The sequence below is a fragment of the Maridesulfovibrio sp. genome (assembly GCF_963677005.1).
Taxonomy (GTDB): Bacteria; Desulfobacterota; Desulfovibrionia; order Desulfovibrionales; family Desulfovibrionaceae; genus Maridesulfovibrio.
This window is the reverse complement of sequence record NZ_OY781616.1, coordinates 3,697,843-3,813,185: the sequence shown is the minus strand read 5'-3', so window position 1 is coordinate 3,813,185 and position 115,343 is coordinate 3,697,843. Positions and strand designations below refer to the sequence as shown.

Genomic DNA, 115,343 nt, shown 5'->3' with positions numbered 1-115,343 from the left:
ATGACCGAGATTGCAAAAGAAAATCCGGGCCTTCCCGCCGCCCTTCTGCGCGGTAAAAGCTTTCGCCGCAGTTGCGAAACCGCACCTCTGGTTATTCAGGATCATGAACTTATCGTAGGAGCCCCCACCGGCGCCCCCCGTACCGGTTCCTTCTCCCCTGAAATAGCCTGGCGCTGGATGCGTGACGAACTGGAAACCATCGGCACCCGCCCGCAGGACCCCTTCCATATTTCCGAAGAAGACAAAAAATACATGAAGGAAGAGCTTTTCCCCTTCTGGGAAAACAAATCCCTTGATGAATACTGCGAAGGCCAGTACCGCGAAGCAGGACTCTGGGAACTCTCCGGAGAATCCTATGTTTCCGACTGCTCCTACCATGCAGTGAACGGCGGCGGCGACTCCAACCCCGGCTATGACGTCATCCTGATGAAAAAAGGCATGCTCGACATCGTTGCCGAAGCCAAGGATCACCTCGCCCATCTTGATTACGCCAATCCCGATGATTTCGATAAAATATACTTCTACAAATCCGTAATCGATACTGCCGAAGGTGTAATGATCTACGCCAAACGCATCTCCGATTACGCAGCCGAACTGGCCGCCAGGGAAACCGATCCCAAACGCAAGGCCGAACTGCTCAGGATTTCCGAAGTCAACGCCCGTGTTCCCGCACACAAGCCCGAAACTTTCTGGGAAGCAATCCAGGCAGTCTGGACCGTTGAGTCCCTGCTGGTTGTTGAAGAAAACCAGACCGGCATGTCCATCGGCCGTGTTGACCAGTACATGTATCCTCTCTTCAAGGCGGATCTCGAAGCCGGCCGTATGACCGAGTACGAAGCATTCGACCTTGCCGGCTGCATGCTCATCAAGATGTCCGAAATGATGTGGCTTACCAGTGCGGAAGCTTCCAAATTCTTCGCCGGTTACCAGCCTTTTGTTAACATGTGCGTGGGCGGTGTTACCCGTGAAGGTTACGACGCCACCAACGATCTGACCTACCTGCTCATGGATGCGGTCCGTCACGTTCGTATCTACCAGCCTTCTCTGGCAACCCGCGTTCATACCAAGTCTCCCCAGAAATATCTGAAAAAGATCGTTGACGTCATCCGCTCCGGCATGGGTTTTCCGGCCGTACACTTTGACGATGCACACATCAAAATGATGCTCGCAAAGGGCGTATCCATTGAAGATTCCCGTGACTACTGCCTCATGGGTTGTGTTGAACCCCAGAAGTCCGGCCGTCTCTACCAGTGGACTTCCACCGGCTACACCCAGTGGCCCATCTGCATCGAACTGGTGCTCAACCACGGTGTACCGCTCTGGTACGGCAAGCAGGTCTGCCCGGATATGGGACCGCTTGAAGCATACGACACCTACGAAAAATTCGAAGCTGCCGTTAAGGAACAGATCAAGTACATCACCAAGTGGACCAGCGTTGCCACCGTAATTTCCCAGCGCGTTCATAGGGAGCATGCTCCTAAACCCCTCATGTCCCTTATGTACGAAGGCACCATGGAGTCCGGCCGTGACGTTTCCGCAGGCGGCGCCATGTACAACTTCGGACCCGGTGTTGTCTGGTCCGGCCTCGCCACATACGCCGACTCCATGGCCGCCATTAAAAAGCTGGTTTACGATGACAAAAAATATACCCTTGCCCAGCTCAACGAAGCCCTCGTTGCCGAGTTCAAGGGTTACGACCAGATCAAGGCCGACTGCCTCGCAGCACCCAAGTACGGCAACGATGACGACTATGCCGACATGATCGCGGCCGATCTCATCCACTTCACCGAAACCGAGCACCGCAAGTACAGAACCCTGTACTCCGTTCTCAGCCACGGAACCCTGTCCATTTCGAACAACACCCCGTTCGGACAGCTTCTCGGAGCTTCCGCCAACGGCCGTGATGCCTGGATGCCCCTTTCCGACGGCATCAGCCCGACTCAGGGTGCGGACTACAAAGGCCCCACCGCCATTATCAAGTCCGTTTCCAAAATGGCCAACGACAACATGAACATCGGCATGGTCCACAACTTCAAGATCATGGCCGGACTGCTTGATACCCCCGAAGGGGAAAACGGCATCATCACCCTGCTGCGCACCGCAAACGCTCTGGGTAACGGTGAAATGCAGTTCAACTACCTTGATAACGAAACCCTGCTTGATGCCCAGAAGAACCCCGACAAGTACCGCGACCTCGTTGTGCGCGTGGCCGGTTACTCCGCGTTCTTCGTGGAACTCTGCAAGGACGTTCAGGACGAAATCATCAGCCGTACCATGCTGAATGAAATCTAGAGCGCGGCACGAAGGGGAGAATCCCCTTTGGAACCTTTGATCAAGCTCAACGAGAATAAAATAATCCCTCGGGATTCGAGTGTACCAAACAGCAAGAGAATTAAACCGTGATTGAAAGAAAAGCTCAGATATTCAATGTACAGAAGTACAATATGCATGACGGTCCGGGAGTCAGAACTCTCGTATTCTTTCAGGGTTGCCCCCTGCGCTGTGAATGGTGCTCGAATCCCGAGGGGCAGTATAAACGCTACCAGATTCTTTACAAAAAAGATCAGTGCGTGAACTGCGGAGCCTGCGTCTCCGTATGTCCTGCGGACGTGCACAAAATCGATGCCGCAGGAAAACATTTCATTGACCGCAAAGCCGAGTGCGTGGGCTGTCGCAAATGTGAAGCAGCCTGCCGCAAAAATGCGCTGGCCGTTGTGGGCGAATCAAAAACCATCTCCGAACTCGTGGACATTATAGAAGAAGACCGGCCTTTCTACGAAACATCCGGCGGCGGGGTTACGCTTGGCGGCGGCGAAGTGCTGGCTCAGCCGGAAGCGGCGGCAAGTCTGCTGCAGGCCTGCAGACAGAACGGAATAAACACCGCCATAGAAACCTGCGGTTATGCCCGGCCGGAAGTATTCGAAAAAGTGGCCGACTACGTGGACCTCTTTCTCTTCGATGTCAAACACATGAATCCCGAACGCCACCGAGAACTGACCGGCGTGCGTAATGAAATGATTCTCTCCAATCTGATCTGGCTGCTGGAGAACAGGCACAACGTCAGGATCAGAATGCCGCTCCTCAAGGGAGTCAACGACGGGGAAGAGGAAATTCTGCAACTGGTGGAGCTGCTCAAGCCCTATCAGGACCTTAAAAATTTCAAAGGTGTGGACCTGCTGCCCTACCACAAGATGGGTGTGAACAAGTACAACCAGCTAGGCTGGAAGTATCCCGTGGACGGTGACCCCAAGCTCAGCGATGCCGATCTCGAACGTATTGAGCAGGGCATAAGCAAATATAATTTTCCGGTCTCAGTGGTCAGACACTGATCCTATTCAGCGACAAGGGAGAACTGAGCTATGAACGCACTTGGATTCATTGAAACAAAAGGTCTGCTGGCCGTAATTGAAGGCGCAGACGCCATGCTCAAGGCGGCGGATGTGGCCCTGCTGGAAAAGAATCTTGCAGGCGGCGGGCTGGTGTCCGTCACGGTCACCGGAGAGGTTTCCGCTGTGCAGGCCGCAGTTGAAGCAGGAACAGCAGCCATCAGCCGCATAGCCGGTGCGGAGCTGGTTTCCCGTCATGTGATCGCCCGCCCGTATGAAGAACTGTCCCGGATAATATCCACAACTGTTCCGATGATGGAAGATGAAGAAATTTCAGAGGAAACCGCAACGGAATTCCTCCCTGAAGAAGCACATGAAGAGCCTGTCCCCGTAGAAGATGGAAAGGCCGAAACTGAAGCCGGTCCGGTTCAGCAAAGCACACCGGAAAAAAAACCGGCTGATGAAACACCGAAGTTCCGGATTGCGGAACTCAGGAAAATGAAAATCAACAGGATTCGGCAGATAGCCAGAAGCTTGCGCGGCATTTCCCTGACCCCCGATGAGGTCAAAAATGCCACCAAGAAAGCCCTGATTGACGCGATTATAAATGTTACCAGGCAGATAGAGGAGTAATCCAATGGTAGACAAAGATTTATTATCTATGCAGGAAGCCCGTTCACTGGTCCGTGCCGCTAAAGAAGCACAGGCCAAGCTGGCGGAAATGACTCAGGAACAGGTAGACGGCATTGTAAAGGCCATTTCCGAAGCAGCTTATGCCCAGGCGGAAACACTCGCGGCACTCGCTGTTGAAGAAACCGGTTTCGGTAAGGTTCAGGACAAGACCACCAAGAACATCCTTGCCAGTCAGGGCCTGTTTAAAGCCATCAAGGATATGAAAACCATCGGTGTGCTTAAGGACGACAAGGAAAAGAAAGTTGTCGAGATAGCAGTACCCATGGGGGTTATCGCAGGGATCGTTCCCTCCACCAACCCCACATCCACGACCATTTACAAATCCATGATCGCCCTGAAGTCCGGGAACGCCATTGTGTTCACCCCGCACCCCAGCGCCAAGAAATGCATCGGCAAAACCGTTGAAATGATCCGTTCCGTACTCCACGACTGCGGCGTATGTGAAGATCTGGTCAGCGTCATGAGCGTACCCACCATTCAGGGCAGCGGCGAACTCATGAAAGTTGCCGACCTCATCCTCGCCACCGGCGGTCCCGGCATGGTCAAGGCAGCGTACAGCTCCGGTACTCCCGCTCTGGGAGTAGGTGCAGGCAACGTCCCGGCCTATATCGAAAGATCTGCGGACATCAAGGACGCAGTCAGCAAGATTTTTGCAAGTAAGACCTTTGATAACGGCACAGTATGCGCATCCGAGCAGTCCGTGGTCACCGAGTCCTGCATTGCCGAACAGGTCAAGGCTGAACTCATCGCGCAGGGCGGTTACTTCCTCTACGGCGACAACCTCACCAAGGTCAAAGCCGTCATGGAACGCGGCAACGGTTCCATGAACCCCGCTATCGTAGGTCGCGACGCAGCAACCATCGCCAAGCTGGCCGGAATTTCCATTCCTGCAGGAACCCGTCTGCTCATCTCCGATGAAAAGGGTGTCGGCGCAAAATATCCTTTCTCCAAGGAAAAACTCACCGCGCTCCTCGGCTTCTACGTTGTCGAAGACTGGAAGGAATCCTGCGAACTCTGCCACGCCCTGCTGGTAAACGGCGGCGTTGGCCATTCCCTGGCCATTCATTCCAAGAACGAGGAAGTCATCCGCGAATTCGGCATGAAGAAGCCCGTTTCCAGAATGCTGGTCAACACCCCTTCCACTCACGGCGCAGTGGGCCTCTCCACTTCGCTTTTCCCGTCCTTCACCCTTGGTTGCGGTGCTGTAGGCGGAAGCGCAACTTCCGACAACGTTACTCCGTACAACCTCATGAACGTCAGAAGGATGGCCTACGACCTCGGAAACACTTCCTGCAGCCACGCTCCGGAAGCTCACGGCAGCGAATCCGATTCCATCGACGTGCAGGCGATTACCGCTCTGATCGTCGAGCAGCTCAAACAGATGGTCTAGCCGGAAGCCGAAACTTCCAGCTCAAAATATAAAAAGCCATTCCCGTACAAGGGAACAAAGGATGGCCGCAAGGCCGATAAATCAATTTAAAGGAGAACTAAAATGTCCTCATTGAACGCACTGGGTATGATTGAAACCAAAGGCCTCGTCGGCGCGATTGAAGCAGCTGATGCTATGGTAAAAGCTGCAAACGTAACCCTGATCGGCAAGACTCAGGTCGGCGGCGGTCTCGTAACCGTTATGGTTCGCGGCGATGTAGGCGCTGTAAAGGCAGCCACCGATGCAGGCGCAGCCGCTGCACAGAACGTTGGTGAACTCATCAGCGTACATGTAATCCCCCGCCCCCACGGCGAAGTAGAAATCATCCTTCCCAAAGCTGAAGGTTAATCAAGCTTGAATGCCGCAGGTTCGCCTGCAGCATCAGGACCGGGGAAAGGCGGTACGCCGCATGTACCCTTTTCCCCGGTCGTAATCGCGAGGCCGTACCGCGTACAACGCGATACCTGATTATAACGGACAATATTTTCACACAGAAATGAGCATGAACGAACAAGCCATTACCGAAATCATGGAAGGGGTCATCAAAGGCGTAATCGCCCAGTTGAAGACCGAGGCTCCGCACATCTCCGTTTCCCAGGGAACAGGCGAACCCATCCCCGTTGAACTCTCCGCACGCCACGTTCACCTCAGCGAACACGACGCCCTTGAGCTTTTCGGAAAGCCCCTGACCCCGGTACGCGAACTTTCCCAGCCGGGACAATTCCTCGCCGAGGAACGTGTGCGGCTTATCGGGCCCAAAGGAGTCATGGACAACGTAGCCGTGCTCGGACCGGCCAGATCCGCTTCACAGGTAGAAATTTCCAATACTGAAGCCCGCACTCTCGGCATCAAGGCCCCGGTTCGCCAGTCCGGTGACATTGCCGGAACTCCCGGCATCATCCTCGCTTCCCAGACCGGAATCGTCGGCCTTGAGGAAGGGGTGATCGTCGCCGCCCGCCACATCCACATGTCGCCCGAAGACGGAGACAAGTACGGCGTTAAAGACAAGGACCGCGTCTGCGTGCGTCTCGAAAGCGAACGTCCGGTTATCCTCGAGGACGTTGTCGTAAGGGTCAATCCCGAATTCAAACTCGCCATGCATATCGATCCGGATGAAGGCAACAGCGCAGGCTGGAACAAGTCCGTTATCGGCAAGATCGTAAGATAGAAATAAGGGAAAGACGAGAATGGATTTTTCAACAATAGACCGGATGATCAGCGAGCTTGAAAGCTGTATCGAGAACACTGTGCCCGTAAAACCTGACGAGGAACTGCTTGTGGGTGTGGACCTCGGCACCGCTTACATTGTGGTGGTGGTCCTGAACAGCAGAAAGCAGCCGGTGGCCTGTGCCATGGAATTCGCGCGGGTTATCAGGGACGGTCTGGTTGTTGACTACATGGGTGCTGCCCGCATCACCCGCAAACTGATCGGCGAGCTTGAAGAAAGACTCGGCCGCAAGCTGGAACGGGCCGCCATCGCGGTTCCCCCGGGAACCGGCCAAAAGGACATAACCACCCATCAGTACGTGGTGGAAGCCGCCGGTCTGGAAGTGACTTCTGTGCTGGATGAGCCTACTGCGGCAAACGCCGTTCTCGGCATTGAAAACGGAGTCATCGTTGATATCGGCGGCGGCACCACCGGGCTTTCCGTGCTGGAAAACGGCGAAGTTGTTTACGTGGCGGACGAACCAACCGGTGGAACCCACGTCACTCTCGTACTTTCCGGCAGTTACAAAATCAGCTTTGAAGAAGCCGAAGATCTGAAAAAGGTTGACGGACGTCAGGCCGAGATCCTGCCTGTCGTCCGTCCGGTGGTTCAAAAAATGGGGTCCATTGTCAGGAACCATATAAAGGGTCGCGATATTTCGGCCATCTATCTTGTAGGCGGCACCTGCTGCCTCAGGGACATGGAAAAAGTGGTGGAAAAGGAAGTGGGCATCCCGGTTTACAAACCGGCCAACCCGTTTCTGGTAACCCCGCTGGGCATAGCCTTGAACTGCTGAAAGCAGGCCGTAGCGGAATAAAAATTTTATGAGGAACCGGAGACCCTTTTCAATAAGGTTCCGGTTAACGAAGGGCTGCCGGAGACAACTCAAATGAGCGTAGACGTAAACGAACTGGTAAAATCCATCGCAGCAGAAGTGCTGAAGCAACTCAAGCCCGAAGCAGCAAGGGACTGCGTGCTGGTTATGGCCGAGCACGACTGCCTTGTGGCCGAAAAGGTTCGCAACAGCCTGGGCGATGGGTACGATTACTGTTTCTTTGGTGAGAAAACACCCTGCACTGAATTCAGCCGTTACATTGTTCCCTCTCTCTGCGTCTGCGAAATGTCCGACCTTGCAGTCGGCAAAGCCCACGGCAGGATCATGACCGAGGTTCTGAGACAGCTGTTGCTTGGTCGCGCGGTGGAAGTTCTGGAATTCGGCTACGAAGCATACAGCCAGACAGCTCCCGGTCCGTTGTATGCCCTGTATGAAGCCCATGAGAAAACCCTTGCAGGCTTCGGCCTGAAAAGGTTTCAGCGCCCCATGCCCGAGTCCCTGAAATTCAGGGAAAATCTGATCACCGAAAAGGTAATCGGCAGGGCTGCGGAACAGGGTGTGAAAGAGCTTGTTGTCTTGCCGGAAGCCAGAATCACTCCTCTGGCAGCGGAAGCGGCAAAAGAATTGAACATCAACATCAGCAAGACCCTTTAAGGACTGTTTTATGATTATCTGCAAAGTTGTCGGAAATGTCTGGGCCACCCGCAAGAAGGATGAACTGAGCGGGGAGAAGCTGATGGTTGTTCAGCGGCTCGATATCGAGGAAAAAGGCAGCGATGAAATTTTCGTGGCTGTGGACTGCGTTGGTGCGGGCATCGGAGAACAGGTTCTGGTTACCACCGGAAGCTCCGCCCGCATGGCTCTGCGCAACCATGAAGCCCCGGTGGATGCCGCTATCGTGGGCATTATTGACGAAGTTCAGGCACAGGTAAGGTAAACCCCGTGGATACGCTGGGCATAGTCGAAAGCAAAAGCATTGCCGCCGGTATTCAACTGGCCGATGCCATGATGAAGGCTGCGGATGTGGAACTGGTGCGGGCCGCCCCCATCTGTTCCGGCAGGTACCTGATCTTTGTTTCCGGCAACCGAGCCGCAGTCGGCGCCAGTGTTGATGCTGCGGTCAACTACGGTCACAGGCTGATGGGAAGTTTCGTTATTTCCAATCTGTCACCGGAAGTTGCGGCTGTGCTGAAAAAAAACGTCCCTCTTGAACACGTGCAGGCTGTGGGCGTGGTTGAGTGCCGGTCCGTATCCTCCGGAGTTGCCGCGGCTGACGCAGCGGTGAAGCGTTCCGGCATCGAACTGGCCCGTTTTGCCGCCGGGCAGGGAATAAACGGCAAATCATATTTCGTTATGAGCGGTGATGTTGCGGCTGTTCAGGAAGCTGCGGACGCGGCATCCGCCGTTCTGGGCAAGAATCTTGTTGAGGCGGTCGTCATCCCCGGACCCGACGCCTCGGTCGTAAAGGCCTTAGTACGGGGAACGAGGTAAAGATGAAAAAGAAACTTATCGAAGCAGGAAATATCGACTGCTTCATCAGCCCTGAAAGCCACACCCTTTATGTGGACAGTTCCATGATCCTTACTCCCGGAGCCAAAGACGAACTCCGTAAGAGAAAGATCAGCATCACCCGCGTGGAAGACTCCGCTGCTGTTGCCGCAGAAGGCAAAGGCGGATGCGGCAACCCGGCCTGTACCAAGGAAGTGTGTGACGAGTGCGAAGGACTGGTCATGGGAATCGCGGTCCTGCTCAAAGAAGAATACGGCATAACCGATCTGTCCAAACTCAAGGATCTGAGTTTCTCGATAGCAGAAGCGGTTAAAGCGAATATTTAAAAATCAGTACATTAACAGGAGAAAAAGATGACATCTCTCAACGCTCTCGGAATGGTTGAAACCAGAGGTCTTGTAGGCGCGGTGGAAGCTGCCGATGCCATGGTCAAAGCCGCCAATGTTGTGCTTATCGGCCGCGAACAGGTCGGCGGAGGACTGGTTACCGTAATGGTGCGCGGCGACGTCGGCGCGGTCAAGGCAGCCGTTGATGCCGGTGCAGCCGCAGCCGAAAGGGTCGGAGAACTGCGCAGCGTACACGTAATCCCCCGTCCGCACAGCGAAGTGGAAATCATCCTTCCCAAAAATACAGCCAGATAAGGCTCTCCCGGGCGCAGGCTTCCACCCCCTTACGCCTGCGCCCTGTAATGATTTTTAACCTGATAGTTTCGGATTTTATCGGAGAAAAAGGTGACACAGTTTTACGGAAAAACAAAGATCTGCTACGGAGAGGACGCTCTGGACAATCTGGAGACCATACCGTCGAAGCGGGCTTTTATTGTTACCGATCCCTTCATGGTCAAGACCGGATTTGCGGACCGGGTCCGCACCCATCTGGACCGTAACGGGATTCCCTACATTATATTTGATGAGGTTGAACCTGATCCCTCCCTGGAGACAGTTACCAGGGGAGCACAGATTTTTCTTAAAAATCAGGCGGACCTGATCATCGCGCTGGGCGGGGGGTCCCCCATTGACGCTGCGAAGTCCATATCATTTTTCGCGGGCAAAGCCCTCGAAGGAAAGACCAGGCCGATGCTGGTGGCCATCCCCACTACGAGCGGCACCGGGGCTGAAGTGACCAGCATTGCCGTGGTCACCGACAAGGTCAATGAGGTCAAGATTCCCCTTAACGATGAAATGCTCATCCCGGATATGGCTATCCTCGATTCCCGTTTCACCCGCACCCTGCCGCCGCATGTAACCGCTGCCACGGGCATGGATGTTCTGACCCACGCCATCGAAGCCTACACCTCCCGTCAGGCCAACGCTTTTACTTCCATCTATGCAAGATACGCTATCCGCTACGTATTCAAGTATCTCAAGCGCGCCTATATGAACGGTGACGATATGGAAGCCCGCGATCACATGCTGCTTGGTTCCTGCATGGCAGGTATGGCTTTCAATAACAGCGGGCTGGGTATCACACACTCAATCGCCCACTCACTCGGTGGAATTTTCCACGTGCCGCACGGACTCGCCAATGCGGTGGTCCTGCCTCACGCGATCAAGTTCAACAGCTTTGATGTGGGTATCCGCTACCACGAAATAGCCACCATGCTGGGCCTGCCTGCGAAAACAGTGGAAGAAGGCACCAGAAGCCTGATCGAAGCTGTGAGCGGCTTGAACGAGTTCATGGGTATTCCCAACAATATCGGTGAATTGAAAATTGACGAAAATATTTTCCGGTCCAGCCTGGACACCATTGCCCGCAATGTGCTCGACGATATCTGCACTGCAGGCAACCCCAGAATTCCTTCCCGCTATGACGTAAAGGAACTTCTGCTCAAGGCCTGGTAACAGGCCGTTCAGGAAGGCCGGTACAGCAGGTCCCCTTGGAATTCCGATTGGTTTTCCCCGTTTATTATCGAAAACGAATGAAAGGGTATAATTAAATGGCAGTAAATATAGTTGACGTAATTAGAGAGAATGGCGTTGTCGGAGCCGGTGGAGCCGGTCTTCCGACCCATGTCAAGGCCGAGGCCACGGTGGATACCGTTCTGGTGAACGGCGCCTCCTGTGAACCTCTGCTGATGAGCGACCCCTATCTCATGGAAGAGGAAGTGGACACCATGATTCGCGGTCTGGAAGCGATCATGGACTGTACCGGAGCAGGCAAAGGCATCATCTGCCTCAAGGGCAAGCATGAAAAGGCTGTAAAAGCCGTGAAGGATGCTGTTGCCCGTGACGCATCCGGTCGTCTGGAATGCTTTGTTCTTAAAGATTTCTACCCTGCCGGAGATGAGCAGGTGCTGGTCTACGAAGTGCTCGGCCGTACCGTTCCCGAACGCGGCATTCCCCTTCAGGTCGGTGCAGTGGTCAGCAACACCGAATCCCTTTTCAATGTGGCCAGAGCCATGGAAGGAAAGCCGGTTACCCACCGCTACCTGACCGTGGGCGGAGAAATACGTAATCCCATGGTTGTAAAGGTCCCTGTCGGCACCCTTGTTTCCGAAGTACTGGAATTCGCCGGCGGACCGACCATTTCCGATTACAAGGTCGTGGACGGCGGCCCCATGATGGGCCGGGTTCTTCCCGATACCGCCCAGCCGGTGACCAAAACCACCAGCGGACTTCTGGTGCTGCCGCCCGATCATAACGTCATTGCCGCCAAGGTCATGGACCCGGACAAGCTCCGCCGCATAACCAATACCGTATGCTGCCAGTGTTCGCGCTGTACCGACCTCTGCCCGCGCAACCTGCTGGGCCATTCCCTGCACCCGCACAAACTCATGCGGGTACTGGTAAACAACGAACTGGACAGCGATATCGCCAAAGAAGCCCTGCTCTGCTCCGAGTGCGGCGTCTGTGAAAAATTCGCCTGCCCGATGATGGTTTCCCCGCGTGAGGTCAACGCCCGGATCAAACGCATTCTCATGAAGGAACGCATTACCTGGGAATCCAAGGGAAATACGCTGGCTGCCAACCCGTACCGTGAAAGCAGAGCCATCCCCACGAAACGCCTTATCCAGCGCCTGAACCTTGCAAAATATGACGTCCATCCCGGATATGCAGGAGAATTCACTCCCGAGTCGGTCAGCATTCGTCTGGGTCAGCACATCGGTGCTCCGGCAAAATGTGTTGTTTCCGCCGGGGACAGCGTATCTTGCGGCGACCTGATCGGAGAAATCCCCGAAGGCGCCATGGGTGCAAGGGTTCACGCCAGCATCGACGGAACAGTAGCAAGTGTTGATAACGGCGTAGTAGTCATCAGGAAATAATCAGCAGGTACTGCAAAGGGGCCAGGCTCCTTTGAACGCCCGAAGCGAACCTGTCAAAAGCGCAAAGCGCGTCCCCTTCCAAAGGAGATATAAAATGAATTTACGTACTATCGGTTGTGTTGAGCTGAACAGCGTTGCCCACGGCATGCACACCGCAGATGAAATGCTCAAGGCCGCACAGGTGGAACTGGTCATGGCCCGCCCCACCTGCCCGGGCAGATATATTGTAGTAGTCACCGGTGATACCGGAGCGGTCAAGAGTTCCGTAGAAGTCGGCTGTGAAATCGGTGCGGACATGGTTGTAGACCACTTCACCATCCCCAGTGTGCACATGGATGTCATTCCCGCCCTCAGCGGAACATCACTGGTGCCCGGTATCGATGCTCTCGGAGTTATTGAAACCTGCACCACCGCATCATGCATTCTCGCTGCCGATGCAGCAGCCAAGGCAGCCAATGTAAGCCTCATCGAAATCCGCATGGCCGCAGGTCTTGCCGGCAAGGCATTCGTAACCATGACCGGCGATGTGGGCTCCGTAAAAGCTTCCGTTGAAGCAGGAGTGGAAGGCGTCGGCGATTCCGGTCCGGTCCACAGCCATGTGGTCATTCCTTCCCCCAGTGAAGAGATCAAAGCCCAGCTCATTTAGGCCGGGGCTCAGTCTGTACATATTAACACGGGTTCCGAGATGACACCCTCGGAACAGACCTCCTCCCGGCACATGTAACCCCTTCAGCATGTGCCGGACTTTTTTCAACGTGGCGACATCCTTAACTTAGCCAAAAGACATCTGAAAGACTGGATTCGATGCGCTTCGCGCTTTTGGTGATTTGATTTCGCTGCCTGCGGCCAAAGGGGATAATCCCCTTTGGAATCCCTAGTTGGATCAACAATTTTGTGAAGCTAGGTAACAACCTTTTTTCTCAGGAGTCGGCCATGATGGATAACGGCAGTAATACCAAGCAGCGTATCATTCAGGAATATGTTCCCGGCAAGCAGGTTACCCTTGCCCATCTCATAGCCAGCCCTCACCGGGACATCTATCTCAAGCTGGGGCTGGACGACAGCGCCTCCGGGGCCATCGGCATCATGACCATCACTCCAAGCGAGGGAGTAATCATCGCCTCGGATGTCGCTACCAAAGCCGCTTCAGTGGAAATCGGTTTTCTGGACCGTTTCGGAGGGTCCCTGCTCATTCAGGGCGATGTTGCCAGCGTGGAAGCATCTCTTCGCGCGGTGCTCGATTATTTTGAGCAAACCCTGCACTATTCGTCCGTTGAACTGACCCGGTCTTAACAGACTGTTGAAAAACGGCAATCTGCGTTTTTTATTCTTTCAACGGGCTGTAAAACAAACCGGAAAACCATGAAAAAAATGATGTTCGCGGGCGAAACCCGTTGCGGCAAAAGCTCGCTTATCAGGGCTCTTTCCGGAGAATCCTACACTCCGCGCCGGGCCATGGCCGTTGAATACTTCGGTCCGTTCATCAACACTCCGGGTGAATTTCTGGAGAACAGCTGGTTCTACCACGCCCTTATCACTTCCTCTGCTGACTGCCACGTGCTGGCCCTGGTACAGGACTCCACCCGCCGGACCAGCCTCTTTCCGCCTCTTTTCGCTTCCATGTTCAATCGTACGGTCCTCGGCATTGTCACCAAAACAGACTCCCCTGATGCAGACCCTGTTCTGGCCGAACGCTTTCTCCGGCAGGCCGGAGCCAAAAAGATAATACGCACCAGCAGTGTGTCCGGCGAGGGAATTGAGGAGATACTGTCCGTTCTGAATTCTTCTGATGCTGGCCCCGCCATGGAAGACTCCCGCAAGCTTGAAGAGAATCGGTAACCCCGCCCAAGCATCATAACTGCAGAAGAGCTGCTTATATTGGTTTGCAAACATTATTTTTGACTGTTACAAAACAATTGTTTCAGCAAAAATAATGAGAAGAACAATGCTTTCATGAAGGATACGGTTGAAATGCAATTGCTTTCAACCGCCTCAACCATGACTTCTGAACAAGCCTGCAGTGCAAAGTGGCCATGCGTTTATACAACATCCTTACTGCCGTTAAGCCCAAAACCATTCAGCATTATCTTGCCTACATGGTTGCCGGACTTGTTCTTATTCAACTTGGCATCACCTGGTTCCTCATCTCTGACCTCACTTCCAATATACTGAAGGAACAGATCGGGCTGCGAGCTCTCCAGACAGCGCAATCCATAGCCCATACACCGATGATCCGTGATGAACTGCTGCTGAATGATCCCGAAGGAAAAATTCAGATTCTCGCAGAAAACATCCGCAAAAAAACAGGCGCCACCTTTATTGTTGTGGGGGATGCTGAAAACAGACGTTTTTCACACCCGGTTCCGGAAAGGATCGGACAGACGTTTGTCGGCGGCGATACCGGGCCGGTTATCAAAGAGGGAAAATCCTACGTATCTGAAGCTGTAGGAACGCTCGGCCGATCCATCCGTTCATTCGTACCCATCCTATCCACGGACCAGAAAATTATCGGCTTTGTGTCCGTTGGTTACCTTTCAGCCAGCGTAAAGAAAAGCATTGCCGAACACATGCACCGGCCGCTGATCTTCATCCTCTGCCTGACTCTGCTTGGTTTTGTAATCACGGCCTGCATTGCCCGCCATCTCAAAAAGATCACCCTCAATCTGGAACCGGCAGAAATAACCAATCTCTACCTTGAACGGGGAGCCGTGCTGGAGACCATCAGGGAAGGAGTCATAGCCACAGACCACAAGGGAGAAATCCGTCTGGCCAACAAGGCCGCGCTCAAATACACCTGCTTCTATTCCGCGGAGCTGGTCGGAAAACACATTGACGACGTGATTCCCTGCGCCGGTCTCAAACATGCCCTGACCACCGGAGAAAGCGAGTTCGATCAGGAACGGATAGTGAACGGACAGGAACTGATCTTCAATATAGTCCCGGTCCTTAAAGACGGCGCCATCAAGGGACTAGTGGCCAGCTTCCGGCGAAAGGACGAGCTGGACCGCATTTCCCATGAGCTCTCCAGCATTCAGGAATATTCCGAACTGATGCGCGGGCAGACCCATGAATACTCGAACAAACTCCACACCATAGCCGGGCTTATCCAGATAGAAGCCTATCAGGAAGCTCTGGATCTGGTCAGCCATGAATCATCCGGATACGAGGATTTGATCAGGTTCCTGAACAAGGCCGTCCCCCACCCGGTGATCGCGGCGATTGTGCTTGGTAAATACAACCGGGCAAGGGAGTTGAAAATAAACTTCCAGGTCGACCGGGAAGGGACCATGGTGGATGTGCCGGACTGGATCAAGCAGGAAAAGATTGTCACAATTGTCGGCAACCTGCTGGACAACGCCTTTGAAGCGGTGCTGGAGCAGGACAAGGACAACCGCAATGTCTTCCTTTCCTTCACAGACCTTGGAAACGACTTTGTCTTTGAAGTGGAAGATTCCGGCCCCGGAATTCCACCGGATAAAGTGGAGCATATCTTCGAGAAAGGGATTTCGTCCAAGGGAAGCACGCGGCGCGGGCTTGGCCTCTATCTGGTCCGTCAGAGACTTGATGAGCTTGGCGGATTCATATCCGTTTCAACGGCGAAATCCGGCGGAACACTCTTTTCCGTAGTAATTCCAAAAGCCAGGTGTACTGTCGCATGATCGATGTCAAAGTAGTTATCGTAGAGGATGACGCCAGAATTGCAGATCTCCACCGCCGCTTTACCGAAAGAGTGCCGGGGTTCAGCGTGGTGGCCATAGCCCAGGGGCTTGAGGACGCAAAAACCATGATCCGCCTTTACAATCCCGACCTCATCCTGCTGGACCTGTACTTCCCTGAAGGAACAAGTCTGGATATGCTGCGTGAAATCAGGGCCAAGGGGATTGAAACCGACGTGATTCTTATAACCGCCGCCAGAGAAATGGGACCGCTCAAGGAAGCACTGCGCGGGGGTGTGTTCGACTATATTATCAAACCGGTGATCCTCGACCGCTTTGTGACCTGCCTTGAAAAATTCGGTGAATATTTCCGCCGCCTGCATTCGGAGGAAGCCATAGAACAGAAGGATGTGGACAGCATCCGCAACCTCAATCCGGCCTCATCCATGTCCGAATCCTGTCCCGAAACCCTGCCTAAAGGGATTGACCCCCTGACCCTTAAAAAGGTCAAGGCCGCCTTCGGAAAGGATATATCGGGTAGGCAGGAAGGTCTGAGCGCCGAAGAAATGGGCGAGATAATAGGAGCGAGCAGGTCCACGGCCAGACGCTATCTGGAATATCTGGTTTCCATCGGCAGCATTTACCCCGATGTTGTGTACGGCACAGTAGGACGACCGGAGCGCAAATATTTCAAAAACTGATTTTCCGTTTCAGAACTCAAGCATCAGTAGCAACTTTCCTGCCCCAACATGTTTCCGTCACTGCGATGCCCGACCAATCCGTTGTTTCATAGACACAGCACACTCTTTTCATATCTTAAAATCGTCCCACTCATCAAGCTGCACGATGCTGAGTACTGATACTCCTCGACTCAGCCGATAATAATTTCGTTTCGTACTGCCGTTTTGTCCACATTTTCACATTCGTGAACAAAATAAACAATATTACCATAAAACAAAAAAAGCACATTAAGCGGTTAATAACCTTTCCTGGGATTTTTAATATAGCGTCGGACCCGGATGTAACAATTGGGAAGTAGCTGTATGAAAATTTTTTGAAATTCTGCTTAAGCAGAGGAGGGTTTATGAGACGTTTATTTGCAGTATTCTGTGCGCTGGCTCTGATTGCAACCATGTCGATTCCCGCATTTGCAGGCAAAGTGGTGCTCAAACTCGGCCATATTGCCGAACCCGTACATCCCTACGGGCAGGGTGCCGAAAAATTCGCCGAGCTTGTAAAGGAAAAATCCGGTGGAGAAATCATCGTCAAGGTATTCCCCTCCTCGCAGCTGGGCGGACAGAAGGACCTTATCGAAGGCCTCATCTTCGGAACCGTTGATATGGCGCTGGTGGGAACAGCCGTACTCGGACAGTTTCAGCCCCAGATTTCAATTTTCGACATGCCCTTCCTCTTTCAGGACCGTGAGCATGCCTACAAATCTCTTGATACCGTAGGCATGGACCTGGGCAAAGCCCTTGAACCCAAAGGCATCAAACTTCTCGGATACATGGAAAACGGTATCCGCCACCTGACCAACAACGTTCGCGAAGTAAAGACCCCTGCCGACATGGATGGCCTCAAGATCAGGGTCATGACCAACAAGATCTACATTGAAATGATGAAATCCCTCGGCGCCTCCCCCACTCCCATGGCTTTCGGCGAACTCTATTCCGCAATGCAGCAGGGCACCGTTGACGGACAGGAAAACCCCAGCGCCCACATCTGGACCAAACGCTTCTTCGAAGTCCAGAAATACGCATCCAAAACAGCTCACTCCTATGCCCCGGAACCGCTGGTAATGTCCATGATCAGCTGGTCCAGACTCAATCCTGCCCAGCAGAAAATCATCATGGAAGCAGCCAGGGAAGCAATTGACTGGCAGCGCAAGTTCTCCACTGAAAAAGATGAAGAATACTGGACGCTCATTGAAGGCACCGGAAAAATCAAAATTACCGAAGTTGACCGTGATCAGTTCGCGCAGGCAACAAAACCTGTTTACGACAAATTCGCCGATGTCGTCGGCCAGGAAAACATCGACAGAATTAACGCTCTTAAAAAATAGTCGTTTCAATCGGAGCCGGGCAGCTTCCCGGCTCCGGATTCTCAGGGAGGATTCCTGATGGACAAGCTATTCGAAAAACTGCGTGCAGTCCTTTACTGGATTTCAGTAACCTCAATGACCGTCATGCTGGCTCTGATCTTTTTTCAGGTCGTGACCAGATACTTTTTCGGACACACCTTTGAGTGGTCTGAAGAACTGGCAAGATTTCTTTTTGTCTGGGTTGTATTTCTTGGTTCAGCTCTGATCATGGGAGAAAGCGGACACCTTGCCGTACAGATTCTGCCGACCAGACTGAAGGGTTCCGCATCAGGCCTGCTGCTGGAAATATTCATCAATCTCTGCAGCTATGCCTTTACCATGCTTCTGCTGGTGCAGGGAGCCAAGATGACCTCGGTCATGACCTTCCAGGTCGCTCCCGGACTCGGTATTTCCATGAGTGTGGTCTATTCCATAATCCCGATCAGTGCGTTCCTGATGATACTCTATCTTATCAAGGACACGGTAAAAATAATCAGCAGAATCAGGGAACACTGCGGATCGGCCGCAATTTCAGACCGGAAAGCAGAAGTCGGGAGATAGTCATGGAAGCAGTATTACTCGGTTCATTTCTCGGCCTGACATTTCTGGGAGTTCCCGTCGCCTATGCGCTGGGACTTTCCGTATCGATAATTCTCTACCATTACATGCACATACCCCAGGTCATGATCACTCAGGTCATGTACTCCGGTATTGATTCCTTTTCCTTCATGGCCGTGCCCTTTTTCATGCTGGCCGGTTCCTTCATGTCTGCCGGCGGGGTAACCTCCAGACTGGTCAATTTCGCTCAGGCCCTTGTGGGCTCGTTCACCGGCGGTCTGGCTCAGGTGGTCGCTGTTTCGGGCATGTTCTTTGCCGCCATTTCCGGATCATCGGCAGCAACGACTGCCGCCATCGGCTCGACCATGGTAGATGAAATGGAAAAGAAAGGTTACCGCCGCGAACTGGCTACGGGTATCGTGGCAGCCGGCGGGACAGTGGGAATCGTCATACCGCCGTCCATCACCCTTGTCGTTTATGGAGTAATTGCCGGGGCATCCATCGGCGACCTGTTCATGGGCGGCATGATTCCCGGACTGCTCATGGGACTGACGATGTGCCTGGTCAGCTACGCCATTGCCAAAAAGGAAGGTATTCCGGCAGAGGGATCATTTTCATTCATCAACCTGCTGAAGTCATTCAAGGATTCATTCTGGGCGCTGATGACCCCGGTGATTATCATCGGCGGAATTTACGGTGGAATCTTCACCCCCACCGAAGCCGCGGCCGTAGCTGCCGTTTACGGCATCTTTGTGGGGTTCTTTATATACAAGGAGCTTACCCTCAAGGATTTTCCGCGCATCATCTTCCAGGCTGTTATGGGGACCACAATGATCATGTTCATTGTAGGCGCCGCCAAGGTTTTCGGCTGGATGCTCACCAACCTTGAAATACCGCATCATATCGGGGAATATATTGTATCCCTTACCGATTCTCCGGCCATGTTCCTGATCATGATGAACGTGCTGCTGCTCTTCATCGGCACCCTGATCAACGCCTCGGCCGCAGTAGTCATCCTGACCCCCATATTCCTGCCGGTAGCGGTCAAACTGGGTATCGACCCGCTGTTCTTCGGAGTGCTGATGGTCATCAACCTCGCAATCGGTTGTATAACCCCGCCCGTAGGACTGGACCTGTTTGTAGCCAGCGCCATCACAAAAGTTCCGTTGGAAAAGGTTATGAAGGCATCGGTTCCTTATCTGGTAGCCCTGCTGGTTTCCCTGCTGGTGATGACCTTCTGTCCTCCGATCATCACCTTTTTGCCGAACCTTCTGCACTAACCAAACGTAAATAATTAATGGTGTTTGCGGGATAAAAGCAGTTATCCTGCAAACACCGCATAGGCTGTAAGTCCCTTACCTGCCGCCATGAATCCCCTGCAGTCTACCGGTTGCAGGGGTTTCCCAGTTATCGGCAACCGGCCGATGAGACAGGTAATCCGGCCAAAAGGTTGCTGCCTCTTCGCATAATCCCGTTTTTCCTACCCACGCGGCTCTGGTGTTTTCCTGATAAATCTGAGAGAAAAACAGAAACCATCAGTACAATTACTGCTGTAAGGAAATATAAGATGACTTTGACTTCCACCATAGCCCTTGTTTTTGCGGTTTTCGTTTTCTCCGCCATCCCCGGCCCCGGAATAATGTCGATTATCGCCCAGTCGGTTTCAAAAGGATTCAGGTTCGCGGCCTTCTGGACGGTCGGCATCATAGTCGGCGACCTGATATACCTGCTCATGGCTATTTTCGGGATGAGTCTGGTTGCCCATAAACTTGGTATGGGTTTTATGGTTCTCAAATGGATAGGCGCCGCGTATCTGATTTATCTGGGCGTAAAGTGCTGGTTTGCCTCGCCGCCGCCGGAAGAAAAGGCGGAACTCCCCAAAACGAAAGGGCTGGTCAAAACATTTTTCGCAGCCCTTTGTCTGTCCCTAGGCAACCCCAAGCTGATAGCGTTCTACTGCGGATTCCTGCCCGGATTTGTGAACCTGAAAAGCATGAGCGCCACAGACCTTGTAATGCTGGTATGCACCATCATTACCACAGCGCTGACAACCCTGCTTACGTATGCCTGGATAGGCAGTCGCGGTCGCAAAGTCATCCGCAGTCCGAAAGTCTGGAAAATTGCAAACCGTTGCGCCGGTTCAGTCCTCCTCGGTTCCGGTGTCGCCGTGGCAACAGAATAATCAGATACAAGCTGGATGGGACTCTCGCCGGGAGCCTGATTGCATGTCTACAAAAACGGGACATCCGAACGCCGGATGCGCCTTAATCGATTTTGCCGAAGACGTAATCCAGCGCAAGGTCAACATGGGCCTGAACGGAATCAATCAGCGGAACGGAAACATCATCCTTCCCGACCAGCAGACCGATTTCCGTGCATCCCAGAACAACCGCATCCACCCCTTGTGCGGCAAGCTGTTCGATAATCCCGATATACTCCGCTTTGGTACGGTCTACGATCTTTCCGCAGCAGAGTTCGTCAAAAATGGTCCGGTGCACGAATGAACGCTCTTCCGCAGGCGGGACAATCACTTCCAGCCCGTGTTTTTCACGCAACGGCCGGGAAAGGAAATCCTGTTCCATTGTGAACGCGGTCCCAAGGAGTCCTAGTTTTTTTGCACCGATTTTCCCTGCGGCCATGGCAATGGCATCGGCCATGTGCAGCAGCGGAATATCAACCGCGCTCCGAACCCTGTCCGCTTCCTTATGCATGGTATTTGTGGCGATGATCAGTGCATCCGCACCGCCGCCGGCAACGCTTTTTGCAGCCTTCTCCAGCCCTTCGGCAATACCTTCCCAGTCGTTTACTTCCATCTTTTCCGCAAACGGCCCGAAATCAACACTGTGCATGACCATGGGGCAGGAGTGCAGCCCTCCTGCGATATTTCTTACACCTTCGTTCAGCAGCCTGTAATACGTTACCGTAGATTCCCAACTCATCCCGCCGATTATTCCGAGAGTTCTCATTTCATTACCTCCGATCATTATTAAAAGTCATATTCGCCCTCTGATACCAGAACAAACTGTACTGTTAAATAAACAATATTTCATTTTAAATAGAGTACAGATTTGAATATCGAAAAAAAAGTACTTCAAAAAAATAAAACCGCACAGTTTTTCGGCAAAATTACCATTCCGCAAAAAGCAATGATCTCATCCGGCTACGCGAAAATCCACACTATTTAAGAAGAGATTAAAAACATTACTCAATTTTAATTATAAAAACCAGCAGAATCAAGTCTGCATAAAAAATAAATAATTATTTTCGAATTTTATCGCTCACAGTTTTACATAACAAACTATCTGCAAACCAGACGAAACCGGTATGAAAACCATCTTTTTGAGTCATTACATTTTTTGCAAAACACCTCTTGACGTGACCTTGATTAATAACATACCTATCGAGCAGGTATAAAAACCCATCCAAAGGGGAGGTATTAATACCTCCTTGACAAATGGGGAATGAGGCGCGTCGGATCGGTGTGCCCCGTTTATCTGTTTCAGGCGGTTTTCCATGGAGGATTAAGCCGCAAAGATCAACCGGGCTGACACTGAACGGGGCAACAAAGGTCCTAAGCATAAGGCTTAGAGTCCAATTGCATTGAGAGGGGATCGATATCATGGCAAACGGAAAAAAATTATTACGATTGTCCGGTATCCTGATTGTCCTGGCAGGGGTGCTCTGCTTCCACATGGAGGCGCTGAGCATGGTCGGAACCCCCCAGGAGAACGGCAACAAGCGTCCAGATCTGATCATGATCGACACCATCGCCGCTCAGGAAAAACCGGAAATGCCCGCTGTTGTGTTTCTCCACGAGGCACACTCCAAGGCGGTGGCCGAGCAGGGCAAAGACTGTACTGCCTGCCACCAGAAGAAAGACGGTGCTATGTCCTACAAGTATAACAGACTCCAGGACGGCACACCCGAACAGCTTAAAGAAATTTACCACAACGGATGCATCAGCTGCCACACGGCCCAGGCCGCGGAAGGCAAGAAGACCGGCCCCAAGGTCGGAGAATGCCGCAGCTGCCACGTTGCAGACCCCGAAGTCAGCGCTGACAGGGTCCCAGCCGGTATGGACAACACGCTCCATTACCGTCACTGGAGCTCCAAGCTCATCGCAAAAGACAAGGGCGAAGACACAAACTGCGGTAAATGCCACCACGTTTACAACAAGCTCACCAGGAAGCTTGAATACGTGAAAGGGCAGGAAGACAACTGCAGTGTCTGCCATACGGCCAAGCCTGAAGGCGACGTGAAGCTGAACACATCCGAAGCCTATCACGGCGAGTGCGTATCCTGTCACCTTGAAATGAAGGCAGCCAAAGCCGAAAAGACCGGTCCTGTTGACTGTGCAGGATGTCACGGCAAGGAAAAGGCCGCGGATCTCAAGGAAGACGATGCCGCACTTATGAAAAAGCTGGGCGGCACACTGCCCCGCCTGCCCAGAAAACAACCCGACGCAGTTCTGCTGACCGCTCCGATTCAGGAAAACGTATCAGTCAAAGCCTCCATGGCTTCCGTCTCGTTCGACCACAAGGCTCACGAGAATTACACTGACTCCTGCACTTCCTGTCACCACGAAACAATGAACAAATCCTGTTCCACCTGCCACACCGTCCGCGGTTCCAAGGAAGGCGGTTTCGTTACTCTCGAGCAGGCAATGCACAAGGCTGGCAGCACCAGATCCTGTGTGGGCTGCCATGCCGTAAAGCAGAAAGACCCCAAATGCGCAGGCTGTCACGAACTCATGCCCGGCAATGCCGTCAAATCCGAGGATACCTGCAAGGTCTGCCATAACGGTCCGGCACCGGCATCCAAGGAAACAGCTGCAATGGACGCCTCCGCCAAGGCCGCCATCGCGCAGTCCCTGATTCTGGAACGCCCCGCTGCACCGCAGCTGGTGGACGAAAAGGATATCCCCGAATTCGTGACCATCAACGTCCTTGAAAACGAGTACAAGGCCAGCAAGCTTCCCCACCGCAAGATCATCATGAGCATGGTCGGCAAGATAAAGGATGACAAAATGGCCACCACCTTCCACAGCACACCTCTTTCCGTGTGCGGAAGCTGCCACCACAACAGCCCCGCAAGCGCGACTCCTCCGAGCTGCGCGAGCTGTCACGGCGGAGACTACAAGACTCGTGACGGACGTCCGGGACTCAAGGCTGCCTACCACGTACAGTGCATGAGCTGCCACGAGAACATGGGCCTGAAGAAGCCTGCTTCGACCGACTGCACCGCATGTCACGCGAAGAAACAGTAACGGCTAGCCTGAAGGAGAACAGATAAATGTTACGCAGAACATTCCTCGGAATGCTGGGCGCAGCCTGCGTGGGAGCATCCCTCCCCGCAGGCGCCGAGGCAGCAGGCCACGAGTTCAAAGGTTACCCCGGCATGAAGGGTGTACTCTTTGACGCCACCCGCTGCATCGGATGCCGCAAGTGTGAAGCAGCCTGCAACACGGTCAACAAGCTTCCGGAACCCGAGAAAAAATTCGATGACCTGTCCGTACTGGACACCAAGCGCAGAACGGATGCTAAAACGCTTACCGTGGTCAACAAATACAGCGGCCCGGAACATCCGGTCTTCCGCAAAACCCAGTGCAACCACTGTCTTGAACCGGCATGCGCATCCGCCTGCTTCGTCAAGGCATTCAAAAAACTGCCCAACGGGGCGGTTGTATACGACGAGTCGGTCTGTGTAGGCTGCCGTTACTGCATGGTAGCCTGCCCCTTTGAAATTCCGGCATACGAATACGATGAACCTCTGACTCCCAGAGTCATGAAATGCACCATGTGTGCTCCGCGTCTGGCCGAAGGCAAACTGCCCGGCTGTGTCGAAGCATGCCCCAAGGAAGCACTCGTATTCGGCGAAAGGGACAAACTCATCAAAATCGCCCGCGAGCGCATCCGCCGCAACCCCGACCGTTACGTGGACCACCTCTACGGTGAACACGAAATGGGCGGAACCAGCTGGATGTACCTTTCCGGCGTTCCCTTCAACGAAATCGGCCTGCGTGAAGATCTCGGCACCAAGTCCGCTCCCGAACTCACTGCCGGAGCCCTTGCAGCCGTTCCCATGGTCGCCGGTCTCTGGCCCGTGCTTCTGGGCGGAATCTACGCCGTAAGCAAACGCAACAGCAAAATCGCCGACGAAGAACGCAAGGAAGCAGTAGCTTCCGCGCTCGCCAAAGCGGGTGAAGAGGCAGAAAAGACCCTCGATGAAGCCCTGCGCAAAGCGGATGTAGCCAACAAGCGTCAGATCGAAGTCGAGGTCAAGAAAGCTGTGGAAGAAGCTCTGTCCGCCAAAGACGACCAGGGCGAAAACAGCGAGAAGGAGGAATCCTAATGTCCGCTCCCGCAAACAACGGGCCTAAATCGGCCTTTACTACTTTCAATCTGGTAGCCGGCGCTATCATCCTGGTGGGACTGGTCATCACCGTGATCAGATTCACCAAGGGTATCGGCTCGGTAACCAATCTCGACGACAACAACCCCTGGGGCATCTGGATCGGGTTCGACCTGCTCTGCGGCGTTGCTCTTGCAGCCGGCGGATACACCACCTCGGCAGCATGCTACATCTTCGGCCTCAAACGCTTTCACTCCGCAGTCCGCCCGGCGATCCTGACCGCCTTCCTCGGCTACGCTCTGGTTGTATTCGCACTGCTTTACGACCTCGGTCGTCCCTGGAGACTGCCCTTCCCCATTTTCTACCAGCAGGGAACAACCTCCCTGCTCTTCGAAGTGGGTCTGTGCGTCATGATCTACCTCAGTGTACTCTTTGTTGAATTCACTCCCGCCGTATTCGAATGGCTGGGCTGGAAGAAAATCAGGAACGTGGTCATGAAACTGACCCTGGCCCTGACCATCTTCGGCGTGGTTCTTTCCACACTGCACCAGTCCTCCCTCGGCGCGCTCTACACCATTGCACCTTCGAAAGTGCATCCGCTGTGGTACTCGCCATACCTGCCGCTCTACTTCTTTGTTTCAAGTATCGCAGCAGGGTTATCCATGGTCATCTTTGAAGGAACTCTCTCCCACAAGTCCCTTCACCGCATGATGGACAAGGAATACCTGAAGCATCACGACAGTGTTGTGCTGGGATTCGGCAAGGCCTGCTCCCTGGTGCTCTTCGGCTACTTCTTCATCAAGATGATCGGCGTGGCTTACGGCAACAACTGGCACTACCTGACCACCGGGTACGGCCTGCTGTTCCTCACCGAGATACTCGGTTTCGTAGCCCTGCCCTGCTTCCTCTATGCTGTGGGTGTACGTGACAAGAACCTTGGCCTGATCAAGAAAGCCGCCATCATCACCGTGCTCGGCATCGTCTTCAACAGGTTCAACGTCTCCATGATCGCGTTCAACTACAATCTTCCCTCTGCGGAAAGGTACTTCCCCAGCATGTCGGAAATCGGAATCTCCGTTTTCATCGTGACTCTCGGCGTAGTTATTTTCCGTTTCATCACCACCAGGATGCCCATCTTCTTCGAGCATCCCGACTACAAGGGCGACCACTAGTCCGCCCATATAGGAGATAAAAGATGGAAGCACATAACCTTCAGGAATACTACACTTTCACCAAAGGGATAGTATACCTTTTCATGGGCGGGGCCCTGGTCGGGGTCACTTTGTTCTGGCAGTTCCTCATGGGCGGAAAGGCCTACCGTGACGAAAACAAAAAAGATTACGGCGACCACCACTAAGCCGACACTCGAGGAGAAACTACAATGTACGAACTTCTGACCGGGCCCGTGCTCTGGCTGGTTTTCGCCATCAGCTTCGGCGGTCTGCTGGTACGCATAGTGCTCTATTTCAAGGGCCTCAACCAGCAGCTCGACCGCGTGGCATACCGTGCCCACATGTCCTACGGACTCAAAGGTGCGTTCAATTCGATAATTAGCTGGCTCAACCCTGTTGGTGCCCGCGGCTGGAGAGTTAAACCCGGCCTTACCTTCATAATCTTCGCATTCCATATCGGACTGCTCGCAACTCCGATTTTCCTCGCGGCACACAACACCATGCTGCAGGAAAATCTGGGCTTCAGCCTGCCGCAGATGCCTGCGTTCCTGGCCGATGTCCTCTCGTGGACCGTGATTGTGGCCTGCATTTCCATCATCCTGCGCCGTATAGCGCTTCCGGAAGTCAGGATTCTCACCACAGCCTACGACTACCTTCTGCTGATAATAACCGTTGCGCCTTTCGTAACCGGCCTCATCGCCCGTTACCAGGCAGGAGATTATCAGTTCTGGCTGCTGGCCCACATAATCACAGGCGAAATCTGGTTGCTGTGCCTGCCTTTCACCAAGCTCAGCCACTGCGTGCTCTTCTTCTGTTCCCGCGCACAGCTCGGAATGGACTACGGTATCAAACGCGGCGGCATGAAAGGCTCGACCTTCTCCTGGTAACAGGGAACCGATTCGCAACATAGAGGAGAAGCATAATGCCTCAAGGTAAGCTTTGTAACAGACAGCCGATCAACACCGAAGAACAGCTCAAGCTGACTCTCTCGGACAAGAGCGGCAAGCAATATTACGCTGAAATGGAAGAACTGGATGTGGATACCGAACTTCTCTGGTCCACACTCCAGAAGACACTTAAATCAAGGACCAAAACCTGGCTCGAAATATGCGCCCATTGCGGAATGTGCGCCGACAGCTGTTTCCTTTATCAGGTAAACGACTGCGTTCCCGAGCAGGTTCCCTCTTACAAGATCCAGTCCACCCTCGGTGAGATGGTCAAGAAAAAGGGCAAGGTCACCAACGAGTTCATGCGCCACTGCATGAAGGTAGCCTGGTCTCAGTGCACCTGCTGCAACCGCTGCGGAATGTACTGCCCCCACGGCATCGACATGGGCGTCATGTTCTCCTACCTGCGCGGAATCCTTTATTCACAGGGATTTGTTCCCTGGGAACTCAAGATCGGTTCCGGCATGCACCGCGTATACCGTGCCCAGATGGACGTTACCACCGAAGACTGGGTTGAAACATGTGAATGGATGGCCGAGGAAACCGAAGAGGAATGGCCCGGCCTGACCATCCCCGTGGACAAGCAGGATGCAGACATCATGTACACCTGCAACGCCCGCGAGCCCAAGCACTATCCCGAAGACGTGGCCGAAGCCGCCATCCTCTTCCATGTTGCCGGTGAAAACTGGACCGTACCTTCGGAAGGATGGGAACAGACTTCCCTTTCCATGTTCGCCGGAGACTGGGAATGCTGCAAGGACAACGTCGCCAACGTTTACTCCGCAATCGATAAGCTCAATCCCAAACGGGTAATCGGCACCGAATGCGGACACGCGCACCGTGCCACCGTTATCGAAGGCCCGTACTGGGTCGGCCGTGAAGACGGGCTTCCCCCCAGACCGTACATCCACTACGTGGAATGGCTAGCCGAAGCTCTGCGCGAAGGCAAGCTCAAGATCGACCCCGCCAAGAGAATCAAGGAACCCGTAACCCTGCAGGACTCCTGCAACTACGTGCGTAACCACGGTCTCAAGGCCATAACACGGGAAATTCTCAGCTATATTGTCGAGCCCGGCTACTTCGTTGAAATGGCACCCAACAAAGAGCACAACTACTGTTGCGGCGGCGGCGGCGGATTCAACGGAATCGGCCTTTACCGTCCTCAGCGCAACGTAGCTCTGCGCAAGAAGATGGATCAGATCCTCGCCACTGGCTGTAAACTGGTCATCGCGCCCTGCCACAACTGCTGGGACGCAATCCGTGACCTGGAGGAAGAATACGAGATCGGCATCCGCTGGTCCTTCCTGAAGCCTCTGATTATCGGCATGCTCGACGTTCCCGAAGGCATGCGAGTCGAATGGTAGTGGCACCGGTCGCTTGCGACCGGTGATTATCTGATATTGTCCGCAACGAACGAGGTGTCACATGTTCAAGAAAATCCTTTTGGCGACTACCGGCTCTCCTGCGAGCTTCGGAGCCGCCCGAGTAGCCTTCGACATGGCGAAGCGCTACGGATCCGAAGTAACGATCTTCCATGTCGCGGGAGTGCCCACCAAGGCTTTCTCCCATGTCGTCAACGATGTCCGCACCGGTGAGGAAATAGAAGTCGACGCAGACTATCTGGCCTGGGTTGAAGAAGAACTCAAGACCACTTTCGCCAAGCAGTTCGAAGGCGCAGACAACGCAAAGATCGTTCTGGCAACCGGTGTACCCGCCCGTGAAATACTTCGCGAAGCCCGTAAGGCGGATACCGATCTGATCGTCATGGCCGCAAGCTCCGGCGAAAACAGATCCTTCCACAAGGGCTATCCGGGAAGCACCCTGCAGAAGGTGGCCAAGGCCGCCCGCTGCCCGGTCCTTTCCGTACACCGCGAATCCGCTTCCTACTGGGGCGGGTTCTCCAACATCCTTTTTGGTACCGACTTCTCCAAGCAGGCTGAGAGCGCATTCAAATTCGCTCTGTCCACAGCCCGCGAACTCGACTGCGACCTGACTATCTTCCATGCCCTGGACATCAGCGGCAAGGTTCTGGACCAGAATGAAATCGAGGAAAACCTCATCAGTGCCCGCAAGCGGATCAGGGAAACATACGTTCCGCTGATGGGCGATTTCAAGAATTACGACATCGAAGTATGGGAAGGAACTCCCTACGTCGAAATTGTCAAGCTCGCCCGCGAGAAGGGAGTGGACCTCATATGCCTCGCCCATCACACAAACGAGCTTGATCCGGAAAGAGCACGTATCGGCTCGACTGTCGAACAGGTCATTTTACGGGCAAACTGTCCGGTGGTCAGCGTCAGCAAGCCTGATAAGGTATAGGTTGATAACTGAATCTGAACAAATCCGCACCGACGGCAGCGGTGATGACCCGCTGCCCGGAATGTAAAGGATGAAGATTCACAGGAGGAGTTATTATGTCCAAGAAGATTATGATTGTAGACGACGATCAGGATATCCGTTCCTACCTCGGCGAACTGTTTGCCGACAACGGATACGAAACCGTCATGGCTGAAGACGGAGCGGTTGCAGTGGAGATCGCAGAAAAGGAAACCCCCGATCTCATCACACTCGACCTTGAAATGCCCGGTGAATGGGGACCGCGCTTTTATCGCAAACTGACCCAGAACGATGATCTGAAAAGAATACCGGTCATTGTGATCAGCGGACTCAATGCCAACAAGTATGCAATTCCAAAGGCAATAGCCACCCTTACCAAGCCCTTCGATGCCGAAGAGCTGATAAGGATAGTCAAGGAAACCATAGGCTAAAGCAATTCCATATCGGGGCCGGGCGGAGGGCAACCTTCGTTCGGCCCGGCTTTTTTAGCTTGAATATATGTTGAGGTACGGTGTAGGCTTCTATCCACAGAGGGCGTATAAACCCTTAAAATCATTACAAAGGTGACTAAATGCCAAAAAAAATAATGGTTGTGGATGACGATCCGTACATCGTTGATTACCTCGTAAGTGTGTTTGAGGACCACGGTTACCTGACATGCCGTGCGTCCGACGGGGTCTCGGCCTTCGATGTGGCCATGGCGGAAAAACCGGACCTGATAACCCTTGACCTGGAAATGCCTCATGAGTGGGGCCCCAGATTTTACCGCCGACTGACTCTTGAAGATGAATTTTCGAATATTCCGGTTATCGTTATCAGCGGACTGCCGGGTATTCACATGGCGATCAAGAGGGCTGTGGCAACAATCAAAAAGCCTTTTGATCCCACGGAAGTAATCGAAATTGTGCGAAAGGCCCTGGGCGAGACCGACGACTGATTAAATTCGGTCGTCGGTGGCCTTTCCCTTTTTCCGGCACTTAAGGCCGGAAATCGTATCATATTTCCCGGGGGTGCAGGATGAGTGACAGGAAATTGATGCTGGTTGACGATGAGGAAGGACTCAGGCGATTCCTCGGACTGACGCTTATGGATTTCGGCTACACTGTCAAAACCGCCGAGAACGGAGAAGCGGCCCTCAAACTGCTTAAAACCTTCCAGCCCGACATAATCCTCACCGACATCAAAATGCCGCGCATGGACGGCATCGACCTGCTCAAGGCTGTTAAATCAGACTACCCGCATGTGGAAGTGATCATGCTCACCGGGCACGGTGACATGGACCTTGCCATTGAATCCCTGAAATTCGAAGCAGCCGATTTCATAACCAAACCGGTCAACGATGAAGTTCTCGAAATTTCCCTTGAGCGGGTAATGGAAAAGATCCAGCTCAAACAGCAGGTGCGCGAATACACCGAAAATCTGGAACGGCTGGTGGAAGAAAAGACCAGACGCATAGTAGAGCTGGAACGCCAGAACGCAGCCTGTCAGGTTGTTGAAGGGTTGAGTGAAGCCCTTTCCAACGCAGCCGATGAAATAGAAACCGGAAGCAGCCTGTTCAACGAACTGCCCTGTCTTGTCTCGATCCACAACCGCTACCTTGAGATCGTCGCCACCAACAAACTGCTCAAGGAACGCCTCGGCGACGTTGTCGGCAAAAACAGTTTCGATATATACTCCGACCGCAATTCCCCCGGAAACGCCTGCCCCGTACAGCTCACCTTTCAGACCGGCAAGGGGCAGCGCAGCAAGGAAACCTTCATTACGGAAAACGGTGAGGAAATACCGGTCACGGTCTACACGGCTCCCATTCCGAACAAGAACGGCGAAATAGAACTGGTTCTCGATATCTCCGTGGACATGACCGAACTGCAAAGGCTGCGCGATGAACTCCTTGAAACACAATACAAATTTCAACGCCTTTTCGATGAAGCCCCCTGCTACATTTCGGTCCAGAACAGAGATTATACCATTTCCGAAGTGAACCGCCGCTTCAAGGAAGATTTCGGCGAACCTCTGGGCCTTGCCTGCCACAGCGCCTACAAACACCGCGAGGCTCCATGCGAAGAATGCCCGGTGCAGCGCACTTTCAAGGACGGCGAATCGCACCAGATGGAAACCGTGGTCAGCACCGGCAGCGGAGAACGCAAAAACATGCTGGTCTGGTCCGCGCCTTTGCGAAATGCCTACGGCGAAATTACGCAGGTAATGGAAATGTCGACTGATATCACCGAAATACGCCGACTTCAGGACCACCTGACCTCGCTTGGTTTCATGCTCGGTTCCATGTCGCACGGGGTCAAAGGCATGCTCACCGCACTGGACGGAGGTATGTACCGCCTGGAATCAGGGCTGCGCAAAAACGATACGCAACGGGTGGAAGAAGCCTCCAAAGCACTCAAGAACATTGTGGGCAGGATCAAAAAGATGGTCCTCGACATACTCTATTACGCTAAATCACGTGAGATTGAGGTCGAGGAAATACCGGCGGCGCAATTTCTCTCCGACACGGCCGCTCTTGTCAACGCCAAGGCTGCTGCCGCCGGAATAGAATACACTGTTTCCGTCCCGGACAATCTGGGCACAATCATGATCGACAGCAGCTCCATGTCCGCGGCACTCGTAAATTTTCTGGAAAATGCCGTGGATGCCTGCGATATCCCGATTCCGGGTAAACAATATTCTATCAGTATGTCGGCAGTAGAAGTTGCAGGGAACATTGAAATAACTATAAGAGACAACGGTTCGGGCATGGACCGGGAAACCAGAGACAAAATCTTTACCCTGTTCTTTTCGTCAAAGGGGAAAAGGGGGACCGGCATAGGTCTTTTCATCTCCAACCAGACCATTGAGCAGCACGGCGGAAAAATTCGGGTTGAATCGGAACCGGGCGAGGGTACATCATTCGTCATCACCCTGCCCAGAAGAACTGGAACCGCAAAACCGATTGTAGAGCAGGGCTGTACTGCAAATTAACAGACCTTTTCAGTGGAGAACTTTGCTTCTTCCCATATTTTAAGTCTCCTGATACATTGTCACATAATTATTTTCAGATAACTCAACAATCCTGAGACGCATTCATGAAACTGACTACCCGCTCCAGATACGGAACCCGGCTGCTGCTGGACATAGCCCTGCACTCCAAACACGGACCTGTCCCAAGCAAGGACTCTGCCCGTCGCGAAGATATTTCTTTGAAATATCTGGAAAAGATACTTAAAATATTAAAAGAGGCCGGATACATTAAAGGCAAACGCGGACCCAATGGGGGTAACGTTCTGACAATGGAACCGGAGGACATATCTCTTGGAAAACTCACCCGCATTCTGGAGGGCGACGAATCGGTCCTGGACTGCGACGGCGATGTCACCACCTGTCCGCGGGCGGCGGTGTGTCTGCGGCGCTCCATCTGGGACGATGCCAATCAGGCCATGTATAAGATGCTTGATTCCTATACCCTCGCAGACCTTGTAAAAGACGCACGACTCTGTCCCATGGACCGCCCGGATTAATTCGTGAACACCTGTTGATCCAGCGCTGTATTCCTGCCCGGATATAGAAACGCATCAATTCCAACCCCGCAAAAACATTGAAGAGATTACGCCACAGCCTTATCATGAAAATGATCCTCACAGGTGGGGTCACCCTGCTGCTGAGCGTTATTCTCTGGACCAGCTTCAATGTGCTGTTCTTCAAAAAAAACGTAACCGGCAATGTCATTTCCGACATTGCCATGCTTTCCGATACAGTACTGCTCAGTCTGCACCACGCCATGATGCTTGATGCCAAGGAATTCATCCAGAACGACATCAACAACATGAGCAGGCAGGGGGAAATAAAATCCATACGGGTCATCAACAAGAAAGGCCGCATAATCTATTCCAACGACCCGGAAGAAATAAACGATGTTATCGATATAAAAAGCGGCCCCTGCCAGAAGTGCCACAGCTTCAACCCGCCTCCGGCCACCATGAGCCTCAAGGAGCGCAGCCGGACAAAAACGGTAAACGGGAAAAATTATATGGGAATCATGACTCCGATTCCCAACTCCGAAGGGTGTGCCCCCGGGCCATGCCATGTGCACGCCAAAGGCGAAAGACTGCTGGGACTGCTGGACCTTGTGGTCTCCACCGAAAAGAAAAGCGCCATGCTCGGAACCTTTGAACGCGCCAATTTCGGGATTGCGCTGGTGGTTTTCATCGCCACGTTCGCAGCCCTTATTATTTATGCCTACAACTTCATCTTCAAACCTATCCGAAAGCTCATCAAGGCCACCAGAGACATCGGCTCTGCAAATGATTTTGTCGAAGTCCAACTGGACCAGACAGACGAAATAGGCACACTTTCGGATGCGTTCAACATGATGGGCCGTCAGGTGCAGGAAAAGCACAAGGCCCTGCTGGAACAGAAAGAGGAATACCGGGACCTGTTTGAGAACGTGCCCTGTCTGGTCAGCGTGGTCGACCTGAATTTCAGGGTGATCCGGCACAACAAGGCATACGAAGCCCACTTCGGCAAACCGAGGGGACGGCAGTGCTACCTCATAAACAAAAACCGTGACCGCAAATGCGAACAATGTCCTGTGGAAAAAACATTTTTCGATCTTGCCCCGCACATGAGTGAGGAATCAGGACTATCCAAGGACGGCAGACCTATCCACTGGATTGTTTACACCTCTCCTATCAAGGACCGGGAAGGAAAGATTGTCGCCGCCATGGAGATGATGGTCGACATGACCCGACGCAAGGAACTGGAGCAGAGACTCGCAGCTTCGGAACAGCGCTATCACGCAATTTTCGACTCCATACCCGGCGCGGTATTCGTTCTTGATGCCGAAACTCTGGACGTGGTCAACTGCAACGATCCGGTAGAGGGGATGTACGGATACGGCATCGAGGAAATTCAGGGAAGTTCATTTCTGCAGCTCTTCCGGGAAGAGGAACGCGCCGATTACGAACACCTGGTCAAAGTAAAAAGGGAAATCGGCCCCTGCTCGCAGATAACCAAATCCGGAACGCCCATTTATGCGGTACTGCGCATATCCCCGGCGGACTTCAACGGCAGCCGGACACTCATCGTCACCTGCAGCGATGTGACCAAAAAACTGGAAGCGGAACAGCAGCTCATTCAGGCCAGCAAGATGACCACTCTAGGCGAGATGGCTTCCGGTGTGGCTCACGAACTGAACCAGCCGCTGGCGATCCTCAAGACAATCAGCAATCTCATGCTGCGCAAGGTCAGCCGGGGTCAGCCCATAGACCCGGATATTCTCAAGGAAATGGCCGAAGGCGTCGACTCGCACGTGAACAGGGCCAGCAAGATAATCGAACACATGCGCGAATTCGGCCGGAAGTCCGATCTCAAGACCATGCCAGTGCAGCTTAACGAAGTGCTCAGACGCGGCTTCGAATTCTTCAGCAGGCAGCTTACAGTACGCAACATCAGTGTAGAGTGGAATCTGAACAGTCACCTGCCGATAATCATGGCCGATGCCAACAGGCTGGAACAGGTGGTCATCAACCTGCTCATCAACGCACGTGACGCAATAGAGGAAAACTGGGCCGGAAAGGTACCCCTTGCCGATGACAAGAAGATCTACATTTCCACCACGTTCACCCCGGAAAAGGTTATTGCCGAGGTGTGCGATACCGGTCCGGGCATTCCGGAAGCCATCCGGGGACGTCTTTTCGAGCCTTTTTTCACCACCAAGGATGTGGGAAAAGGCACCGGACTGGGACTCTCAATATCCTACGGCATAGTCAAGGATTACAGCGGCACCATCAGGGCTTCCACAAAAGACGGGGGCGGCGGCTGCTTCACGCTTATCTTCCCACGGGCGGATATAGCGGAAGACAACCGCTAGTCATCAGACCGAAGCAACTCCGTGCGCCCGGCGTGATCCGTTTCCGAGGGGCAGCCTGACCACAAACTTTGTACAATGTCCGGGATCGGAGAAGACTTCCATTGTTCCGTCATGCTGGTCGGTTATTATGAAGTATGAAACGGAAAGCCCCAGCCCGGTTCCCTTGCCCGGCGACTTGGTGGTATAGAAAGGCTCAAACACCCTGCGACAGGCATCCGCATCCATTCCGGGACCGTTGTCTTCAACCTCAACCACAGCCATGCCGGATTCAATCCCGGTGCTGACGATTATTTGCGGCAGAGGACTGTTTTCCCGCTTTTCAGAAACCGCCTCGGCCGCATTTTTGAGCAGATTCAGAAAAACCTGCTGAATCTGGTTTCCTTCACAAAAAACAGGAGGAATGTCCGGTGCGTATTTTTTTAGCAGGGAAATATTTTTGAAATCGTAATCCTTATTAAGATCGTAATCACTGGCGATGAGCTCCAGAGCATTATCAAGAAGTGCGGCGAGATCGTTCTGCTCAAAGCCCTCACCGCTCTTGCGGCTGAAGCGGAGTATGTTGCTGACTATACGGGCAGCTCTGGTACCGGCGTCATGAATGCTGTCTATCATTTTCGGAATATCGCGTTCGACCATGTAATGACGCATACTATCCAGATCTATCCCGCATAGCCGGGCCGTCTCCCTGTTCTTCTTCATATCATCCAGCAGACGTTTGCGCATGTTCTGCACGCTTCCCATTATCGCAGCCAGCGGGTTGTTGATTTCATGAGCCATGCCCGCCGCTAATCCTCCTACGGAAAGCATCTTTTCGGACTGAACCATCACCTGCTCCAGCCGAACCCGCTCGGTGACATCGTCAATACGGATTACCGCACCGGGCATACCGTCAGCATACAGGGGAAAAACAGCTATATCCTCATACCGGGCAACCCCTCCCACCATATGAACACGCCGCATATCGGACACCGGAGTACGATTCCTGATGGCATCATTTATCTTCTCCATCTCATCGGAAAGATAAGGTATAAGTTCAGCAAACCGTTTTCCCCTGGCTTCGCTTTTGGCAATTCCGATGGCCTGTTCGGCCTGAATATTCCATTGAGTGACCAGACCGTTTACATCCACGCTGATCAGAATTGACGGCATGGAATCAATGATCCCCGCAATATAATTTCGCGCATGCATCAGGTCCTGCTCGAACTGCTTGCGTTCGGTAATGTCTGAAGCAAGGGCCATCACGTGCATTCCTTCCGGAAGTCTGAAACGGCGCAGCTGAACATGCACCGGAAACTCATAACCATCCTTTCGCCGGGAGACCCAGTCGAAGGACATAAATCCTTCGCTGACACAGCCGTAGACCTGATCCACAGCATCCTTCTGACTGTAACCGACACCGCTCAAATCCTCTATGAACAGGTTGACTGCTTCCTGAGCGGAATAGCCGAACATCCTTTCGAAGGACTTGTTCACATCAAGAATATGTCCATCTGCATCGTGTATGAAAACGCAATCCGGTAAAGCATCAAGAAGAGTCTGCAGCCGCTCCGATGAGGCCTCCACTTTCTGTCTGGAGACATGCAGTGCTTTACTCATCTTATTGAATTTGGCCGCAAGTTCTCCTATCTCGTCACCGCTCTGAACGGAAACCGAGACCTCCTCTTCCCCATGCGAAAGCCTGCGCACGGCTTCGGTAAGGGAAAGCAGCGGTTTTGTTATACTGCGGCTGACCAGTACTGCTGTGGCCGTTACGCCGATAATGATACAGACCACGGCAAGCAGGGCATAGCGGGACTGTGTGGCGATCTTGACCTGATTTGCGGCTTCGGAATACCCCAGAACAAGAGTCCACGGCGCATAGCGCAGCCGGACTTTTACATTGAGCGTCGGATCCTGCTCTGGTCCATAGAGCGAGGAATAAAAAAAGGATAGTTCCGGATTGAAGAAATCATCTCTCTCAATTCCGGGCCCGACAGCAGTGGACTTACCAGCGACAGCATCAGCACCGGCAGCCAGAGCGTCATACGCAGGAGTAAGCACCAGTTCGGGATGTTTGGTGTCGGCCATACGCATCCCCCCGCCTCCAAAGAGAATCGCGCCGTATACGGAGTCCTCTTCACCTCCACGCGGGACAAGAATCTTCTGAAGAACCGCAGCGTTGTACCGAAACCGCAATACTCCTAAAATTTCTCCGGAAGTGTCCCGGACAGGACAGCTGAAATATAATGAAGGCTGACTTGAAATCCCCGAAAGACCGACTGTGGAAACATATGGAAGCCCGGTCATTATCGGCTGCACGAAATAACTGCGGTCCGACTTGTCTGTCCCGAAATCAGGTCCGTAGGTGTCGGCCACCGCATTCCCGCTCATGTCCAGAAGGGCTATGGATGTTATATTGGTCTGATCACGCCTCTTCAAAGCGGTCAACAATCCGGCTACAGCCATTTCCTCCGGAGAATCATCACGCTTTTCCGGCGGGATACGTAAAAATTCCGCAAACTGAGGAATGGTTGATTCAGTCCTGACGGTTGAAAGGTTACTCAGCAGGAAAGAGTCCAGTTCATCAGCCGTGTGCAGCGCGGCTGCCATCATCACCTGACGACTGTTTGCGGAAAGGGCATCGGATGTAACCTTCTGATCCAGAATGGCCAGAACGCATATGGGCAGCAGGGAAACAAACAGAAAAGTGCTCAAAAGCCGCTGCCGCAGACCTGCCGGTCTGCGAAAGGAGTACAACGCCATGAAAGCCAGCAATAAAGCCAGCCCCAGTAAAACATAAATGGTTGTATCGGAAACAGAATCCGGCCACTCCATACCGGCAAAGCCGTCTGCAGCCGCAGTTACAGGGCGTGTAATCTGAAAAACTGAGGATAAAAATGCTCCTGCTGAACCCACGCGGAGAAAGCGGTCAAACCGGATTTTCATTTAGGGTCCCCCGCAGCCTCGCCCACAAAAACAGGATCAAGTATATTATCAAGATTCGGAGCGGTAGAGGCATCGCCTACACTTATAAAAAACTCAATCTGCTTTGCACCGGTTTTATACAGAGACAGAGAACTGTTCCGACTGAAAACATCGGCGTTCCCCTCCCTGGACAACAGACGGCACCCTTCAACGGAAATAGTTGAATTTCCCAGTCCCGCCGCTTCTGCGATTATGGGATCGCACTCCTCCCTGTGCGTCAGCCAGTATTCCTGAGCTTCGAACCATGCGTCCACAAACGCCTGTACGGATTCCGGTCTTGATCTGACCACTTTACCCTGAAAGGCGATTACATCCGGAACCATTCCCGGAGTATCTGCCGTGGTGAATAAAATCTTGTAGCCCTTCTCCTTTGCCTTCGAGAGAAACGGTTCCCATGTATACCCGCCCTGAATCCGTTCCGGCATGGTTTCCAGAACAATTTCCGGCCCTACATCCACGAGGGTCAGGTCTATCCGGGAAAGTCCGTACCAGCGCAGCAGTGTGGTAATTATGAACTCGCTGCCTGATAGCGCCCCCTGAATTCCTATACGCTTGCCAGCCAGATCGGCCGGAGAATTTATTTCAGGGGTCACAACCAACCCTTCCGCTCCTTCCGAATAGTCGGTTGCCAGCACAATCTTCATATCAGGGATATCGCTCTTGAGCAGCTCGTAAAGCCCCCCATGGGCCACATCAATTCTGGAAGCGGCAAAATCGGAAAAGATATCAACGTAGGTGTTGTAACGGATAAGTTCTACAGAGACTCCGTGTTTTTTGAAAAAGCCCTTTCTGTCCGCGATGACAACCGGATACCACCCTGTCCATGGAAACCATCCTACACGTAGCACTCGTTCCTGCCGGACAGGCTTCTCCCGGTTGCATGCGCAGGTCGCTGCCATGGCAAAGACACACGCAACCAGAATAAAAAACACAATCATCCTACGCATTGACGAACCTGCTCCGTTTCACCAAAAAGATTATCACAATAAAGATTCAGTCCATACAATTAAATGACACAGCCACATACAAATGTACAGCCAAAAGCAGTGAACACGGTCTCCTTCAAAAGAAGCTTCCTGTTCAAAACAACAGCATTTTATACACGCAGTACGATTTTACACTGTTTTCAGTCACTGAACAGCTGCCCATAAAGGGAAAACAAAAAACCTTCCGAAACAATTGCTTCAGAAGGTTTCAATTTTATATCAGCAAGACGCTTGATACAGCTTTTAACCGACTCTGCGGCAAACGGCTTAAATGAACATCTCCGGCTCACGGCGTTCGCTGCAGTTTTCAACCAGCCATTTCGAAGCAGCCAGAATTCTGGGAACTTCCATTATGCGGGCATTCAACTCGCAGGCCCTGATACATGCGCAGCAGAGAATACACTTCTCCGGATCAGTCTCCACTGTTTCGCCTACAGTAATCGCGCCTGTGGGACAGACTTCCGCACAGGAACCGCAAAGCCTGCATTCATCACTGCTGAACGGCGCAGCCGGGGCATTTTCCTTCCGCTCCTTGTAGGGTCTGTCGCCGGGGACATCTATGGAAGGACCGCTCACAGCATCCCCTTCCGCCAGTTTACGGGCAACGGAACGTCCGAATTCTTCGGCTTTTTCCCTGTCCTGCATATCCGGACGTGCGGCGGCCACAGGGGCGGATTCCGTAGAAAAGGAATGCTCGCCGATGAAGGCTGCCGCAGCCACAGGCTTCAAGCCGGCCTTCTCTGTGATATCCTTAAGTTCAACAAGGGCATCTTCATAGGCCCTGTTTCCATAGACAACAACCAGAGCGGCAGGAACACCGTTTGCTTTGAGTGCGGAAAACCTTTCCACGGCAACCAGCGGCAGACGTCCTCCGTAGACGGGCGCACCGATTATCACCAGATCGTTACCATTACAGTCGCAGCTTGCGGGAACATTTTCCGGCAGGGTCACATCGGCAACGTCTACTTCGTCCGCCCCTATACCCTCAGCAATGCAATCAAGAACCGCACGTGTCGTACGTGTCGGTGAAAAACAAATCAGCTTCAGTTTTGAACAGGACACAGTATACTCCTTACTTGTTCAATTTCTTCCAGTCCGAATCAAATGTTGCCAGCCCCTTTTCTGTCATGGGGTGGTAGGCAAGCTCACTAAGGACATTGAACGGAACTGTGGCCGTATCGGCACCGATGAGAGCCGCTTCCAGCACATGCATGGGATTGCGTACAGACGCCACAAGCACCTTGGTCGGAAAATCGTAATTGTCGAAAATTGTGCGAATCTGCCGGATAAGCTCCATGCCGTCCTGGGCCAGGCCGTCCAGTCTTCCCACAAACGGGCTGACGTAGGTTGCCCCGGCCTTGGCGGCCAGCAGAGCCTGCAAAGGAGAAAAAACGAGCGTCACGTTGGTCTTAACCCCTTTGCGGTACAGAGCCTTGGTCGCTACAAGCCCCTGCGTTGTCATCGGGACCTTGATGACTACGTTGCTTCCGAATTTGATAAGTTCATCGGCCTCGCCAAGCATCTCGTCCGCACTCTCGCCCACAACCTCAAGGCTGACCGGTCCGTCCACCTCATTGCAGATGGCTTCCATACGGCTCCGCCAGTCTCCGCCCTCGCGGGAAAGCAGCGTCGGGTTGGTGGTTACTCCGTCCATAAGCCCCTGAGCGCGGGCAAGTCTTATTTCATCGAGATTCGCGGTATCCAGAAAAAATTCCATCCGTTTTCTCCTTTTATATACATACGTTGTCTTTCCCATATAACAATTCAGGGCCAAGCAAAAGAACTATGTTGCGAAAAAACGGTCACTCCCATTCTATACTACCGCTGCTGCGATACCGCGCCGGGCCGGTTTCGCAAGGCAGTATCATCCGATATTGACAATACTCAGGGACAGGGATAATGAATCTGCATCATGAACATGAATCCTACCTCCCTTAACCTTTTTTTCTGGTGGTGGCGCAGCTGATGCGTCGCGGTAGGTTACGTTCGAAAAACGAATAGAAAGCAAACCAGAATCTTACGGAAACCGCGACAGTGAAAACTGATCGCGGTTTTTTATTTGCCCGCGTTCCACTGTCGTAAAAAAATACCCAGGAGTAGAAAAAATGACTGTTGATGCTAAAGGTTTTTTCGGTGAATACGGCGGACAATATGTCCCTGAGCAGTTGCTTCCCATTCTGAATGAACTGGCCGAGACCTATGAAAAATACCGGAATGATCCCGAATTCATCGAGGAACTCCAGTATTATATGGCCAAATATTCCGGCCGCCCCACCCCCCTGTACCTCTGCTCCAATCTTACGGAGGAACTGGGTGGCGCAAAAATCTACCTCAAACGCGAAGACCTCAACCACCTTGGCGCGCACAAGGTCAACAACACCATCGGCCAGATTCTGCTTGCAAAACGCATGGGCAAGAAAAAAATCATCGCCGAAACCGGAGCAGGCCAGCACGGCGTGGCAACGGCAGCCACAGCAGCCCTCATGGGCATGGAATGTACCGTATACATGGGTGCGGTTGATGTTGAAAGACAGAAGCTCAACGTCTTTCGCATGCGCATGATGGGTGCAAAAGTCGTCCCGGCCATGTCCGGCCAGCGCACCCTGAAAGAAGCCGTGGACGAAGCCCTCGGAGCATGGATCGGTGATGCTGAAAATTCATTTTACCTGCTTGGCTCCGCAGTCGGACCGCATCCCTATCCGGCCATGGTCAGGGATTTCCAGTCCGTAATCGGCAGGGAAGCCAGACAGCAGTGCCTTGAAGACGAGGGCCGCCTGCCCGACTACTGCATAGCCTGCGTGGGCGGCGGTTCCAACGCCATCGGTCTGTTCGCGGACTTCATCGCAGACGAATCCGTTAAGCTTGTCGGAGTGGAACCCTCCGGTCGCGGACTTGAGCCCGGAGAACACGCCGCCAGCCTCTGTCTCGGCGAACCCGGAGTCATGCACGGGTTCAACTCCTACATGCTCAAGGACGAAAAAGGCGATCCCGCACCCGTATACTCCATTTCCGCAGGTCTGGACTACCCCAGCGTAGGCCCGGAACACGCCCACCTCAAAGATCTGGGACGCGCCGAATACGTTCACGCCTCCGACAAGGAAGCCGTGGACGCCTTCTTCAAACTCTCCCAGGCGGAAGGCATAATCCCCGCGCTGGAATCCTCCCACGCGCTAGCACACGCCATCCGTCTCGCCCCGCAACTCGACAAGGATAAAATAATAGTAGTCAACCTCTCCGGACGCGGCGACAAAGACGTTGCCCAGATCGAAGACATGATCAGCCGGGGAGAAATAGCCCTGCCCTAACCCGGATAATTCAGCCCTTAAAAGCCCCCGGCAGACTCATAAAAAGTACTGCCGGGGCTTAACTCCTTTTACAGGAAGTGTTTTCACCTATCCTGAAGGTCTGAAGGACTACCAAAAGACATTGCCGTACTGGAAAGCGGAGAGCCTTTTTCTTCTCTTGAGGATGTGGAGAAGCGTCTTGACTTGGAAAATTGAAATTTACCAAGCCCACCAAAAAACACCGGTATCCCTAAAATGACTTCGGAACCAAGGTAGGATTGACAAAGCAAAGCACCGTGCTCATACTTTCAGAGTAACTATATATAGGGGATATTTCATGATCGAAATTCGCGTAGATCCGGAGCTGGAGCAGCGTCTGGACCATGAAGCAAGGATTTCCGGAAAAACCCGCGAGGAATGTCTGAAAGAAGCGTTATCCCGCTATCTTGAAGATCGCGAGGATTACCGGGAAGGCATTGCAGTGCTGGAAAGCGGAGAGCCTTTTTCTTCTCTTGAGGATGTGGAGAAGCGCTTTGACCTGGAAAATTGAAATTTCATGCAAGGCGGAAAAGCAACTCAAGGAACTGAACAAAAGTCTCCGAACCCGTATAATTCAATTTTTAAAGGAGAGAGTGCAGCCCGCCGCTGATCCTCGCCGGTTGGCAAAATCCCTTAAAGGTGACAAAGGCGGGTTGTGGCGTTTTCGGGTAGGTGATTACCGCATCATCTGCGATATTCGCGGCGAGGAAATAAAAATTCTTGTTTTGACCATCGGCCATAGAAAAGAAATTTACAAAAAAACACGGTAATCCACATTCAGCACTTCAGCGAAACGCTTGGCCATAGCCTTTCCAATGGGACGGCGGTTGTTTTCCATGGCGGAAATGTGTTCCTGACGAATGCCGATCATCTTTGCCAGTTCCTTCTGGGTTACGCCTTCCTTGGTGCGTGCACCGCGCAGGCAGCGTCCGGGGAATTCTTCTTCCTTTATGTTCAGGGCGTCACGCCAGGGAATAGAATCTTCATCATCGTGTATTTCGGTATTCTCCGCGAGAAAAGGCTTGATAGCCTGTTCCGCTTCATGGGCTACTTCTTTGCGAACCTTAAAACAAAGTTCAACATAATTATCAGCATGGGGCTTTTTCGTGGGTTCCAACATAAGTTACCTCGATTAATTTTATCTTTCCTTCGACCTCTTCCCAGACTGCAACATAGGTCGGATGTCCTTTCTTGAGATGACAATGATGTCTTCCCGGTCCTAATTTGGAATAGTTAGGCCAGTTTCCTCGTACTGGACCGCTGAATTCCAGTTCCCGGTAAAGCATGATCAACGTGTCAAGGACTGAACGAGGCAGCTTTCGCAGGGCTTTGTTGACACGTTTGCTGTTTGTAATTGTCCACGTCATAATAATTTAATGCCATTTTCTGGCATGTCAATCAATTTGAGAAAGCCCCGCCGGTATCCCAAAATTTCCCGGTTGCCCCGCAAGCCTTCCACCGGAAATCCAGTCCCCGTATGCGCCATCAAAATCAGTCATCACCTGTGCCATTAATGGAATAAAGGACCCTATCCCACCGTTTATGCCCGAGACAGCCAGACAGGCGGCGGCTCCGGCAAAGATGAGGTCTTTCTGCACCATTATCAGCGAATTCTGCGGAACCGATTTCCTGTTTCCGGCGTCAAAACTCGCCCTGCATGCCCCGAGGTCGCAGGAAATCCAGTTTCTACAGACTATCGGTCTGACATCGTAAATGGAACATTTGTCATCCCGCAAAAAAGGACAGGGCCGGAAATATCCGGCAGCAAAATCTTCAACCGAGGTATCCGCAAGCCCGGAAGCAATCTCCGAACATTGGTTGGCAAGCTCCTCGAAATCATCTGCGCTTACGGTTCGCGCAAGGTAAAGTCCGATATTGAACGCTTCCTGAGGCATTACACTGATATGCGAGGAACAGCAGTACGAACACCCGGCAGAACAGGCTATGCTGAATTCCGGATCAAGCGCCATGACCTGATCCAGAATGGCCTTATAGTTGGCCTCAAAAAGTCTTATCCCCTCCTCGGCAAGTGTCTGCGGAAAAAGAGGATGCCTGGTGTCAAGCCGTCCCAGATCGGCACAGACTGCAAAACTCATATCCAGCAGAAACTTTACCATTTCAGGATGTTCGGCAAACAACTCCACAGCATGCTCAAGCGTCCTGTCCACAGTCTCTTTGATAATTTCTTGCACCTGTTCCTCCATCCGGCTCTGGCACCCTTGGATTTTTCGACAATTAAAACATCATATAAAGACTCAACCCACTTATTAACCCTTCAGCCTAACTAATTTAAACAAACTGCGCAGCGGCGTAGCCGGACGACCAGGCCCATTGCAGATTGTACCCGCCAAGCCAGCCGGTAACATCAAGGACTTCTCCTGTAAAATAAAGCCCCGGAACGGCAGTTGCTTCCATGGTCTTGGATGACACTGCGTTGGTATCCACCCCTCCGGCTGCAACTTCGGCCTTGCTGAATCCTTCGGTTCCCTGCGGCTTGACGACCCAGGAATGGATTCTTTCCGCCAGCGCCAGCCGCCGAACCTTGGTAAGCTGGCTGACCGGGGTTTCAGCGTCCTGATCTTCCAGCAGCAGTCCGGCCATCTTGCGGGTAAAGAAACGGCTCAGAAAATTCTGCAGACCGGTGTTTTCGGTCCGGCGCTCTTCAAGCAGATCGGATATATTTTGGCCGGGCAGGAGGTCTATTTCAAGCACGGAACCGCGCCGCCAGTAATTTGATATCTGCAGGGCTGCCGGTCCGGACAGTCCCTTGTGGGTAAAGAGAAGATCACCGCTAAAACTGCGCCCGTCGCAACTGATGCACACGGGCAGGGAATTGCCGCTCAAATCCTGACAGAACCTTCCGTCCCTGCCGCTGATGGAAAAAGGCACCAGAGCCGGACGCGGAGTGATGATTTTCATGCCGTACTGCTCCGCAATGCGGTAGCCCAGTGGCGAGGCTCCCACCTGCGGCCATGCAGGCGAACCGAGGGCCACAACCAGGGACTCCGCCTCAAAAACCTGCGTTCCGCTGGTTACGGAAAACGGTCCGGCTCCTTCCACAGACGAAATTTCCCGCCCCATGAGAGTCTCCACACCGGCACGATGGCATGAGGAAACCAGAAGCCCGGCGATCATCCCGGCCCCTTGCACGGTAAAAAGCTGCCCGTCTTCACGCTCCTCGTACTCTATCCCGGCTTCGGAGATGAATGAAATAAAATCCCACTGATTATGGCGCGCAAGAGCGGACTTAACAAAATGCGGATTTGATGAAACATAGTTTCCGGCAGAAACGTCCAGATTGGTAAAGTTGCACTTGCCGCCGCCGCTGACCCGGATCTTGCGCCCGGCCTTTTCCGAGTGGTCGAGCACCAGAACTTTCCTGCCGCGCCGAGCCGCATGCATTGCGCAATAAAGCCCGGAAGCCCCGGCTCCAAGAATGATTACATCATATTTAAATACGGATTGATTCATGCGGAGGTTGTAGGACGGTTCCGGGACGGGGTAAAGCAGATTCAGCCCCGGTCGGGCCGCTAACCAACTCGACACTTGCCCAGACGGGCAAAGACGGGTATGGAGGGTCCGCGAAGCGTGATATTATCTTTAGTGATAAAAAACATAAAAACAGACTTTCCTGTTGCTGCGGGATGCGTTGCCCCTTACATGAGGCTACCCTGCCCGAACAGTCCGGAAGCAGGCAATCATAGCGGATCACTTAGCCTTTTTTGCGGCATGGAAAGAAATACATATTTTTCAGGAGAATGAATCATGGCTCTAAGTATCGGAATCGTTGGACTGCCCAACGTGGGCAAATCCACCCTTTTCAATGCCCTGACCCAGGCCCAGAACGCGGAAAGCGCCAACTACGCTTTCTGTACAATCGAACCGAACAAGGCGGTCGTCCCCGTACCGGACAAACGCATAGACAAGCTGGCCGAACTGGTCAAACCCCAGCGTGTGCAGCATTCCACGGTCGATTTCATTGATATCGCCGGGCTGGTAGCCGGAGCGAGCAAGGGTGAAGGGCTGGGCAACAAGTTCCTCGGCAACATCCGCGAAACTCAGGCCATTCTCCACGTGGTCCGCTGCTTTGATAACGATGACGTAATCCACGTAGCCAACTCAGTAGATCCCCTGCGCGACATTGAAATCATCGAGACAGAACTCATCCTCGCAGACGTGCAGGTTCTTGATAACCGCATCGAACGCATGAAAAAGCAGCTCAAAGGCGACAAGTCCATGGGCGCAAAGATTGCGGAAGGCGAAAAACTGCTTGCCCACCTCAACGAAGGCAACCCGGTAAACACCTATGCGGACCTGGATACCGACATCATGGCCGACCTGCTCAGAGAACTGCGTCTGATCACTTCCAAAAACGTAATCTACTGTGCCAACGTGGACGAGGAAGGTCTTACCGAAGACAACGACTACGTCAACAGCGTAAAAAAACTTGCCGAAGAGCGCGGCGCTGAATTCGTCAAGATTTCGGCCAAAATGGAAGAAGAACTGGTCGGGCTGGACGAGGAGGAATACAACGAATTTCTGGAATCCTACGGCGTCACCGAATCCGGACTGGCCAAGATCATCCGCACCGGATTCCACTCTCTGGGCATGATCAGTTACTTCACCGCCGGGGTAAAGGAAGTACGCGCCTGGACCATCCACGACGGCGACAAGGCTCCCAGAGCCGCAGCAGCAATCCATACCGACTTTGAACGCGGCTTCATCCGCGCCGAAGTTATCGGATACGACGACTACGTGAAGAACGGTTCCGAATCGGCCTGCCGTTCCGCCGGAGTCCTGCGCTCCGAAGGAAAGGAATACGTGGTCAAGGACGGGGATGTAATCCACTTCCTGTTCAATGTATAATCCGGATATTTCACCCATGAGGTCTCCGACAGCCCTGCCGGGGACCTTAAACCCTTTTGCGAAAAGGGTTTAAGAATCCCAAAACCTTCTAGTAAGGCTTCGCCCCGGAACACGACAAAACGTAATTGCCATAATAGCAATTGTTGAATGGACTGGCTGCATAAGCATAAAAACAGCAGGCCGCAGTACCAATGGTGCTGCGGCCTTTCTTTATGAAAAATGCAATTCGCCGTAACCGGAAAAATCATCTTTTCTTCAAGACAATTACGCCGCCGACAATCAGAAGGCATCCTGCCCACTGCTCTGCGGTCATATATTCGTTCAGCACCGGTATGGCCACCAGTGCGGTCATCATCGGCTCGGTTGTGAGCAGAATATTCACCACCGATGGTGACAGACGGCTGAGACTGGAATTTATGAGGCTCCAGCCACCCATGGACGGCCCTGCCGCCAGAACCGCAACCAGCACCCAGGCCCGAAAATCCGTTCCAGGCATGAGTATGGCCGCGGGTGACGGAGCTGTTCCAGGTATTACCCCGGCGGAACAGAGATTGATAACCAGCATGAACAGAGCGGAAAATCCGAACACATGCATGAGAACGCAAAACGGATCTATCTCCCTGGCGGCACATTCCCTGCCGAACAGACTGTAAGCGGAATAAAAAAGACCGGACAGCAAGCCCAGAAAAATACCCGCCGGCGTCAGAGAAAAATCGGACAGACTGGTTATGCCGCAGACCATCGCGCATCCAATCAGGCATAACAGAACGGAAGGAAGTATACGCAGGGTCGGCTTCTCCCCACCAAGCATCCACTGACCCAAAACAGTGATCGGAACTGAGATGTAAACCAGCACGGTTGCCACCCCGGCCCCGTTGAAATAGACCGATCCGCCCCAGATTCCGTTCATACCGGTCAGTACCAGACCGTAGAAGGCTAGCAGCGGCAGGTTCCTTCGCCCCGCTTTCAGCTTCTGCGGCTTGAATACGGCAAGCCCGGCCGCAAGAAGCAAACAGACAATAAGATTGCGCCAGAAAGTAACAACAAGAACCGGCTGCGCGTAATCCACAACCAGTATTTTGATGAATATGCCCACCTGGGAAATGAGAGCCGCCCCGAGAAGCACCTGAGCCACTCCCAGACCGGGAGTAAGCCGTATCTTGATCATGCTTTTTTTCCTTGAACAGAATATGAGGTAGGGGAAGATATTTCAACTCGCTTTGATTTCAAAGCGAATTGTTACCGGTTTCGCAATTTCAGGATTTATTTTTCGCAATTGCTGAAATCTGACAATTAAACAGACAGCTCGAAAAAAGACGGATGTGCAGGGCAGCACAGTTCGGCTCGGCAATATGTTCCGTAAGATTTGACGCCATTCAGCAGAGTTGATTAGATACAGCCATGGACAACCATAAAGCGCCAGCGAGGTCGCCAGTATGCCAAGACTTTTGCCGAAACTTATCACCGCCGCCCTGTTTTTCCTGATCGGCGGATTCATACTCTTCATGCTCAACCAGATCGCCGGATTGGCCGCGCTGTGTGCTGCCTATTTTCCGCAATCGTACGACTATGTTCTCTTCGGGCTGAGCGGAATTTTCATACTGGTATGCGCAAGCCCTCTGGCAATTTACCTGCTGCGCCCCGGTCCGCTGGTAATGCCCGAAGACCCGACACCGGCCGAGGAACGGGAGTTCATTGACCGACTGCGCAAAAGACTGCGCCGGAACAAATACATAAAAGAAGCCGGATTGAAACTCTCCACGGGCGAGGATCTGGAACTGGCTCTGGACATGCTGGACGAGATTTCCACCCGCAAAATGAAAAGTTCGGCTTCGCGCATTTTTCTCTCCACCGCCATTTCCCAGAACGGACAACTGGACTCATTCATTGTTCTGGGCTCACTGGCCCGGCTGGTCTGGGATATTTCAAAGGTCTACAACCAACGTCCGTCCTTCCGGGACATGACTGCTGTGTACGCCAACGTTGCGGGCACGGCCTTTTTTGCCGGTGCGGTGGAAGAGTTGGACATACAGGCCCAGATTGAGGCGATCATGTCCCCGGTGCTGGCGGGTTCGGCCCTGAGCATGATCCCGGTCGCCAGCGGGCTGACCTCCATTGTCACCGCATCCATCATGGACGGCTCCACTAATGCTTTTCTGGCCTTGCGAGTAGGCATCATCACCCGCAGCCATTTTAATTTCCGGGCGGACAGAAAGCTTCCGGGATACCGGCGGGCAGTGCTGAAGGAGGCGGCCTCCATGCTCCTTTCCATTGCCGTGAGCTCCACACGGATGATTACCTCCGCCTACGTGAAAACCATCACTCGCTCCGCAGGAGAAAAGGCGGCCAACGCCGCCAGAAAAGTGGTGGACACCAAGGACCGCGCTTTTGAGGCTACCGGCAAGGCAGCCAGATTCTCGGCTGAACAGGTCGGCAAAGTGGCCCGGTTTGCCCGTTTTAAAAACGAAAAAAAGGAAGAAAGCCATCCACAGGAAGAGCCTGTCAAAGAAAAGACACCAAACAGGCTTAACCGACTGAAAAAACTGTTTCGCAAAAAATGATTTCGACCGACTACACTTCCATAAACTTATATTTATCAAGTGTAACACCGGACAGCCGACCGCCAGCCCCTGTTTTGCAGACAAAATCCTGCATCAGGCATTGTTTTTGGCATTTAAATTGAATAGGATAAGCAGGAACGTCGGAAAAATTATTATTCACGCACAGTTCAACAAGGAACACAGGGATCGGCCTTAGATTATGGAACAGCACGAATTACAGAAACTGCGCGAGGCTGCTGCAGCTATTCCCAAGCAGAAAAACCTGGCCGTATTTTTCGGAAGGGCCGGAAGCTACTTTATCGACAATGTAAAATATTTTTTCCTGCACTGCGTTCAGCACCAGCCGGAACTCAAGTGCTGCTTCATGACCTTCACCCGCAAGGACGCAGCCGTCCTCAAGGAACAGGGACTCCCGGCCATGTGGGTAAGCGACCCGGAAGCTGCCGGGATAATGGCCAGAGCAGGTCTGGTCGTTTCAGACGATTTCATCTGGAAGGAACAGCCTTCCCTTTGGGCTTTGCTCTGCGACGCGGTTTCCATCCAGCTCTGGCACGGCATTCCGCTCAAGGCCATAGGTTTCCCGGAAATCAATTCCAGTGTGAACATGAATCCGGAAAAGGCCGAAAAACTGACTTTCGCATACTCCGGCTATGATGTTGTCATATCCACCTCTCCATATTTCACCGAGCATGCCTTTGCACAGGCCTTCAGGGCGAAACATTTCCTTGAGAGCGGTTATCCGCGCAATGACGTGATCATGCGCCGGCCAAGCAAGTTCGACATGATAAACGCCGACCGGGACATGTTCGCCGAGATGGTCAGGTTCCGTAAGACGGGCGGCAAGGTGGTCTTTTTCATGCCCACTTTCCGCGACAACGGAGGGGGGCCATTTGAAGACGGAGCAATCAACATCATGCGGCTGTCGGAATTCTGCGTCCGAAACAACATCCTTTTCGTCTGCAAGTTCCACCCCTGCCTGACAGTCAACAGGGTGGCCCTGCCTCCGAACATACGCATGCTGGATTCCAAGAGCGACGCCTACCCGCTGCTGAACCTGTGCGATGCGCTGCTTACGGACTATTCATCCATATATTTCGACTACCTGTTGCTGGACAGACCCATAATTTTCTATGCCTACGATCTTGAGGATTACGTAACCCGCAACAGGGAGCTTCTGTTCGATTTCGAATCCATGACTCCCGGAAAAAAAGTAACCGTTGAAGACGATCTTTATACCGCTCTGGATGAGATTGTGATAAATAATAGGGATGAATACGCAGATGAACGCCGGAAACTGAGAGAACTGTCATTCGGCAACGCGGACGGACGGTCCGCCCGGAGGCTGGGTGAATATATTGTTTCCAATTACCTTTAACCGCCAAAAAGGGGACAGATCATGAAAGCAATCATCCTTGCAGCAGGAATCGGCAGCAGGCTCAGCCGTCCTTTTCCCAAGTCACTGTCCGTACTGCCCTACGGTGAAACCATCCTCGGACGCCAGATCAGAATCATGCGCGAACTGGGGGTCAGGGAAATTATTGTCGTGGTCGGCTTCAAAATGACCCTGATCATGGAACAGTTTCCCGAAGTCTATTACAAGTACAACCCCGACTACTACATCACCAACACCTCCAAGAGCCTGCTCAAGGCGGTTGAAAGCCTTGATGACGACATTCTCTGGCTCAACGGGGACGTGGTTTTCGAAAAGAACGTGCTGAAGAACTTCCTGGCACAGAAGGAAGACAGCCTGGTCTGCGTGGACCGCAAGTCCTGCGGAGAGGAAGAGGTCAAGTACAGGCTTGATGCCGACGGCTACATAACCGAAATTTCCAAGGAAGTGGTCGAGGCAGAGGGCGAGGCCGTGGGAATCAACATGATCCGCCGCAAGGACCTGCCCGCGTTCACCGAAGCACTGCGCCGCTGCGAAGATCAGGACTACTTTGAAAAGGGTCTGGAATTCATCATTCAGGAAGGGGCGAAAATCAGACCGGTCGATATCATCGACCACGCCTGTATCGAAGTTGATTTCGAAGAGGACTGGGTTTCCGCACAGAAAACCTTCCTGCGAGCGGATCAGTAACAAAACTTACAACCCGGACTCTTAATCAATGCAGATTGCAATCATACCGGCACGGGGAGGCAGTAAACGCATCCCCGGAAAAAACATAAAACCGTTTCTGGGAAAGCCGCTTATCGCATACGCCATCGAGGCCGCCCGCGAAAGCGGCTTCTTTGATCACATCATCGTCAGCACGGACAGCGAGGAATACGCCGAAGTCTCGCGCAGCTACGGTGCGGAAACCCCGTTCATGCGCCCGGCGGAACTGGCGGATGATTTTGTGGCCACCCAGCCGGTGGTGGACCATGCCCTGAACTGGATAAGGTCCAACTGGGGCGAGGTCGAACGGTATTGTCAGTTCTACGCCAACCCCTTTGTCACCCCGGGAAATATCCGGGGCGGATACGAACTCATGCGCGAAAAAAGGGCGAACTGCGTGCTCGGCGTCACGGAATTTCCCTACCCGGTACTGCGCGCCTTCAAGCACAATGAGCAAGGCGGCGTGGAATACGCCTTTCCCGAATACAGCCAGAGCAGATCACAGGACCTGCCGGTATTTTTTCATGATGCCGCACAGTTTTACTGGCATGAGCTTACCGACCTGCCGCCGGACCGGGAATACTCTCTGGCCCTGCCCTATTTTCTGCCCCGGCACATGGTCGTGGACATCGATACCCCTGAAGACTGGCGCATAGCCGAAAAAATATACGCGGCATTCGAATTATGACCGGGCTCCTTTTCTTCTGTGAAGGATCGCCGGAACGTGGATTCGGCCACGTGGGCCGCTGCCTTGCCCTGGCACACAGCCTGCGTGACGAATACGGGCAGGAGTGCGCGTTTGTTTTTCGCGGAAGCAGGGCGGCAAGGGATAAAATAGAACACTCCGGCTTTGTTGTTCATGTGGTCGCCGACTTCAACGGGTGGGAGTTCACCGGCGAGCCAGCCGCAATTCTGGACCTGCTGATTCCTCTGGATAATGTTTTTTTTGATCGGGCAAAAAAGTCAGGCGCAATGCTTGCTACACTTGACGACCCCACAGACAACCGCATCAGGTGCGAACTGGCCTTCTACCCTCCTGTTCCGCAGGTGGATGAACTGGACTGGAGCGGCTTCAGGGGAAAAATTTTCAAGGGCTGGCAATACATCCCGCTGCGCAATGAATTTTCAGGTTGCTGCAAAACCGACAAAACACAGACCACACCGCAACTGCTCATCACCATGGGCGGCAGCGATCCTCACGGGCTGACCGTAAAGACACTGGAAGCCCTCAGGGAGCTTGAAACTCCATGGTCCGCCAAGGTTATTGCCGGGCCTATGTGCAAGAATCTGGACAAGATAGACGAGATGAGGCAAGAGCTTGGAAGCAGGGTCGAATTACTCAGCAATGTCAAAATGATGGCTGAACTAATGCAGGGATGCGATCTGGCCGTGGCTTCTTTCGGCATGACCGCTTATGAACTGGCCGCATGCGCTGTCCCCCAGCTGCTGCTAAGCATAACAGAGGACCACGCCCGTTCGGCATCAGCCTTGCATCAGTCCGGGGCAGCGATATCATTGGGCAAATTCGACAGGGTCAGCATCGGAAAGCTGACTGAAATGATGCGGAAATTAATTTCCGACATTCCCCTGCGCCGGGAAATGTCGGCAAAGGCGAAAGCCCTTGGCATAGGCAACGGAGCCTCGAATATCGCCTCTGTAATTCTGGAGAAACTCAAACAGTGAAAGACAGAAAATGCTGGACCGAGCACAGCGGACAGGTGCTTCACTCACAGAACGGATTCGATGTGATCGACTGCGAATGCTGCGGGTTCAAACATATAATCCCGCTGCCCGATGAAGAAGAACTGCGCGAAATCTACAAGCACGAATACCATGTAAAAGACAAGCCCCTGATGCTTCAGCACCAGCTTGAAGACCGGGAATGGCTGGAAGCGACCAACGATGCCCGGCTCGAAAAGCTGGAAAGGCTGCTCGGCAGGACAGGCCGGATTCTGGACATCGGTTCGGGCAACGGCTTTTTCATGCAGCAGGCGGAAAAGCGCGGCTGGCAGGCCAAAGGCGTGGAGCCGTCCGACAAAGCGGCCGAATACGCCAGTTCACAGGGTCTTGACGTGGAATGTGCGGTTTTCGACCGCGAGTGTGCCCGAAAAATTGGAACTTTTGACGTGGTCCATCTCGGAGACGTAATGGAACACCTCCCGGACCCCGCAGGTATGCTGGACCTCTGCTACTCAGTACTGTCATCCGGAGGATTCATTGCCGCCGGAGTACCCAACGAGTACACCCCGGTGCAGAAGATTCTGCACGAAGATATGAAGGTGCGCCCGTGGTGGGTTGCTCCTCCGCACCATCTCAATTACTTCGACCGCAAATCGCTCGAAGGGCTGTTCTCAAGAAAAGGGTTTGTGCCTGTATATTCGGAGGTGTCCTTTCCCATGGAACTGTTTCTGCTCATGGGCCGCAACTATCTGGACGACCCGGAACTGGGCCGTGAATGCCACGCCATGCGCAAGGAACTGGAACTTAACCTGACCAAGTCAGGAAACAGGGAATTACTCGATAAACTTTACGGCTGCTTCGCAGAAGCAGGGCTCGGAAGGACCGTGCTGGTGGTTGCCCGCAAGGCGCGCAGGCCAAGGATGATCCGTTAGTGATTTGGATGCGCTACGCGCTTTTGATAATTTGGTTTCGCCTCCGGCGGCCAAAGGAGATAATCCCCTTTGGAATCCCTAACAATTTTTAAAATTTTTACACCATTCACCAAGCTTAACGAACTGAAGGCCAATAACATTCTTTAAGTCATAAAAACAAACTATTACAGTGTAGATTACGCTTTTTATGTCAATAACGTTTAGGCTTACGAAGCGGCGAAGCCCCGTTAAAAAAGTTTAGGATTCTTAAACCCTTTCCAAAGGGTTTGAGGCCCCCGGCAGGGTCGCCGAAAGCAAAAAAGTGAAACAAATGAAAATATATCTTCCAGTAGACGTTATTTTCTGCGCAAGCCTTGAAGAGGAACTGAACCGGGCTCTGGAGGCCGGGGGCTACGCATCCCTGTGTGTCCTGACCGGAATAGGAAGCGCCCGCAAAAGCGGCCTGCTGGACCGGGTTGAACAGGTGCTGAAAGACCGGGGTACAGCATATTTCGATGCCGCCGTGAATGCGGAGCCGGACAGCGATGCGGTAGATATGCTCGCAGGCAAAATCGCGCGAAAAAAAGTTGATGCGGTCATAGCTCTCGGAGGCGGAAGCGTCATGGACGCGGCCAAGAGTGCCGCACTGCTGGCCGCGAACAGCAGGAAATTCGAAGACGTTGAATTCGGCACCACCGGACTCAAGGACGCTCTTCCCGTGCTGGCAGTCCCCACCGTGAGCGGAAGCGGCAGCGAATGCACGCCTTATGCGGTTATCAACAACAGCCGCACAGGCCGCAAATCCACCATCGGCCACCGGTCACTTTTCCCGACCTCTACTCTGATCTGCCCGGAACTGAGCACAGGCGTTTCAGCCTTTCAGACCGCGTCCGGAGCCTTCGATACCCTGATACACTGCTTTGAATCCCATACCGGAGCCAAAAACAATTTTTTCGCCGACTCGTTTGCGATACGCGGTGCCGGGCTGGTGTTCGCACACCTGTGCGCTTCACTCAAAGACCCCGGAAATATCCTGCACAGACAGAAACTGGCCGAGGCATCGATGTGCGGGGGGGCGGCAATTGCCCACGCCCGAACCGGCGCCATACATACCCTTTCGGTAGCCCTTCAGAAATACAGTCCCCTGCCCCACGGTATGCTCAACGCGGCTCTTTTCCGGCCTGTGGCGAAATTGAACCGGGAGCATTACGCCGGACGGGCAATGGAATTCATGACCCTGTGCGGATTCAGAGCAGAAAGTGACGCACAGGCCGTGCATGTTCTGGATGAATGGATCAGGAAGACTTATGCCCTGCCGGAAACGGTATTCAGTGTTCCGGAAGAAGAGATCGGAGCAGTGATCGACAGGTTCAAACAGGACAAGGGCCTTGCTGAGGTCAACCCGGCTCCCATGTCGGACCCGGTCATTGAAGAATTCATAAGCGGAGTTATCCATGCGCAAGGACAGTAAAGGCAGGCCGCTTTTCGACGAAATTCTCCCGGTGGACGAATTCGTAAGCCTGCTTGAGGAACATTTCGATATTTTCAGCGGGGTTCCGGACTCCATGTTCACTGCGGTAATCCCGCGCCTTGGGAAATACATCCCGGCGCCGAGGGAAAACCATGCCGTGGCCATAGCCTTCGGCGCGGCGCTGGGGGGAAAACGCCCCTGCGTGCTGATGCAGAACAGCGGACTCGGACTTTGCGGGGACGCCCTGCTCGGCCTGCAACGGCTGCACGAAACAGGCGTAGTACTGCTTGTGACCATGCGCGGGGAACTGGAATGGGAAGAAATACAGCATCAGGACTGGGGCGATTGCACGGAAAACGTGCTCCGGGCTTACGGGATAGACTTTTTCGATTACAACACGGAAGGGGCCGAGGCCGTGCGCAAGGCGGCGGCAATAGCCGAAAGCGGCAGTATAGCTGCCGTGCTGCTGCACAGGGGGAACATAAATGAATCGGCTTGAAGCGCTTGAAAAAATTATGGACTCCCACCCGGACGACCCGATTGTTTTCGCCAACGGCCTGACCTCCCGCGAAGCGGCATGGCTGAAAGACCGGCCGAACCATATGTATCTGGTCCACGGCATGGGCGAGGCCCTGTCCGTCGGCATCGGGCTGGCCGAGGCATCCGGGCTGCATGTTGTGGTCGTGGACGGCGACGGCAATTGTCTAATGGGCTATGCGGGGTTGAATATGCTTAAAAACCACGACATAACGTACTATGTTCTGGATAACGGCTGTTATGAGACAACCGGTGGTCAGAACCTTGAGGTCAATCTGGATCTGCCGGGAATACACCGCATTGAGGTGGACAGGGGCAAAAAAGGAACTCCCAATCCGCCGCTGCCCATAGAAACAGCAAAGAAATTTACATCGTGGATTAGAAAAAAACTAATTAAACAGGTGTCTTGATATAGTTATCACCTTAGATATGCAAGAATTTATGTTAATGTAAGAATTTCCAAGTCAACAACCTAAAACTACTAAGGATTCCAAAGGGGATTATCCCCTTTGGCCGCCAGCGGCGAAATCAAATAAATAAAAGCGCAAAGCGCATCGAATGAAATAATCAGTGGGATAAAAAGGTAAAAAAGCATGAGCGCAAGAGTTGATATCGGAAAAATAGACATAGGCGAGGGACTGCCGACCCTGATGATTGCCGAGATCGGCCTCAACCACAACGGCAGCGCCGAACTGGCCCACAGGCTGATTGATGAAGCCGCCCTGAGCGGAGCCAACGTGGTCAAATTTCAGAAGCGCTCCCCGGCTGATCTGGCCACGGCCGAATTCATAGACCAGCCGTTCCTCAAGTGCCCGCTTTTCGGGCGCACCCAACGCGAGGTGCGCGAACGCCTTGAACTGAGCGAAGCGGAACTTGCGGAGCTGAAAAAACACGCCGACAGCCTCGGACTTTCCTTTTGCGTCTCGGCATTTGACCTGCCCAGCCTCGAACTGGTCATCCGGCTGGGGGCAATCCTCAAGATCGCCAGCCACAGCATTACCAACGGACCGCTGCTTGAACGAGTAGCCGAATCCGGTGTACCGGTAATCATGAGCACCGGCGGGGCAACGGAAGAAGAGATAGAACGGGCGGTCAGGATTCTGGAAAACAACCCGCTGATCCTGCTCCACTGCGTCAGTGCCTACCCTACCCCGGATCAGTTGGTCTGTCTGGACACGGTTCCCTACCTCAAGGAAAAATACGGGTTGCCGGTCGGTTTCAGCGGACACGAAAAGGGGATCGAACTCAGTGTTGCCGCAGCCACACTCGGAGCCTGCGTAATTGAAAGGCACTTCACGCTGAACCGCAGCATGATGGGCTTGGACCACGGCATCAGCCTTGAACCGCAGGAATTCGCACAGATGGTGCAGAACATCCGCCGGGTAGAATCCGCGCGCGGAATTTCAAAGGCCATTTCCCCGGCAGAACACGCCGCAAGGCTCAATTATCACGTTGCTGTCTGCACAAACGGGGAAATAAAAAAGGCGAAGTCATCAGGCGTGAGCAACTGGTCTGCAAGCAACCGCTGAGGGATGCGGATAAATTCTTCACCGGCCTTGAGGTCGATGCGGTTGTCGGGAAGACTGCAGCAGCCGACATCGGCAGCGATACACCCATTGAAAGAAAGCTGATCCTGTAAAGGGACCCGGATGCCCCGTAGAAAACGCATACTTGTTATAGGCACTGCTCCGAAATATCTGATCGACTCCACCCTTGCCGGGCTGGATTCTTCCGCAACGGACCTGTTCCTCCTGCTGCCGGAAAGAGACCGGGGCTGCTTCGAGGACCGAAAAAAATGTTTTTTCAAGGGTGGATTCCATCCCCTGTTTCTGCCGCTCATGAAAACCATGGCAGCATTCAGGCCGGACGAGGTAATCATCGTCTGCGGCATGACCTACGACCATGACAATGTGGTCAAGGCGGTTTCCTACTATCGGCACTTCAAGAATTTCGATCTTAAGATTACCGTCCGGGACAGAAAAGAGAACCCTCCGCAAATGGATCGGCCCGGCCTGCTTCGGGAGCCACTCAGGTTTGTTGCGCTTGGAGCAATTGCCCTGACGATAAAAGCCCTTTCCGGGTTCGTTCGGATCAGGGTCGGAGAGATGTTTGCCTCGCGGCTCGGACATCTGGCCATGGAAAGCGAGATTTATCTCTGCGAAAAGGAACTGGGCAGACACGAAAACTGTTTTGACCTCTTTTACTTCAAGGACAACGAAATATCCAATCAGGTTCTTGCCGAAATGGTATCGGCAAGATTGAGGGTGAATTACGGATACCGGCACATACTGGATGCCATCAGAAGATTCCATCTGACCAGCGAACACGAAATACTGCTGAACACCAGAAAGCTGGCCTTTGTCCGGGATTCTGAATGCTTGATGCAGCAGACCGAGAGCCACCTGGAATTTCCCTCAAAAGACACCAATAAGGGGCGAAAAGGTCTTACAGAATTGGGGCTTGATCCCGACCGGCCCCACGTATGCATATTCGGCCGGGACAGCGCATACCTTCAGGAAGCCATACCGGAAAACAACGATGCGGATATGCAGGAAATCCGGGATATGCGTATCGAAACATTCAAACCGGGCGCAGAATACCTTCTTGACGAAGGATATAACGTGTTGCGCATGGGCAGCATCGTAAAGGCTCCCCTGCAGATTACCCACCCTGGATTTATCGATTACGCCACCAGCGGGAAACGGACGGAGTTCATGGATGTATTTATATCGTCCTCCTGCAAATTCTTTATCGGTGTGCAAAGCGGGCTCATGCACATTCCCATGATATTCAGAATTCCATGCCTGTGCGTAAACGTGGTTCGCCTTGAAATAATCCATTCATGTTCTCCGGAGGATCTGGCCCTGTTCAAACTTCTTTGGTCGGTCAAGGAAAAACGTTTCCTTACAGTTGAAGAACAGCTTAAATCCGGTATGAGCAGATGGAGGCTGGAAATGTTCGCCAATTCAGGAATAGAGGCTGTAGACAATACCGAAGATGAAATTTTAGAGGCCACAAAGGAAATCAATGCAAGAGTGAACGGGACATGGACCGAAACAGAAGAAGACCGAGATCTGCAGAAAAAATTCAGGTCCTATTTCACTCCTTCATATTTAAACAGCAGTTACCGGACTCCCGTTAGTTCATATTTTCTGCGCAAACATAAAAAAATTCTTTTTTAAAAAGGAAATCCACCCAGACATGAAGAATCAGACAATCCTTGTACAGGCATCATCCAGAGCATGGTGCGGAACTCCTGACTGGTGCATGAATGAAATCGATGGACAGCCGGTTGTCGCCCACACGGTGCGCAAGGCACTGGATAACTTCCAGAATGCCGACGTGAGGATCGTCGCCCCGGAATTCGACCGGGGAGGAGAACTTGATCAGATACCGGCCATGTTTCCGGACCACAGCGTCAGTGTGTTTTACGGGTTTGACAGCAACCCGCTGGAGCGCATGATCGCAGCTCTCGCTGATGAGCATGACGACACCCTGATTATCCGGGTTGACGGCCTGCATTTCGGCTGGATTCCTGAAGATGCAAAAAAAATGATTGCCGAAGCCCAGAAAAATCAGCTTGATTGCATCAAATTCCCAGACGACTATCCGATACAGCTTACAAGCGATATTTACAGATTGTCGGCACTGAAAAAAGCGGCTGCACTTCTGGGAGAGAAAAAGGATTCCGGTCCTTACCTCGTCCACCCGAAATTCTTTATGGTAAAGGAAAACAGCCTGTTCAAAACAGCGTACCACAACGACCATCTCCCGGTAGATGACGAATATCTGGCCGGATGCCGTAAAAAAGCCGAACAGGTTTACCGTAGCGGCAATACGGAGGTGGCAGGGGATAAAATAAGCCACGGGGACCAGTTTTCATTTCACTATGCGCTGGGTCTTGATTTCATCGAAAGAGGTGCGGATGTTCTGGATATCGCCTGCGGATGGGGATACGGAGCACGCATGATCGCAGAAAAAGCAGCCCACGTCACTGCCGCCGACATAGACATAGAAACCGTGCGCAAAGCCTCTGCCGGAAAATATTACAGCAACATCACTTTTCAGACGGCAGACGTAACGGCCATGGATTTCGCGGAAAACTCCTTTGACGCAGTGACCAGCTTTGAAACAGTGGAACACGTGGACCCGCAAAAATACTTCATGGAAATGCAGAGGGTCATCAGGCCCGGAGGAATGCTTATCCTGAGCACTCCCCAGAACCGTTTGGGCCACATTCCGGTAAACTCTCAGCACCTGCGCGAATTCTCTCTGGAAGAGATAACCGGGCTCTGTTCGGAATACTTCACGGTGGAAGAGATTATCGGCATCAAACAGGGCCGGGTGGTAATACCTGACGACCCCAAGGGGCAGAACGCCTTCATTGTCTGCCGCAAGCCGGAGTAGGACATGAAAAAGACGCTGATCATGATCGGAGCCGGGCTGGAGACAGTTCCGGCCATCCGCAGGGCGGTTGAAATGGGCATACACGTTGTCGCCACGGACCTTAATCCGCAGGCGCCCGGATTCGACCATACCGGCGAAGCGGTCATCGGCTGCGTCTATACACCGGAAAAAGCTGTTGCCGCTCTCAGCGAGTGGGCGGCAAAAGGCGGCAGGCCGGACGGGGTAATGTGCGCGGCGGTTGATGCCCCGCACACAGTAGCCGCCGTGGCTGAGCATTTCGGACTGAAAGCCGTCAGCCGGGAAACCGCCGCCCTTGCCACCGACAAACTGGCCATGAAGGACCGCTTCAAAGAAGCCGGGATACCCATCCCGTGGTACAGGGAAATCTTCAACTGGCAGGAACTGCGCGACATTCAGGCCGAGCGGCTGGAAACACTGGTCATCAAGCCGGTGGACAGCCGGGGTGCGCGAGGGGTTCTGAGACTGGTCCACGGAACAACGGAAGCGCCCTCCCCTGAATGGGCCTTTAATCATGCCGCCAAGGAATCCCCCACCGGGCGGGTCATGGTCGAAAGCTATCTTGAAGGTCCGCAGATAAGCACAGAAGGATTCGTTGTCGGTTCAAAACCATACACCCCCGGTTTTTCGGACCGTAATTACGAATTTCTGGAACGTTTCGCTCCGCACATAATCGAAAACGGAGGTCAGCTCCCGTCCTTCCTGCCCGAAGAAACCTGTAATGCGGTTAAGAAACTGTCCGGGCAGGCGGCCATAGCTCTAGGCATAGAAAACGGCGTGGCCAAGGGTGATATGGTAGTGCACAACGGCACGCCCTATGTCATTGAAATGGCGGCAAGACTCTCCGGCGGATATTTCTGCTCCCACGAGATTCCGTGGAATACCGGAGTTGATTTTCTGGGAATCGCCATCAAGCTGGCCCTTGGAGAAACTCCCACAGCTGAAGAAATGACCCCTAAATTCAATCGAGGGGTCGCCCAGCGCTACCTTTTCCCTGAGCCGGGCAGGGTTGTCTCGATTGATGGAGTGGAGGAAGCCCTTGGGACAGATGGAATACGCATGGTCGAAATCCGCACCGGAGTCGGGGAAACAATTCCCTCTTTCACCTGCCATCCGGCCAGGGCCGGTGTGGTCATGGGTGTTGCCGAGACAATGGAACAGGCCGTGGAAAACGTGGAAAAAGCGGTCGGGCGCATAAAGATAGTCACCGAGAGATAACATGAATCTTTTCGCCATATTTCATCTCAACCTCATGTTTTCTTCCATCCCGGAAGAAAACCGCACCATGGTGATCGACCTGTGTTACAGGCCGCTTCTGCGTGTATGCGAGGAATATGGCTTTCCGCTCGGCATTGAAGCTTCCGGTATAACACTGGAAATAATCCGCGACCTCGCCCCGGACTGGATTGAGAAACTGCGCACTCTGCTTGCTCAGGGCAGGGCCGAATTCATCGGCAGCGGTTACGGACAGGTTATCGGCCCGCTGGTCCCGGCTTCCGTTGTCCGGGCCAATCAGGAAATCGGCATGCGGACCTACGAGGAAATCCTCGGAACCCGTCCGGCCATCGCACTGGTCAATGAGCAGGCATGGTCCGCAGGGCTTGTCGAGCACTACATTGCAGCAGGATTCCGGGGTGTATTCATGGACTACGACAACCCCGCACGGTTCAACCACTGGGACCGGCAGGTGCAGCATCTCCCGCAGCGGGCGAAAGGGACTTCCGGAGAGTCCATTCCCATCATCTGGAGCAGGTCCATGGTTTTCCAGAAGCTCCAGCGCTTCGTACACGGCGAAACTGAACTGGACGGCTATCTCGCCTACATGGAAAGCCTTGGCACCGGTGACGGCTGGCTGCCGGTCTATGGAAACGATGCCGAAATATTCGATTACCGCCCGGAACGCTACCGCAGCGAAGCTGAATTCGGGAAGACCAGCGAGTGGGAACTGCTGCGCACGGCATTCGAAGCCCTGCGCGAGCGAGGGCATATTTTTCACCTGCCGTCCGCAGTTCTTAATGACCTGGACAAAGACGGAGCCGGACAGGTTCTTTCACTGTGCACGGCCGAACAGCCGGTTCCGGTAAAAAAGCAGAACAAGTACAATCTGACCCGCTGGGCCGTAAGCGGACGAAACGATTTCTTCATGAACTCGCTCTGCCGGGCCGTGGCCGCCGGATTGGAGGAAACGGACCCGTCTCCGGAAACAGATGCCTATCGCAAGGAACTTTGCTTCTGCTGGTCCAGCGACTTCCGGACCCATATTACGGAAAAGAGGTTTGCGGAGGCGGAAAAAAGACTGCACGCCCTTGCCGAATCGGTTGGAGCCACGGTGCGGGAACCGTCATTCGAAGTCTGCGGAGATCGACTTGAAACGGGCAAAAGGCTGCTTCCTGTCTGCACAGGAAATACTTCCGTGGTGCTCAATACCGTAAGAGGACTGGCCATCCACGAAGCTTCTTTCAAGGGCCACTCGGACAAGCCCGTCTTCGGGACTCTTGAACACGGCTATTTTGACGATATCGGCCTTGGTGCGGATTTCTATTCCGGGCATATGGTCATGGAAGGACCGGGGAGTCCCAAGGATACGGACCTGGTCAGGATCATCCCCAGACTGATGGATACGCCCGAGTTCATCCAGATTTCATGCGAAATTCCAATCCATCAGGGGATTCTGGATAAGGCAGTCCGGATACACAAGAAAACTCAGCGTATTGACGTACTCCACCGCTTCCGTCTTGACTGTCGTCCCAACGGATACATCCGTCTTGGTCACATAACTCTCCTGACCTCCGAAATGGACCGGGACTCCCTTTTCTATGCCACTGAAAACGGGGGCAAAGAGGAAATTTTTCCACTTTCCGGCAAATCCTTCGACCATAGCAATAATGTATCTTTTCTGGTATCTTCCTCACAGGCGGCGGGAATGACCGGTTCCAGACTGGTCATAGGAGAAAAAAAAGCGGCGATCGAGATCAGCCCGCTGATCAGCGAGCATGCATTCATAGCAATGGTGACATGTCGTCCGGCCGAACCTTCACCTTTCGTGCGGGTGGCCTTTTCCATGCAGGAAATGGATGAAACATGCAAAAACATGTGCAGGGATGAGCAGTTTATTTTTTCTACCGGCTTCAGCATAAAGCCGATCCATAAGGCAACCACAAATGTTTAATGACAAATCCATTCTCATCACAGGCGGAACCGGTTCTTTCGGACAGAAACTTGTCGAGACCATCATCACCAAATATCGCCCCAAAAGGCTTGTCATTTTCAGCAGGGATGAACTCAAGCAGCACGAAATGCAGCTTAAATTCTCCACGGCAGACTACCCCTGCCTGCGCTATTTCATTGGAGACGTGCGCGATCCGGATCGTCTTCTCCGGGCCTTCAGCAAGGTTGATATCGTTTTTCACGCCGCAGCGCTGAAACAGGTTCCAGCCTGTGAATACAACCCCTTTGAAGCGGTAAAGACAAACATACTCGGTGCCCAGAACATTGTGGAGGCAGCCATCGACAGAGGCGTGTCCAAGGTCATAGCTCTAAGCACCGACAAGGCCGCCAACCCGGTAAATCTCTACGGAGCAACCAAACTCTGCTCTGACAAACTCTTCATCAACGGCAACAGCTATGCGGGAACGGACGGAACCAGATTCGCGGTTGTCCGCTACGGAAACGTTCTCGGGAGCAGAGGCAGCGTGGTTCCGCGCTTTCTCAAGGCCAAAGAGAGCGGAGTGGTCCGCATCACCAACCCGGACATGACCCGTTTCTGGATAACTCTGGACGCCGCCATAGATTTCGTCATCAACAGCCTTGAACTCATGCAGGGAGGGGAAATATTCATCCCCAAACTCCCGAGCATGCGCATCGGGGACATGGCAGATGCTCTCTGCCCGGACTGCCGCCACGACATAACCGGCATACGTCCCGGAGAAAAAATGCACGAAGTCATGGTTCCCATGAACGAAGCTCACAACACATACGAGTACGATAACTACTTCGTGATCCATCCCCCCTACCGTTTTTTCGAAAGAGCCAGACCGACCTGTTCCGGCCTCGAGGTCCCACTTGATTTTGAATACAGTTCCGATACCAACACCCAGTGGCTCAGCAAGGAGGATCTCCTGAAGCTGGTGACGGAAAAATGATCCCCTACGGCAGACACATCATTGACGACGAAGATATTGCCGAAGTGGTCCGCGTCCTCAGATCGGACTGGCTGACCACCGGACCGGCGGTACAGGAATTCGAAAAGAGGATTTCCGAATACACCGGGGCAGCTCACGCAGTTGCAGTTTCCAGCGGAACGGCAGCCCTGCATGCGGCAATGCACGCTCTGGAAATCGGTCCCGGAGATGAAGTCATTGTCCCGCCCATCACTTTCGCGGCTTCGGCCAATTGCGTGGTCTACATGGGCGGCACACCGGTGTTCGCGGATGTGGACCCGAACACCCTGCTCATCGACCCGGCAGAGGTGGAAAAAAAAATCACCCCGGCCACCAAAGCGGTGGTAGCGGTGGATTACGCAGGACAGACCTGCGACTATGACAAGCTCAAAGATATCTGCGAAAAACACGGAGCAACGCTGGTGGGAGACTGCTGCCATGCCCTCGGAGCAAGGGACGAGCACGGACGCATGGCCGGAACAATGGCCGACATATCAATTCTTAGCTTTCACCCGGTCAAGCACATAACTACCGGAGAAGGCGGCATGACGCTCACCGAAAATCCGGTACTTGCCGAAAGGATGCGTATTTTCCGCAACCACGGGATCAACCTTGATGCCTCTGCCCGTTCAAAAAAATGCACCTGGGTCTACGAGATGCAGGACCTCGGCTACAACTACCGCATCACGGACATACAGTGCGCATTGGGAACAAGTCAGCTCAGGAAGCTGGACGGGTTTCTGAAAAAGAGAAGAGAACTTGCGGCACTGTATGACAATATTTTTGCCGGGGAACAGGAAATAGAACCGCTGAGGGTCAGAGACGGCGTGGAGCATGCCTACCACCTGTACGTGGTGAGAGTTCCGGCCCGGAAAAGAGAAAAGGTGTTCGAGAAAATGCGTGCAGATGGTGTCGGCGTCAACGTCCACTATATTCCGGTCCACTACCACCCGTATTACCGGAAAACCTTCAACACAGGGGAAGAGCTCTGCCCCGCCGCCGAATCAGCATATGAAAAACTGCTAACATTGCCGCTCCATCCGGCCATGAAACCGGAAGATATAGACTATATCTGTGACCGGTTGAAGCAGTCCCTAAAGGATTCATAAACAATGCCCGGTTCTCGCCCACGGTTTTCCGTTTCCATTCTTGATACCCTGAGGATCACTCCCGGATACTGGGACGGCTATCAGTCTTTTCCCACAATAACAAAAGTGGACGGCGAACTGCTGGTCGGTTTTCGCAGGGCTGTGAACATCAGCCCGGACCTGAGACGGGTCATGGACCATGGCATGGCCGGAGACATATACACCACCCGTTCAGTAGACGGAGGCTGGACCTTCTCCGAACCGGAACTTGTTGTCAGCCACGCCGCAGCCGGAACAAATGAACACGATGCACTGGTTACCGGGTTGGACGACAAACGGGTGGCGCTGATCACCCGCACCCACAGTTCCACCCGGCGTGAAAATTATCTTTCCATTTCGACAGATGCAGGCCGGACCTTCCCCAAGCGCCGGGTTCTGTCCGTCCCTCCGGGAGAGTGGGCTTCTTTCGGGCACCTTATCCCTTCGAAGGACGGGAAAACATTTATCGGGACATTCTACAACGGACCGGGCTGCGGTTCGTTTCGCCTTGATCCGGAGACATTGGAAATTTCCCGGCAAGCATACATGTTTCGCTACTCGGAAGGATATCGGCTGAACGAGACTTCACTGCTGCGGCTTGAGTCGGGCAGGATTCTGGCCCTTATCCGCCAGCAGCCGGTCTACGAAGGGCTGTTCCGATCATACTCCGACGACGACGGGCTGACCTGGAGCACACCGAATCCGGTCGGCCTGTACGGAGAGGCACCGGCCCTGCTTCTGCTGCCGGACGGGTCCATCCTGATGATCTACCGGGGTATGATCCGCAAAAACCGCAAATGTCGCATTGCCCTCGCCCTTTCCCGCGACGAAGGACAGACCTGGAGTCGCCCGGCCACAATGGCCTGGTACAAGGGCGGAAGATTCCACGGAGGGTACGGTGACCTCGCCCTCAATGAGCAGGGGCAGATCGTGGCCGTGTATTACATTTCACGGAAGCATGAGGCTCCGGTGGTGGAACGGATGGTGCTGGAGATATAATTTTGTGCCCAGCTCATACGTATGCAAAGTTATAAGCAGGCAGCCGGTTTTCCACTTTTCAACTGATCCAGATAAAAACGGGCCTTCCCGTGATTTGGCTCTTGTTCCAGGCAATTTTTAAAATTATCCTCAGCTTTCTGATAGTCACCGGAATTTAAATCCATAACCCCCATATGGAAAAAAGCCCCGGACCGCAGGACAAACTCAGCTCCTTCATCTGCAGCCAGAACTTCAAACATTGAGTAGGCCTGACTTGTCCGTTGCATCCGTTCCAGTGCGACGGCATTTGTATATTTTGCTCTGGGAGCCTCTCTTTTTTCATTAAAAATAAAATTCAACCTTTCTTCAAAGTCCTTTGCATCCTTTGTTCGTCCGGACCTGACAAGGGCATCTACCAGATAATATGCAGGCATGATGAATGGGGTATCGTAAAACATGGGACGATCAAAAAAATAATCAATCTGATCAGGGTTGTATATTTCATCCATAACAAAATCAGCAAATTTCATGCGGTAATCATCCAAAGCAGCCCTGCACTCCGAAGTTTCCAAAGGCAGCTGGTCACGATTGAAGTAGTTCATCACATGCTCCGCAATATCCGCGTTGGGCATATCAGGGGCAACAAAATTCAGCATTAAAGCTGCTTGTGACATACTTTGACCATATTCATATCTTGCAAGATTTTTTTTCCGCTCAATTTCAGGAGATTCAGATCTCTCGGCAAGCAAATCAAGCTGATTGCGGACAGGAGTATCCACAGCCAAGTCATATTTCAAGGCATTTCGCAAGTTGGGATCAGGGAAACGATCAAAGATTTCTTCAAGGGCCGCGACAAGCCAGTCTCCCTTAAAAGGGGCTGGAGCAAAGCCTCTTAAACTTTCGGCAGTCATACGACTCATCCCAAATATATCCCTTGCGGCATCTTCTGCCTTCACTCTCAATCCGTTGCGGGTAAACCAGTCTCTAGTGTAGGGTATTCCGGTATAGCGCTCAGGTAGCCCGGCATCTACCAGACAGACCTTTTTCCCTATCATAGCTGCTTCAACAAGTATGCTTGAAGCAACACCCACAACACACGAAGATTCGGCAATCATTTTTTTTGTGTGCTCGCGGTATGAAACAACCTTCAGATTGGAAGGAGTGTCCGAGGTAAAAAAACTGCGATACGAATCGAAGGAGACATGGGCATAATAATCTTCCGGAAATCTTTCCTTAATGATCACATCGTATTCAGGATTATTAAGTGCAACCTTTTCAAGAAACGGAAACCACGCCCTGCGGGCAGTGAAATTCATCGGGCACCCATCGGGAAAAAGAATTGTCTTTTTTTCAACAGGACGAGGATAATTGCTAGCATTCACACTGCCTAACTCCGGAATATCCCCACCATACATTTTTTTTATATATGGATCCAAATAGTTGGCAGCAAAAGATATATTGCCCAACGAAAACGTCCCCATTATGAAAAGAGAATAACGCTGATTCCAGATGACACCGGGATTAAAATTAATCCTGAAAAAATCACCAAACGCATGTGGAGCAATAGCACTCGACTCAAAAAAAACTACGTCAGGAGGATCCTGGTACAAAGATTCAATGGGCGTAATTTCTTCCCCTTCCAGTTCGGCCAGATAGGTCATCAAGGGATATCCTGCGGCAGAAGGATCAATAGCAAGACGGAAATCATGACCATGGGAACGCATCAGGCGTCCCAGAGAAATTGCGTAAAGCAAGACACTGTCAGAATGAGGTATAGATGCAAATTTGATCATTACTAAGTAACCCTAAAACTATTAACAGAAACGTTTTAACGGCAGTCGCCTGAAGTTATGTTCCGGCTACAACTAGATTGGCTCCCTTCCATACAACAAATCGACAAACTGTTTTTGCTGCGGGGTTTCCCACACCTCATCATCCTCAATTATCTTTATAAACTTGGCAGTACTGGTCCCATCGCCAAATTCAAAACTACATGGTACTGAAATATTTTGAAGCATTACCAAATTTTTACATATTTCAGTCTCATCTTCATTCACATGCAATATTGATTCGCATTTTGATCTGTTATCCTGCCTTGAACCTATATTTAATGCGGGAACCCCGAAAACACAGGCCTCCCGAATTCCGGCACTGGAATTACCTACAATACCTTTGCTGTGCTTGAGGAGAGATAGAAATGACTCAAATCGCATGGACGGCAGCACCCTGAAATTTGAATTGCCACGAAATGCCTCATACTCATCCAGAATTATCTCGCTGCCCTTATCATTATTGGGGTAGATGACTACAAAATTGAACCCTGAAGACAAACACCCGGCAACAACTTTCTTAACATTTTCCCTGGTCTGGTTATATTCCGAAGTCACTGGATGGTAGAGAAGAACATAGTAAGAATCGAACCCGATATCGTAATGTTTTTTTACCTCGCTTATTTCCGGAAGCGAGCCATTAAGCATGACATCAATATCCGGGGACCCTATGGTAAAAACACTTTCCTCCCTCTCTCCCATCTGCAGCAATCGTTTTTTAGCTAATTCATTTGAAACAAAATGAATATGTGCAAGCTTAGATATGGCGTGTCTCGTCAGTTCATCAAGAGTTCCGGAAACCTCCCCCCCCTCAATGTGTCCGACTAAAATAGAATTAAAACTTCCCACAATAGCACAAGCCAAGGCTTCAACCCTGTCGCCATGTACTATTATAAGATCAGGTTTAATTTCCTGAATATAGTTGCTAAACCCTAGAATAGTATTGGACAGTATAATATCAGCCTCTGTCCCGCGCTGCTGATTTATAAATTTATACAGATTTTTAATCCCAGCTCGCTCAACCTCCGTGTAAGTATGTCCGTACGTCCCAAGAAGATGCATTCCGGTAACAAATGTATGACACTGAAACGAAGGATTATCCTGCACTTTTAAGATAAGATTCTTCAACTTACCGAAATCAGCCCTAGTGCCGGTCATAAATACTATTTTTTTCATTTTGCACCACAATATGCCAGGGTTGAAATGAGTTTATCGCGCCTTCACAACATACACATCATAATAGCATTGATAGGAATGGACCAGATCTTCAACAAACTGATCTGTATAGTGAATATATGGATACATGAGATCAATCACAGGAAGTTCCTGAAAACGATCAACTATCCCCAACCCCAATTTATCGCAAAGAACTCTAAAACTTTTTTCACTATACATATTAACATGGCTGCGAGGATTCAGCGTGGGTGTATTTATACCAAGAATTTTAATGGCCCTGCTGTTTGGATTTGGAAAAAGAAATAAAATCATCCCACCCTCGGCGAGCACAGAAGAACACTTTGTAACTACGGATACCGGATCAACGACATGTTCAAGTACACCCCAAAGAGTTATTAATCCAAATTTCTTTGAACCGAAATCAATATCTTCAATTCTCTGCCTGTAGTAATAATTTTTCTCACCAATAATATTTACGATATAATCATAGGAATCTTCTCGAAAATCCAAGCCATAAAGGTCCATATCGGTATATTTAGATGCTGTATTCAGGAAAAAACCTGCCCCACACCCGACATCAAGTAAATTTTTATTTTCAAGATCAAGTGTAGCCACGTAATCAATATATTTTTTATACACAGCACCCCAATACTGCGTATAGGCAGAGCTCATACTTACCTGGTTGGCTATTGAATCAGCCTTAGAAGAAGAATACAAACCGAGCAAAACCTGTTCTTTTATTCTATTTTGCACAAACATGTGAGAGCACTTGCGGCATGTTGCATAAATAAATCCGCACTTAACAAACTCCTGACCAACATCCTCACTACCACAAACAGGACACGGCACAAAATCAACTATATCCTTATCTACAACAATATTATCCTGCTTTGGTAATTTATCCAGTTCATTATACAACTCGAAAAAATACTTATCGATCTCCTTGACGTCCCTACGCATATTCCTATTGTCTGTTATGATCGGCTTTGAAAAATTCATCTGGCTTACTCCCCAGTATTAAGTGTAGTCTTCTGGACTCCCGGCGTCTGTGTTTCCTGAGAATCATAGCAGGACCTGCATAATTCAAATTTACCAAAATTGCCTTTTGCGAGTTCCTTACGATACAAATCAAGTTTCGGAGAATTCCAGATATCTTTCAAAGACTGCCGGTTCAAATCGCCGACGACCATCACTTCATCGTAGTCCAGACAGCATGCCGAAACTTTCCCATCATAATGGATAGAAAGTTTATCATAGACTTCAGGGCAACAGTTCAGACGTTTCTTGACCAAATTTTCCGCACTCTTGAGCCTTTCAAACCTTTCTCTTTCCTCTTCTGAAATATCCGCACTGGAGATGTCAAAACGATAAAAATTGGTTCGTCCCACAGAGACCTTGTCAGTGATGGGTTCAAGCATCTTCTTGAAACTCTCTACCTGCTCAGGTGTTTCATAAGTTATGGTTGTAGAGGCATGGATATACGGTTTCTCGCGGTCTCCTCGAAGAGAATACAGCAACTTGATTTTCTTAAGCATTTCGTCAAAATAATCCTTATTTCTCATTTCCATGTATGACTTGGCGTCTACGCCCTGAAATGAAAATTTGACCGAATCAATTTCATAATCAATAACGCTTTGCATATTCTCATGGTTCAACATGCTCCCATTGGTGTTGAAATGTACGATAACACCTTTATCTTTTGCCTGTTTCATGTGTTTAAGCCAATCTTTATGCAGCGTAGGCTCTCCCCACTGAATAAATCGCAACGCCATATTATGCTCTGCAGCATCATCTAATATTCTTTCATACAGATCTGCCGTCATGTATCCCGGCTTACGTTTGATTACACCTGTACCGACAGGGCACATCAAGCACCTGAAATTGCAAACCCTTGCAAGTTCTATTTCAAGTAATCTAGGGTATTCAATAGGATTTTTAATTTTCTCCTCGGCACTTACAAAATTCATCTGTCTATATATTTCATCAAATGGGTTAACTCTTTTCATCACTTTTCCTAAAAGTTAAACAGTCATGTAGACCTTGAAAAACAATAAATCCGCGCCAAGATACTCAGAAAACTTCCGTAACGCCATATTCAGACTAATGAGCCCGACCTGCTCAAGGCGTTTCTGTAAAATGTCGGTCTGATTCTCTGCAAGATAAAACTCATAATCGATACCTCCGCCATCTGCTTCTGTAGGGATTTGGTCAGCACATCCTCCCAACTGCCAACAAAACAGGCAGGAGGAATAAATTTCCACCAAACAGAGGTGATTATTCCACCATATCCATATCCAACTGACGGTCGGCGGGTATATCGCATCTGGCTTTCCGCCCAAGCAGTCCTTTGTAATCTTTAGCAAGAAACCTGCCAGTGCCGGGACGCTTTACCCAGATATTCTCGGAACTGAATTCATCACCTTTACAGATATCTTTAATGGATACAACTGAAGCGTATGCAAAATCTATTGTCGGCTGTTCTTCCGGCAGGATGTCCTTTCCGCCTCCCAGAGCCTCGTGAATGGCTTTTGACCCGGCAACCATATCCGCAAGTTCTTCGGGAAGAATGGAAATGGGAACATCCGGACCGGGCCATGATCTGTCGGAAGTGAAGTGTTTTTCAAGTATTGAAGCGCCGAGCGAAACAGCACCCAAACAGGTCCATATGCCCATGGAGTGGTCGCTCAACCCAAGAACTGCGCGGGGAAAAGCTGCTTTCAACTGCGTGAGAGCGTTCAAGCGCACCTTGGAATAAGGAGTTGGATACATTGAGGTGCAATGCAGCAGAGCATATGGAACACCGGCGGATTCAAGAATCTCCACACTGGGAGCGACAGTTTCAATTGAGTTCATGCCTGTACTAAGAATAACAGGCTTGCCGAACGAAGCGATATGGGCAACCAGAGGATAATTGTTGCACTCTCCGGAACCTATTTTATAGGCCTCAACACCAAGTTTTTCCAGCCGGTCTGCTGCGGCGCGAGAAAACGGAGTCGAGAGGAAGAGCACCCCCAGTTCGTCAGCCAGTTCCTTGAGCCTGCTTTCCTCATCTTCACTTAGAACGCATCTGGACATTATATCCCAGATGCTTTCACTGGCATTTCCGGGGATAACATCATTTGGGATCATCTCATCTTCAATAACGTGCGTCTGAAATTTGACACAATGCGCACCGCTCGCCGCCGCATCACGAAGCATGCGTTCAGCCTTGGCAAAATCGCCTTCATGGTTGATGCCTATTTCCGCGATGCAGAATGGAGCAAACTCATTACCAACATTATAATTACCTATTTTAAACGCAGGCATGGCAATAACTCTCCGTACTTGATTTTTTTAAAAATATAGAGTGATATGTCTCATACGGCAAGAAATTAAGAGACTTGAATCAATCGGTGTCAGGGGAATGAAACTGCGCAGACTTACCACAGACAGCTGCATCAGCTATGTAGTGCTTGATTAACTACTCCGCAGGCAGGGCGTTGTAATAGAATGGAAATTCTGGCTATCATCCCGGCAAGAGGGGGCTCAAAAGGGGTTCCGAACAAGAATCTAAGGAAACTTTGCGGCCTTTCCCTGCTGGCACGGTCAATTGGAAACGCCCGGAAAAGCAAATTCATATCACGTCTGATTGTCTCCACGGACAGTGAAGCTATTTCCAAAGAGGCCCTTAGCCACGGAGCGGAAGTACCGTTCATGCGCCCGGAAGAACTTAGCGGAGACAGGGCCGAAACCATAGACGCTTTTTTTCACGCCCTTGCCGCCCTTGAAAAGGAAAACTATATCCCGGACGCAGTGGTCTGTCTGCAGTGCACCTCACCCCTTGTCGGACTGAATGACATAGACGGAGCAATTGAATATTTCATTAACAGTGGGGCCGATGCAGTATTCTCTGTCTGCGAGACGGAACATCATCCCCTGAAAATGGGAAAGATGAACCCAGACGGCAGGTGGGAGCAACTGCTGTGCGAACCGGGGCAGACCTGCAGGCAGAAGCTGGACAAAGTGTATCGCCACAACGGGGCCATATACATAATCAGAACCGAAATCCTTTTACAGCAAAGGACATGGTTTCCGGCTCACACGCTCCCTTATATCATGGACCCTGCTGGCAGCCTGGACATAGATACCGAGGAAGACCTCGACTATCTGAATTTCCTCCTTAAAGACGAGAGCAAGCGAAGCACCTATCTGCCCTGAGAGGGTGGCTCCCGCAAGAATGGTCGGAATACCGTCTAAATATCAGACAAAGGCCAGATGTTCCGGGTCGGCTCCGAGATACTCGTGGATAAGCATGTTCTTGCTGTTGGCAACACAGTGATGGTTGCAGTCACGGGCAGGATTTATCTTGAAAAATTTTTCATGCCCGTTAAACCAGAAATCCTTGAACCTCTGCTCCCTGATATCCCCCAGCACACCGCATTGCAGATTGTAGGCCTTGTCCTGACAGGAATAAATTCTCTGGTCGGCTCCTATGATCGGCAGAATCTGCTGATATGGACACCATGAATAATTCTTTGCGAATTTTTCATCCAGATGATGATAGGAGTCAAATACTTCATAAGAGTCATCCGCAAGTTCCGCCACCGCCCTCTCGGTCTGATCTTTGACTTCTTGAAAAAAGGGAGCGTGATACTCATTGTTTTCCCGCCCGTCATTACTGACCACACAGGCTGAAAATTTTACGCTGTTAACACCGATATCTTTAAGACGCCGTCCCATCTCATAAACATGCCCGGCATTATCCTGATTAACTATGTAGCTTACCCCCAGAAAACATTTTCCGGATAATTTCTGAAAATTCTCAATGTTTTTCATGACCCGACCGAACTCTTCCTCCGAAACGCCCCTGAACCGTGCGTAACTGGGACCGTCCCATCCATCCATGGAAACTCTTATCCATGTTCCGCGTTCAGCGAAAACCTCTGCGGCCTCGCCTTTCATAAGCCCGCCATTTGTCAGCGAAGCAATACGGATTCCTCCTTCGGAAAGAGCACGGGCTGTTTCAGCAAGATGCGGATAGCAGAAAGGCTCACCGCCTCCGCTGAAAGTAACTGCCTTTACACCCATCTCAACGCAGTCCTCAACAATCTCGGCCATCTTTTCTTTTGGGATGCGATCCTTCACATCCATGTCCTGACCGAGTTGAAGATTATCTGCCCTATACGCGCAATATGAACAACTGTGGTTGCATACGTTGGTCGGCTTTATGCGAATGTGAATCGGTGCTTTCACTTCACCGGAATCCTGCTGAAGGGAATCCAGTTTATCCTGATAATGAAAAATCTTGAGACTGGTATAAAGCTGCATATCGACCCTCCCGGCTTATTCGAAATAGATGAATTCGTAGTCGCCGGTATAACCGAACTCATCGAAAACCCATTCCCACTCGCCCTTGTCGAAAAAGGATTCGCAGGTCAAGGCCCAGCATTGCAGGTTGAACAGTTCCTGCTCATTCCGATAGCTCTCGACACACATATATTTGTTTGCGGCAACCCGCTCCATTTCCCTCAGAGCTTTCTTGAGATCAAAAACACGCAGGTTATGCAGGGAATTAACTGAAATCACCAGATCGAACTCATGATCTTCGAAAGGAAAAGGATTTTCGGCCCTATGATAAAAAAGCCTGTCACGAATTTCTTCTTTGGCGTCCCCCAGCCCATGTTTTGAAATATCAAACCCGCATACATCCATGCCCAGCAGGAACAATTCATAAAGCAGGTAGGCCTTGCCGCACCCGACATCAAGAATGCGATCCCCTTTCTGTAGTCCATACTGACGTATCAACCCCTCGGCCATGGGTTTCCAGTACCCCGGGCGGTAGGAATATCCCCCGTATCCGAAACGGCGATCCCCATCCCAATAGTCAAACTCGTATTCCTTGGCCTTGAGCATGCACTCGACTTTACTGTCCACCATACGCGGAAGATATTCCCTGCTGGTGCTCTTATGCAGTGGAGTGATCAGGTTTAGAAGTTTTCCCATGAATATTACCTTAACAGATTTTATTTGTGCAGCGGACAACAGGCAAGCACAATGACCGCCTCTGCGGGGCTTACACAGGGGTGGACCTGTCCGCGACCGAACATAAACACATGTCTGAAATTTTTACCGGCAGTGTTCTTCAAAACATCTTCAAGACCGACCCGAATTCCACCAGCAACTACTACTCCGTCAGAATCCAAAAGGTCTGCCGCAGATCTGAAAAAGTCTCCCCAGTTGACACGATTTTCCTCATCGCCAGGATCAAAGCGGATCGCTCCACCATAATTTCCCTTTGGAACATCCTGCTCGGATTTCAAAAATTTTATTTTTTCGGAATTCCAACCAGCAGAAATCCTCTCCAGGAAATCGTCTTTCCCCAGCATGGTCAAAACACTTTGAGTCTCGCAGGCCACAGTCCAGCCTCCCAACCCTTCCAGATGGTCATAAACCAGAACATGACCGCGTCCACCAATCATTTTTCCGGCAAACTTGAACCAAGAAACATGCCACATCAAAGAAAAAGGATCGTACTTGAAAGCTTTGGACAGCCCAGGGGTGAGAGGAGGGTGATCATTGCCGAATTCCTTGACCAATTCTGCCCAGCTTTCCTCTGGATTCTTAACATCTTTACCGGTCATATTATTTAGTCCACCTTTTTTGAGCAGCCTACTGCGAACAGATAATGTGACATGGGGTAATAGCCGGTGTGAACGACCTCGTCATTCATGGAAAAAATGAACACGTTGCGGAAATGTTGTTCCAATGTTGCCTTTAGGCGTTTGGCATCAAACATATTCACGTGGCCTTTTTGGCTTTCAGGCGAGGCATATGGAGTGCTGGTGATATTGGGTGTGCCTATAACACATACTCCACCATCGGTAATATTATCGAAAACAGTTTCGAAATAGCGTTCCTCATCCTCACCGGCCAAAATGTGCTCGATAACATCCAGGCTGACCACTCCGTCAAACGGTTCTTCCTTTAATCCCAAAAAATTACGATTTTCAAAACGTACTCCAGTTCCTGAAAAATTCCGCACAGCTGCTTCCACAGCCGGAGTATCAAGATCAATTCCAAGATATCTCTTTTCATTCCTGTGAAGCATGGAAGCTCCAATCCCCTCGCTACAGCCCAACTCCAAAATACTACCGCAGTCGCGAGTCATCTGACCTGCAAAGGCATAGCGGGCATATATAAAGGACAGACGTTTGGGATCCTTCCTAAGATTATGAGCCATATGCGGGGAAAGGCGTATTTCTTTGCCACACTCCATCTGTTCTCTCCCTTGTATGCGATTCCTTCTAACGGCCAAGCAATTCTTTGACTGTTGCTGCAATATTTTCAGGAGTAATTCCTGCAGCAGCCATATGCTCCAGTTGGGTTCCGTAATTACAGGAAAAGCTGTCCGGAAGCCCTATTCTCTTAAATCGCAACGGCCTGTCCAGACAGGCTTCGGCCAGAATTTCGGCAACAGCGCCACCAAGTCCGCCAAGCACTGTATTTTCTTCCACACAGACTACACATGAAGCCTTGCGGGCTCTTTCGAGAATTGCATCTGCATCCAACGGTTTGACAGTGGGGACGTGAAGGACCGAAGCTTCGACACCTTCTGCAGCCAAAATCTCCCCGGCTTTTTTCATGGAGACGAGAGTTATGCCGCAACCCAAAATCAAGGCATCATCCCCTTCACGATAACTATAGGCCCTGCCGATCTCGAATGATTTCTCCCCTGTGACAACAGGATCATACCCTTTGGCCAAACGGATAAAAATCGGTCCCTGATGGTTCAGTGTCTCCGGCATAAATCTGACCATTTCCTCTGCATCGGCAGGCGAAACTACAGTAAGATTGGGAATGACCCTGAGAATGGAAATATCTTCGGTAGCCCAGTGAGTAGGACCGAGCGGGGCATAGACCATCCCTCCTCCGTTGCCTATGAACCTGACATTCAGGTTATGCAGACAGGCATCTAGCACAATCTGCTCATAACAACGCCTGGTAAGAAAGCTCTGGATGGTATTAACATAAACAATCTTCCCTTCGTGGGCCATACCGCTGGCCATCCCCACCGCGTGGGCCTCGGCAATACCTTCCATGAAAAAACGATCCGGCATTTCCTCCTGAAAATGACATAAAGTGCCGGCCCCAAGATCCGAACCGATAAAAACCACCCGCTCATCTTTTTTTGCAAGTTCGTAGACCTGCTCCAGACATGCCTTACGCATCGTATCCCTCAATGGCTTTGATCATATTTTCATATTCCTCGACAGACATCTTGGTTTTATGATGCCATGAAGGATTGCCCTCCGCAAAAGGAATGCCCTTGCCTTTGACCGTGTGGCTGATCACCACCGAAGGTTTATCTGCTTCAAACGGAAGGACGGAAAAGACTTTTTCCAGTTCAGCTACGTCGTGTCCATCAACCTCCCTGACCGCGAAGCCGAAGCTCTTCCACTTGTCGGCAAAAGGTTCAAGTCCGGAAACCTTTTCGGTACAGCCGTAGGACTGAAGCTTGTTGTAATCCACAATCGCAGTCAGATTGGAAAGCTTCTGTTTACCGGCACTCATGGCAGCTTCCCAGACGGCACCTTCTCCGCACTCCCCGTCTCCCAGCACGGTCAGCACCCTGCTTGCGGAACCGTCAATACGTAACGCGGCCGCAACCCCTACCGCAAAAGAAAGACCGTGCCCCAGACTTCCGGTGGCAAACTCCACTCCGGGAATCTTCGCCGTAGGATGACCGCCGACCAGCCCGTCGTAGCAGCAAAAACTGAAAAGTTCCTTTTCCGAGATAAAGCCCTTCTCCTCAAGCATTACGTAAAGGGCCAGGCAGCCGTGTCCCTTGCTCAGAATAAATCTGTCCCGATCACTTCCGGACGGATTGTTGGGATCATACCTGAGTACGGAATCATAAAGAACTCGCAAAGTCTCCACCAGAGACATGGATGGACCGATGTGTCCGCGCCCTGCATGATGCAGGACATCAACTATTCTTTTTCTAAGCAATTTAGATCGCTGATCCAAAATTCCGCCTCCTGCAATAAATACAAAATTATTTTACAACGTATCAGTGACAAGGCTCAGTATCTGCCTGTCCCTACCCAAAAAAGTCCGGGCTTTATCAAGCTGTGCCTTACGCATATCATCGGCGCTATCCACAACCTCAGAAGCGAAGCAACGCCGGTCTATTCCGTCTTTTAAAAACTCATTTAAAAGGATGAGACACCATTTCAACCTGAACAGCGGCAGGTAGGCCCTGAACCTGTTCTCGAATCCCCGCTCCTTACCGAAGATATCCTTCATACCGGAATAGAACACCTTAATTTCAGAGACACTGAGTTCCATTGCCGGGTGCAGCAGAAAATCCGAAGCCGCCTTAACCGGATCATCCCAACCGAAATATTCAAAGTCCAAAAAAGCCAACTTTCCCCCGGATCTTCGCAGACAGTTATGGAAACCGAAGTCTGAGGGGCTGAGAGTCCTGTATTCAGGAGCAAGAGATTCTTCCGAATCGGGCTGACTCAGCAATCTGCGAGCTGCATCAACACTTTTCTCAAACTCCATGAGAAAATCCGTACCCAAAAAATTGTGCATCTGCTCAAAAAGCAGGTTGTCGCAAGGTAAAGCCATTAAAACAGCAGTTCTTTGCTCTATATTCGAAACGAGCTCACCAAGGGAAAAACATGCTTCCGCAGCAGGAGAAACTGTTTTTGCGCCATGCAGACCGCGGACGGACCAGAGCCGCCTTAAAAAATCCAGTACCGCCCCTATATCTTTTATGCCGTGTTCGCTGACAGTCCTGCCTTCAATGAAAGAAAACAAGGCCCCCTGCAATTCTTCACTGACCCCAATCGGACTTGGAACATCCGTGAATCCGGCCCCGGACATAAATTTTAGGGCAGTCCATTCCTGTTCCAGCCTGCTGCGTCCTTCAGCCGTTGGCTGCAGGTAAAATTTTGCGACATAAACCTCACCGCACAGACTGCACACCTTGTAAACTCTGCTGTTTTTCCCTGCACAGATTCTGGTTGCCGATTTCAGTTCCTTCCCGAGGAGCATTTTCAGCAATTCCCTGGCATGATTCATGAAAGCTCACCGCATTGAAAAAGAAATGAACCGATCTGGTCAAAGGAAGAAAAGACTTTTCCCTTTGTGAAATCCTTTCTACCGCTTTCCGCAGAAAACAAAATAGCGATTATTTCTTCCGGGAAATGATCATCGTCAAAGACCTCCACAAGGTCATCAATAAAGACATCACAACGGAGTTCTTTGATTTTGTTTATTTTATCAACTCTTGTAGGTAAAAACCAGACATCATCCGGGACCATGCCCAGACCGCTTTCCGCAAAAAAATCATTCCCGGCCAAAAACTCCATTGCTGCCTCGCGAAGATCAATCTTGGGACTGCCGTAATTTGGAAATCTGGTTTTGTGGCTTATGATCTTAAAAGGCCAGGAACGGACCTTCAGTTCCGATAAAAAATTCCACACTCCGGGCATAAGTTCAGCCCGAAAAATTTGTTCTCCATAAATGGCTATCTGCAATTTCTGCCACTCTTCGTCATTGAATTTCGAGCGGACTTCATCACGAACAGCTCTTTTGTTCTCCGGAATCTCAGAACCTATAAGCCCCCGTTCCAAGGCAATCTTATGCAGTAACCCGTCATAACGGATAATTGTGTTGTCCAGATCAATTCCGATCAACATGATACTACTTATATGAAATTTACATGGGGATTAGGGTGGGCTAGCTCCCACAGATAAGTATTAACCTTGTCCATGCGGCAGTTTGTCCGACATCCGGACACATCAAAATCCTTGAACCATTCAAGGGAATCCTTGCGCTTTTTCCCATTCCAGATCTCTTCGAAGCTCTCATCAACAAGATTACCGTATAAAAATCTATCGTCTCCAATAAACATAGGACATCCCCAGACATTCATGTCCACGTCGACATAAGACCAGAACGGCAGGGCCATGCATTTTTTATAGCCACGGTCCCCCTGCAGAAGCCTTTCCATCGTTCTAGCGCGATATATAACCCTGAACGAATCTGTTTCATAACGCTTCAATTCTTTCTCAAGTCCGGCAAACTGCTCGTAAGTAAGCCCCTTGTAATCGTCAGCCAGCCCCAGAGGATGCTGCGAATATGGTTTGACCACCATGTAATCAAGGCCAATTTCCCCGCAGATCCGGACCAGGTCCGGCATATCGGCACGGTTTTCCGGCAACAGAAGACTCTGTAGACCGAGAGTGCACTTTGAATTCAGCTCCTTCCTTATCCGGACAGCTTCCTTGAGGTTGTCAATAACCTTGTAAAAATCATCTGCCGATGTTCCCTGTATATCCTTGTAACTTCCCGGAGTTGTCCCGTTGCAGCTTACTTTAATCCAGGAAACGTTGTTTATAATCTCCTCAACTTTGTCCGGTGTCATTAAAACACCGTTCGTAGCTATCGCCGTGTCTATTCCGGCATTCTTGGTAGCATTGCAAATACGAGTAAAATCCTTATGCATAAAGGACTCACCTTCACCTGAAAACAGGATGCTTTTCAAACCGGATGCAGCCATGCCCTTGAGTCTGGAAAGATATACATCTGTCTGAATATACTTCGGCTTGTGTCCTGTGAAATCGTATCCGCAAAACACACACCTGTGGTTGCATGCGCTTGTGGGGCTGACTTCCATAAAAAGGGGGCCGATGTTCTTGCCGGAAAGCCAGTCGGAAACCCTCTTCGGATGAAACATAAGTTTGTGAGAATCAATGCGAAATTCATCATTGGACATATCAGGCTATCCTTCTTGGTTTATTGAAACGGAATCCATCCAGTAGTGGAGAATGCAGGCGTGCCCGGTTTCGGCCATGCCGTAGGTATATGCCGGAATCCAGAAATTAAGATCACCTATCTGACGCATTTTGTTGTCCGGCTTCATTGCCGTTACAGTGACAACACTTGCCCCGATCTCGGCGGCAAAACGGCAGGCGTTGACGACATTGGGAGAATTGCCGGAACTGCTGATCCCCACCAGCATGTCGTTGGGGGTCATACGCCTGCGCAGGGGCTCCACAAAGACCTGATCATAGGAAATATCGTTGGCCAGAGCGGTAATCAGAGCCAGATCGGTAAAAACCTGAGTGTGAACGTGGGCATTTTTTGCCAGATCGGCCGAAAAGTGACTGGCCATGGATGCGCTGGCCCCGTTGCCGATCAGGTAAATAACCCGTCCTTCTTCTCGCAATTTAACCGTCCTTTCCTTCCAAAGGCAGAATCCTTTGTCTATGGAACACATGGGATCGGCGCTGCAATCGACCTTAAGAGCATTCAGGCACTCTTGCATGTCAGAAGTATGACGGGACCACATCAGACTGTTTTCCTTTGCTGTTTCACTTGTACTGCTTGAATGCCGTCCAGAGTTGGGGGACTGTATCTGCATGGAATCCGCGGACATAGTAACTCCTTCCGCCATCGGCGACGGTTCGTACCAACATTGTTTTCCATGGCCTGAAGTAATACTGGGCGCTTGATCTGGGAGCTTCGAGGCCGACATCATGCGGCAGATCATGCAAATCACACACCAATGTCGTAAAACGACACACCTCGCTCCCTTTGGCAGCAGCAGCGTTACGAACCATGGACAAAGCCTTGAGGTACACCTCCGGGGCCATGATCGCGCTTCCGAAGTTCATGACCACTCCGCCCTCAAGCTTTTCCAGTTCAGCGGCAAAAATCAGAAAATCAGTATAGCTGGCCTTTCCTGCTGCGGCTGCATCAAAATTCGGATGTTCATGGACAATATCGTACCCGATGCCGATGTGCACCGTAACGGGGATATCCAATTCATACGCCCTGCCCAGCAGACTTTTACATGCATGCGGATAATCACTGGCAGCAATGTGGCGCCCCACACTTTCGCCAAACCCCAGACCGTCACGTGCTCCTTCCATTACTATGTCATTCAGAAGGCCGGTTTCCGTCCATAGCCCGAACTGGCCGGTGGAAATATATTTGGCCACGCTTTCGGTGGTGCGTCCATGCATTGCGAATTCAAAATCGTGAATTGCACAGGCCCCGTTTACCGCGATGCAGCTGATCAGCCCCTGCTCCATCAGATCGAAAAGATATTCCTGAACACCTGAACGCAGAACGTGAGCTCCGATCATCAGCACCCGGGCCCGCTCCTGCTCTCTGGCCTTTACTAGATCAGACACAACCTTATGAAACGAAGGATGCACCTCATCCCTTAGCTCGGTGATTCCTATAATTGAAACATCAAGCATGCTTTCCCTTTCCGCAAGAGGCAGAACTGTAAGGGAAGAACGGTCAAATTGTCTGTATTTGCTTGCCATAATTATAAAATATTATTTGAGAGTTGCGGTTATATACTTGCGCATGGCTTTTTTCCCGACGGATTTGTCGTTGCCCATGACCTGAACGGCCAGCGAACCGGCCACGTTTCCTACAAACCCGACCAGTTCATCCTTGAGATTCATGAAACTGGCCATGGCCGCAAGGGAAAAAAGCGCATCCCCTGCTCCCACACGGTCAACGATATCGGAATTGAGCGCCGGGATTCTAACAAAGTTATCCCCGTCGCTCCAGACGCAGCACCCGCGCCCACCCTGAGTGACCATACCCTTTGATGCGCCAAGCGAGTCGCCGACCCCGGAAAGCAGGCTGCGGAAGCTGCCCACCTGATCTCTTGTTTCAAGACGGAGTTCATGTTCCGCCAGAGAAAAGAAATCAACACGAGGATACTTGCCTATGGTGTTGAATCCACGGTTACCGGCATTGGCCTGAGTATTGACCGCCAGATAGGGTGCGCGTTCTGAGAGCAGCTTAACCAGAGCGGGGGTAATCAGACCATGCCCGAAATCGGCCACCAGCACGAGGTCATAGCCGTTGAACAGGTTTTGCAGCTTTTCGACAAGTTCTTCCTCAACCCGCCGGGGTAGTGGGTCATCATTCATCATGTAGATTTCCATGACCTTGCTTAAGGAATAGGCATCTACAAAGCGGCGTTTCAGCGTGGTCGGAGAATCCGGACGGGTAGCAAAATGCGGTTCGATCAGCGGATTCAATTTTCCGCGAATGAAATCTTCATAGCGGTCAGTATCGCCAAGCATGGAGAGCAGCCCTACTTTTCCGGCAAAATTGGCTACATGATTTGCAACAGCCAGAGCACCTCCGGCATACAACTCGTGCGACTGATATTTCAGAGCCAGAATAGGGTCTTTTGAAGATTTACCGAGCGTGGAGGTAATCTGGTATTCATCAAGGATGGTATCACCGACAACCAGCACGCTTAAATCCTGCATGTCGTCTATGACTTCAAGGACATGATCCAGATCGAACCTGGCCCTGAACATCTTGAGATATTCGTCCAGCTCCTTACTGTTCTTGGCAAGATAGCGATTTATCAGATTCGAGGAGCTGAATACGATGTCGGAGGTAAAAACAAGCTCAGCGCCGATTTCCTTAACAACATCAGCCTCGGGACCGATCTTACCGGTAGGATCGTCATCAACATTCTTGAATTCATCACCCTTGGCATAAACATGCGGACGGATCAGACGCAGGGTCTCTTCAGCTGTCGGCCACTCATTAATGGTCACGTAATCCGTTTCACCGAGGGATGCCAGGGCCTCGGCCCGAAGTCTTTCTGTAAAAGCGGGTCGATCAGGTCCCTTGTCAACGTAGCAATCCGGGGTAAGACTTACGATGAGCACATCTCCATGTTCTTTGGCCTGAGAAAGATAGCGGATGTGCCCGATATGCAGCAGGTCGAAGACTCCGTGGCAGAGAACAATTCTTTTGCCCTTTCCCCGCAGCCCGGCTGCGATCTCGGCCAATTCGGCTATAGTCTTTATCTTACGCTCAGCTTTGCTGGTCATTTTTTTGCTAACCCCTTATTTAGGCACTGCATCAATAATCAAAATCAACTTCATGCACACTATGCCATGCCACTTTCAATAGCTCAGACAAAAATACGGTTCAACGCACTATGCCTTCTGCATATTTTAACGCTGAGGACACCCCAAAGACCGCACCCGTATATCATTATAAATTTCAACCATTTTTACGGCAAGTTCCATAAGTGAGAAAGACATAAAGCTATCACACTACGGAAGAATAAAACGGATGTCCTGCCGTCTGGCCTTTAATCTTTTCACTATCGATTCAGCCGTCAAAGATGAAAAGGGAACGACTACAGTGCTGCCTGTAGGGATATTGTCTACAGAAAAGATAGGTATCCCCATAAGCTCATCTCCCTGTCTTGCAAGATCCTCGTCACCAAAAAAATCAACATCTCTATCCAGCGAATGAGCCAACCAAAGGCCTGAAATAGAGGCCCCCAGAACCCCAAAAGGACGTCCATTACTCACGGACTTCACCTTGTCCAACAAATTACTTAGGAATTCCAAAGAACTTCTAATAGAACCGGAACCAGTATTGTTTACCACTTGATTTAACACTGAATTATCTTTCCGAGCAATAAATCCAATCTCACGGGGAACCCAATCGTCCATTATTTCGATAAGCGAAAACCCACCAAGATTGGCGACCGTTTTCAAGGATTGTGTAGTAAAATGAGAGCAGTGATCTCTAATAACCAAATCAAAAGGATTACTGACAAAACATGGCGCCTGAACAAACAGCCATCCGGTCTCATTGATCAAGTGGTAAACAGACTTCAGTATTTCAACGGGCTCAAGTAAATGTTCTATTACATGGGTCATCACAACAAGATCAAACTTTTTATCAATCTTGCTCAACTCTCCGGAATAAACTTTTTCTACCCCATGCAATGCGAAGACATCGTCAGATCTTAATTCATACTCATACCCATAACATTCCCAGTCTGGTCTCCTTTCAGAAAAACGATGCAAAAACCTACCACAGGAACACCCTATATCAAGAATTTTTCCTTCTGCAGGGATATCAACAACCTCAAACAATTTATCAAGCAGTACTGAAAACCTGGCTCCTTTAAGCCCACTATCCCTAAAGACAAGCTGCTCTCTCCCCTCTCCTAGAGGGCATGACTCATAATTTGTATATATTTTTTCGGCGTCAGCAATCCACTCCTCACAAATTTCCTTTTGACTATGCCCGCATTTATTGCAAAAAATGAAATTACCAATTGTATGCCAAGGCTTTAAATCTGACGTTACTCCTTTATGGCCGATTGAACTAATCACCTCGAGATCCGATGATCCACAAACCAAACATCGCTGCATAATTGTCAAGCCTACTTTTACATCATTGTGAGCAAATGAAACAAACTCATGTAATACACAACCCCAAAGCAAAGATAACTAACTATAATTAAAGGCTGATTAAAAAAACAAACTCAAAAATTTCATTCTCAAAATCTGCCTCTCCGGCCGATCCCTTCTATGCAAACACGTGAGAACCTATAAACATGTTTACCGGATGTGTTTTTTTGAATTGAACCATCCGGATAAAACCCTTTTTCGGCCCAACGACAATAGCAAAATCTGAATCCGGCTGCGTTGGACAGAATTACCGCCCCTGTTCAGAACAATATTTTTCTATAGCCTGCAGGCAATCTCCGCAATCAGAAATCATCAATGATTTCAGAGCCTGAGCACTGGGAGGAATAGGTAAAGAAGAAGAGAACTCTCTGGAAGATGCTCGTTCAACTCTTCCCGGCAAACTCAGACGTTCAAAAACGGTATTTATAAGGTCAAAAATGGAAATACAATCAGCTCCGGAAATGTGATATATCCCGTTGGGCAAGCAGGAGTCGATACACATCAAAATTCTTTCTGCCACACAACCGGCATGAACAACGGAAGTCCAAGAGTCTGCAGCGGCACGGACATTTTGCCCACGGCGTCCCTTATCCACCAATCTTGTCACTATCTGCTTGTCCGCATTCCGGCCGGAAACGTTTCCCAACACCATGCCGACTCTGAAAATGTAATACCTGCCCGCTGACAACTCTCTTGTAACAAGCTGCTCACCCACATATTTGCTAAGACCGTATGAATCGTATGGGCATGGGACAACGTCTTCCGCAAATGGACCTTCGCCAACTCCAAATACACGCGCTGTACTCAAAAAAGCAAAACCGACATTTAATTTTGAACAAATTTTAGCCATGTCCATTGGACAAAAAGCATTAATGGCAAACAATTCCCTGTCATTTCCATGTGCTGAGCCTGCACAATTAACGACCCATGATATATCATTTCCGGAAAGAATGGATTCAAATTCTGATAGATCAGAAATATCCAACTCAGCCCGGTCAATACAGACTATACGGCTTCCTCCCAAAGATCGGAGATAGGCGCCAATAAGCCCTCCTCCTCCGGTAACAAGAATTTTCCCATTCAAATTAAATTCCACCTGTAAGAAAACAAAATAACACCATAATGGCACTCACTCTTTCAACTTGGGGAAAATTACGGATAGCTCTGACATTGTAAGATAATTCTCCCTCGGAGCCATTTTCAAAAGATAGTTGAACTCTTCTACAACCTGATCCGAAATGATGTAGAATGCATTGCAAATATTTACAAGAAAACTAGTGTATGGAAACTCATTCCTTTCCGCTGCCACTGTTTTTTGGAGAATGCCTGGAATAACAACAACACGCTTCATAAACTCAGATTCCGGAAACTGCTTTTGCAATAAGTAAAATTCAGCATTTGGGAACGCCTCAACAGAGCAAAAGCGTATCTCACCGGTATCTAATAGATTTAAAAAACGGACATAAGCCAATCCTTTGCCTAATTCTTCAGCCCAGTGCCTGCTGCATTCAACCGTAAGACGAACAGCACCATGCTCGCTGTCAACATATTGAAATTTAGAAGTATTAGAGGCACGCATAATGGACTGAAAATACGGATGAGCTCGAAATTCATCAAGGATAGCATCAAGCGCAGCCTGATCGGTTCCCTGGATAGCAGTTCTTATCGATTCATATTGATAAAATTTAAATTTTAGAAGAGATGCGTTTTGCTCTACCTGCAGCAACATTCTATGCGAAATATCTTCCAAGAGTTGCCCATCAATAGGATTGTTCTGAACGTCAACACGCCGGAGACTCTCAAAAATACCTGCTCGATCAAGATCGTCACACGTTGCAAGCTGCTCCATGTCAACAACCGGGAAAAGATCTTTATCCAATATCCCCGAGGGAGTCAGGCGCTGACAACGGACACCCCGTTTCAAAAATTCTTCAGCCACCATATTAAGTTCCTGAGCTATCGCGAAATAATGAAAATAGGTAAAAACACTATTCCCATTGACATCAGGAACTTGAAACACCCCATAAGGAGGCTCTTTGCTATCTATCTCATTAAAATTCTTGTTATAGGCCCGGACTGGGCCATGGTGTTTAACCTCTGCAACAATACCATCATCAGTATAATTAAAGCCGGAATTACTCTCGTGAGCCCATGAGTGATCCCCTCCGGCGATATAAACAGTGCTGCTCCCAAGAGCCTCCGCCAAACCGAAACAGGAAATGGCACAGCTGAGCCACGACTCCCTTAGCCGATATTCATTCTTTGTAATATGCGGGTTAAAACTTTCCTTAAAAAAAACTCCCGCAAACTTGTCTGCAACATCGATGATATTTGTCCCGGAAAGGGCAACCAAGAAAGTTTCAGAACATGTTTGATTCGAAGGAAAAAGATGCTTCATTCTGAGGTCAGTATCCAGATGAACCACAAAATCGGGAGGACAATCATGTTCAAGACAAAAAGGCAATGAGCGGGCAATGCAGATTATCAGACATTTTTTCCTCAACTCTTTCAAATACGGCCCAATTTTATGCAGACTCGGGCCTGCTAGCAGAATAAGCACAGGAGCCGTTACTTCAGCACTTTTGAGGACATCACAAAGAGGATATCGCAGGTGAAGAGGCAAATTCTTTGCATTGACTATTTCCCTAGCAAGATAAAACGAAGACTGTTCTGACCGCACTCCCAACTTGTCGGGGATAGTAAAACTTCTCTGCGGAAAAAGTACGAACTTGGCATAAATATACGCCAGATGTCTCTGTATTGCGTCTATATATTTTTTTTCATGCTCATACGTATCTGGATTAATAATGATGGAAATGCCATTCACAAACAATTTTACAGGAAGATCTTTAACAACCTGCATCACTTTTTCAGAAGCTTCCGAGAAATACAGTCTGCGTGGACGCGGCAACTCCTGTGGAGGTTTTATGCCCAGAAAAAAACACAGAGAATCCCCATCATCTACAAACTCTTCTATCCCTACAAACGTATTGAACATCTGTCCTCACTTACACGCTGCTTATCTAAAAAATACAGAAAAATCTAAATCCAAGCATCCATCCCGCCAAGACATATCGATAATTGCAGAAATGCACATAGTACATATTCATTTCTTGCACATACCAGATAGCTTCAGGTTACCTACCTCTGCACAAATACAGCTATGACTCTCCACGGCTACTATTTATTCCGCTCATAAACAGTAATTTCAAGAGCCCGAATGGTTGCATGCATCGTTAGTGTCGGTCCCTCTTTCCCACAATTTTCTTACCGACTTCAATGGCCTTAGCCCGTCTCCAGGATCAGCCCGCCAGTCCCGGTCAGGCAGTTCGGCCGCAACCGGAATTTTCCGGCCATCGCCGTCAGCCCCGAATCCGATCCTGACATTACGGATCATCCTTTCCACCTGTTCAGGCAACCAGCAATGTCCGGATGAGAATTCAGCGCCATGCTTATCCAAATCAAGATGAAATTCAATCATGCCGGCTTCATACTTGTGTACCGCCCGGTAAATAACCCCTTCCTCCACAGTATGGTCAGACCAGCCCGTTTTGCAACTGAATTTCTTTTTCATCAAATCCATTGCGGCCAGATTGGCCTGATCGTGCGGTGCAGGATAACCCGAAACACAGTGCAGCAGGGTCAGGTCGCGGCATCCGCCTATACGCAAAACGTCCACCGCTGCGGAAATCTCGTCCATATCGGCCATCCCGGTAGATAAAACAACCGGTTTTCCGGTTTGTGCACAGGCTATAAGCAGGTCATCCCAAAGCAGTTCATAGGAAGCTATCTTGAAAAAATCCACATACGGAACCAAAACGTCCACCGCTTCCAGATAAAACGGGGTACAGGAAAAACCGATTCCGCATTCCCTGCATTTCCCTGCAATTTTCGGGATAAACTCTTCCGGTAGTTCCCACTGCCTGCGCCGGCGATGTTCTTCACTCTGTATTAGAATCTCCGGGGCAAAAAGCTTATCGACTTTGAATAATTGAAACTTTACCCCGTCACAACCTGTTTTGGCCGATGCTTCAATAAATTTGAAACATCTGTTCAGATCGCAGGCATGATTGCTGGAAACTTCGGCTATAAACAAAGGACGCATGTTCACAAGTCAACCTTCCCTGACGACTTCAAATTATCTGAACCCGGACTAAGCATAACCGTCTGCAGATACTGCCCGGAAAGCCGGCCCAGCATATTCCCGTTTGGGCGGACTATGGTATTTGCTTCACGCTGAACATCCGTCAACGGAACCTTGAAATCCATTTCAACAAGATCATTCATTTCAAGACCGGCCATTTTAAGCTCATAGGGTGAGTTGTCTTTCAAAGCCACACCTAAAACATCAAGTTCCTCTTTGTGTCCAACTCTGGAAACCCCGCAGCTAAACAGTTCCTTCAAACTTAGCTCCCTACCGGAATCCTTCCAAAAAAATCTTTTGAACATTGTAACCGAACGAGGCTCCCAATCCACCACAGCTCCTGCCTGAGCATAGTTGACATATAGTACGGGTCTCCTAAAAATGAATGCTATTCCGTCAATTCCGGTTCCGGTAGAAATCATGAACTTGCAAGTCGCGCACAAGAACACATCCATAAACTCAGAACGGTATAAATTTGAATAATCAATTATTCTAGGGTGATCCACCTCAAAACGAGAAGACGTCTTAGCCCCCATGCGCAAAACAAACATCCCTTTTTCCGCAAGAGCCAAAGCAACATCTTCATATGTCTCTATGTCCGAATCGCGAAAATCATGATAGCTCCAATCCCGGTGTTTCAAATGCGACTTCAGGTAGGCTCCATCCCGAACATTAAGGCAGATATACTGAGCGTCCTGCCCTATGCCCATACGCTCAAGTTCATTTAAGGCCATTTCCTTTTCACGCTCCGTGAACGAAAGTTCAGGAGCAGCCCTATGAAAAAGCATATGTTCATCACGGCCGTTATTACCGCGCAGATCTTTCTCGGTATTATACGGACTGTCCGGAGCAAGCATCGGAGCAATGACGCTTGCCACAGGCGAATAACGAACCACTCTCTGCCACATCCTGCTCATGAAACGGTTCGAGACAGGGTGGTTGTCGCCCAGAAAATCAAATGTATCCGGATTGGTAATACCCGCAGCCCGTTCACTGAGATATTTTTCCGTATTCAGAGCAAAGTGGCCTATCCGCTCGCTTCTCATAACCCCGAAGCGCACCAGAAGCCATGGAGAAACAGCGTCAGCAAGTTGAACAAGGTGAACGCAGTCACGGGAAGAAAGCTGTCTGCGCCGCAGCCTATTTTCAAGTTCCTTCATATGACTGCTGAAGGCTTCCTCAAGATATGGACGTATCTCATCCACATCAATTTCAAGAGCCGCCAGACAGTGCGGACAGAGAAAACCGCTCCGTCCTATACGGGGGCTGAGAATATCCAGCTTGACCGGCGCCGAACAGCAGGAGCAGATTCCGTCAACCATAATCCGTGCCGGATCAGGGTCCATTTCCGAGGAACAATCCGAAATTTTCAGCACGCCATTTTCGCCGGAATCAGGGAGTGCAACGCTGTCTTCCAGAAAAGCTGTCACTAATTCCGGGACATTTTCAATTCCCTGTACTGCTTCGGCAGCCATCCCTACTGCACCGCAGGCAATTGCCGCCCTGGCAAAAGCAAATTTTTCCTCATCCGAAGCCCTCAGAGCCTTCGCACCAAGCCTTCGAAGCAGGACGGCCTTCTCCTCCGGCTTTAAAGACAGGATTCCGGCATAAAAAGGAATCATACTGTTCTTTGCACTGGCATCCAAGTTTTATCCCTCCGATTTACTGAGCAAATTTGCAAAAACATACACTGCAGCCGGAAACGACACAATCCGAAGCAGGCAGACGGTTCGGGGCGGTTCTTTCTTTAACCCCAGTCCCGCAATTGTCAGAATAATGAATTAAACAAAAACAAATGCATGCAATATACCAAAGCAGTATATCCTGACTACCAGCAATCAGAAACGAACGCTACGAATCTTAACGTAAATCACGATAAACCAGAGACCTGCCGCACTATTCCGGAAAAATTGGCCAGTGCTGCGAGGTCATCATTTTTCCGATACACCACATAAAATTCCAATTCAGGATACTCTCCTTCAAGCTGACAAAAAACAACACCGTCCGTATTTCGCCGAGCCATGCTTTCGGGAACGATGGATAAGCCCACGCGCGCGGCAACAAGTGCCAGAGCAGCTGTTTTTGTCCCGGCATTCTGGACTATATCAGGCGTAAAACCGTTTTCGTGAAAGATGCGCATCCATTCATCATAAAGGCGTGGCTGGCTTTCGCGCGGAAAAAAAACGAGCGGTTCACCGGCAAGTTCCGCCATGGCAACGGATCTCTGCGCTGCGAACCTGTGCTCTGCAGGCACGATAAGGGAATAACGTTCGCGGTGGTAAGCTATTATCTCCAGATCACTGACATCGTGATGGTAGAGTCTGACAATACCGGCATCTATCTCATGGTTGCGCAGGGCAGTGAGCTGATCGTTGGTGAACATCTCTTTTAAGGAGAGGTCCACTCCGGGATAGGCAGCTTTGAACTCGCGTATGATTCCGGTGAACGGAGTTTCGAGTGCCGGACTGATGTATCCCAGCCGCAACCGGCCACCCCGGCCGGAAACAATCTCGTGCAGATTGGACTCGGCCCGCTCAAGTGAAGCAAGTATCCCGCGGGCGTCCTCAAGCAGAGCCCGGCCTGCGGCAGTAAGCGAAACCGACCTTTTGTTACGCTCAAACAACCGCACACCGAGCTCATCCTCGAACTTCATGATCTGCTGGCTCAGCGGTGGCTGAGAGATATGCAGCCTCTTCGCGGCATTTCCGAAATGCAGCTCCTCTGCCACGGTAACGAAATATTTCAGTTGGCGTGTTTCCATAACAAATACATACAAGATATTACTCTCAGTTAAAAGATATATTCGACATATTTATCTCCGGGCCATATCAGATAGAACACAAACCGTAACCGATTAACCAACGGAGAAAATAATGACCTTCGTACCTGACAGAAAAAAACTCGGAAACAGCGACCTCGAAATATCATCTATCGGCCTGGGCTGCATGGGGTTGAGCGAATTCTATGGTCAGCCCATATCATATGAAGAAGGAAGTGCCCTGATTCATCATGCCCTTGACCGGGGCCTCAACTTCTTCGACACCGCGGACATGTATGGAGCCGGGCACAATGAGGAACTGCTGGCCGCCGCATTGAAAGGCAGGCGGGATCAGGCCGTAATCGCTACCAAATTCGGCATTGTCCGCAAAAACGGGGAATATGCCCGAACCATCTGCGGAACCCCGGAATACGTCCGCAGCGCCTGCCTTGAGAGTCTCAAGCGACTGAAAACAGATTACATTGATCTCTACTACATCCACCGCGTGGACCAGACCACTCCCATCGAGGAAACAATCGGTGAAATGTCCAGACTTGTGGAAGAAGGAAAGGTCCGGGCCATAGGCATTTCCGAAGCATCAACGGATACACTGCGCAGGGCGCACAAGGTACATCCGCTTTCCGCTCTCCAGACCGAATACTCCATGCTGACCCGCGGACCGGAAGAGGAACTGCTGGGACTGACGGCAGAACTTGGGATCACCTTTGTCCCGTACAGCCCCATTTGCCGGGGGCTGCTGAGTTCCGGCAAAGTGGACCAGACCGAATCATCAGATTTCCGCAGAATGCTTCCCAGATTTCAGGGAAAGGCATACGAAAACAACAAGAACATTGCGGACTCCCTCACGGTGATAGCCGCCCAAAAAGGCTGCTCCCTAGCCCAGTTATCACTCGCCTGGGTCATGGCGCAGAGAGACAATATCATCCCCATTCCGGGAACGACAAAAATCAGGAACCTCGACAGCAACATTGATGCGGCTTCTATACGCCTGACTGATTCCGAACTCTCGGAAATAAACACCATACTTGCCGGCAGCACAGTACAGGGTGAACGCTATACACCGGAAGGGATGAAAGGTGTGAATGCTTAACGCAAGCGTACAAACAAATTAAGTGAATAAAACCAGGCAACAGGCTTTAACAGCGCATCCGCTGTAGACATCCTGAAACGACAATGAAGATATCTATCCGTCGTTTCAGGATGTTTTTTATATAAAACCACCCCCGGATTAGTTTACCATTGCACTGTCTATCAATATCCATATGAAAAATCCTGCCTGCCATATGTATGAAAATGTTTACACTGAAACCAGCACAAACATATTCATTTAATAACATTAGGATAATTGTTTTATTTCCTCAGTTAAACTTGAACCGCATCTGCTTTTTGTGATATCTTCGTGGCAGCCATATCCACATGCCCGATTAACGGGCAGCTATAACTGGGAGCCTTTGCGTGCGAAAAAAAAACCGAATATCATCAATTGCGCTGAAAATAGCGGCGGTATATGCCGTGTTCGGTTTTTTATGGATACTGTTATCCGATAAGCTTCTGCTTTTTCTCGTCCGCAACCAGGAGACGGTCAACAGGCTCCAGACATACAAAGGCTGGTTCTATGTGCTGATTACCGCAGCACTTGTAGCCATGCTTATCGACAAATATATCCGCACCCTGCGCCAAAGCGAACGCCGCTACAGAAGACTGCTTTCCAACATTGCAGACTCGATATATCTCGTAAACGCCCATGGTCGGATTGTTGACAGCAACAATGCGGCAAGAACTGCACTTGGATACTCTGAGGAAGAATTCCGGCACATGCCTCTTGATAAAATCGAAAAGGGCCTTGATATGCAGCGCTGGGTCGAAGATATAGCAAACGCTGAACCGGACAGAAAAAGAATCAGGGAAACATCACACAGCCGCAAGGACGGCACAATACTTCCGGTAGAAATATCAACGTGTGTTTTCAATGAAAAAGGAGAAAGATACGTCCTTGGGGTTGCCCGTGACATCTCGGAACGCCGGAATACTCAGGAACTGCTTGTGCAGCACGAAAAAATGAACTCTCTCGGGTCCATGGCTGCCGGAATTGCCCATGAAATCAACAACCCTCTCTCCGCCATCCTCGGAGCCTGCCAGAACATACGGAACAGACTTTTCAAGGACAGCCCGCAGAACTCGCAGGTCGCCATGGATTGCGGACTGGATATTGAAGCCATGCGAGAATACATGGCCAAAAGGGATATCGCCCGCATGGTCGGAGCGATATCTGCTGCCGGAGAAAGAGCATCCAAGATCGTGACGAGCATGATAAATTTCAGCAACTGCGGACCTGCCAAACTGCACGGCTGCAATATTGCCGAAATTATGGACGAGACACTGCAATTGATTTCAGCGGATTTAAATCTCATACGCGAGTACGACTTCAAAAATATCCGGATAGTTCGTGACTTCCCCCCTGGGGGGTATTCGGTCTGCTGTATTAAAAGCGCAATACAGCAGGTGCTGCTAAGCCTGTTCAAAAACGCGACTGAAGCAATGGCGGAAAAGGAATACGCTCCCGATGACAACCCTGAAATGATCATCCGCGTACATGAAAAGGAAGGCAATACGGTAATTGAAGTGGAAGACAACGGCCCCGGAATGGACGAGGACGTCAGAAAAAAAATTTTCGAGCCTTTCTATACCTCCAAGGATGTGGGCAGGGGAACCGGGCTGGGATTGTCCGTCTCATATTTTATAGTTACTTCACAGCACAATGGGACTATGGAAGTCACCAGTTCACCGGGAAGAGGAACAACCTTCACCGTTACTCTCCCCGGAAAAACCGGACCATGTGCAGGCACAGTAAAATGCGCCGTGAAGTAAACCGCACCTACCGTGAACATGTCATTTTCTATGGTTGTTTCAGCAGCACCAGCGAGTATCTGAATGGCATCGCCCGGAACGCTGTAGAGACTTAGCCCTTTCCTGATGTCAAAGCGGCCTGATTTTATTTCTCTCTTTCAAAAGCGTAGAACCCGACAGGAATTACTACCAGAGTGAACAGAGTGGAAGCCGTCAGCCCGAAAATCAGCGCCCAGGCCAGACCGGAAAAAATAGGGTCCAGAGTAATCGGCCATGCTCCAAGGGCGGTGGTGGCGGCGGTAAGCAGTATGGGACGCAGACGCACCGCACCGGACCGGATGATGGCCTCCTTCATTTCCATGCCCTCGGCAACGGACTGACGCACAAAATCAATCAGCACCAGCGAATTGCGGATGACAATCCCGCCGAGAGCGATCATCCCTATCATGGCCGTGGCGGTAAAGAATACCGGATCGGGCAGCGGTCCTCCGACCAATCCCTGCACTTCTCCGGCCCCCACAAGATTGAGCAGCCAGAAACCCGGCATAATGCCCAGCAGGGTCAGAGGAATGGCTGACATTATCAGCAGGGGCATGCCGAAAGAACCGGTCTCCACAACCAGCAGGATGTAAATTCCAAGCAGTGCCGCACCGAATGCAAGCCCGAGGTCGCGAAACACATCAAGGGTGATCTTCCACTCCCCTTCCCCGGCCCAATCGGCCCAGACGAAAGGCGGCAGCGGGTCCTTCTTTAATCCCGACTGCAGATCAAGGACAGCCTCTCCCGGAGCCCTTCCGGCCATTTCCGCAAAGACGTAAACCACCCGTTTAAGATTTTTATGATAGATGGGCTGATCCTGTTTTATCTCCACTATTCTGCCCAGTTCGGCCAGCGGAACATTTCGTCCGTCGGAAGTCCGAACCTTAAGCTGGGAAAGAGCCGAAACATCCGCCCGGCGCACCAGCGGCAGGATAAGCTTTACCGGAAGCGGATTGCGTTCGCCCGGTACATGCACTGTGGCCGGGACAGCGCCGGAAAGGGCCATCTGCAGGGTGCTGACAACCTCACGGGCACTTACGCCGTGCAGCCCCGCCTTTTCCTTGTCCAGCACGAAATCAACCATGACCCGGTCCGCTTCGGTGGAAGTATCGATATCGACAACGCCCGGTTCGTCACGCATCATCCCGACGATCTGCCCGGCCCCTTCGATCAGGGCGGAATACGGACGGTCCTCGGCCCCGTAGACCTCGGTGGTCACGGTGGAGATAACCGGCGGCCCCGGAGGGGATTCGACAATCTTTATCTCCGCCCCGTTCCGGGCGGCGACATCTTCCAGTTCACGCCGCAGCCGCAGCACAATGGCATGGCTCTGCTCCCGGCGCAGGGACTTGTCGGCCAGATTCACCCGGATATCGGCCATGTTTCCGCCCTTGCGCCAGTAATAGTGACGCACCAGCCCGTTGAAATCCATGGGTGACGGCTCTCCGGCATAAGTGACGAAATCGGTGACCTCCGGAACGGATCGCAGGACTTCCTCAAACTCGCGTACAACGCGGTCGGTCTTTTCCAGCGGGGTCCCCTCGTCCATGTCGATGACAATCTGAAACTCGTTCTTGTTGTCAAAGGGCAGCATCTTGAGCGGCACGAGCCTGAAACCAGCAAGAGCCACGGAAAAAAGCAGTCCGGCCATGATCACACCGACCAGCATCCAGCGCCGAAGGCCGGATTCCAGAAATGGACTTATCACTGCCGAATAAAAACGCTCCACCCGTCCGGGCCCGCTTCCGGCGGAAGACTTCTGCGCGGGCTTCAGATCCTTCAGCAGCCGGAAAGCCAGCCACGGAACAATGGTCAGGGCGCAGACCGTGGAAAAAGTCACGGTCAAAGGCACGTTGGCCGCCATCGGGGCCATGTACGGGCCCATCATACCGGTTATGAAAAACAATGGCACGAAACAGACGATAATCGCCAGAGTGGACATGATAACCGGCGGAAGCACTTCGGAAACGGCGTCCAGAGTTGCAAGGTCCGGTTTCTTCTTTCTCATCAGGATGTGCCGCTGGATGTTGTCCACGTTGGTGATCGGGTCATCGACCACCAGCCCCAGCGAGAGAATCAGAGCGAAAAGGGTCACCCGGTTGATGGTGTACCCGAACATGTAATTCACAAAAAGAGCCAGGGAAAAACTGACCGGCACCGCCAGAGCGACCACGAAAGCTTCGCGCCAGCCCAGAGTCAAAGCCAGCAGAATGACCACGGTAAGCACTGCAAAGCCCAGAGAACCGAGCAGATCGCTGACCTTGGAATCGGCGGTTTCCCCGTAGTTTCTGGTCACCGCCACCTCTATGCCGTCCGGCAGCACGGTCCTGCGCAACTGATCCATACGTTCCAGCACGGCTCCGGCCACCTTGACCGCGTTGGTTCCCTTTTTCTTGGAGAGGGCTATGGTCACGGCAGGGCGGGAAGGCTGTTCGGCATCCATCCCCATTCCGGTCAGATACAACCGGGAAAAACCGATACGCGAATATGAATCAGGTTCCTCGGGACCGTCACTCACCTCGGCGACATCGCGCAGGTAGACCGGACGCGAATTGAACACTCCGACAATCAGATCGCGCACATCGTCCGCGCTTTCCAGGAACGAATTGGCCGCAACCGTTATCTCGCGATTACCGGAAAGAACCGACCCGGCCACTGCGGACTGGTCCGCACCCTCAAGGGCCGAAGCTATTTCCAGCGGCGAGATGTTGAATCCGGCCATGCGTTCGGGCATGAGCTCCACCCGGACCTCGCGGGATCGGCCGGAAACAAGGGATACGCGGGACAAGTCCTCAACCTCGGCCAGCCGCCGCGAGAGTTCCTCCGCCACCCGGCGAAGTTCGAAATCGGAAATATCGTCGCGTCCGGGTGCAGGATAAAGGGTCAGGTTCACGATCGGGACATCGTCTATCTCCACAGGCCGGACCACCCACCCGGAAGCAATGCGCGGAGCCAGATCGGTATTCTTGGTAATGGCGTTATGCAGTTTGACCAGCGAATTCTCACGGTCCTCACCCACATAGAACCGCACCGTCACCTGAGCGGAGTCCCTCCGGGAAATGGAATAAACATATTCCACCCCGTCTATCTGCCAGAGGATGCGTTCAAGCGGTGTGGTGATGAGTTTTTCCACTTCCTCCGCTCCGGCACCGGGCGCCTGCACCACTATATCGGCCATGGGAACCACTATCTGCGGTTCTTCCTCGCGCGGGGTGAGCTGCACTGCGGCAAGGCCAAGCAGCAGGGCCGCGGCAACCAGAATCGGCGTCAGCTTGGAATGGAGAAAAAAATCCACAGCTGAGGCAATAAATCCTCCGGGGCGTCCGGTTTCATCCATGCTCATCGCTCTCCCCCGGCCCCCGGAACACCTACACCGACTGTTTCATTTCCTCCGAGACCGGAAATGATTTCAATGCTGTCTCCGTACTCTTTTCCGGTACGCACATAGACCGGTGCCCAGAGATCACCATTTTTGACCAGCACGGTATCAAGCTGCCCGATGCGGGAAACAGCCTCTGCGGGAACCAGAACAATCTTTTTTTCGCGCAGAGGAATCAGCAACCGTCCGAACATGCCCGGATACAGCCCCGGCAGCGGGTCCACCCCGACCTTGACCAGAAAAGTGCGGGTCAGCGGATCGGCCGAGGGCACAACTTCCTCGACTGTTCCGGAAGTGCGCTCCCCCAGAGCCTGAATCACCAGATCAAGTTTCTGCCCGGTCCGCACTCGCCCGATGACTCCCTCGCGCACCAGAGCTTCAAGCCGCAAGGAGCCCCCGGTCTGGATCAGCATCAGGCTCTTGCCGGGAAAAGCCAGATCGCCGGGCTCGACCATACGCTTGGCCACCTCCCCGTCAGCAGGGGCGGTTATGGTGGTGTAGCCGAGATTTATTTCCGCCTCCTCCACAGATTTCCGGGCCTGACGAACTCCGGCATCGGCAGCCTCAAGCCCGTCCCGCGCCTGAGCCAGACCGGCCCTGCCCTTGAGGTACGCAGCCTCCACCCGGTCCATTTCATCGCGGGTGGCGACCTTGTCTTCGTAAAGCTTTTTCATGCGCTTCCAGGTGGCCGTTGCGGTATCGGCATCCGCACGGGCGGCATTCACGGCCTCCCCGGCCTGCCTTCTGACGGCTTCCGCAGACTTAAGACCCTGCCGGGCCCGCTCCAGACGGGCACTGAATTCCCGGCCATCCAGAACTATAAGCCTGTCGCCCTTATGCACACGCTGTCCGGCACGGACCAGAACCTCTCGGACCTTGCCGGTGACCTGCGCCTCGATGGAAGCCTCGGTTTCCGGTCTTACCGTGCCCACCGCCTCGTAAACAACAGGGACAACCTCCGTTCTGGAGGTCACAACCTTCTCCGGAGAATTCCGGCTGCGGGTGGGTACAATCCGGCCCTTGTCAATCAGTCCGGGACTGAACGCGCCTGAAAACCAGAGCACGAGCAGGGTTACCGCCGCACCGAGCATTGCCACTAAAATACATTTTCTGGTCATGAAAAACTCCGTTGATTACACCGTAATTATACCCTTCTTAGCCCCTCATTTCAATTACATTCGAATTACCCGGGTTTCTCTCCGCATATTTTATATTGACCCTCACAGGCAAAAAAGTATCTTCTGAAACGAGGAGAAAATCGTGCGTAAAATCTTCGTCATAACCGGCACCCGCGACAAACTTTCCAGTGTCGCCGACAAGCTGCAGTCTGGACGCGCGCGGGTGGAAAAATCCGAGAGAATACCGGAAATTCCCAGTGAAGAACGTTCCGCGGTAGATACCGTTGTCGTGGACCTGAATTCCCTGCTCGGCAATTCGCAATCCGTGGACCGGGCCCTGAACGACCTGTACAGCAAATTTCCATCGGCTTCAGTAGTTGTCCTCGCGGGCAGCGACCAGTCGCAAAAAGCAGTTGAAGCGGTCAAGGCCGGAGCCTTCGATTACCTGACCCTGCCCGTGGGCCGGGAAGAACTGGAACTGGTCATAGAAAAGGCCAGGCAGGCCGACATCCGCCATTCCGAACTGGATTACCTGCGCGACCAGTTCTGGGGAGATGAATACAAGGATGTGGTCAACACCAAAAGCAGGACCATGCAGGAAGTCCTGCGCAAGGTCCGTCAGGTGGCGGACACGGGAACCACGGTACTCCTTTCCGGGGAAACAGGCACCGGAAAAAGCCTCATCGCCAGACTCATCCACGCGCACAGCGGACGCAGGAAAAAGACTTTCATCAACGTCCACTGCGGGGCAATCCCGGATTCACTGGTGGAAAGCGAACTTTTCGGCCACGAGAAAGGATCTTTCACCGGAGCCATCAAACGCAAGATAGGCAAGTTCGAACTGGCCGACTCAGGCACAATTTTTCTTGATGAAATCGGCACCATAAGCTCCGCAGTCCAGATAAAACTGCTCAACGTGCTGCAGGAAAGGCAGGTCCAGCGCATAGGAGGGGAATCGGCCATCCCACTTAATGTGCGGGTCATAGCCGCCACCAATGAAGACCTCGGCAGAATGTGCGCCGACGGCAAATTCCGTCAGGACCTCTTCTACCGCCTGAATGTTTTTCCCATTGTCCTGCCGCCCCTGCGGGATCGCAAGGAAGATATCCTGCACCTTTCCAGAGTGTTCATCTCCAGCTTCAACACCGATCTCAATAAAAATGTCGACTCCATTTCCCCGGAAGTTCTGGATGCCTTCATGGAATACGACTGGCCGGGCAATGTGCGCGAACTGGAAAACGTCATTGAAAGGGCCTGCATCCTTGAGACAGGCAGCCAGCTCACCAGAGCCAGTTTCCCCGTTGAATTTTTCACGGATGCCGCACCGCGTCATCATACAGATACGGAAATGCCCCTCGGCCCGGCCAGACAGGCGGCCATAGAATCCTTCGAGCTTGATTATCTTACCCGCCTCCTGACCTCGACCGGCGGACGCATAAGTCCTGCCGCTTCAAAGGCGGGAATAACCACTAGGCAGTTGAACAAACTTATGCATAAACATGGACTCGATAAAAAATTGTTCAAATAAAAAACAGAACTTAAAGTTCCGACATTCAAAAAAAACAGGAACATAGAATTCCCAAACGAGCCGGTTCCCCTTTTTCCTCTGTAAGCCCTGTTTTCAGCTTCATATGGCCGTTTTTTACCCATTTATCTTCCATAAACAGCTCTGAAGAACCATCTTTTTATTCAAAACCGGAACCAGCAGTTCTCAAACCCATTCAAAACCACAAATAAACACTTTATTTACAACATGTTATCTATGGCACGCCGTATGCTTTTATTCTCTATTGCGATTGCACCTATCTGATACAATCAAGAGAGGATTTACAAAATGTATTCAGAAAGTACGGAAGAAATGGACAACGAAGGCTCCTTTGAGCCGGAAATACAGCTTAAACTAAGCCTGGGACTCAAACCCGAGGATGCCGATGAAATTCTCGAACTGGCGACAAACTGCCAGTGTCTGACCCAGGACAAGATGTCCATGCTGGAACAGTCCGTGTGGGAAGAAGCCTATAACGACGACGAACCGTACAGCGTGTTCATAAAGGCCCGGGCCGTAAACGGCGATGAGGAACCGCTGGCCGGATTTGCCTGCTACGGCGGCATCCCCGGCGAGGAAGGATGTTTCGAACTCTATCTGCTGGCAGTGGACGAGGAGTTCAGGGAAATCGGCATCGGATCAGCCGTTATTGACGAAGTTTCAAGACAGGTTGCGGCAGCCGGGGGAGATACCATATTCTGCGAGGTTTCCGAAAACAGAAACCACGATGCGGCCAGAAACTTTTTCGAATCTCTGGGGTATGTGCGGCAGACCCGCCACTACCGCTTCTTCATCCCTGAAAAAGGCAATGCGGTATACGCGAGAAAAATATCCTGACGGCCAGGCAATTTTTATAATGGAGAAGAAGAGTGTCAAACGAGGAATTTGAAGAAACCATATACGGCCAGGTAATTCCCTATACCGATGAAGATGATGAAAACTACCGGTACGCGATAATGGTCGATAACGAAGAAGAATACATCGTGGAACCCGGAACAAACTCTTCCCAACTGGAGGAATATATGGACCGCTGGGTTCGGGCCGATGTACTTATCACCGAAACCGACGACGGGTATTTCATCAAGATTCGGGACATTGAACCGGAGGAGTCCGGCTGGCAGTACGAAAACGAAGACCGCTGGTAACCGGCACACGCAATTTCGCAGGCCGCATCCGAAAAATTTCGGATGCGGCTTTTTGATGTCTGCAGTTGAAACATGCAAACCGGGAAAAAGCTCTCTGCCGCAGACATAAGAATAGGCTTTGACAATCAAAAGGTGATTATCTTATACCCCCTGCCGATATAATCAGACATTGCCGGGTGGCCGGACATCTCGCCTATCAACGCAATACCGGCCTTCTCAATCTCTTCCTTCACCTTGAGCTTCACCGAACAGGCCTTGCAGGCGCCATCGATAAGTCCCTGCTCCCGCGCTTTTCTGTATAGTTTGTTAAACGGACACGTTTCCTTTTCAAGTTCCGGAACAAGGGTCACAGCAGCCCCTTCAAGAACAATGGAGACTTTCATCCCCTTCTCCGCCATATCCAGTCCGTTGAGCAGGACATGAACAAAACACATAAGCTCACCGTTGAATGCGTATAAACAGTACATAATGAACTCCGGGTTGAAATTCTAAATGCAGAACAATAACTTTATTTTCCTACCTGCGATTGACTTTGCAGTAAACATAAATACCGTTTAGCCATGGCAATTAATACGGGAAATTTTCATAATCTGGGAAATTCATACGAAAACGGTTCGAATGCGGCCCTGCTTTCGGCCATAGCCCGCAGCGCGGAAGAACTTACTTCCGGCAAAGGCTGGCCGGAAGGGGTCAACGACCTGCTGGCCGCGCTGGGTAAGGCTACCGGGGTAAGCAGGGTATGGATATTCCAGACCATAAAGGTGACCGCCACCCACATCACCCAGAACTATACCTTTGAATGGGCCGCCAAACCGAAATACAAACAGCTGGGCATGCCGATGTTCAGCATGTCCACAAATCCCATAGACCGCCCGGAATACAGGGATCTGATACACAGCAGAATGAGGGGGGAATGGCAGAAGACGATTACGGAAACCCTTCCGGAAGGCTGGTTGCGAGACTCTCAGGAAGTACAGAAAATCAAATCAATGCTGACCATTCCGGTAATGGTCGAGGACCAGTGGTGGGGAACCCTGGGGTTTGACGACTGTGAGAGAACATACGACTGGTCCGATGTGGAAATAGCACTGTTGCGAACGGCAGGATACCTTATTTCAAACGCGGTTCTCCGGGACCGTCTGAGCGCCAAGCGCAAACAGTTTGAAATCCTGAAACAACTCACAGACAGCAGCATATGGGAATTGGACTTCAAGACCGGGCAGATATGGTGTTCTCCTGAAGCCCTTTATTCCGTGCCCATGCCCACGGACAACATCCGCCTTTCGCTGCACAACGGACTGAAGCTTATACATCCTGATGATCGCAAAGGACTGATCAGAAAGGCCAAAGAGTACATGGCCGGGGACAGGAAAAGAATTTTCCGGTACGACATGCGTCTTTACACCGACTGCGGAGACCTGCGCTGGGTGGAACTTATCGGCAACCTGCGCATGAACAGTGAAAAACGCCCGGAGCAATTCGCCGGCATTGCCATAGACATCAGGAAACGCAAGCAGGAAGAGGAACGTCTGCGCAAGGAAGCCGTCACCGACCCGCTGACCGGGGTAACCAACAGACGCATGTTCGAGTACAAACTGCTTGAACAGATTGATTCATCCGTAAACGAAGGCAGCACCTTTTCGGTAATCATCTTCGATATCGACCATTTCAAGACCATCAACGATACCCACGGCCACCTGGTGGGGGACAAAGGACTCCTTCATCTGGCCAGAAACTGTGAAAAGGTTTTACGCAAGAACGATGTCCTCGCCAGGATAGGCGGAGATGAATTCGCCCTTATTCTTCCTGACACGGATACGGAGACTGCAAGCCGCATAGGTGATAGAATCAGAGCTGAAATCAAATCCACTCCGTTTGGACTGAACGGAGCAGAATATCTGATGACCATCAGCGTTGGAATTGCTACCAACGAAGGCCAGCTGACCACCCCGGCCAGACTCATAGAGGCAGCGGACCTTGCCCTTTACGATGCCAAGCGCAAAGGCAGGAACCGAGTGATCTCCCGCACCGGCTGCGGACTGGAGTGACCTCACAACTCCCGGTACAGACAGGTGCACAGGTTGACTTTTCACTTTTACCGAAGTTATTTAGCATAAAGAAAAAATTTTTCGGAGGAAACAAAATGTCCAGAATTATCGCGGTCCTCATAGTGGCCATGCTCACCTTCTCTTCGCTCGGCTGTGCAAAGATGGGGGAAGCAACCGGAAAAGCGGTCAAGGAAGTAAAGGAAATGCCGGGAGAATTCCACAAAGGCTATAAGGAAGGCAGAACTTCCGAAGAAGATTCCATTTAAAGACTCCCAGCCCTTTTGCAGCCTCCTTACCGGAATGAACTGAAAATGCGTTCCCCTGTGCGGATCTTTCCACTTTCAGCAAACGCATGATGTCTAATCTTCCGGCAAAAGGACAACGCAACCGCCCTCAGGCAGAACTCCGCAGAAGGATTCATAACATATGCCCCAAATTGCCCTGATAACTGGAGCGAGCAAGGGAATCGGCGCGGCCATAGCCCTCCAGCTTGCTGCGGACGGTTACGACATCTGGCTCAATTACCGCAGCGATGATGCCGGAGCTGAGAAAACAGCTTCGGAAATACGCGGACTCGGCCGTGAGTGTACCCTGCTCAAATTCGATGTGACGGATGAGCAGGCCGTCGAGAACGGGCTGACGCCGCTGCTGGAAAAGGACGTGCCTTTCATTGTCGTCAACAATGCCGGATTCGCAAAAGATTCGGTAATGATGATGATGGACAGCCGGGACTGGAACGGTGTTCTAAGCGTGCACCTGAACGGTTTCTTCAATGTGACCAAGCCGGTGGTAAGCCGAATGCTGCGCAAAAGGGCCGGGCGGATAATAAATATCGCCTCCACCTCCGGTGAAACAGGGGTGGCCGGGCAGACCAACTATTCCGCCGCCAAGGCCGGACTGATCGGGGCCACAAGGTCACTGGCCGTGGAAGTGGCAAAACGCAACATACTTGTAAATGCCGTTGCCCCCGGATTCATTGAAACCGATATGGTTGCGGAACTGCCCGTGGACGAGATTAAAAAGCAGATTCCCATGAAAAGAATGGGAACCCCGGAGGAAGTGGCCGGGGTTGTATCCTTTCTGTGCTCGGAAAAAGCGTCCTACATCACAGGACAGGTCATCGCGGTCAACGGCGGCATACATACTTAAGGAAACGCTGATTAAGGCCATATTTTGAACGGCTATTGCTTTAGCTCCGCAGAAAGTTTGATCCAAGAGGCTCCTTTCATTGCAGCCACTATAAAACTATTAGGGATTCCAAAGGGGATTATCCCCTTTGGCCGCCAGCGGCGAAATCAAATTATCAAAAGCGCGAAGCGCATCAAACGGGAATTAATCAGTACTCCTTAGCAGGGTTAGCCGGAGACTCATTTTGCACAACGTGGCGATAACAGGCATCGGAGCCGTTTCCGTCCTTGGCTGCAGCCTGGACGACATAAGCGATTCATTAAAGAACGGACGTTCCGGTATAATTGCCGATGAGGAACGGTCCGGGCTCGGCTTTGAATGTTCCCTGACCGGACGCATTGAAAATTTCGATCCTTCACAATGGCTGAGCCGCAAGCAGCGCAAGACCATGCCGGATTTCGCGGTACAGGCTTACGCCGCGGTCAGGCAGGCTCTGGACCTGTCCGGGCTGGACGATGCGGACCTGCGCAACGATGAAACAGGTCTTGTCTTCGGCTGCGATTCCAGCTGCATTGCCGCGCTGGAACAGGTCCGATTGCTTGAACAGCGCGGACAGACCTCTCTTATCGGCAGCGGAGCGGTCTTCCGCTCCATGACCTCCTGCGTGACTATGAACCTGAACGGGCTGCTCGGAACACGGGGCGCGGCCTGGACCATAAGTTCGGCCTGCTCCAGCGGGGGGCACGCAGTGGGACAGGCTGCCGGACTTATCGCTTCCGGACAGCAGGAACGGCTCATCTGCGGGGGAGCGCAGGAAATCAACTGGCAGTCCATGTGCAGTTTTGACGGTCTCGGAGCTTTTGCAGCCAATACAGACGATCCGACAAAAGGTTCCCGCCCGTTCGACAAAGAGCGCAGCGGCCTTGTGCCCAGCGGCGGAGCTGCTGCAATCGTGCTGGAAAGGCTGGACCTTGCCATAAAGCGCGGGGCGAAAATTCTCGGAACAGTTGCCGGATACGGTTTTTCCTCGGACGGCGAACACATCTCGGTTCCGTCCGACACGGGGCTGGCCAGAGCCGGAGCAAAAGCCCTGAAACAGGCCGGAATCTCCCCGGCGGAAGTCGACTACATCTGCGCGCATGCCACCTCCACTCCTGCCGGTGACGCTGCGGAAGCCCGAAACATCCGCACCCTGTTTGCGGGCTGCAACCCGGCCATATCATCCACCAAATCCATGACCGGGCACGAACTCTGGATGTCCGGGGCAGCGCAGGTGGTCTATACGGTACTCATGAACAGGGACGGATTCATGGCCCCGAACATCAATTTCAACGATGGCGGAGAGGAAACGAGGGGTCTTGATATCATCACGCAGACCAGACCTGTCGCCCCGCAGACCGCCCTGCTCAACTCCGCCGGTTTCGGCGGAACAAACGCCTGTCTGATACTGAAATTCTGATGCACAGCTATCAGCACATAGTCGTGGGCGGGGGAATTTCCGGGATGACCTCGGCCCTGCTGCTGGCAAAACAGGGGTACAAGACCGCCTTGGTGGAAAAATTTCCCGGCCTTGGCCCGACTGTGCGCGGGTTCAGCCGCAAGGGCGTCCATTTTGAAACCGGGGTTCACCTGCTAGGCGGACTGGGGCACAATCATCCGCTTGATGTCTACTTCCGGCACCTTGAAATTTCAGATGAGCTGCAAAAGATAGAATTTGAAAAAAGTGGCTACGACTGCTTCCGCTTTGAACGAAATGACAGAGAAATCCGTATGCCGGCAGGATACGAGAACCTGCGCGAAACCCTTTGCATGGAATTCCCCGAGGAATCCGGGGCAATCGGAAAATACCTTTCCAAAATCAGATCCGTCTTCGAATCCAGCCCGTACCTTAATTTCAATCTCGACTTTTCCATTGAAGACGCCATCCATGCCGAAACAGAAACCCTGAACGAATTTCTGAACTCAATCACTTCCAATCGCGAACTCAAGGATCTTTTGTGTTACCAATGCATGCTCTACGGAACACCACCGGCTGAAGCTATGCTTTCCACCCATGCGCTGGTGGCAGGTTCCTACGCAATGTCATGCCACACGGTGGAAGGCGGAGGTTCGGCCATCGTCCGGGCCTACCGCAGCAAGCTGGAAAAGTACGGAGTAGAGATCATCACAGGACGGGCGGTGGAGAGGATAACGGCAGACCGCGAACGCAGGTTCACCGGCATTGTCCTGGCGGATGGAACGGAACTGTCCGGGGAATCATGCGTCTGGTGCGCACACCCGGCTTCCATGATCGAATGCGCGCCGGAAGACGCCTTTCGTCCGGTTTTCAGAAAACGCATTGTCTGCCTTGAAGAAACTCCCTCGGCCATGATTATCTTCGGAACAGCGGACGCCCCCCTGCCGGAACTGACCCGCCGCAACATCTATCTGTGGCCGGAAAAGGATTATTCACTCATACTGAAAGGGCTGGAAAAACCGGAAGACAACGCCATATTTATATCAGCAGGACAGACAACAAAAACAGGGCAGGCACAGCCGATTACGGCAATCAGCCCGTGCAGCTTCAACCTGTTTGAAAAATGGAAGGATTCCACTCGTAAAAACAGACCTGCGGATTACCTTGAGCTCAAAAAGAAGCTCACGGCCGAATTGGTAAAAACAGTTTTCGAACGCTGCCCGGAATTACGCGGAAGGGTGAAATTCACCGATTCGGCCACGCCGCTGACACTGAAGGATTATTGCGGCAGTCCGTACGGCAGCATGTATGGCGCGGCACATACTGCATCACAGTATAATCCCCTGCCTGCAACCAGAATGAGCGGTCTGTTTCTGGCCGGGCAGTCCATCATCGCCCCCGGCGTGCTCGGGGCGGTGGTCTCCGCCTACCTTGCCTGCGGACTCATCTGCGGACACGACAAGATACACGAGGAACTCAGATGCATTTACAACGGGTAGTCATAACCGGAATGGGTGCGGTTTCACCATACGGGTGCGGGGTTGAAACTCTCTGGGACGGATTTGTCAACGGACGTTCCGGCATCAGCCGCATACCGGAACTTGAAGGCATAGGCGGACTCAGGCCGCAGATCGGAGGAAAAGTTCCTGCCTGCAATGCCGGTATCATTCCGCGCAAGTTCCGCCGGACCATGTCCGACCTTTCCATATTCGCCGGGATCTCCGCGCTTGAGGCTATCGCACAGGCAGGACTGGGGCCGGAACAGCTGGAGGACATGCGCACAGGGCTCTCTGTCGGCTCGACCATCGGCAGCACCATGACCCTGGAAAACTTTTTTGCATCATTCCTCAGGGAACGGTCCATTGAGGGGATACGTTCGACCGAATTTTTCAAAATCATGAACCACACCTGCGCCGCCAACCTTGCCCAGTTCCTGTCCATCAGCGGACGCGTTCTGGCCGTTTCCGCAGCCTGCTCCACCGGCTGCCAGTCCATCGGACTTGCATACGAGGCCATTGCCGCAGGAAAGCAGGATATCATGATCTGCGGAGGCGCGGACGAGTTGCACCCGCTTACCGTGGGAACATTCGATATTCTGGACGCGGCCTCCATTTCAGGGAATGACGATCCGGCCGGAGCGTCACGTCCGTTCGATGCCTCCCGCAACGGCGTAGTCTGCTCCGAAGGTGCGGGAATACTCGTGCTTGAAAACCGCGACTCGGCCATGAAACGCGGGGCGGAAATACTGGCCGAAATAACCGGCTTCTCCTCACTCTGCGACAGCGGAAACATGGCCTCGCCCAGTGCGGAAGCCATTGGACGCTGCATTGCGGCTGCTCTTGATGACAGCAACATTTCCCCGGCACAGATAGATTACATAAACGCCCACGCCACCGGAACACCGCAGGGAGACGCGGCAGAAGCCTCGGCCCTGGAGGAAACGTTCGGAAACGCAACTCCGGTGAGCAGTCTCAAGGGTCACATCGGGCACACCATGGCCGCCAGCGGCGGACTTGAGACCATAGCCACGGTACGTATGATGGCCGAAAAGACAATTATTCCCACCGCGAACCTTGCCGATCCGGCCCCGGAATGCTCCGGCATAAACAACGTCTTGCAATTACAGGCAAGAAAAATTACATATGCGCTGAAAAATAATTTCGCATTCGGCGGCATAAACACGTCGCTGGTCATCAGGAGAACAAATGACTGATCAGGAAATCATAGGAAGAATAAACAGGGCACTTGCCGAAGAATTCGAGCTAGACCTGGATGATCTAGTACCGGAAGCCGTGTTCAAGGACGATCTCGACCTCGACAGCCTTGATGCGGTCGACATGGTCATCGTGCTGGAACAGGAATTCGGAATCAAGATCAAAAAGGACGAAGCTTTCAAATCCATCCGCTCCCTCGGCGACCTGCACAGCTTCATCCTGAACAGAAAAGATCCGGCCTGATGCGCCATGGCTAAGAGAGAAGTTCACTTCGAGTCTTAGGGATATGGAAAACAGAGATATCCGCGACCCTTTGGAATCACCAACAGTTTAAAGCTGTTAAAATAATTTCTTTGTTCTGTACCTTATGAATTGTACTGGAGAAATACCCCGCATCCTGAAACTTATCTGGATAAATGCAGGAATATACGGCTGTATTATCCTCTGGACACTCATCTGCGTTTTGCTCTCCCCGCTATTCATTCTCTACTCCCGTCTCCGCGGCAGGGAGGACTCCGTAACACTGCGCGAAATAATCTGGCACTACGGGTACACGAGCGTTAAATTAATGGGGCTTTTCGTGGACATTGAATGGCCCGAACAGACGGAACTGCCCTGCCCGTGCATCATCGTGGCCAACCACGAATCCTTTTTCGATCCCTACCTTATTTCCATGCAACCGCAAAAAGAGACCTGTCTGGCAGTGCGTAGCTGGCCGTTCAAAATCCCGTTTTACGGGTATTACATGCGCGGGGCCGAGTATATCAACGTTGAAAAGGACGATCTGGACACCATAAAAAAACAGGCGTCAAACGCCCTGAGGCGCAAGATTTCACTCATGTTCTTCCCGGAAGGAACCCGCAGCCGCACAGGTGAGACAGGCCGTTTTCATTCCGGGCCGTTCCATATAGCAATGGAAGAAAATGTCCCGGTTGTTCCCTTTTGCATATCCGGAACATATGAAATGCTGAAAAAGAACTCCCTGATCATCAATCCTTCCAGAGTCCGGACAAAAATACTGCCCCCGGTCTACCCGCAGGATTACAAAGACATGCCGAATTCACATATTGAATTGCGCAGGGCGGTCAAACAAATTATGGTCAACAGTATCAGGGAACTGAAAAAGGACGATCCCAGGTAATATTTTCAATTCACCACCAATTTAAAAAGGAAAATGAAAATGAAACATCTACGCATTCTCGCCTTGGTACTTATCTTATGCGCCGCCGTACTGGGCGGATGCCGGACCGCTCCGATCCAGAACATCGAGCTCGCCCCCATCGTCAGCAATCAGCAGCAGGCCAGAACAATGGATGACGTTAAAAACGCCATCATCAACGCGGCCTACAGCCTCGGCTGGCAGGTAAGCGATGTTGCGCCCGGCCATCTGGTCGCCACCCTGAACATACGTTCCCATCAGGCTGTAGTAGACATCACCTACACAACAGAGAACTACAGCATCAACTACAAGGACAGCACCAATCTCAAGCACAAAGGCGACACCATCCACAGCAACTACAATGCATGGGTCAAGAATCTCGCCGGGGCAATCAACAGCCGCCTGAGCATGCCGCAGGCTTCCGCAAAGCCATAAACAAGCGTAATGGAATAACACGGATATTTCACAGAACAAAACTGACAACGTCCGGAGAATCCTTTGAAAAGGCTCTCCGGACGTTCCCGTATTTTTAAGCAGACTTTACAGCCGGATAAGACTATGGCTGAAACGCCGCACTCAACTCCCGTTTTCGGCAGACTGAATTTCACTGACAGGAACTAAAAAATGCAACTACCAGTAAATGCGGAAAAACTTCTTCCCCACCGGGGAACAATGCTGTTGATAGACAAGGTGCTCACTGCCGGGGACAGGGCCGGAACGGTCAGCGCCGTTCTTGACGGCAAATCAATATCACGGGACTCGGACGGCCGGATACAGCCTGTTTTTTACATCGAACTGGTTGCCCAGGCATACGCGGCAGTCTGCGGCTATGAATTTATAAGCAAAGGGCTTGCGGTTCCGGAAGGTTTTCTGGTCGGCGTACAGAATTTCGAAATCTATAAGGCAGATTCTCCCGGCACCGACTCTGAACTGCTCATTTCGGTCAGCACCATAGGAGAAATATACGGCTTTGCCGTGGTCGAGGGTTCTGTTTCACAGGACGGGAAACCCCTTGCCGGTGGCCAGATAAAACTGTTCGTCCCGCAGGATTGATGTACCCGACATGCTTACACGCGACTTGATAAATATTCTTACGGCAACAGCACTGACCCTGCTGCTCCTCGCCGGCAGCGCTTTTGCCGGTGCAGACAGGCAGGAGCAGTTTCTGACACGCCTCAAGTCCAATGCGGTAAATGTGCACTCCATCAGCAGCGACTTTGAGCAGACGAGCTTTATTTCGCTGTTTCAGGACAAAATGATCTCAACGGGCAGATTCATCTTCGCCCGGCCGGACAATCTGCGCTGGGAGTATGAAACGCCCTTTGCTTCCGGATTCCTGCTCAAGGGGAACAAGGGTCTGCGCTGGGACGAAGCGGCAAAGCAGCCGACACAGTTCAGCACCGAATCAGCACCGGAAATGGCTATTATTTCCGAGCAGATTCTGGCCTGGACCACCATGAACATCGACTGGCTCGCATCCCGCTACACCATAAAAATGACCGGATATGACCCGGCGATCATGGAACTTGTGCCCAGATCGGAAGCGGCCGGTGACTTCATGAGCATGATCAGAATTTTCTTTTCCGCGGACGGTTCGTACCTGCAGGCCATAGAACTGCACGAACCCGGCGGGGACTATACCAGAATTGATTTCAGAAACGTGAAAATCAACGGGCCGCTACCGGACGGAATTTTCGAAAGGAGATAGGAATGTCCGCACCGGGCAGATTCACCCCCCATGTCAGCCGGACCGCTGCAATCTTCATCCTGATCCTGTGCCTGCTCATCTGTGCTCTTCCGCTTCTCCGGGCCTCGTTTTCAGAAGATATCTCCGCCATGATCCCGCAGGGCGAAGACGGCCATATAGCCGAAGATTTCCGCCTGCTGCAGAAGGCTCCGCTAGCGGACAGCGTGCTCATATCCATTTCATCACCCAAGGCCGAACCGGGCAGACTGGTCACTGTTGCCGACACCCTGACCGGCATGATGGACAAAAACCGGCTGGAACTGCAGAACTACGGAGATTCGTCCGCTCCGGGCATAATCGATTTCCTGCTGCGCAACGCCCCCCTTCTGACCACCCGACAGGATGTTGAAAAGCTGGAAGAACTGACTTCCGAAAAAGCGATTCCTGAAACAAGCTCACGGGCAAAACGGCTGCTGCTTTCCCCGGCCGGATTCGGCATGAAAAAAATAATCGCCGAAGACCCGCTTGATCTGCGCTCGATATATCTGCAGAAACTGGCTCCGCTCAAGAACCTGCCAAAGCTCAATCCTGCGGACAAATATTTTCTGAGCAAGGACCGCAAAAGCCTTCTGCTGATAGCCCGTTCACATGTACCCATGAGTGATTCGGAAAAAGCGGCCGCCCTTGTTTCCCACATGAAAGACATCCGGGAAAAGGTTCTTGAAAAATTCGGCCCGAAAAATCCCGGACAGGAGATTCCCGGACTGGAAATTTCAGTATTAAGCGGCCATGTATACAGCGCTGCCAACGCCGCGATCATAAAAAATGACATCCTCACCGTCTCCATAATCGCCCTTTGCGCCCTTGTGCTGCTGTTCGCGGCCGCCTTCCGCAAAACCGAAGCGCTGACGGTCTTTGCGGCTCCCGGAATCGCCGTTCTCGCAGGGCTTGGCGGAGCGGCATTCTTCTACCCGCACCTCTCGGCCATCGTAATCGGATTCGGCGCGGTGCTCATGGGCATATCAATTGATTTCGCCGTGCACACATGGTTCTCCCTCTCGGAACATCCCGGAGACAAAGCCGCTGCCATGCATGCGGTTACCCGGCCTATCTTATACGGCGCCGCCACTTCCTGCGCATCCTTCGCGGCCCTGTTCATTTCCGGCATTCCGGGCATCAGACAACTGGCCGCTTTCTCGGTCTGCGGAATCATAGCCGCCTGCGCATACGCGCTTTTATTCATCCCGGCCGTCTGCAACACCTTCACCAACCTGCCCGCAAAAAACAGAACGTCGGCATCATCCAAAAAACACGGCAGAGCCGCAGCCGTCATCTCCATCATTTTTCTTGCCGCCGGTATCATGGCCGCCATGTCCAATTCATTTGATACCGAGCTCAAGCACATCGGCTATGTCTCCGCAGGAATAAAAAAGACCGAAAAAGCGTTCCACGAAAAATGGGGCGACATGCGCGGTCAGTCCATGATCTTTGCCAAAGGCGAAGACATCCGGGAGGCGCTGGCGAACAACGAAAAAGTCTGGCGCGATATTAAAACCAACCTGCCGGAAACAAAAGCCGTCA

Annotated in this window: 109 protein-coding genes and 1 pseudogene (2 of these 110 only partly in view); 75 read left to right on the top strand and 35 right to left on the bottom strand. The window is 51.6% G+C overall.

Annotated elements, in window-relative coordinates:
* From cutC to ACKU4E_RS16650, 23 genes are all read left to right on the top strand, one after another.
* Nucleotides 1–2,292, top strand: the 3' portion of a protein-coding gene (cutC, locus tag ACKU4E_RS16760; protein WP_320172224.1) for a choline trimethylamine-lyase. It extends 249 nt beyond the left edge of the window; only the last 2,292 of its 2,541 coding nucleotides appear in the window; its start codon lies beyond the left edge, outside the window; its stop codon occupies nt 2,290–2,292.
* 107 nt (nt 2,293–2,399) lie between these two features.
* On the top strand, nt 2,400–3,329 hold the full coding sequence (cutD, locus tag ACKU4E_RS16755) for a choline TMA-lyase-activating enzyme (protein ID WP_320172223.1): 930 nt from the start codon (nt 2,400–2,402) through the stop codon (nt 3,327–3,329).
* Between the two features lie 30 nt (nt 3,330–3,359).
* The gene (locus ACKU4E_RS16750) at nt 3,360–3,959 is read left to right on the top strand and encodes a BMC domain-containing protein (protein WP_320172222.1); all 600 of its coding nucleotides are present in this window, start codon (nt 3,360–3,362) and stop codon (nt 3,957–3,959) included.
* Nucleotides 3,960–3,963: 4 nt separating this feature from the next.
* The gene (locus ACKU4E_RS16745) at nt 3,964–5,409 is read left to right on the top strand and encodes an acetaldehyde dehydrogenase (acetylating) (protein WP_320172221.1); all 1,446 of its coding nucleotides are present in this window, start codon (nt 3,964–3,966) and stop codon (nt 5,407–5,409) included.
* Nucleotides 5,410–5,511: 102 nt separating this feature from the next.
* Nucleotides 5,512–5,796, top strand: a complete 285-nt coding sequence (gene eutM / locus ACKU4E_RS16740) for an ethanolamine utilization microcompartment protein EutM (RefSeq protein ID WP_320172220.1) — start codon at nt 5,512–5,514, stop codon at nt 5,794–5,796.
* Between the two features lie 154 nt (nt 5,797–5,950).
* Nucleotides 5,951–6,616 carry a phosphate propanoyltransferase gene (locus tag ACKU4E_RS16735; protein WP_320172219.1) on the top strand — a complete coding sequence of 222 codons (666 nt, stop codon included), beginning with the start codon at nt 5,951–5,953 and terminating at the stop codon, nt 6,614–6,616.
* A 19-nt stretch (nt 6,617–6,635) separates the two neighbouring features.
* Nucleotides 6,636–7,451, top strand: a complete 816-nt coding sequence (gene eutJ, locus ACKU4E_RS16730) for an ethanolamine utilization protein EutJ (RefSeq protein ID WP_320172218.1) — start codon at nt 6,636–6,638, stop codon at nt 7,449–7,451.
* Between the two features lie 93 nt (nt 7,452–7,544).
* A complete protein-coding gene (locus ACKU4E_RS16725; protein WP_320172217.1) occupies nt 7,545–8,144 on the top strand; it encodes a hypothetical protein in 600 nt (199 codons plus the stop codon).
* A 10-nt stretch (nt 8,145–8,154) separates the two neighbouring features.
* The gene (locus tag ACKU4E_RS16720; RefSeq protein WP_320172216.1) at nt 8,155–8,427 is read left to right on the top strand and encodes a EutN/CcmL family microcompartment protein; all 273 of its coding nucleotides are present in this window, start codon (nt 8,155–8,157) and stop codon (nt 8,425–8,427) included.
* A gap of 5 nt (nt 8,428–8,432) precedes the next feature.
* Complete coding sequence (locus tag ACKU4E_RS16715; protein WP_320172215.1) at nt 8,433–8,981, top strand: BMC domain-containing protein; 549 nt, start codon at nt 8,433–8,435, stop codon at nt 8,979–8,981.
* A gap of 2 nt (nt 8,982–8,983) precedes the next feature.
* A complete protein-coding gene (locus tag ACKU4E_RS16710) occupies nt 8,984–9,325 on the top strand; it encodes a hypothetical protein (RefSeq protein ID WP_320172214.1) in 342 nt (113 codons plus the stop codon).
* 27 nt (nt 9,326–9,352) lie between these two features.
* The gene (locus ACKU4E_RS16705) at nt 9,353–9,640 is read left to right on the top strand and encodes a BMC domain-containing protein (protein ID WP_320172213.1); all 288 of its coding nucleotides are present in this window, start codon (nt 9,353–9,355) and stop codon (nt 9,638–9,640) included.
* Between the two features lie 90 nt (nt 9,641–9,730).
* Complete coding sequence (locus ACKU4E_RS16700) at nt 9,731–10,840, top strand: 1-propanol dehydrogenase PduQ (RefSeq protein ID WP_320172212.1); 1,110 nt, start codon at nt 9,731–9,733, stop codon at nt 10,838–10,840.
* 95 nt (nt 10,841–10,935) lie between these two features.
* The gene (locus ACKU4E_RS16695) at nt 10,936–12,261 is read left to right on the top strand and encodes a 4Fe-4S dicluster domain-containing protein (RefSeq protein ID WP_320172211.1); all 1,326 of its coding nucleotides are present in this window, start codon (nt 10,936–10,938) and stop codon (nt 12,259–12,261) included.
* Nucleotides 12,262–12,355: 94 nt separating this feature from the next.
* Entirely contained in the window at nt 12,356–12,907 is a 552-nt protein-coding gene (locus tag ACKU4E_RS16690; RefSeq protein WP_320172210.1) for a BMC domain-containing protein, read from the top strand.
* A 287-nt stretch (nt 12,908–13,194) separates the two neighbouring features.
* Entirely contained in the window at nt 13,195–13,554 is a 360-nt protein-coding gene (locus ACKU4E_RS16685; protein ID WP_320172209.1) for a BMC domain-containing protein, read from the top strand.
* Nucleotides 13,555–13,623: 69 nt separating this feature from the next.
* On the top strand, nt 13,624–14,100 hold the full coding sequence (locus ACKU4E_RS16680) for a EutP/PduV family microcompartment system protein (protein WP_320172208.1): 477 nt from the start codon (nt 13,624–13,626) through the stop codon (nt 14,098–14,100).
* Nucleotides 14,101–14,294: 194 nt separating this feature from the next.
* Nucleotides 14,295–15,920, top strand: a complete 1,626-nt coding sequence (locus ACKU4E_RS16675) for a sensor histidine kinase (RefSeq protein ID WP_320172652.1) — start codon at nt 14,295–14,297, stop codon at nt 15,918–15,920.
* Nucleotides 15,917–16,618: a response regulator gene (locus tag ACKU4E_RS16670; RefSeq protein WP_320172207.1), complete on the top strand. Its 702-nt coding sequence runs from the start codon at nt 15,917–15,919 to the stop codon at nt 16,616–16,618. Before ACKU4E_RS16675 ends, ACKU4E_RS16670 begins: the two co-directional genes overlap by 4 nt.
* Before the next feature lie 383 nt (nt 16,619–17,001).
* Nucleotides 17,002–17,979, top strand: a complete 978-nt coding sequence (locus ACKU4E_RS16665; RefSeq protein WP_320172206.1) for a DctP family TRAP transporter solute-binding subunit — start codon at nt 17,002–17,004, stop codon at nt 17,977–17,979.
* Nucleotides 17,980–18,036: 57 nt separating this feature from the next.
* On the top strand, nt 18,037–18,558 hold the full coding sequence (locus ACKU4E_RS16660) for a TRAP transporter small permease (protein WP_320172205.1): 522 nt from the start codon (nt 18,037–18,039) through the stop codon (nt 18,556–18,558).
* Between the two features lie 2 nt (nt 18,559–18,560).
* Nucleotides 18,561–19,835, top strand: a complete 1,275-nt coding sequence (locus tag ACKU4E_RS16655; protein WP_320172204.1) for a TRAP transporter large permease — start codon at nt 18,561–18,563, stop codon at nt 19,833–19,835.
* A 287-nt stretch (nt 19,836–20,122) separates the two neighbouring features.
* Nucleotides 20,123–20,737, top strand: coding sequence for a LysE family translocator (locus ACKU4E_RS16650; protein WP_320172203.1), 615 nt, complete (start codon nt 20,123–20,125; stop codon nt 20,735–20,737).
* Between the two features lie 82 nt (nt 20,738–20,819).
* On the opposite strand, the gene ACKU4E_RS16645 is transcribed toward ACKU4E_RS16650, so the two are convergent.
* Nucleotides 20,820–21,521, bottom strand: a complete 702-nt coding sequence (locus ACKU4E_RS16645) for an aspartate/glutamate racemase family protein (RefSeq protein WP_320172202.1) — start codon at nt 21,519–21,521, stop codon at nt 20,820–20,822.
* A gap of 653 nt (nt 21,522–22,174) precedes the next feature.
* Here ACKU4E_RS16645 and hmcA point away from each other — a divergent pair.
* The 12 genes from hmcA (at nt 22,175) to ACKU4E_RS16585 (ending at nt 35,222) form a co-directional block, all read left to right on the top strand.
* Entirely contained in the window at nt 22,175–23,821 is a 1,647-nt protein-coding gene (gene hmcA, locus ACKU4E_RS16640; protein WP_320172201.1) for a sulfate respiration complex hexadecaheme cytochrome HmcA, read from the top strand.
* 26 nt (nt 23,822–23,847) lie between these two features.
* Nucleotides 23,848–24,906, top strand: a complete 1,059-nt coding sequence (gene hmcB, locus ACKU4E_RS16635) for a sulfate respiration complex iron-sulfur protein HmcB (RefSeq protein ID WP_320172200.1) — start codon at nt 23,848–23,850, stop codon at nt 24,904–24,906.
* Nucleotides 24,906–26,078, top strand: a complete 1,173-nt coding sequence (hmcC, locus tag ACKU4E_RS16630) for a sulfate respiration complex protein HmcC (RefSeq protein ID WP_320172199.1) — start codon at nt 24,906–24,908, stop codon at nt 26,076–26,078. Before hmcB ends, hmcC begins: the two co-directional genes overlap by 1 nt.
* Before the next feature lie 23 nt (nt 26,079–26,101).
* Nucleotides 26,102–26,263 (top strand): sulfate respiration complex protein HmcD, encoded by a 162-nt coding sequence (gene hmcD / locus ACKU4E_RS16625; RefSeq protein WP_320172198.1) that lies wholly within the window; start codon nt 26,102–26,104, stop codon nt 26,261–26,263.
* Between the two features lie 24 nt (nt 26,264–26,287).
* The gene (hmcE, locus tag ACKU4E_RS16620; protein WP_320172197.1) at nt 26,288–26,965 is read left to right on the top strand and encodes a sulfate respiration complex protein HmcE; all 678 of its coding nucleotides are present in this window, start codon (nt 26,288–26,290) and stop codon (nt 26,963–26,965) included.
* 35 nt (nt 26,966–27,000) lie between these two features.
* Entirely contained in the window at nt 27,001–28,389 is a 1,389-nt protein-coding gene (gene hmcF / locus ACKU4E_RS16615; protein WP_320172196.1) for a sulfate respiration complex iron-sulfur protein HmcF, read from the top strand.
* A gap of 61 nt (nt 28,390–28,450) precedes the next feature.
* Nucleotides 28,451–29,344 (top strand): universal stress protein, encoded by an 894-nt coding sequence (locus ACKU4E_RS16610; RefSeq protein ID WP_320172195.1) that lies wholly within the window; start codon nt 28,451–28,453, stop codon nt 29,342–29,344.
* A gap of 95 nt (nt 29,345–29,439) precedes the next feature.
* The gene (divK, locus tag ACKU4E_RS16605; RefSeq protein ID WP_320172194.1) at nt 29,440–29,793 is read left to right on the top strand and encodes a DVU0259 family response regulator domain-containing protein; all 354 of its coding nucleotides are present in this window, start codon (nt 29,440–29,442) and stop codon (nt 29,791–29,793) included.
* A 140-nt stretch (nt 29,794–29,933) separates the two neighbouring features.
* Nucleotides 29,934–30,299, top strand: coding sequence for a DVU0259 family response regulator domain-containing protein (gene divK, locus ACKU4E_RS16600; RefSeq protein WP_320172193.1), 366 nt, complete (start codon nt 29,934–29,936; stop codon nt 30,297–30,299).
* An 80-nt stretch (nt 30,300–30,379) separates the two neighbouring features.
* Nucleotides 30,380–32,335 carry a response regulator gene (locus ACKU4E_RS16595; protein WP_320172192.1) on the top strand — a complete coding sequence of 652 codons (1,956 nt, stop codon included), beginning with the start codon at nt 30,380–30,382 and terminating at the stop codon, nt 32,333–32,335.
* A 104-nt stretch (nt 32,336–32,439) separates the two neighbouring features.
* Nucleotides 32,440–32,871, top strand: coding sequence for an Rrf2 family transcriptional regulator (locus tag ACKU4E_RS16590; protein ID WP_320172191.1), 432 nt, complete (start codon nt 32,440–32,442; stop codon nt 32,869–32,871).
* A gap of 77 nt (nt 32,872–32,948) precedes the next feature.
* The gene (locus tag ACKU4E_RS16585) at nt 32,949–35,222 is read left to right on the top strand and encodes a PAS domain S-box protein (protein WP_320172190.1); all 2,274 of its coding nucleotides are present in this window, start codon (nt 32,949–32,951) and stop codon (nt 35,220–35,222) included.
* A 3-nt stretch (nt 35,223–35,225) separates the two neighbouring features.
* Here ACKU4E_RS16585 and ACKU4E_RS16580 read toward each other — a convergent pair whose 3' ends face one another.
* From ACKU4E_RS16580 to fsa, 4 genes are all read right to left on the bottom strand, one after another.
* Complete coding sequence (locus ACKU4E_RS16580) at nt 35,226–38,147, bottom strand: PAS domain S-box protein (RefSeq protein ID WP_320172189.1); 2,922 nt, start codon at nt 38,145–38,147, stop codon at nt 35,226–35,228.
* Nucleotides 38,144–39,133, bottom strand: coding sequence for an ABC transporter substrate-binding protein (locus ACKU4E_RS16575; RefSeq protein ID WP_320172188.1), 990 nt, complete (start codon nt 39,131–39,133; stop codon nt 38,144–38,146). Before ACKU4E_RS16575 ends, ACKU4E_RS16580 begins: the two co-directional genes overlap by 4 nt.
* A gap of 306 nt (nt 39,134–39,439) precedes the next feature.
* Entirely contained in the window at nt 39,440–40,234 is a 795-nt protein-coding gene (locus tag ACKU4E_RS16570; protein WP_320172187.1) for a 4Fe-4S binding protein, read from the bottom strand.
* Between the two features lie 10 nt (nt 40,235–40,244).
* Nucleotides 40,245–40,889: a fructose-6-phosphate aldolase gene (gene fsa, locus ACKU4E_RS16565; RefSeq protein ID WP_320172186.1), complete on the bottom strand. Its 645-nt coding sequence runs from the start codon at nt 40,887–40,889 to the stop codon at nt 40,245–40,247.
* Between the two features lie 388 nt (nt 40,890–41,277).
* Here fsa and trpB point away from each other — a divergent pair, with 388 nt between their 5' ends.
* The 3 genes from trpB to ACKU4E_RS16550 all read left to right on the top strand — a co-directional run bounded on the left by trpB (nt 41,278) and on the right by ACKU4E_RS16550 (nt 43,265).
* A complete protein-coding gene (gene trpB / locus ACKU4E_RS16560) occupies nt 41,278–42,477 on the top strand; it encodes a tryptophan synthase subunit beta (protein WP_320172185.1) in 1,200 nt (399 codons plus the stop codon).
* 316 nt (nt 42,478–42,793) lie between these two features.
* Nucleotides 42,794–43,006: a ribbon-helix-helix protein, CopG family gene (locus ACKU4E_RS16555; protein WP_320172184.1), complete on the top strand. Its 213-nt coding sequence runs from the start codon at nt 42,794–42,796 to the stop codon at nt 43,004–43,006.
* Entirely contained in the window at nt 42,990–43,265 is a 276-nt protein-coding gene (locus tag ACKU4E_RS16550) for a type II toxin-antitoxin system RelE/ParE family toxin (protein ID WP_320172183.1), read from the top strand. The genes ACKU4E_RS16555 and ACKU4E_RS16550 overlap by 17 nt, the downstream gene beginning before the upstream one ends.
* Here the strand turns inward: ACKU4E_RS16550 and ACKU4E_RS16545 are convergent.
* The 3 genes from ACKU4E_RS16545 to ACKU4E_RS16535 all read right to left on the bottom strand — a co-directional run bounded on the left by ACKU4E_RS16545 (nt 43,247) and on the right by ACKU4E_RS16535 (nt 45,966).
* Nucleotides 43,247–43,615, bottom strand: coding sequence for a helix-turn-helix transcriptional regulator (locus tag ACKU4E_RS16545; protein ID WP_320172182.1), 369 nt, complete (start codon nt 43,613–43,615; stop codon nt 43,247–43,249). The two genes, ACKU4E_RS16550 and ACKU4E_RS16545, sit on opposite strands and share 19 nt — an antisense overlap.
* Nucleotides 43,616–43,889: 274 nt before the next feature.
* Nucleotides 43,890–44,687, bottom strand: coding sequence for a YkgJ family cysteine cluster protein (locus tag ACKU4E_RS16540; protein WP_320172181.1), 798 nt, complete (start codon nt 44,685–44,687; stop codon nt 43,890–43,892).
* A gap of 97 nt (nt 44,688–44,784) precedes the next feature.
* The gene (locus tag ACKU4E_RS16535) at nt 44,785–45,966 is read right to left on the bottom strand and encodes an NAD(P)/FAD-dependent oxidoreductase (RefSeq protein ID WP_320172180.1); all 1,182 of its coding nucleotides are present in this window, start codon (nt 45,964–45,966) and stop codon (nt 44,785–44,787) included.
* 294 nt (nt 45,967–46,260) lie between these two features.
* On the opposite strand from ACKU4E_RS16535, the gene ychF reads away from it, so the two are divergent.
* Nucleotides 46,261–47,361 (top strand): redox-regulated ATPase YchF, encoded by a 1,101-nt coding sequence (gene ychF, locus ACKU4E_RS16530; RefSeq protein ID WP_320172179.1) that lies wholly within the window; start codon nt 46,261–46,263, stop codon nt 47,359–47,361.
* Nucleotides 47,362–47,605: 244 nt separating this feature from the next.
* On the opposite strand, the gene ACKU4E_RS16525 is transcribed toward ychF, so the two are convergent.
* Nucleotides 47,606–48,529 (bottom strand): DMT family transporter, encoded by a 924-nt coding sequence (locus ACKU4E_RS16525; protein ID WP_320172178.1) that lies wholly within the window; start codon nt 48,527–48,529, stop codon nt 47,606–47,608.
* A 268-nt stretch (nt 48,530–48,797) separates the two neighbouring features.
* Here ACKU4E_RS16525 and ACKU4E_RS16520 point away from each other — a divergent pair, with 268 nt between their 5' ends.
* The 18 genes from ACKU4E_RS16520 (at nt 48,798) to ACKU4E_RS16435 (ending at nt 67,330) form a co-directional block, all read left to right on the top strand.
* Nucleotides 48,798–49,922, top strand: a complete 1,125-nt coding sequence (locus tag ACKU4E_RS16520; RefSeq protein WP_320172177.1) for a DUF697 domain-containing protein — start codon at nt 48,798–48,800, stop codon at nt 49,920–49,922.
* A gap of 199 nt (nt 49,923–50,121) precedes the next feature.
* On the top strand, nt 50,122–51,297 hold the full coding sequence (locus ACKU4E_RS16515; protein WP_320172176.1) for a CDP-glycerol glycerophosphotransferase family protein: 1,176 nt from the start codon (nt 50,122–50,124) through the stop codon (nt 51,295–51,297).
* Between the two features lie 21 nt (nt 51,298–51,318).
* A complete protein-coding gene (locus ACKU4E_RS16510; protein WP_320172175.1) occupies nt 51,319–52,002 on the top strand; it encodes a phosphocholine cytidylyltransferase family protein in 684 nt (227 codons plus the stop codon).
* Nucleotides 52,003–52,030: 28 nt separating this feature from the next.
* The gene (pseF, locus tag ACKU4E_RS16505; RefSeq protein ID WP_320172174.1) at nt 52,031–52,708 is read left to right on the top strand and encodes a pseudaminic acid cytidylyltransferase; all 678 of its coding nucleotides are present in this window, start codon (nt 52,031–52,033) and stop codon (nt 52,706–52,708) included.
* Entirely contained in the window at nt 52,705–53,703 is a 999-nt protein-coding gene (locus ACKU4E_RS16500; protein WP_320172173.1) for an acylneuraminate cytidylyltransferase, read from the top strand. The genes pseF and ACKU4E_RS16500 overlap by 4 nt, the downstream gene beginning before the upstream one ends.
* A complete protein-coding gene (locus tag ACKU4E_RS16495) occupies nt 53,700–54,632 on the top strand; it encodes a class I SAM-dependent methyltransferase (RefSeq protein ID WP_320172172.1) in 933 nt (310 codons plus the stop codon). Before ACKU4E_RS16500 ends, ACKU4E_RS16495 begins: the two co-directional genes overlap by 4 nt.
* Before the next feature lie 310 nt (nt 54,633–54,942).
* On the top strand, nt 54,943–56,082 hold the full coding sequence (locus ACKU4E_RS16490; protein WP_320172171.1) for an iron-containing alcohol dehydrogenase: 1,140 nt from the start codon (nt 54,943–54,945) through the stop codon (nt 56,080–56,082).
* Nucleotides 56,066–56,581 carry a hypothetical protein gene (locus tag ACKU4E_RS16485; RefSeq protein ID WP_320172170.1) on the top strand — a complete coding sequence of 172 codons (516 nt, stop codon included), beginning with the start codon at nt 56,066–56,068 and terminating at the stop codon, nt 56,579–56,581. The genes ACKU4E_RS16490 and ACKU4E_RS16485 overlap by 17 nt, the downstream gene beginning before the upstream one ends.
* Nucleotides 56,568–57,029 carry a thiamine pyrophosphate-dependent enzyme gene (locus ACKU4E_RS16480; protein ID WP_320172169.1) on the top strand — a complete coding sequence of 154 codons (462 nt, stop codon included), beginning with the start codon at nt 56,568–56,570 and terminating at the stop codon, nt 57,027–57,029. The genes ACKU4E_RS16485 and ACKU4E_RS16480 overlap by 14 nt, the downstream gene beginning before the upstream one ends.
* Before the next feature lie 183 nt (nt 57,030–57,212).
* The gene (locus tag ACKU4E_RS16475; protein ID WP_320172168.1) at nt 57,213–58,148 is read left to right on the top strand and encodes an N-acetylneuraminate synthase family protein; all 936 of its coding nucleotides are present in this window, start codon (nt 57,213–57,215) and stop codon (nt 58,146–58,148) included.
* Nucleotides 58,079–58,258 carry an SAF domain-containing protein gene (locus ACKU4E_RS16470; protein ID WP_407944132.1) on the top strand — a complete coding sequence of 60 codons (180 nt, stop codon included), beginning with the start codon at nt 58,079–58,081 and terminating at the stop codon, nt 58,256–58,258. The genes ACKU4E_RS16475 and ACKU4E_RS16470 overlap by 70 nt, the downstream gene beginning before the upstream one ends.
* A gap of 10 nt (nt 58,259–58,268) precedes the next feature.
* Nucleotides 58,269–59,801, top strand: coding sequence for a TIGR04372 family glycosyltransferase (locus ACKU4E_RS16465; RefSeq protein WP_320172167.1), 1,533 nt, complete (start codon nt 58,269–58,271; stop codon nt 59,799–59,801).
* Between the two features lie 19 nt (nt 59,802–59,820).
* Complete coding sequence (locus tag ACKU4E_RS16460) at nt 59,821–61,026, top strand: methyltransferase domain-containing protein (RefSeq protein ID WP_320172166.1); 1,206 nt, start codon at nt 59,821–59,823, stop codon at nt 61,024–61,026.
* A gap of 3 nt (nt 61,027–61,029) precedes the next feature.
* The gene (locus ACKU4E_RS16455) at nt 61,030–62,262 is read left to right on the top strand and encodes an ATP-grasp domain-containing protein (RefSeq protein ID WP_320172165.1); all 1,233 of its coding nucleotides are present in this window, start codon (nt 61,030–61,032) and stop codon (nt 62,260–62,262) included.
* Between the two features lies 1 nt (nt 62,263).
* Nucleotides 62,264–64,213 carry a glycoside hydrolase gene (locus ACKU4E_RS16450; protein ID WP_320172164.1) on the top strand — a complete coding sequence of 650 codons (1,950 nt, stop codon included), beginning with the start codon at nt 62,264–62,266 and terminating at the stop codon, nt 64,211–64,213.
* A complete protein-coding gene (gene pseB, locus ACKU4E_RS16445) occupies nt 64,206–65,186 on the top strand; it encodes a UDP-N-acetylglucosamine 4,6-dehydratase (inverting) (protein WP_320172163.1) in 981 nt (326 codons plus the stop codon). The genes ACKU4E_RS16450 and pseB overlap by 8 nt, the downstream gene beginning before the upstream one ends.
* Nucleotides 65,141–66,313, top strand: coding sequence for a UDP-4-amino-4,6-dideoxy-N-acetyl-beta-L-altrosamine transaminase (gene pseC, locus ACKU4E_RS16440; protein ID WP_407944118.1), 1,173 nt, complete (start codon nt 65,141–65,143; stop codon nt 66,311–66,313). Before pseB ends, pseC begins: the two co-directional genes overlap by 46 nt.
* Nucleotides 66,314–66,316: 3 nt before the next feature.
* The gene (locus tag ACKU4E_RS16435; protein WP_320172162.1) at nt 66,317–67,330 is read left to right on the top strand and encodes a sialidase family protein; all 1,014 of its coding nucleotides are present in this window, start codon (nt 66,317–66,319) and stop codon (nt 67,328–67,330) included.
* Nucleotides 67,331–67,359: 29 nt separating this feature from the next.
* Here ACKU4E_RS16435 and ACKU4E_RS16430 read toward each other — a convergent pair whose 3' ends face one another.
* The 5 genes from ACKU4E_RS16430 to ACKU4E_RS16410 form a co-directional block, all read right to left on the bottom strand.
* The gene (locus tag ACKU4E_RS16430; RefSeq protein WP_320172161.1) at nt 67,360–69,102 is read right to left on the bottom strand and encodes a tetratricopeptide repeat protein; all 1,743 of its coding nucleotides are present in this window, start codon (nt 69,100–69,102) and stop codon (nt 67,360–67,362) included.
* A gap of 72 nt (nt 69,103–69,174) precedes the next feature.
* Nucleotides 69,175–70,314, bottom strand: a complete 1,140-nt coding sequence (neuC, locus tag ACKU4E_RS16425) for a UDP-N-acetylglucosamine 2-epimerase (RefSeq protein WP_320172160.1) — start codon at nt 70,312–70,314, stop codon at nt 69,175–69,177.
* A gap of 33 nt (nt 70,315–70,347) precedes the next feature.
* Nucleotides 70,348–71,313 (bottom strand): class I SAM-dependent methyltransferase, encoded by a 966-nt coding sequence (locus tag ACKU4E_RS16420; RefSeq protein WP_320172159.1) that lies wholly within the window; start codon nt 71,311–71,313, stop codon nt 70,348–70,350.
* Between the two features lie 5 nt (nt 71,314–71,318).
* The gene (locus ACKU4E_RS16415) at nt 71,319–72,320 is read right to left on the bottom strand and encodes a radical SAM/SPASM domain-containing protein (RefSeq protein WP_320172158.1); all 1,002 of its coding nucleotides are present in this window, start codon (nt 72,318–72,320) and stop codon (nt 71,319–71,321) included.
* Nucleotides 72,321–72,588: 268 nt separating this feature from the next.
* The gene (locus ACKU4E_RS16410; RefSeq protein ID WP_320172157.1) at nt 72,589–73,620 is read right to left on the bottom strand and encodes an N-acetylneuraminate synthase family protein; all 1,032 of its coding nucleotides are present in this window, start codon (nt 73,618–73,620) and stop codon (nt 72,589–72,591) included.
* A 180-nt stretch (nt 73,621–73,800) separates the two neighbouring features.
* Between ACKU4E_RS16410 and ACKU4E_RS16405 the strand changes: the two are divergent.
* Nucleotides 73,801–74,511: pseudogene (locus tag ACKU4E_RS16405) on the top strand (cytidylyltransferase domain-containing protein); the annotation flags it as partial.
* Between the two features lie 42 nt (nt 74,512–74,553).
* Here ACKU4E_RS16405 and ACKU4E_RS16400 read toward each other — a convergent pair.
* The 18 genes from ACKU4E_RS16400 to ACKU4E_RS16315 form a co-directional block, all read right to left on the bottom strand.
* Nucleotides 74,554–75,621: a radical SAM protein gene (locus ACKU4E_RS16400; RefSeq protein WP_320172156.1), complete on the bottom strand. Its 1,068-nt coding sequence runs from the start codon at nt 75,619–75,621 to the stop codon at nt 74,554–74,556.
* Between the two features lie 15 nt (nt 75,622–75,636).
* Nucleotides 75,637–76,296 carry a class I SAM-dependent methyltransferase gene (locus tag ACKU4E_RS16395; RefSeq protein ID WP_320172155.1) on the bottom strand — a complete coding sequence of 220 codons (660 nt, stop codon included), beginning with the start codon at nt 76,294–76,296 and terminating at the stop codon, nt 75,637–75,639.
* A gap of 20 nt (nt 76,297–76,316) precedes the next feature.
* A complete protein-coding gene (locus tag ACKU4E_RS16390) occupies nt 76,317–76,934 on the bottom strand; it encodes a hypothetical protein (RefSeq protein ID WP_320172154.1) in 618 nt (205 codons plus the stop codon).
* A gap of 5 nt (nt 76,935–76,939) precedes the next feature.
* Nucleotides 76,940–77,569 carry a class I SAM-dependent methyltransferase gene (locus ACKU4E_RS16385; RefSeq protein WP_320172153.1) on the bottom strand — a complete coding sequence of 210 codons (630 nt, stop codon included), beginning with the start codon at nt 77,567–77,569 and terminating at the stop codon, nt 76,940–76,942.
* Between the two features lie 28 nt (nt 77,570–77,597).
* A complete protein-coding gene (locus ACKU4E_RS16380) occupies nt 77,598–78,521 on the bottom strand; it encodes a transketolase C-terminal domain-containing protein (RefSeq protein ID WP_320172152.1) in 924 nt (307 codons plus the stop codon).
* On the bottom strand, nt 78,514–79,320 hold the full coding sequence (locus ACKU4E_RS16375; RefSeq protein WP_320172151.1) for a transketolase: 807 nt from the start codon (nt 79,318–79,320) through the stop codon (nt 78,514–78,516). Before ACKU4E_RS16375 ends, ACKU4E_RS16380 begins: the two co-directional genes overlap by 8 nt.
* Nucleotides 79,321–79,353: 33 nt before the next feature.
* On the bottom strand, nt 79,354–80,382 hold the full coding sequence (locus ACKU4E_RS16370; RefSeq protein ID WP_320172150.1) for a phosphotransferase: 1,029 nt from the start codon (nt 80,380–80,382) through the stop codon (nt 79,354–79,356).
* Nucleotides 80,379–81,002, bottom strand: a complete 624-nt coding sequence (locus ACKU4E_RS16365) for a hypothetical protein (protein ID WP_320172149.1) — start codon at nt 81,000–81,002, stop codon at nt 80,379–80,381. The genes ACKU4E_RS16370 and ACKU4E_RS16365 overlap by 4 nt, the downstream gene beginning before the upstream one ends.
* Before the next feature lie 8 nt (nt 81,003–81,010).
* Nucleotides 81,011–82,081: a radical SAM protein gene (locus ACKU4E_RS16360; RefSeq protein WP_320172148.1), complete on the bottom strand. Its 1,071-nt coding sequence runs from the start codon at nt 82,079–82,081 to the stop codon at nt 81,011–81,013.
* Nucleotides 82,082–82,087: 6 nt separating this feature from the next.
* Nucleotides 82,088–82,657, bottom strand: coding sequence for an SIS domain-containing protein (locus tag ACKU4E_RS16355; protein ID WP_320172147.1), 570 nt, complete (start codon nt 82,655–82,657; stop codon nt 82,088–82,090).
* Between the two features lie 22 nt (nt 82,658–82,679).
* Nucleotides 82,680–83,573, bottom strand: a complete 894-nt coding sequence (locus tag ACKU4E_RS16350; protein ID WP_320172146.1) for a hypothetical protein — start codon at nt 83,571–83,573, stop codon at nt 82,680–82,682.
* 81 nt (nt 83,574–83,654) lie between these two features.
* Nucleotides 83,655–85,187 (bottom strand): PfkB family carbohydrate kinase, encoded by a 1,533-nt coding sequence (locus tag ACKU4E_RS16345; RefSeq protein ID WP_320172145.1) that lies wholly within the window; start codon nt 85,185–85,187, stop codon nt 83,655–83,657.
* A gap of 228 nt (nt 85,188–85,415) precedes the next feature.
* Entirely contained in the window at nt 85,416–86,495 is a 1,080-nt protein-coding gene (locus ACKU4E_RS16340) for a class I SAM-dependent methyltransferase (protein WP_320172144.1), read from the bottom strand.
* A 325-nt stretch (nt 86,496–86,820) separates the two neighbouring features.
* On the bottom strand, nt 86,821–87,657 hold the full coding sequence (locus ACKU4E_RS16335) for a sugar nucleotide-binding protein (protein WP_320172143.1): 837 nt from the start codon (nt 87,655–87,657) through the stop codon (nt 86,821–86,823).
* Between the two features lie 45 nt (nt 87,658–87,702).
* Nucleotides 87,703–89,571: a 6-hydroxymethylpterin diphosphokinase MptE-like protein gene (locus ACKU4E_RS16330; protein WP_320172142.1), complete on the bottom strand. Its 1,869-nt coding sequence runs from the start codon at nt 89,569–89,571 to the stop codon at nt 87,703–87,705.
* Between the two features lie 210 nt (nt 89,572–89,781).
* On the bottom strand, nt 89,782–90,678 hold the full coding sequence (locus ACKU4E_RS16325; protein WP_320172141.1) for an N-acetylneuraminate synthase family protein: 897 nt from the start codon (nt 90,676–90,678) through the stop codon (nt 89,782–89,784).
* A 2-nt stretch (nt 90,679–90,680) separates the two neighbouring features.
* Nucleotides 90,681–92,363: a TIGR04372 family glycosyltransferase gene (locus ACKU4E_RS16320; RefSeq protein ID WP_320172140.1), complete on the bottom strand. Its 1,683-nt coding sequence runs from the start codon at nt 92,361–92,363 to the stop codon at nt 90,681–90,683.
* Nucleotides 92,364–92,587: 224 nt separating this feature from the next.
* Nucleotides 92,588–93,493 (bottom strand): LysR substrate-binding domain-containing protein, encoded by a 906-nt coding sequence (locus ACKU4E_RS16315; protein WP_320172139.1) that lies wholly within the window; start codon nt 93,491–93,493, stop codon nt 92,588–92,590.
* A gap of 97 nt (nt 93,494–93,590) precedes the next feature.
* Between ACKU4E_RS16315 and ACKU4E_RS16310 the strand changes: the two genes are divergently transcribed.
* Both ACKU4E_RS16310 and ACKU4E_RS16305 read left to right on the top strand, forming a co-directional pair.
* Nucleotides 93,591–94,586: an aldo/keto reductase gene (locus ACKU4E_RS16310; protein ID WP_320172138.1), complete on the top strand. Its 996-nt coding sequence runs from the start codon at nt 93,591–93,593 to the stop codon at nt 94,584–94,586.
* 365 nt (nt 94,587–94,951) lie between these two features.
* Nucleotides 94,952–96,364: an ATP-binding protein gene (locus ACKU4E_RS16305; protein WP_320172137.1), complete on the top strand. Its 1,413-nt coding sequence runs from the start codon at nt 94,952–94,954 to the stop codon at nt 96,362–96,364.
* A gap of 124 nt (nt 96,365–96,488) precedes the next feature.
* On the opposite strand, the gene ACKU4E_RS16300 is transcribed toward ACKU4E_RS16305, so the two are convergent.
* Together ACKU4E_RS16300 and ACKU4E_RS16295 are read right to left on the bottom strand one after the other, a co-directional pair.
* Nucleotides 96,489–99,719 carry an efflux RND transporter permease subunit gene (locus ACKU4E_RS16300; protein ID WP_407944131.1) on the bottom strand — a complete coding sequence of 1,077 codons (3,231 nt, stop codon included), beginning with the start codon at nt 99,717–99,719 and terminating at the stop codon, nt 96,489–96,491.
* 2 nt (nt 99,720–99,721) lie between these two features.
* The gene (locus tag ACKU4E_RS16295; RefSeq protein ID WP_320172135.1) at nt 99,722–100,879 is read right to left on the bottom strand and encodes an efflux RND transporter periplasmic adaptor subunit; all 1,158 of its coding nucleotides are present in this window, start codon (nt 100,877–100,879) and stop codon (nt 99,722–99,724) included.
* A gap of 142 nt (nt 100,880–101,021) precedes the next feature.
* On the opposite strand from ACKU4E_RS16295, the gene ACKU4E_RS16290 reads away from it, so the two are divergent.
* From ACKU4E_RS16290 to ACKU4E_RS16280, 3 genes are all read left to right on the top strand, one after another.
* On the top strand, nt 101,022–102,407 hold the full coding sequence (locus tag ACKU4E_RS16290) for a sigma-54 dependent transcriptional regulator (protein ID WP_320172134.1): 1,386 nt from the start codon (nt 101,022–101,024) through the stop codon (nt 102,405–102,407).
* A gap of 306 nt (nt 102,408–102,713) precedes the next feature.
* Entirely contained in the window at nt 102,714–103,262 is a 549-nt protein-coding gene (locus tag ACKU4E_RS16285; protein WP_320172133.1) for an N-acetyltransferase, read from the top strand.
* A gap of 32 nt (nt 103,263–103,294) precedes the next feature.
* Nucleotides 103,295–103,570, top strand: coding sequence for a hypothetical protein (locus ACKU4E_RS16280; RefSeq protein ID WP_320172132.1), 276 nt, complete (start codon nt 103,295–103,297; stop codon nt 103,568–103,570).
* 125 nt (nt 103,571–103,695) lie between these two features.
* Here ACKU4E_RS16280 and ACKU4E_RS16275 read toward each other — a convergent pair whose 3' ends face one another.
* Nucleotides 103,696–104,037: a DsrE family protein gene (locus tag ACKU4E_RS16275; RefSeq protein WP_320172131.1), complete on the bottom strand. Its 342-nt coding sequence runs from the start codon at nt 104,035–104,037 to the stop codon at nt 103,696–103,698.
* A gap of 93 nt (nt 104,038–104,130) precedes the next feature.
* Here ACKU4E_RS16275 and ACKU4E_RS16270 point away from each other — a divergent pair, with 93 nt between their 5' ends.
* From ACKU4E_RS16270 to ACKU4E_RS16215, 12 genes are all read left to right on the top strand, one after another.
* A complete protein-coding gene (locus tag ACKU4E_RS16270; protein ID WP_320172130.1) occupies nt 104,131–105,618 on the top strand; it encodes a diguanylate cyclase in 1,488 nt (495 codons plus the stop codon).
* A 95-nt stretch (nt 105,619–105,713) separates the two neighbouring features.
* Nucleotides 105,714–105,884 (top strand): hypothetical protein, encoded by a 171-nt coding sequence (locus ACKU4E_RS16265; RefSeq protein WP_320172129.1) that lies wholly within the window; start codon nt 105,714–105,716, stop codon nt 105,882–105,884.
* 160 nt (nt 105,885–106,044) lie between these two features.
* Nucleotides 106,045–106,767, top strand: coding sequence for a 3-oxoacyl-ACP reductase FabG (fabG, locus tag ACKU4E_RS16260; RefSeq protein WP_320172128.1), 723 nt, complete (start codon nt 106,045–106,047; stop codon nt 106,765–106,767).
* A gap of 232 nt (nt 106,768–106,999) precedes the next feature.
* Nucleotides 107,000–108,205: a beta-ketoacyl-[acyl-carrier-protein] synthase family protein gene (locus ACKU4E_RS16255; RefSeq protein ID WP_320172650.1), complete on the top strand. Its 1,206-nt coding sequence runs from the start codon at nt 107,000–107,002 to the stop codon at nt 108,203–108,205.
* Complete coding sequence (locus ACKU4E_RS16250; RefSeq protein ID WP_320172127.1) at nt 108,205–109,701, top strand: NAD(P)/FAD-dependent oxidoreductase; 1,497 nt, start codon at nt 108,205–108,207, stop codon at nt 109,699–109,701. The genes ACKU4E_RS16255 and ACKU4E_RS16250 overlap by 1 nt, the downstream gene beginning before the upstream one ends.
* Nucleotides 109,683–110,915, top strand: coding sequence for a beta-ketoacyl-[acyl-carrier-protein] synthase family protein (locus tag ACKU4E_RS16245; protein WP_320172126.1), 1,233 nt, complete (start codon nt 109,683–109,685; stop codon nt 110,913–110,915). The genes ACKU4E_RS16250 and ACKU4E_RS16245 overlap by 19 nt, the downstream gene beginning before the upstream one ends.
* Entirely contained in the window at nt 110,908–111,159 is a 252-nt protein-coding gene (locus tag ACKU4E_RS16240; protein ID WP_320172125.1) for an acyl carrier protein, read from the top strand. The genes ACKU4E_RS16245 and ACKU4E_RS16240 overlap by 8 nt, the downstream gene beginning before the upstream one ends.
* A 124-nt stretch (nt 111,160–111,283) precedes the next feature.
* Nucleotides 111,284–112,057, top strand: a complete 774-nt coding sequence (locus ACKU4E_RS16235) for a lysophospholipid acyltransferase family protein (protein WP_320172124.1) — start codon at nt 111,284–111,286, stop codon at nt 112,055–112,057.
* 39 nt (nt 112,058–112,096) lie between these two features.
* Complete coding sequence (locus ACKU4E_RS16230; RefSeq protein WP_320172123.1) at nt 112,097–112,510, top strand: hypothetical protein; 414 nt, start codon at nt 112,097–112,099, stop codon at nt 112,508–112,510.
* 189 nt (nt 112,511–112,699) lie between these two features.
* Entirely contained in the window at nt 112,700–113,128 is a 429-nt protein-coding gene (locus ACKU4E_RS16225) for a 3-hydroxylacyl-ACP dehydratase (RefSeq protein WP_320172122.1), read from the top strand.
* A gap of 10 nt (nt 113,129–113,138) precedes the next feature.
* Nucleotides 113,139–113,783, top strand: coding sequence for an outer membrane lipoprotein carrier protein LolA (locus ACKU4E_RS16220; protein WP_320172121.1), 645 nt, complete (start codon nt 113,139–113,141; stop codon nt 113,781–113,783).
* A 2-nt stretch (nt 113,784–113,785) separates the two neighbouring features.
* Nucleotides 113,786–115,343 carry the 5' portion of an MMPL family transporter gene (locus ACKU4E_RS16215; RefSeq protein WP_320172120.1) on the top strand. 824 nt of this gene lie beyond the right edge of the window, so only the first 1,558 of its 2,382 coding nucleotides appear in the window; it begins with the start codon at nt 113,786–113,788; its stop codon lies off the right edge, out of view.

What these genes read in the sequence shown, in the direction of transcription:
- ACKU4E_RS16750 (WP_320172222.1), top strand. Translation starts at nt 3,360, where the DNA reads ATGAACGCACTTGGATTCATTGAAACAAAAGGTCTGCTGGCCGTAATT.
- ACKU4E_RS16745 (WP_320172221.1), top strand. Translation starts at nt 3,964, where the DNA reads ATGGTAGACAAAGATTTATTATCTATGCAGGAAGCCCGTTCACTGGTC.
- eutM (WP_320172220.1), top strand. Translation starts at nt 5,512, where the DNA reads ATGTCCTCATTGAACGCACTGGGTATGATTGAAACCAAAGGCCTCGTC.
- ACKU4E_RS16735 (WP_320172219.1), top strand. Translation starts at nt 5,951, where the DNA reads ATGAACGAACAAGCCATTACCGAAATCATGGAAGGGGTCATCAAAGGC.
- eutJ (WP_320172218.1), top strand. Translation starts at nt 6,636, where the DNA reads ATGGATTTTTCAACAATAGACCGGATGATCAGCGAGCTTGAAAGCTGT.
- ACKU4E_RS16725 (WP_320172217.1), top strand. Translation starts at nt 7,545, where the DNA reads ATGAGCGTAGACGTAAACGAACTGGTAAAATCCATCGCAGCAGAAGTG.
- ACKU4E_RS16720 (WP_320172216.1), top strand. Translation starts at nt 8,155, where the DNA reads ATGATTATCTGCAAAGTTGTCGGAAATGTCTGGGCCACCCGCAAGAAG.
- ACKU4E_RS16710 (WP_320172214.1), top strand. Translation starts at nt 8,984, where the DNA reads ATGAAAAAGAAACTTATCGAAGCAGGAAATATCGACTGCTTCATCAGC.
- ACKU4E_RS16705 (WP_320172213.1), top strand. Translation starts at nt 9,353, where the DNA reads ATGACATCTCTCAACGCTCTCGGAATGGTTGAAACCAGAGGTCTTGTA.
- ACKU4E_RS16695 (WP_320172211.1), top strand. Translation starts at nt 10,936, where the DNA reads ATGGCAGTAAATATAGTTGACGTAATTAGAGAGAATGGCGTTGTCGGA.
- ACKU4E_RS16690 (WP_320172210.1), top strand. Translation starts at nt 12,356, where the DNA reads ATGAATTTACGTACTATCGGTTGTGTTGAGCTGAACAGCGTTGCCCAC.
- ACKU4E_RS16685 (WP_320172209.1), top strand. Translation starts at nt 13,195, where the DNA reads ATGATGGATAACGGCAGTAATACCAAGCAGCGTATCATTCAGGAATAT.
- ACKU4E_RS16680 (WP_320172208.1), top strand. Translation starts at nt 13,624, where the DNA reads ATGAAAAAAATGATGTTCGCGGGCGAAACCCGTTGCGGCAAAAGCTCG.
- ACKU4E_RS16675 (WP_320172652.1), top strand. Translation starts at nt 14,295, where the DNA reads ATGCGTTTATACAACATCCTTACTGCCGTTAAGCCCAAAACCATTCAG.
- ACKU4E_RS16670 (WP_320172207.1), top strand. Translation starts at nt 15,917, where the DNA reads ATGATCGATGTCAAAGTAGTTATCGTAGAGGATGACGCCAGAATTGCA.
- ACKU4E_RS16665 (WP_320172206.1), top strand. Translation starts at nt 17,002, where the DNA reads ATGAGACGTTTATTTGCAGTATTCTGTGCGCTGGCTCTGATTGCAACC.
- ACKU4E_RS16660 (WP_320172205.1), top strand. Translation starts at nt 18,037, where the DNA reads ATGGACAAGCTATTCGAAAAACTGCGTGCAGTCCTTTACTGGATTTCA.
- ACKU4E_RS16655 (WP_320172204.1), top strand. Translation starts at nt 18,561, where the DNA reads ATGGAAGCAGTATTACTCGGTTCATTTCTCGGCCTGACATTTCTGGGA.
- ACKU4E_RS16650 (WP_320172203.1), top strand. Translation starts at nt 20,123, where the DNA reads ATGACTTTGACTTCCACCATAGCCCTTGTTTTTGCGGTTTTCGTTTTC.
- ACKU4E_RS16645 (WP_320172202.1), bottom strand. Translation starts at nt 21,521, where the DNA reads ATGAGAACTCTCGGAATAATCGGCGGGATGAGTTGGGAATCTACGGTA.
- hmcA (WP_320172201.1), top strand. Translation starts at nt 22,175, where the DNA reads ATGGCAAACGGAAAAAAATTATTACGATTGTCCGGTATCCTGATTGTC.
- hmcB (WP_320172200.1), top strand. Translation starts at nt 23,848, where the DNA reads ATGTTACGCAGAACATTCCTCGGAATGCTGGGCGCAGCCTGCGTGGGA.
- hmcC (WP_320172199.1), top strand. Translation starts at nt 24,906, where the DNA reads ATGTCCGCTCCCGCAAACAACGGGCCTAAATCGGCCTTTACTACTTTC.
- hmcD (WP_320172198.1), top strand. Translation starts at nt 26,102, where the DNA reads ATGGAAGCACATAACCTTCAGGAATACTACACTTTCACCAAAGGGATA.
- hmcE (WP_320172197.1), top strand. Translation starts at nt 26,288, where the DNA reads ATGTACGAACTTCTGACCGGGCCCGTGCTCTGGCTGGTTTTCGCCATC.
- hmcF (WP_320172196.1), top strand. Translation starts at nt 27,001, where the DNA reads ATGCCTCAAGGTAAGCTTTGTAACAGACAGCCGATCAACACCGAAGAA.
- ACKU4E_RS16610 (WP_320172195.1), top strand. Translation starts at nt 28,451, where the DNA reads ATGTTCAAGAAAATCCTTTTGGCGACTACCGGCTCTCCTGCGAGCTTC.
- divK (WP_320172194.1), top strand. Translation starts at nt 29,440, where the DNA reads ATGTCCAAGAAGATTATGATTGTAGACGACGATCAGGATATCCGTTCC.
- divK (WP_320172193.1), top strand. Translation starts at nt 29,934, where the DNA reads ATGCCAAAAAAAATAATGGTTGTGGATGACGATCCGTACATCGTTGAT.
- ACKU4E_RS16595 (WP_320172192.1), top strand. Translation starts at nt 30,380, where the DNA reads ATGAGTGACAGGAAATTGATGCTGGTTGACGATGAGGAAGGACTCAGG.
- ACKU4E_RS16590 (WP_320172191.1), top strand. Translation starts at nt 32,440, where the DNA reads ATGAAACTGACTACCCGCTCCAGATACGGAACCCGGCTGCTGCTGGAC.
- ACKU4E_RS16580 (WP_320172189.1), bottom strand. Translation starts at nt 38,147, where the DNA reads ATGAAAATCCGGTTTGACCGCTTTCTCCGCGTGGGTTCAGCAGGAGCA.
- ACKU4E_RS16575 (WP_320172188.1), bottom strand. Translation starts at nt 39,133, where the DNA reads ATGCGTAGGATGATTGTGTTTTTTATTCTGGTTGCGTGTGTCTTTGCC.
- fsa (WP_320172186.1), bottom strand. Translation starts at nt 40,889, where the DNA reads ATGGAATTTTTTCTGGATACCGCGAATCTCGATGAAATAAGACTTGCC.
- trpB (WP_320172185.1), top strand. Translation starts at nt 41,278, where the DNA reads ATGACTGTTGATGCTAAAGGTTTTTTCGGTGAATACGGCGGACAATAT.
- ACKU4E_RS16555 (WP_320172184.1), top strand. Translation starts at nt 42,794, where the DNA reads ATGATCGAAATTCGCGTAGATCCGGAGCTGGAGCAGCGTCTGGACCAT.
- ACKU4E_RS16545 (WP_320172182.1), bottom strand. Translation starts at nt 43,615, where the DNA reads ATGTTGGAACCCACGAAAAAGCCCCATGCTGATAATTATGTTGAACTT.
- ACKU4E_RS16535 (WP_320172180.1), bottom strand. Translation starts at nt 45,966, where the DNA reads ATGAATCAATCCGTATTTAAATATGATGTAATCATTCTTGGAGCCGGG.
- ychF (WP_320172179.1), top strand. Translation starts at nt 46,261, where the DNA reads ATGGCTCTAAGTATCGGAATCGTTGGACTGCCCAACGTGGGCAAATCC.
- ACKU4E_RS16525 (WP_320172178.1), bottom strand. Translation starts at nt 48,529, where the DNA reads ATGATCAAGATACGGCTTACTCCCGGTCTGGGAGTGGCTCAGGTGCTT.
- ACKU4E_RS16520 (WP_320172177.1), top strand. Translation starts at nt 48,798, where the DNA reads ATGCCAAGACTTTTGCCGAAACTTATCACCGCCGCCCTGTTTTTCCTG.
- ACKU4E_RS16515 (WP_320172176.1), top strand. Translation starts at nt 50,122, where the DNA reads ATGGAACAGCACGAATTACAGAAACTGCGCGAGGCTGCTGCAGCTATT.
- ACKU4E_RS16510 (WP_320172175.1), top strand. Translation starts at nt 51,319, where the DNA reads ATGAAAGCAATCATCCTTGCAGCAGGAATCGGCAGCAGGCTCAGCCGT.
- pseF (WP_320172174.1), top strand. Translation starts at nt 52,031, where the DNA reads ATGCAGATTGCAATCATACCGGCACGGGGAGGCAGTAAACGCATCCCC.
- ACKU4E_RS16500 (WP_320172173.1), top strand. Translation starts at nt 52,705, where the DNA reads ATGACCGGGCTCCTTTTCTTCTGTGAAGGATCGCCGGAACGTGGATTC.
- ACKU4E_RS16490 (WP_320172171.1), top strand. Translation starts at nt 54,943, where the DNA reads ATGAAAATATATCTTCCAGTAGACGTTATTTTCTGCGCAAGCCTTGAA.
- ACKU4E_RS16485 (WP_320172170.1), top strand. Translation starts at nt 56,066, where the DNA reads ATGCGCAAGGACAGTAAAGGCAGGCCGCTTTTCGACGAAATTCTCCCG.
- ACKU4E_RS16480 (WP_320172169.1), top strand. Translation starts at nt 56,568, where the DNA reads ATGAATCGGCTTGAAGCGCTTGAAAAAATTATGGACTCCCACCCGGAC.
- ACKU4E_RS16475 (WP_320172168.1), top strand. Translation starts at nt 57,213, where the DNA reads ATGAGCGCAAGAGTTGATATCGGAAAAATAGACATAGGCGAGGGACTG.
- ACKU4E_RS16465 (WP_320172167.1), top strand. Translation starts at nt 58,269, where the DNA reads ATGCCCCGTAGAAAACGCATACTTGTTATAGGCACTGCTCCGAAATAT.
- ACKU4E_RS16460 (WP_320172166.1), top strand. Translation starts at nt 59,821, where the DNA reads ATGAAGAATCAGACAATCCTTGTACAGGCATCATCCAGAGCATGGTGC.
- ACKU4E_RS16455 (WP_320172165.1), top strand. Translation starts at nt 61,030, where the DNA reads ATGAAAAAGACGCTGATCATGATCGGAGCCGGGCTGGAGACAGTTCCG.
- ACKU4E_RS16450 (WP_320172164.1), top strand. Translation starts at nt 62,264, where the DNA reads ATGAATCTTTTCGCCATATTTCATCTCAACCTCATGTTTTCTTCCATC.
- pseB (WP_320172163.1), top strand. Translation starts at nt 64,206, where the DNA reads ATGTTTAATGACAAATCCATTCTCATCACAGGCGGAACCGGTTCTTTC.
- ACKU4E_RS16435 (WP_320172162.1), top strand. Translation starts at nt 66,317, where the DNA reads ATGCCCGGTTCTCGCCCACGGTTTTCCGTTTCCATTCTTGATACCCTG.
- ACKU4E_RS16430 (WP_320172161.1), bottom strand. Translation starts at nt 69,102, where the DNA reads ATGATCAAATTTGCATCTATACCTCATTCTGACAGTGTCTTGCTTTAC.
- neuC (WP_320172160.1), bottom strand. Translation starts at nt 70,314, where the DNA reads ATGAAAAAAATAGTATTTATGACCGGCACTAGGGCTGATTTCGGTAAG.
- ACKU4E_RS16420 (WP_320172159.1), bottom strand. Translation starts at nt 71,313, where the DNA reads ATGAATTTTTCAAAGCCGATCATAACAGACAATAGGAATATGCGTAGG.
- ACKU4E_RS16415 (WP_320172158.1), bottom strand. Translation starts at nt 72,320, where the DNA reads ATGAAAAGAGTTAACCCATTTGATGAAATATATAGACAGATGAATTTT.
- ACKU4E_RS16410 (WP_320172157.1), bottom strand. Translation starts at nt 73,620, where the DNA reads ATGCCTGCGTTTAAAATAGGTAATTATAATGTTGGTAATGAGTTTGCT.
- ACKU4E_RS16400 (WP_320172156.1), bottom strand. Translation starts at nt 75,621, where the DNA reads ATGCAGCTTTATACCAGTCTCAAGATTTTTCATTATCAGGATAAACTG.
- ACKU4E_RS16395 (WP_320172155.1), bottom strand. Translation starts at nt 76,296, where the DNA reads ATGGGAAAACTTCTAAACCTGATCACTCCACTGCATAAGAGCACCAGC.
- ACKU4E_RS16390 (WP_320172154.1), bottom strand. Translation starts at nt 76,934, where the DNA reads ATGACCGGTAAAGATGTTAAGAATCCAGAGGAAAGCTGGGCAGAATTG.
- ACKU4E_RS16385 (WP_320172153.1), bottom strand. Translation starts at nt 77,569, where the DNA reads ATGGAGTGTGGCAAAGAAATACGCCTTTCCCCGCATATGGCTCATAAT.
- ACKU4E_RS16380 (WP_320172152.1), bottom strand. Translation starts at nt 78,521, where the DNA reads ATGCGTAAGGCATGTCTGGAGCAGGTCTACGAACTTGCAAAAAAAGAT.
- ACKU4E_RS16370 (WP_320172150.1), bottom strand. Translation starts at nt 80,382, where the DNA reads ATGAATCATGCCAGGGAATTGCTGAAAATGCTCCTCGGGAAGGAACTG.
- ACKU4E_RS16365 (WP_320172149.1), bottom strand. Translation starts at nt 81,002, where the DNA reads ATGTTGATCGGAATTGATCTGGACAACACAATTATCCGTTATGACGGG.
- ACKU4E_RS16360 (WP_320172148.1), bottom strand. Translation starts at nt 82,081, where the DNA reads ATGTCCAATGATGAATTTCGCATTGATTCTCACAAACTTATGTTTCAT.
- ACKU4E_RS16355 (WP_320172147.1), bottom strand. Translation starts at nt 82,657, where the DNA reads ATGTGGTCCCGTCATACTTCTGACATGCAAGAGTGCCTGAATGCTCTT.
- ACKU4E_RS16350 (WP_320172146.1), bottom strand. Translation starts at nt 83,573, where the DNA reads ATGCTTGATGTTTCAATTATAGGAATCACCGAGCTAAGGGATGAGGTG.
- ACKU4E_RS16345 (WP_320172145.1), bottom strand. Translation starts at nt 85,187, where the DNA reads ATGACCAGCAAAGCTGAGCGTAAGATAAAGACTATAGCCGAATTGGCC.
- ACKU4E_RS16330 (WP_320172142.1), bottom strand. Translation starts at nt 89,571, where the DNA reads ATGTTCAATACGTTTGTAGGGATAGAAGAGTTTGTAGATGATGGGGAT.
- ACKU4E_RS16325 (WP_320172141.1), bottom strand. Translation starts at nt 90,678, where the DNA reads ATGCGTCCTTTGTTTATAGCCGAAGTTTCCAGCAATCATGCCTGCGAT.
- ACKU4E_RS16310 (WP_320172138.1), top strand. Translation starts at nt 93,591, where the DNA reads ATGACCTTCGTACCTGACAGAAAAAAACTCGGAAACAGCGACCTCGAA.
- ACKU4E_RS16300 (WP_407944131.1), bottom strand. Translation starts at nt 99,719, where the DNA reads ATGGATGAAACCGGACGCCCCGGAGGATTTATTGCCTCAGCTGTGGAT.
- ACKU4E_RS16295 (WP_320172135.1), bottom strand. Translation starts at nt 100,879, where the DNA reads ATGACCAGAAAATGTATTTTAGTGGCAATGCTCGGTGCGGCGGTAACC.
- ACKU4E_RS16285 (WP_320172133.1), top strand. Translation starts at nt 102,714, where the DNA reads ATGTATTCAGAAAGTACGGAAGAAATGGACAACGAAGGCTCCTTTGAG.
- ACKU4E_RS16275 (WP_320172131.1), bottom strand. Translation starts at nt 104,037, where the DNA reads ATGTACTGTTTATACGCATTCAACGGTGAGCTTATGTGTTTTGTTCAT.
- ACKU4E_RS16270 (WP_320172130.1), top strand. Translation starts at nt 104,131, where the DNA reads ATGGCAATTAATACGGGAAATTTTCATAATCTGGGAAATTCATACGAA.
- ACKU4E_RS16265 (WP_320172129.1), top strand. Translation starts at nt 105,714, where the DNA reads ATGTCCAGAATTATCGCGGTCCTCATAGTGGCCATGCTCACCTTCTCT.
- fabG (WP_320172128.1), top strand. Translation starts at nt 106,045, where the DNA reads ATGCCCCAAATTGCCCTGATAACTGGAGCGAGCAAGGGAATCGGCGCG.
- ACKU4E_RS16250 (WP_320172127.1), top strand. Translation starts at nt 108,205, where the DNA reads ATGCACAGCTATCAGCACATAGTCGTGGGCGGGGGAATTTCCGGGATG.
- ACKU4E_RS16245 (WP_320172126.1), top strand. Translation starts at nt 109,683, where the DNA reads ATGCATTTACAACGGGTAGTCATAACCGGAATGGGTGCGGTTTCACCA.
- ACKU4E_RS16240 (WP_320172125.1), top strand. Translation starts at nt 110,908, where the DNA reads ATGACTGATCAGGAAATCATAGGAAGAATAAACAGGGCACTTGCCGAA.
- ACKU4E_RS16235 (WP_320172124.1), top strand. Translation starts at nt 111,284, where the DNA reads ATGAATTGTACTGGAGAAATACCCCGCATCCTGAAACTTATCTGGATA.
- ACKU4E_RS16230 (WP_320172123.1), top strand. Translation starts at nt 112,097, where the DNA reads ATGAAACATCTACGCATTCTCGCCTTGGTACTTATCTTATGCGCCGCC.
- ACKU4E_RS16225 (WP_320172122.1), top strand. Translation starts at nt 112,700, where the DNA reads ATGCAACTACCAGTAAATGCGGAAAAACTTCTTCCCCACCGGGGAACA.
- ACKU4E_RS16220 (WP_320172121.1), top strand. Translation starts at nt 113,139, where the DNA reads ATGCTTACACGCGACTTGATAAATATTCTTACGGCAACAGCACTGACC.